At 50.7% G+C, this 115,343-nt stretch carries 115 protein-coding genes, 6 tRNA genes, 3 rRNA genes and 1 pseudogene (1 of these 125 running past the window's edge); 40 read left to right on the top strand and 85 right to left on the bottom strand.

Features of this window, described 5'->3' with window-relative positions; all coding sequences use genetic code 11:
* Nucleotides 1-84 carry the start of a sensor domain-containing diguanylate cyclase gene (locus FHP88_RS01625; RefSeq protein ID WP_144357238.1) on the bottom strand. It extends 1,368 nt beyond the left edge of the window, so only the first 84 of its 1,452 coding nucleotides appear in the window; the start codon lies at nt 82-84; its stop codon lies beyond the left edge, outside the window.
* A 355-nt stretch (nt 85-439) separates the two neighbouring features.
* Between FHP88_RS01625 and dusA the strand changes: the two genes are divergently transcribed.
* Both dusA and FHP88_RS01615 read left to right on the top strand, forming a co-directional pair.
* The gene (gene dusA, locus FHP88_RS01620; RefSeq protein WP_144357237.1) at nt 440-1,408 is read left to right on the top strand and encodes a tRNA dihydrouridine(20/20a) synthase DusA; all 969 of its coding nucleotides are present in this window, start codon (nt 440-442) and stop codon (nt 1,406-1,408) included.
* Nucleotides 1,405-1,764: a cupin domain-containing protein gene (locus FHP88_RS01615; protein WP_144357236.1), complete on the top strand. Its 360-nt coding sequence runs from the start codon at nt 1,405-1,407 to the stop codon at nt 1,762-1,764. The genes dusA and FHP88_RS01615 overlap by 4 nt, the downstream gene beginning before the upstream one ends.
* A gap of 2 nt (nt 1,765-1,766) precedes the next feature.
* On the opposite strand, the gene FHP88_RS01610 is transcribed toward FHP88_RS01615, so the two are convergent.
* Entirely contained in the window at nt 1,767-3,335 is a 1,569-nt protein-coding gene (locus tag FHP88_RS01610) for an AAA family ATPase (protein ID WP_260843134.1), read from the bottom strand.
* 126 nt (nt 3,336-3,461) lie between these two features.
* Between FHP88_RS01610 and FHP88_RS01605 the strand changes: the two genes are divergently transcribed.
* Complete coding sequence (locus FHP88_RS01605; protein WP_144357234.1) at nt 3,462-3,668, top strand: YgaP family membrane protein; 207 nt, start codon at nt 3,462-3,464, stop codon at nt 3,666-3,668.
* Between the two features lie 5 nt (nt 3,669-3,673).
* Here FHP88_RS01605 and rimO read toward each other — a convergent pair whose 3' ends face one another.
* The 3 genes from rimO to FHP88_RS01590 form a co-directional block, all read right to left on the bottom strand.
* Nucleotides 3,674-4,993, bottom strand: coding sequence for a 30S ribosomal protein S12 methylthiotransferase RimO (rimO, locus tag FHP88_RS01600; protein ID WP_144357233.1), 1,320 nt, complete (start codon nt 4,991-4,993; stop codon nt 3,674-3,676).
* A gap of 6 nt (nt 4,994-4,999) precedes the next feature.
* The gene (locus FHP88_RS01595; protein WP_144357232.1) at nt 5,000-5,344 is read right to left on the bottom strand and encodes a transcriptional regulator; all 345 of its coding nucleotides are present in this window, start codon (nt 5,342-5,344) and stop codon (nt 5,000-5,002) included.
* Between the two features lie 483 nt (nt 5,345-5,827).
* The gene (locus FHP88_RS01590; protein ID WP_144357231.1) at nt 5,828-6,022 is read right to left on the bottom strand and encodes a hypothetical protein; all 195 of its coding nucleotides are present in this window, start codon (nt 6,020-6,022) and stop codon (nt 5,828-5,830) included.
* Nucleotides 6,023-6,201: 179 nt separating this feature from the next.
* On the opposite strand from FHP88_RS01590, the gene FHP88_RS01585 reads away from it, so the two are divergent.
* From FHP88_RS01585 to ispH, 3 genes are read left to right on the top strand one after another with little or no spacing between them, the layout of a single operon-like run.
* Nucleotides 6,202-6,753, top strand: coding sequence for a cob(I)yrinic acid a,c-diamide adenosyltransferase (locus FHP88_RS01585; protein WP_144357230.1), 552 nt, complete (start codon nt 6,202-6,204; stop codon nt 6,751-6,753).
* Between the two features lie 53 nt (nt 6,754-6,806).
* Nucleotides 6,807-7,256, top strand: a complete 450-nt coding sequence (locus FHP88_RS01580) for an FKBP-type peptidyl-prolyl cis-trans isomerase (RefSeq protein ID WP_186297557.1) — start codon at nt 6,807-6,809, stop codon at nt 7,254-7,256.
* Nucleotides 7,257-7,273: 17 nt separating this feature from the next.
* Nucleotides 7,274-8,215, top strand: coding sequence for a 4-hydroxy-3-methylbut-2-enyl diphosphate reductase (ispH, locus tag FHP88_RS01575; protein ID WP_144357228.1), 942 nt, complete (start codon nt 7,274-7,276; stop codon nt 8,213-8,215).
* Nucleotides 8,216-8,229: 14 nt separating this feature from the next.
* Here the strand turns inward: ispH and FHP88_RS01570 are convergent, their stop codons facing one another.
* From FHP88_RS01570 to FHP88_RS01545, 6 genes are read right to left on the bottom strand one after another with little or no spacing between them, the layout of a single operon-like run.
* Complete coding sequence (locus FHP88_RS01570; protein ID WP_303777162.1) at nt 8,230-8,721, bottom strand: type IV pilin protein; 492 nt, start codon at nt 8,719-8,721, stop codon at nt 8,230-8,232.
* A 32-nt stretch (nt 8,722-8,753) separates the two neighbouring features.
* Nucleotides 8,754-12,650 carry a pilus assembly protein gene (locus FHP88_RS01565; protein WP_144357227.1) on the bottom strand — a complete coding sequence of 1,299 codons (3,897 nt, stop codon included), beginning with the start codon at nt 12,648-12,650 and terminating at the stop codon, nt 8,754-8,756.
* Nucleotides 12,651-12,677: 27 nt separating this feature from the next.
* Nucleotides 12,678-13,214: a pilus assembly PilX family protein gene (locus FHP88_RS01560; RefSeq protein ID WP_144357226.1), complete on the bottom strand. Its 537-nt coding sequence runs from the start codon at nt 13,212-13,214 to the stop codon at nt 12,678-12,680.
* The gene (locus tag FHP88_RS01555; RefSeq protein WP_144357225.1) at nt 13,214-14,365 is read right to left on the bottom strand and encodes a PilW family protein; all 1,152 of its coding nucleotides are present in this window, start codon (nt 14,363-14,365) and stop codon (nt 13,214-13,216) included. Before FHP88_RS01555 ends, FHP88_RS01560 begins: the two co-directional genes overlap by 1 nt.
* Nucleotides 14,362-14,892, bottom strand: a complete 531-nt coding sequence (gene pilV / locus FHP88_RS01550) for a type IV pilus modification protein PilV (protein ID WP_260843126.1) — start codon at nt 14,890-14,892, stop codon at nt 14,362-14,364. The genes FHP88_RS01555 and pilV overlap by 4 nt, the downstream gene beginning before the upstream one ends.
* A complete protein-coding gene (locus FHP88_RS01545) occupies nt 14,883-15,419 on the bottom strand; it encodes a GspH/FimT family pseudopilin (RefSeq protein WP_186297556.1) in 537 nt (178 codons plus the stop codon). The genes pilV and FHP88_RS01545 overlap by 10 nt, the downstream gene beginning before the upstream one ends.
* Before the next feature lie 334 nt (nt 15,420-15,753).
* Here FHP88_RS01545 and FHP88_RS01540 point away from each other — a divergent pair.
* From FHP88_RS01540 to FHP88_RS01530, 3 genes are all read left to right on the top strand, one after another.
* Nucleotides 15,754-15,829 (top strand) — tRNA-Thr (locus FHP88_RS01540).
* Between the two features lie 168 nt (nt 15,830-15,997).
* Entirely contained in the window at nt 15,998-18,013 is a 2,016-nt protein-coding gene (locus tag FHP88_RS01535; RefSeq protein WP_186297555.1) for a HAMP domain-containing methyl-accepting chemotaxis protein, read from the top strand.
* A 374-nt stretch (nt 18,014-18,387) separates the two neighbouring features.
* Nucleotides 18,388-19,239: a 6-pyruvoyl trahydropterin synthase family protein gene (locus FHP88_RS01530; protein ID WP_144357223.1), complete on the top strand. Its 852-nt coding sequence runs from the start codon at nt 18,388-18,390 to the stop codon at nt 19,237-19,239.
* Between the two features lie 43 nt (nt 19,240-19,282).
* Here the strand turns inward: FHP88_RS01530 and FHP88_RS01525 are convergent, their stop codons facing one another.
* From FHP88_RS01525 to hisI, 3 genes are all read right to left on the bottom strand, one after another.
* Nucleotides 19,283-20,623 (bottom strand): dihydroorotase, encoded by a 1,341-nt coding sequence (locus FHP88_RS01525; protein ID WP_144357222.1) that lies wholly within the window; start codon nt 20,621-20,623, stop codon nt 19,283-19,285.
* 66 nt (nt 20,624-20,689) lie between these two features.
* Nucleotides 20,690-21,469: a hydroxyacylglutathione hydrolase gene (gene gloB, locus FHP88_RS01520; protein WP_144357221.1), complete on the bottom strand. Its 780-nt coding sequence runs from the start codon at nt 21,467-21,469 to the stop codon at nt 20,690-20,692.
* 20 nt (nt 21,470-21,489) lie between these two features.
* The gene (gene hisI, locus FHP88_RS01515; RefSeq protein ID WP_144357220.1) at nt 21,490-21,915 is read right to left on the bottom strand and encodes a phosphoribosyl-AMP cyclohydrolase; all 426 of its coding nucleotides are present in this window, start codon (nt 21,913-21,915) and stop codon (nt 21,490-21,492) included.
* Nucleotides 21,916-22,069: 154 nt separating this feature from the next.
* Here hisI and fur point away from each other — a divergent pair, with 154 nt between their 5' ends.
* From fur to FHP88_RS01460, 11 genes are all read left to right on the top strand, one after another.
* A complete protein-coding gene (gene fur, locus FHP88_RS01510; RefSeq protein ID WP_144357219.1) occupies nt 22,070-22,501 on the top strand; it encodes a ferric iron uptake transcriptional regulator in 432 nt (143 codons plus the stop codon).
* Nucleotides 22,502-22,511: 10 nt separating this feature from the next.
* On the top strand, nt 22,512-22,841 hold the full coding sequence (locus tag FHP88_RS01505; RefSeq protein WP_144357218.1) for a DUF1820 family protein: 330 nt from the start codon (nt 22,512-22,514) through the stop codon (nt 22,839-22,841).
* Between the two features lie 96 nt (nt 22,842-22,937).
* Nucleotides 22,938-23,513, top strand: coding sequence for an ankyrin repeat domain-containing protein (locus FHP88_RS01500; RefSeq protein WP_144357217.1), 576 nt, complete (start codon nt 22,938-22,940; stop codon nt 23,511-23,513).
* Nucleotides 23,514-23,564: 51 nt separating this feature from the next.
* Nucleotides 23,565-24,023 carry a hypothetical protein gene (locus FHP88_RS01495; protein ID WP_144357216.1) on the top strand — a complete coding sequence of 153 codons (459 nt, stop codon included), beginning with the start codon at nt 23,565-23,567 and terminating at the stop codon, nt 24,021-24,023.
* A 150-nt stretch (nt 24,024-24,173) separates the two neighbouring features.
* The gene (locus tag FHP88_RS01490; RefSeq protein WP_186297554.1) at nt 24,174-24,479 is read left to right on the top strand and encodes a BolA family protein; all 306 of its coding nucleotides are present in this window, start codon (nt 24,174-24,176) and stop codon (nt 24,477-24,479) included.
* Nucleotides 24,480-24,614: 135 nt separating this feature from the next.
* Complete coding sequence (locus FHP88_RS01485) at nt 24,615-24,989, top strand: cell division protein BolA (protein ID WP_144357214.1); 375 nt, start codon at nt 24,615-24,617, stop codon at nt 24,987-24,989.
* Nucleotides 24,990-25,089: 100 nt separating this feature from the next.
* Complete coding sequence (locus tag FHP88_RS01480; protein ID WP_260843125.1) at nt 25,090-25,866, top strand: TRAP transporter TatT component family protein; 777 nt, start codon at nt 25,090-25,092, stop codon at nt 25,864-25,866.
* A 67-nt stretch (nt 25,867-25,933) separates the two neighbouring features.
* On the top strand, nt 25,934-26,929 hold the full coding sequence (gene dctP, locus FHP88_RS01475) for a TRAP transporter substrate-binding protein DctP (protein WP_144357212.1): 996 nt from the start codon (nt 25,934-25,936) through the stop codon (nt 26,927-26,929).
* Between the two features lie 3 nt (nt 26,930-26,932).
* A complete protein-coding gene (locus tag FHP88_RS01470) occupies nt 26,933-27,271 on the top strand; it encodes a cupin domain-containing protein (protein ID WP_144357211.1) in 339 nt (112 codons plus the stop codon).
* Nucleotides 27,268-27,756, top strand: a complete 489-nt coding sequence (locus FHP88_RS01465; RefSeq protein ID WP_144357210.1) for a TRAP transporter small permease — start codon at nt 27,268-27,270, stop codon at nt 27,754-27,756. Before FHP88_RS01470 ends, FHP88_RS01465 begins: the two co-directional genes overlap by 4 nt.
* Entirely contained in the window at nt 27,753-29,027 is a 1,275-nt protein-coding gene (locus tag FHP88_RS01460) for a TRAP transporter large permease (protein ID WP_144357209.1), read from the top strand. Before FHP88_RS01465 ends, FHP88_RS01460 begins: the two co-directional genes overlap by 4 nt.
* 12 nt (nt 29,028-29,039) lie before the next feature.
* Here FHP88_RS01460 and FHP88_RS01455 read toward each other — a convergent pair whose 3' ends face one another.
* A complete protein-coding gene (locus FHP88_RS01455) occupies nt 29,040-29,966 on the bottom strand; it encodes a histone deacetylase family protein (protein WP_144357208.1) in 927 nt (308 codons plus the stop codon).
* A gap of 80 nt (nt 29,967-30,046) precedes the next feature.
* On the opposite strand from FHP88_RS01455, the gene FHP88_RS01450 reads away from it, so the two are divergent.
* Nucleotides 30,047-32,728: a bifunctional acetate--CoA ligase family protein/GNAT family N-acetyltransferase gene (locus FHP88_RS01450; RefSeq protein ID WP_144357207.1), complete on the top strand. Its 2,682-nt coding sequence runs from the start codon at nt 30,047-30,049 to the stop codon at nt 32,726-32,728.
* Between the two features lie 72 nt (nt 32,729-32,800).
* Here FHP88_RS01450 and FHP88_RS01445 read toward each other — a convergent pair whose 3' ends face one another.
* Both FHP88_RS01445 and FHP88_RS01440 read right to left on the bottom strand, forming a co-directional pair.
* Nucleotides 32,801-33,688, bottom strand: a complete 888-nt coding sequence (locus tag FHP88_RS01445; protein ID WP_144357206.1) for a sigma 54-interacting transcriptional regulator — start codon at nt 33,686-33,688, stop codon at nt 32,801-32,803.
* Nucleotides 33,689-33,695: 7 nt separating this feature from the next.
* Nucleotides 33,696-34,415: a sulfite exporter TauE/SafE family protein gene (locus tag FHP88_RS01440; protein ID WP_144357205.1), complete on the bottom strand. Its 720-nt coding sequence runs from the start codon at nt 34,413-34,415 to the stop codon at nt 33,696-33,698.
* A gap of 262 nt (nt 34,416-34,677) precedes the next feature.
* Between FHP88_RS01440 and FHP88_RS01435 the strand changes: the two genes are divergently transcribed.
* From FHP88_RS01435 to FHP88_RS01425, 3 genes are all read left to right on the top strand, one after another.
* Nucleotides 34,678-36,147 (top strand): AAA family ATPase, encoded by a 1,470-nt coding sequence (locus FHP88_RS01435; protein ID WP_144357204.1) that lies wholly within the window; start codon nt 34,678-34,680, stop codon nt 36,145-36,147.
* Nucleotides 36,148-36,216: 69 nt separating this feature from the next.
* A complete protein-coding gene (locus tag FHP88_RS01430) occupies nt 36,217-37,401 on the top strand; it encodes a formylglycine-generating enzyme family protein (RefSeq protein WP_144357203.1) in 1,185 nt (394 codons plus the stop codon).
* A 6-nt stretch (nt 37,402-37,407) separates the two neighbouring features.
* Nucleotides 37,408-38,286 (top strand): radical SAM protein, encoded by an 879-nt coding sequence (locus FHP88_RS01425; protein WP_144357202.1) that lies wholly within the window; start codon nt 37,408-37,410, stop codon nt 38,284-38,286.
* A gap of 46 nt (nt 38,287-38,332) precedes the next feature.
* Here FHP88_RS01425 and FHP88_RS01420 read toward each other — a convergent pair whose 3' ends face one another.
* A complete protein-coding gene (locus FHP88_RS01420) occupies nt 38,333-39,043 on the bottom strand; it encodes an FKBP-type peptidyl-prolyl cis-trans isomerase (RefSeq protein ID WP_144357201.1) in 711 nt (236 codons plus the stop codon).
* A gap of 186 nt (nt 39,044-39,229) precedes the next feature.
* On the opposite strand from FHP88_RS01420, the gene FHP88_RS01415 reads away from it, so the two are divergent.
* Entirely contained in the window at nt 39,230-39,469 is a 240-nt protein-coding gene (locus FHP88_RS01415; protein ID WP_144357200.1) for a hypothetical protein, read from the top strand.
* Between the two features lie 4 nt (nt 39,470-39,473).
* Here the strand turns inward: FHP88_RS01415 and nadC are convergent, their stop codons facing one another.
* The 3 genes from nadC to FHP88_RS01400 all read right to left on the bottom strand — a co-directional run bounded on the left by nadC (nt 39,474) and on the right by FHP88_RS01400 (nt 43,134).
* Nucleotides 39,474-40,313, bottom strand: a complete 840-nt coding sequence (nadC, locus tag FHP88_RS01410; RefSeq protein WP_144357199.1) for a carboxylating nicotinate-nucleotide diphosphorylase — start codon at nt 40,311-40,313, stop codon at nt 39,474-39,476.
* Between the two features lies 1 nt (nt 40,314).
* A complete protein-coding gene (locus FHP88_RS01405; protein WP_144357198.1) occupies nt 40,315-40,659 on the bottom strand; it encodes an FKBP-type peptidyl-prolyl cis-trans isomerase in 345 nt (114 codons plus the stop codon).
* 216 nt (nt 40,660-40,875) lie between these two features.
* Nucleotides 40,876-43,134, bottom strand: coding sequence for a DUF1631 domain-containing protein (locus FHP88_RS01400; protein WP_144357197.1), 2,259 nt, complete (start codon nt 43,132-43,134; stop codon nt 40,876-40,878).
* Nucleotides 43,135-43,424: 290 nt separating this feature from the next.
* On the opposite strand from FHP88_RS01400, the gene FHP88_RS01395 reads away from it, so the two are divergent.
* The 5 genes from FHP88_RS01395 to ampD are packed head-to-tail and all read left to right on the top strand — an operon-like array spanning nt 43,425 to nt 46,249.
* The gene (locus FHP88_RS01395) at nt 43,425-44,159 is read left to right on the top strand and encodes a DUF1538 domain-containing protein (protein WP_335341575.1); all 735 of its coding nucleotides are present in this window, start codon (nt 43,425-43,427) and stop codon (nt 44,157-44,159) included.
* Nucleotides 44,159-44,947 (top strand): DUF1538 domain-containing protein, encoded by a 789-nt coding sequence (locus FHP88_RS01390; protein WP_144357195.1) that lies wholly within the window; start codon nt 44,159-44,161, stop codon nt 44,945-44,947. Before FHP88_RS01395 ends, FHP88_RS01390 begins: the two co-directional genes overlap by 1 nt.
* Before the next feature lie 2 nt (nt 44,948-44,949).
* The gene (locus tag FHP88_RS01385; protein ID WP_144357194.1) at nt 44,950-45,300 is read left to right on the top strand and encodes a P-II family nitrogen regulator; all 351 of its coding nucleotides are present in this window, start codon (nt 44,950-44,952) and stop codon (nt 45,298-45,300) included.
* A complete protein-coding gene (locus FHP88_RS01380) occupies nt 45,297-45,698 on the top strand; it encodes a CBS domain-containing protein (protein ID WP_144357193.1) in 402 nt (133 codons plus the stop codon). The genes FHP88_RS01385 and FHP88_RS01380 overlap by 4 nt, the downstream gene beginning before the upstream one ends.
* A complete protein-coding gene (gene ampD, locus FHP88_RS01375; RefSeq protein WP_144357192.1) occupies nt 45,695-46,249 on the top strand; it encodes a 1,6-anhydro-N-acetylmuramyl-L-alanine amidase AmpD in 555 nt (184 codons plus the stop codon). Before FHP88_RS01380 ends, ampD begins: the two co-directional genes overlap by 4 nt.
* Here ampD and lspA read toward each other — a convergent pair.
* The 4 genes from lspA to murJ all read right to left on the bottom strand — a co-directional run bounded on the left by lspA (nt 46,246) and on the right by murJ (nt 52,314).
* A complete protein-coding gene (gene lspA, locus FHP88_RS01370; protein WP_144357191.1) occupies nt 46,246-46,716 on the bottom strand; it encodes a signal peptidase II in 471 nt (156 codons plus the stop codon). The genes ampD and lspA overlap by 4 nt on opposite strands.
* Nucleotides 46,717-46,780: 64 nt before the next feature.
* On the bottom strand, nt 46,781-49,609 hold the full coding sequence (gene ileS, locus FHP88_RS01365; protein ID WP_144357190.1) for an isoleucine--tRNA ligase: 2,829 nt from the start codon (nt 49,607-49,609) through the stop codon (nt 46,781-46,783).
* Nucleotides 49,610-49,730: 121 nt separating this feature from the next.
* The gene (gene ribF, locus FHP88_RS01360; protein WP_144357189.1) at nt 49,731-50,672 is read right to left on the bottom strand and encodes a bifunctional riboflavin kinase/FAD synthetase; all 942 of its coding nucleotides are present in this window, start codon (nt 50,670-50,672) and stop codon (nt 49,731-49,733) included.
* Between the two features lie 112 nt (nt 50,673-50,784).
* The gene (gene murJ / locus FHP88_RS01355; protein WP_144357188.1) at nt 50,785-52,314 is read right to left on the bottom strand and encodes a murein biosynthesis integral membrane protein MurJ; all 1,530 of its coding nucleotides are present in this window, start codon (nt 52,312-52,314) and stop codon (nt 50,785-50,787) included.
* 247 nt (nt 52,315-52,561) lie between these two features.
* On the opposite strand from murJ, the gene rpsT reads away from it, so the two are divergent.
* Nucleotides 52,562-52,822, top strand: coding sequence for a 30S ribosomal protein S20 (gene rpsT / locus FHP88_RS01350; RefSeq protein ID WP_144357187.1), 261 nt, complete (start codon nt 52,562-52,564; stop codon nt 52,820-52,822).
* A gap of 159 nt (nt 52,823-52,981) precedes the next feature.
* Nucleotides 52,982-55,918, top strand: a complete 2,937-nt coding sequence (locus FHP88_RS01345) for a DUF748 domain-containing protein (RefSeq protein ID WP_144357186.1) — start codon at nt 52,982-52,984, stop codon at nt 55,916-55,918.
* Nucleotides 55,919-55,939: 21 nt separating this feature from the next.
* On the opposite strand, the gene proB is transcribed toward FHP88_RS01345, so the two are convergent.
* From proB to rplU, 4 genes are all read right to left on the bottom strand, one after another.
* A complete protein-coding gene (proB, locus tag FHP88_RS01340; protein ID WP_144357185.1) occupies nt 55,940-57,067 on the bottom strand; it encodes a glutamate 5-kinase in 1,128 nt (375 codons plus the stop codon).
* Nucleotides 57,068-57,097: 30 nt separating this feature from the next.
* The gene (gene cgtA / locus FHP88_RS01335) at nt 57,098-58,177 is read right to left on the bottom strand and encodes an Obg family GTPase CgtA (RefSeq protein ID WP_144357184.1); all 1,080 of its coding nucleotides are present in this window, start codon (nt 58,175-58,177) and stop codon (nt 57,098-57,100) included.
* A 92-nt stretch (nt 58,178-58,269) separates the two neighbouring features.
* Complete coding sequence (gene rpmA, locus FHP88_RS01330) at nt 58,270-58,527, bottom strand: 50S ribosomal protein L27 (protein ID WP_144357183.1); 258 nt, start codon at nt 58,525-58,527, stop codon at nt 58,270-58,272.
* Between the two features lie 15 nt (nt 58,528-58,542).
* Nucleotides 58,543-58,857 (bottom strand): 50S ribosomal protein L21, encoded by a 315-nt coding sequence (gene rplU / locus FHP88_RS01325; RefSeq protein WP_144357182.1) that lies wholly within the window; start codon nt 58,855-58,857, stop codon nt 58,543-58,545.
* Between the two features lie 247 nt (nt 58,858-59,104).
* Here rplU and ispB point away from each other — a divergent pair, with 247 nt between their 5' ends.
* Both ispB and FHP88_RS01315 read left to right on the top strand, forming a co-directional pair.
* Nucleotides 59,105-60,073, top strand: a complete 969-nt coding sequence (gene ispB, locus FHP88_RS01320; RefSeq protein ID WP_144357181.1) for an octaprenyl diphosphate synthase — start codon at nt 59,105-59,107, stop codon at nt 60,071-60,073.
* Between the two features lie 8 nt (nt 60,074-60,081).
* A tRNA-Pro gene (locus FHP88_RS01315) sits at nt 60,082-60,158 on the top strand.
* 126 nt (nt 60,159-60,284) lie between these two features.
* On the opposite strand, the gene FHP88_RS01310 is transcribed toward FHP88_RS01315, so the two are convergent.
* From FHP88_RS01310 to FHP88_RS01300, 3 genes are all read right to left on the bottom strand, one after another.
* Nucleotides 60,285-61,142, bottom strand: a complete 858-nt coding sequence (locus FHP88_RS01310) for an alpha/beta fold hydrolase (protein ID WP_144357180.1) — start codon at nt 61,140-61,142, stop codon at nt 60,285-60,287.
* Nucleotides 61,143-61,158: 16 nt separating this feature from the next.
* The gene (locus FHP88_RS01305) at nt 61,159-61,980 is read right to left on the bottom strand and encodes a ferredoxin--NADP reductase (RefSeq protein ID WP_186297553.1); all 822 of its coding nucleotides are present in this window, start codon (nt 61,978-61,980) and stop codon (nt 61,159-61,161) included.
* A 114-nt stretch (nt 61,981-62,094) separates the two neighbouring features.
* Complete coding sequence (locus tag FHP88_RS01300; protein WP_144357178.1) at nt 62,095-63,510, bottom strand: MBL fold metallo-hydrolase RNA specificity domain-containing protein; 1,416 nt, start codon at nt 63,508-63,510, stop codon at nt 62,095-62,097.
* A gap of 191 nt (nt 63,511-63,701) precedes the next feature.
* Between FHP88_RS01300 and FHP88_RS01295 the strand changes: the two genes are divergently transcribed.
* Nucleotides 63,702-66,410, top strand: coding sequence for a cation-transporting P-type ATPase (locus FHP88_RS01295; protein ID WP_144357177.1), 2,709 nt, complete (start codon nt 63,702-63,704; stop codon nt 66,408-66,410).
* A 351-nt stretch (nt 66,411-66,761) separates the two neighbouring features.
* Here the strand turns inward: FHP88_RS01295 and FHP88_RS01290 are convergent, their stop codons facing one another.
* The 3 genes from FHP88_RS01290 to FHP88_RS01280 form a co-directional block, all read right to left on the bottom strand.
* Nucleotides 66,762-67,463, bottom strand: coding sequence for a response regulator transcription factor (locus FHP88_RS01290; protein ID WP_144357176.1), 702 nt, complete (start codon nt 67,461-67,463; stop codon nt 66,762-66,764).
* Between the two features lie 110 nt (nt 67,464-67,573).
* On the bottom strand, nt 67,574-68,317 hold the full coding sequence (locus FHP88_RS01285; RefSeq protein WP_144357175.1) for a helix-turn-helix domain-containing protein: 744 nt from the start codon (nt 68,315-68,317) through the stop codon (nt 67,574-67,576).
* A gap of 209 nt (nt 68,318-68,526) precedes the next feature.
* Entirely contained in the window at nt 68,527-69,822 is a 1,296-nt protein-coding gene (locus FHP88_RS01280; RefSeq protein WP_144357174.1) for an ammonium transporter, read from the bottom strand.
* A 524-nt stretch (nt 69,823-70,346) separates the two neighbouring features.
* Here FHP88_RS01280 and FHP88_RS01275 point away from each other — a divergent pair.
* Nucleotides 70,347-70,913 (top strand): YSC84-related protein, encoded by a 567-nt coding sequence (locus FHP88_RS01275; protein ID WP_144357173.1) that lies wholly within the window; start codon nt 70,347-70,349, stop codon nt 70,911-70,913.
* A gap of 40 nt (nt 70,914-70,953) precedes the next feature.
* Here the strand turns inward: FHP88_RS01275 and FHP88_RS01270 are convergent.
* The 18 genes from FHP88_RS01270 to tyrS all read right to left on the bottom strand — a co-directional run bounded on the left by FHP88_RS01270 (nt 70,954) and on the right by tyrS (nt 91,234).
* Nucleotides 70,954-71,030: transfer RNA gene (locus FHP88_RS01270), tRNA-Met, on the bottom strand.
* A gap of 152 nt (nt 71,031-71,182) precedes the next feature.
* A complete protein-coding gene (gene ychF / locus FHP88_RS01265) occupies nt 71,183-72,274 on the bottom strand; it encodes a redox-regulated ATPase YchF (RefSeq protein ID WP_144357172.1) in 1,092 nt (363 codons plus the stop codon).
* 130 nt (nt 72,275-72,404) lie between these two features.
* Nucleotides 72,405-72,707: an STAS domain-containing protein gene (locus tag FHP88_RS01260; RefSeq protein WP_144357171.1), complete on the bottom strand. Its 303-nt coding sequence runs from the start codon at nt 72,705-72,707 to the stop codon at nt 72,405-72,407.
* A 202-nt stretch (nt 72,708-72,909) separates the two neighbouring features.
* Nucleotides 72,910-73,674, bottom strand: a complete 765-nt coding sequence (locus FHP88_RS01255; protein WP_144357170.1) for a ParA family protein — start codon at nt 73,672-73,674, stop codon at nt 72,910-72,912.
* Between the two features lie 393 nt (nt 73,675-74,067).
* Nucleotides 74,068-74,448: a response regulator gene (locus FHP88_RS01250; RefSeq protein WP_144357169.1), complete on the bottom strand. Its 381-nt coding sequence runs from the start codon at nt 74,446-74,448 to the stop codon at nt 74,068-74,070.
* Between the two features lie 18 nt (nt 74,449-74,466).
* Nucleotides 74,467-76,677, bottom strand: coding sequence for an EAL domain-containing protein (locus FHP88_RS01245; RefSeq protein ID WP_186297552.1), 2,211 nt, complete (start codon nt 76,675-76,677; stop codon nt 74,467-74,469).
* Nucleotides 76,678-77,034: 357 nt separating this feature from the next.
* Complete coding sequence (gene fusA / locus FHP88_RS01240) at nt 77,035-79,113, bottom strand: elongation factor G (protein ID WP_144357167.1); 2,079 nt, start codon at nt 79,111-79,113, stop codon at nt 77,035-77,037.
* A gap of 428 nt (nt 79,114-79,541) precedes the next feature.
* Nucleotides 79,542-79,617, bottom strand: a tRNA-Thr gene (locus tag FHP88_RS01235).
* 18 nt (nt 79,618-79,635) lie between these two features.
* On the bottom strand, nt 79,636-80,553 hold the full coding sequence (locus FHP88_RS01230) for an SPOR domain-containing protein (protein WP_144357166.1): 918 nt from the start codon (nt 80,551-80,553) through the stop codon (nt 79,636-79,638).
* The gene (locus FHP88_RS01225) at nt 80,550-81,314 is read right to left on the bottom strand and encodes a type III pantothenate kinase (protein ID WP_144357165.1); all 765 of its coding nucleotides are present in this window, start codon (nt 81,312-81,314) and stop codon (nt 80,550-80,552) included. Before FHP88_RS01225 ends, FHP88_RS01230 begins: the two co-directional genes overlap by 4 nt.
* Before the next feature lie 26 nt (nt 81,315-81,340).
* Complete coding sequence (gene birA / locus FHP88_RS01220; protein ID WP_144357164.1) at nt 81,341-82,321, bottom strand: bifunctional biotin--[acetyl-CoA-carboxylase] ligase/biotin operon repressor BirA; 981 nt, start codon at nt 82,319-82,321, stop codon at nt 81,341-81,343.
* Nucleotides 82,322-82,358: 37 nt separating this feature from the next.
* A complete protein-coding gene (locus FHP88_RS01215) occupies nt 82,359-84,167 on the bottom strand; it encodes a M61 family metallopeptidase (protein WP_144357163.1) in 1,809 nt (602 codons plus the stop codon).
* Between the two features lie 132 nt (nt 84,168-84,299).
* Nucleotides 84,300-84,415: ribosomal RNA gene (rrf, locus tag FHP88_RS01210) — 5S ribosomal RNA — on the bottom strand.
* A gap of 117 nt (nt 84,416-84,532) precedes the next feature.
* A 23S ribosomal RNA gene (locus FHP88_RS01205) occupies nt 84,533-87,419 on the bottom strand.
* A 263-nt stretch (nt 87,420-87,682) separates the two neighbouring features.
* Nucleotides 87,683-87,758: transfer RNA gene (locus FHP88_RS01200), tRNA-Ala, on the bottom strand.
* A 109-nt stretch (nt 87,759-87,867) separates the two neighbouring features.
* Nucleotides 87,868-87,944 (bottom strand) — tRNA-Ile (locus FHP88_RS01195).
* A gap of 64 nt (nt 87,945-88,008) precedes the next feature.
* Nucleotides 88,009-89,552: ribosomal RNA gene (locus tag FHP88_RS01190) — 16S ribosomal RNA — on the bottom strand.
* Together the 16S, 23S and 5S rRNA genes with 2 tRNA genes alongside form the textbook arrangement of a ribosomal RNA operon.
* Nucleotides 89,553-90,037: 485 nt before the next feature.
* Nucleotides 90,038-91,234: a tyrosine--tRNA ligase gene (tyrS, locus tag FHP88_RS01185; protein WP_144357162.1), complete on the bottom strand. Its 1,197-nt coding sequence runs from the start codon at nt 91,232-91,234 to the stop codon at nt 90,038-90,040.
* A 210-nt stretch (nt 91,235-91,444) separates the two neighbouring features.
* Here tyrS and FHP88_RS01180 point away from each other — a divergent pair, with 210 nt between their 5' ends.
* The 3 genes from FHP88_RS01180 (at nt 91,445) to FHP88_RS01170 (ending at nt 95,478) form a co-directional block, all read left to right on the top strand.
* Entirely contained in the window at nt 91,445-93,025 is a 1,581-nt protein-coding gene (locus FHP88_RS01180) for an OapA family protein (protein WP_260843124.1), read from the top strand.
* Nucleotides 93,015-94,148 carry an anhydro-N-acetylmuramic acid kinase gene (locus FHP88_RS01175; protein WP_186297551.1) on the top strand — a complete coding sequence of 378 codons (1,134 nt, stop codon included), beginning with the start codon at nt 93,015-93,017 and terminating at the stop codon, nt 94,146-94,148. Before FHP88_RS01180 ends, FHP88_RS01175 begins: the two co-directional genes overlap by 11 nt.
* A gap of 130 nt (nt 94,149-94,278) precedes the next feature.
* On the top strand, nt 94,279-95,478 hold the full coding sequence (locus tag FHP88_RS01170; RefSeq protein ID WP_144357161.1) for an NnrS family protein: 1,200 nt from the start codon (nt 94,279-94,281) through the stop codon (nt 95,476-95,478).
* Nucleotides 95,479-95,540: 62 nt separating this feature from the next.
* Here the strand turns inward: FHP88_RS01170 and ssb are convergent, their stop codons facing one another.
* Nucleotides 95,541-95,993 carry a single-stranded DNA-binding protein gene (ssb, locus tag FHP88_RS01165; protein ID WP_144357160.1) on the bottom strand — a complete coding sequence of 151 codons (453 nt, stop codon included), beginning with the start codon at nt 95,991-95,993 and terminating at the stop codon, nt 95,541-95,543.
* Between the two features lie 55 nt (nt 95,994-96,048).
* Nucleotides 96,049-97,437, bottom strand: a complete 1,389-nt coding sequence (locus FHP88_RS01160; RefSeq protein ID WP_260843123.1) for an MFS transporter — start codon at nt 97,435-97,437, stop codon at nt 96,049-96,051.
* 209 nt (nt 97,438-97,646) lie between these two features.
* Here FHP88_RS01160 and uvrA point away from each other — a divergent pair, with 209 nt between their 5' ends.
* On the top strand, nt 97,647-100,487 hold the full coding sequence (gene uvrA, locus FHP88_RS01155; protein ID WP_144357159.1) for an excinuclease ABC subunit UvrA: 2,841 nt from the start codon (nt 97,647-97,649) through the stop codon (nt 100,485-100,487).
* 38 nt (nt 100,488-100,525) lie between these two features.
* On the opposite strand, the gene FHP88_RS01150 is transcribed toward uvrA, so the two are convergent.
* From FHP88_RS01150 to tuf, 30 genes and pseudogenes are all read right to left on the bottom strand, one after another.
* On the bottom strand, nt 100,526-101,269 hold the full coding sequence (locus tag FHP88_RS01150; RefSeq protein WP_144357158.1) for an SAM hydrolase/SAM-dependent halogenase family protein: 744 nt from the start codon (nt 101,267-101,269) through the stop codon (nt 100,526-100,528).
* Between the two features lie 87 nt (nt 101,270-101,356).
* On the bottom strand, nt 101,357-101,746 hold the full coding sequence (rplQ, locus tag FHP88_RS01145; protein ID WP_144357157.1) for a 50S ribosomal protein L17: 390 nt from the start codon (nt 101,744-101,746) through the stop codon (nt 101,357-101,359).
* 57 nt (nt 101,747-101,803) lie between these two features.
* On the bottom strand, nt 101,804-102,802 hold the full coding sequence (locus FHP88_RS01140) for a DNA-directed RNA polymerase subunit alpha (RefSeq protein WP_144357156.1): 999 nt from the start codon (nt 102,800-102,802) through the stop codon (nt 101,804-101,806).
* Between the two features lie 22 nt (nt 102,803-102,824).
* A complete protein-coding gene (gene rpsD, locus FHP88_RS01135; RefSeq protein ID WP_144357155.1) occupies nt 102,825-103,445 on the bottom strand; it encodes a 30S ribosomal protein S4 in 621 nt (206 codons plus the stop codon).
* Between the two features lie 19 nt (nt 103,446-103,464).
* Nucleotides 103,465-103,851 (bottom strand): 30S ribosomal protein S11, encoded by a 387-nt coding sequence (rpsK, locus tag FHP88_RS01130; RefSeq protein ID WP_144357154.1) that lies wholly within the window; start codon nt 103,849-103,851, stop codon nt 103,465-103,467.
* Nucleotides 103,852-103,910: 59 nt separating this feature from the next.
* Nucleotides 103,911-104,267, bottom strand: a complete 357-nt coding sequence (gene rpsM, locus FHP88_RS01125; protein ID WP_144357153.1) for a 30S ribosomal protein S13 — start codon at nt 104,265-104,267, stop codon at nt 103,911-103,913.
* 96 nt (nt 104,268-104,363) lie between these two features.
* A complete protein-coding gene (rpmJ, locus tag FHP88_RS01120; protein ID WP_082117165.1) occupies nt 104,364-104,477 on the bottom strand; it encodes a 50S ribosomal protein L36 in 114 nt (37 codons plus the stop codon).
* Between the two features lie 39 nt (nt 104,478-104,516).
* Nucleotides 104,517-105,866, bottom strand: a complete 1,350-nt coding sequence (gene secY, locus FHP88_RS01115) for a preprotein translocase subunit SecY (RefSeq protein ID WP_144357152.1) — start codon at nt 105,864-105,866, stop codon at nt 104,517-104,519.
* The gene (gene rplO / locus FHP88_RS01110; protein WP_144357151.1) at nt 105,867-106,301 is read right to left on the bottom strand and encodes a 50S ribosomal protein L15; all 435 of its coding nucleotides are present in this window, start codon (nt 106,299-106,301) and stop codon (nt 105,867-105,869) included. It abuts the gene before it with no gap.
* A gap of 1 nt (nt 106,302) precedes the next feature.
* Nucleotides 106,303-106,491, bottom strand: coding sequence for a 50S ribosomal protein L30 (rpmD, locus tag FHP88_RS01105; protein ID WP_144357150.1), 189 nt, complete (start codon nt 106,489-106,491; stop codon nt 106,303-106,305).
* Between the two features lie 3 nt (nt 106,492-106,494).
* On the bottom strand, nt 106,495-107,001 hold the full coding sequence (gene rpsE, locus FHP88_RS01100; RefSeq protein ID WP_144357149.1) for a 30S ribosomal protein S5: 507 nt from the start codon (nt 106,999-107,001) through the stop codon (nt 106,495-106,497).
* Nucleotides 107,002-107,011: 10 nt separating this feature from the next.
* Nucleotides 107,012-107,368 (bottom strand): 50S ribosomal protein L18, encoded by a 357-nt coding sequence (gene rplR, locus FHP88_RS01095; RefSeq protein WP_144357148.1) that lies wholly within the window; start codon nt 107,366-107,368, stop codon nt 107,012-107,014.
* 12 nt (nt 107,369-107,380) lie between these two features.
* Nucleotides 107,381-107,914, bottom strand: coding sequence for a 50S ribosomal protein L6 (gene rplF / locus FHP88_RS01090; RefSeq protein ID WP_144357147.1), 534 nt, complete (start codon nt 107,912-107,914; stop codon nt 107,381-107,383).
* A 13-nt stretch (nt 107,915-107,927) separates the two neighbouring features.
* The gene (rpsH, locus tag FHP88_RS01085; RefSeq protein ID WP_144357146.1) at nt 107,928-108,323 is read right to left on the bottom strand and encodes a 30S ribosomal protein S8; all 396 of its coding nucleotides are present in this window, start codon (nt 108,321-108,323) and stop codon (nt 107,928-107,930) included.
* A gap of 109 nt (nt 108,324-108,432) precedes the next feature.
* A complete protein-coding gene (rpsN, locus tag FHP88_RS01080; protein ID WP_144357145.1) occupies nt 108,433-108,738 on the bottom strand; it encodes a 30S ribosomal protein S14 in 306 nt (101 codons plus the stop codon).
* A 17-nt stretch (nt 108,739-108,755) separates the two neighbouring features.
* Nucleotides 108,756-109,295 carry a 50S ribosomal protein L5 gene (gene rplE / locus FHP88_RS01075; protein WP_144357144.1) on the bottom strand — a complete coding sequence of 180 codons (540 nt, stop codon included), beginning with the start codon at nt 109,293-109,295 and terminating at the stop codon, nt 108,756-108,758.
* A 13-nt stretch (nt 109,296-109,308) separates the two neighbouring features.
* Nucleotides 109,309-109,623, bottom strand: coding sequence for a 50S ribosomal protein L24 (rplX, locus tag FHP88_RS01070; protein ID WP_144357340.1), 315 nt, complete (start codon nt 109,621-109,623; stop codon nt 109,309-109,311).
* A gap of 16 nt (nt 109,624-109,639) precedes the next feature.
* Entirely contained in the window at nt 109,640-110,008 is a 369-nt protein-coding gene (gene rplN, locus FHP88_RS01065) for a 50S ribosomal protein L14 (RefSeq protein WP_029134304.1), read from the bottom strand.
* Nucleotides 110,009-110,066: 58 nt separating this feature from the next.
* Nucleotides 110,067-110,327, bottom strand: a complete 261-nt coding sequence (gene rpsQ, locus FHP88_RS01060; RefSeq protein ID WP_144357143.1) for a 30S ribosomal protein S17 — start codon at nt 110,325-110,327, stop codon at nt 110,067-110,069.
* Nucleotides 110,324-110,524 (bottom strand): 50S ribosomal protein L29, encoded by a 201-nt coding sequence (gene rpmC, locus FHP88_RS01055; protein ID WP_144357142.1) that lies wholly within the window; start codon nt 110,522-110,524, stop codon nt 110,324-110,326. Before rpmC ends, rpsQ begins: the two co-directional genes overlap by 4 nt.
* Nucleotides 110,524-110,937, bottom strand: coding sequence for a 50S ribosomal protein L16 (gene rplP / locus FHP88_RS01050; RefSeq protein WP_144357141.1), 414 nt, complete (start codon nt 110,935-110,937; stop codon nt 110,524-110,526). Before rplP ends, rpmC begins: the two co-directional genes overlap by 1 nt.
* Nucleotides 110,938-110,940: 3 nt before the next feature.
* Nucleotides 110,941-111,633, bottom strand: coding sequence for a 30S ribosomal protein S3 (rpsC, locus tag FHP88_RS01045; protein WP_144357140.1), 693 nt, complete (start codon nt 111,631-111,633; stop codon nt 110,941-110,943).
* A gap of 9 nt (nt 111,634-111,642) precedes the next feature.
* Entirely contained in the window at nt 111,643-111,975 is a 333-nt protein-coding gene (gene rplV, locus FHP88_RS01040) for a 50S ribosomal protein L22 (protein WP_144357339.1), read from the bottom strand.
* Nucleotides 111,976-111,988: 13 nt separating this feature from the next.
* Nucleotides 111,989-112,264 (bottom strand): 30S ribosomal protein S19, encoded by a 276-nt coding sequence (gene rpsS / locus FHP88_RS01035; RefSeq protein ID WP_029134310.1) that lies wholly within the window; start codon nt 112,262-112,264, stop codon nt 111,989-111,991.
* Between the two features lie 21 nt (nt 112,265-112,285).
* On the bottom strand, nt 112,286-113,113 hold the full coding sequence (gene rplB / locus FHP88_RS01030; protein WP_144357139.1) for a 50S ribosomal protein L2: 828 nt from the start codon (nt 113,111-113,113) through the stop codon (nt 112,286-112,288).
* Between the two features lie 40 nt (nt 113,114-113,153).
* On the bottom strand, nt 113,154-113,450 hold the full coding sequence (gene rplW, locus FHP88_RS01025; RefSeq protein ID WP_144357138.1) for a 50S ribosomal protein L23: 297 nt from the start codon (nt 113,448-113,450) through the stop codon (nt 113,154-113,156).
* Nucleotides 113,447-114,061: a 50S ribosomal protein L4 gene (rplD, locus tag FHP88_RS01020; RefSeq protein ID WP_144357137.1), complete on the bottom strand. Its 615-nt coding sequence runs from the start codon at nt 114,059-114,061 to the stop codon at nt 113,447-113,449. Before rplD ends, rplW begins: the two co-directional genes overlap by 4 nt.
* 7 nt (nt 114,062-114,068) lie before the next feature.
* Nucleotides 114,069-114,716 (bottom strand): 50S ribosomal protein L3, encoded by a 648-nt coding sequence (gene rplC / locus FHP88_RS01015; RefSeq protein WP_144357136.1) that lies wholly within the window; start codon nt 114,714-114,716, stop codon nt 114,069-114,071.
* Between the two features lie 10 nt (nt 114,717-114,726).
* Nucleotides 114,727-115,038, bottom strand: coding sequence for a 30S ribosomal protein S10 (gene rpsJ / locus FHP88_RS01010; RefSeq protein WP_029134315.1), 312 nt, complete (start codon nt 115,036-115,038; stop codon nt 114,727-114,729).
* 5 nt (nt 115,039-115,043) lie between these two features.
* Nucleotides 115,044-115,343: pseudogene (gene tuf, locus FHP88_RS01005) on the bottom strand (elongation factor Tu); the annotation flags it as partial.

Here is a 115,343-nt window from a genome sequence, read left to right as displayed (position 1 = left end):
GTAACTGGCCAGACTTGTCAGCAAAAAACCCGCTATCAACAAAGCACTAATCAGGATTATCAAACGCTTATTTTGTTTGAACATGCTCTGTCTTCAACTCCTAGAGATTTTACTACCCAACAGGCAATCGGCGTGTGCTGACTTAAGGGCAGGCTGACATAATGGGCATAAATGACTTGATTATCAATAAACCCCACACGCCCCTGGATTGCTTACAGTCAATACAATTGTTTTTCTGATTGACCCAAGCAATCATCAATAATGGCAATGCCTTAGTATTACTTGTGGCATTGGCCAATAAATATCATCATTTTTCATAAAATTTGTTTTTGTTGGTTTTTTTCTGGAGAATCCATACTCGCATACCCGCCATTGGCCATAGGTATACTCACAGCTAAAAATAATCACGCCGTTTACTTTTTTATTGCATTATAGCCCTATGCTTAGTCGTAAACTTTCCGTTGCCCCGATGATGGACTGGACAGACCGCTATTGCCGGTACTTCCTGCGCCTGATATCCAAACATACCCTGCTCTATACCGAGATGGTGACGACAGGAGCGTTATTACACGGCGATCAATCGCGACATCTTGATTTTGATCCCGTTGAACATCCTGTGGCACTGCAATTGGGTGGGAGCGTTCCTGGAGAGCTGGCCGCCTGCGCACGACTTGCCGAGCAATGGGGGTATGATGAGGTCAATCTTAATGTAGGCTGTCCTTCTGACCGGGTACAATCGGGCATGTTCGGCGCCTGCCTGATGGCAACGCCACAGGTTGTTGCAGAGGGCGTTGCCGCCATGCGGGGTGCCACAAGCCTACCTGTCACAGTCAAGCACCGCATCGGCATTGACGACTTGGACAGTTACGAGGCACTGGTCAATTTTGTAGCAACTGTCGCTGATGCGGGCTGTTCTACCTTCATCATTCATGCACGCAAGGCCTGGTTAAGTGGGCTCAGCCCAAAAGAGAATCGAGAGATCCCCCCACTTCGCTACGATGTCGTACATAAGATAAAGCAGGAGTTTCCCCAGCTTGAGATCATCCTCAATGGCGGGATAACCACACTCGATCAAGTCGAAGACCAATTGCACTTTGTTGATGGCGTGATGATTGGACGTGAGGCCTACCACAACCCTTGGATACTGGCTGAGGCGGATCGAAGGCTGTTCGGCGACGACCACCCCATCCCAAGCCGGCACCAGATTATCGAACAACTGATGCCCTTTGCCGAACAGCAACATACCCTGGGCGCTCCGGTCAATCGCATCAGCCGACACATTCTGGGTCTGTTTCAAGGACAACCCAGAGCACGGGCCTGGCGACGCCACATCAGCGAACATGCGCATCGCGCCGGCGCCACCCCCGAAGTGATCCTCGAAGCGGCAAAATGTGTGCCTGAGTTATGAAGACAACTTACCGAGATCTGCTGGCCTATCAGACAAAGGATGGTTCACTCATTCGTGAGTTGATGCATCCGGGCCTCCATGACGTCAAAAACCAAAGCCTTGCAGAAGCCGTGATTCCACCCAGAGTGACCACTCACTTGCATCGCCATTTAACGTCTGAGGAGATTTACCATATTACCCAGGGCAGGGGTGAGATGCGATTGGATGATGAGCTTTTTTCAGTGGTATCCGGGGATACCATCCTCATTCCACCCGGCACACCCCATGCTATTCTTAACGAGGGTGATATCGCTCTGCATATTCTTTGCTGCTGCTCTCCCGCTTACAGCCACGAAGATACGGAACTGATTGATTAACGTCAGACGGGCCTGGACTCTTTATCGAGCACAACCATGATCTTGTCGAGGGGGAATTCAGGACTCACTGCCTGAACAACTGACTTCAACTCTATCGGAGTCAAAGGATCAGCTGCCGTAAGCTGGTGCTGCAAAACTTCGAGGGTAGCCTCTGATGGATCATTACCCACGGCCTGTCGATGCTCAACCCGGCGCTCCAACTCATCGAGGGGCACATCCAGATCCAGAATAACAAAGGGGACACCGAGCGTATCCGCAAGCAACCTGAAAGGATTACGCTGTTCATGTCGTAAAAAGGTGGCATCGATAATGGCAATCCAGCCGCTCTCAACGATGAGTCGCGCCACATCAGCCAATCTTTGGTAGGTATTGGCCGTCATCTCGGGCCGATAGAGCCCATCGGCAAGATTGGCATTGCTCGACCCAGACACCGCTAGCCCTGCTAGCCGTCGCCGTTCAACATCAGAGCGCAACCGAATCGCCGGAAGTTGTTCCAGCCCCATTGCTGTGAGTGTACTTTTGCCAGAGCCGGAATAGCCATGAGTGATCATCACCCCTGTTAGCCCTGCTTTGCTATAGCGTGCAGCCAAATCGAGATAGCCCTGAAAACTTTTCGTTAACAGTCTTTTCTCATCTGACTCCAGATCTTGCTGGTGCAGACGAATGGCGCAGACCTTGGCCCGCACCATAGCCCGATAGACTTGATAAAAGCGCAGCAGCGGCAAGGCCTCGTAATCACCACTCAACTCCAGATAGCGATTAAGCAGCCTTTGCGAATAGTTGGGCATACCCTGCTCATCCACATCCATCAACAGAAAGGCCACTTCGCTGATGACATCAATCCAGCGTAATGCAGGGTTGAACTCGATCCCATCAAAAATCAGCAGCGCATCTTTTTCCAGTGCAATATTGCCCAGATGCAGATCCCCATGACACTCCCGTATAAATCCGCCCGCCTGACGCACTAAGAGACGTGCATGGAGTTTTTTAGCGGTCTGTTGAGTCCATCCCTCTAACTGCGCTAACTGCGCATGTAATGGGGGGGAATCGGACAATGACCTGATCTGGGCGAAATTTTCGTACATGGGCGCCAAAACCACATCAGGACAGCCGAAGGGCTGGTCAGCGGCAACAACATCGACCGAAGCATGAAAAGCGACTAATCGATCCGCCAACTGATCTACAAGTTCAGGCGAGATCAACTCAGGATGCGCTGAAAGCAAACCGGCCTGATCAAACCGGCGCATACGTACCGCATACTCGATCACCTCACCCTCGCCAAAGGGAGTGGGTTGCTCTGGCGTACCCGTAATGGAAACGACATCCAGATACACATCTGGGGCCAGACGGCTATTCAGCCGAATCTCTTCCAGGCAATAGCGGTGACGTTTCTCCAGTGTCGAAAAATCCAGAAACCCAAGATTTAGCGGCTTCTTGATCTTATAGGCATGATTACCCACTAGCAGAACAGTCGAGATATGTGTCTCGATCACTTGATCAGGCAGCACCCCTTCAGGCCAGACGGGATTGCGAGCCAGATGCGTTAAGAGTGTCTCTTGATATTCAGTCACAGAAGGCAAGATACAGACCGTCCATATAAATTGACATTATATTAGGATATGCTAATATCGGTTCAAGTTTAAATGGCCGCAATTTCAGGCCACTCGAATATGACTTAATCGATAAAAGGAATGAACATGACCGTCGACCGTATGATACTTGCATTTGCCGGCTTCTTTATCCTGCTGAGCCTGGCGCTCGGATGGGAGCAGAGCCCCATCTTTCATAACACCAACTGGCACTGGTTTACCGCATTTGTCGGTCTAAATCTTTTCCAATCCGCCTTTACTGGTTTTTGCCCACTGGGCAATATCCTCAAGGCGTTTGGCGTAAAGAGCGCCTGATTCGTCTATAACACCGGCTCAGCATACAGATCATGTGTGTCTGAGCCGGTGATCTCCACCTCGACAAAATCACCCGGCTCAAGATCCCAACCACCCGCAATAATCACATTGCCGTCAATCTCGGGGGCATCTGCGGCACTGCGCGCAATCACCGCCTCTTCCGTCACACCATCGACCAACACGATCATTTTTCGACCTATCTTGGCCGTCAACCGCTCCTGACTGATTGCCTCCTGCACCGCCATAAATCGGGCCAACCGTTCCTGTTTCAGAGACTCTGGCACTTGATCAGGCAATGCATTGGCAGTCGCCCCCTCTACTGGCGAATAGGCGAAACAGCCAACCCGATCCAACTGCGCCTCCTCAAGAAAGTTTAATAGCTCCTGGAACTGTGCCTCGGTTTCGCCGGGAAAGCCGACAATAAAGGTACTGCGTAATGTGAGATCGGGACAGATTTCCCGCCAACGCCTGATTCTTTCCAGTACTTTCTCACTGGCCGCCGGGCGCTGCATCGCCTTGAGGATATCGCGATTGGCGTGCTGAAGTGGCATATCCAGATAGGGAAGGATAAGCTCCTCCGCCATAAGGGGGATCAAATCATCCACGCTGGGATAGGGATAGACATAATGTAACCGGGTCCAGGCCTGGAACTCACCCAAGGCCTGCGACAACTCTTTCAGGCGGGTTTTCAGCAGACACCCACCCACCAGGTCGGTCCGATATTTAAGATCCACGCCATACGCACTGGTATCTTGGGAGACTACCAGTAGCTCACGAACGCCTGAATTGACCAGATTCTCAGCCTCTTTAACCACCTCACCCACCGGGCGACTCAGCAGATCACCCCGCAAACTGGGAATGATGCAGAAGGTACAACGATGATTACACCCCTCTGAAATCTTCAGATAAGCATAATGGCGTGGTGTGAGCTTGACCCCTTGCGGCGGCACCAGGCTGATGTAGGGATCATGCGGCGCAGGAAGATGGGCATGCACGGCACGCATCACCTCTTCATAGGCATGCGGCCCGGTAACCGCCAGAACACCTGGGTGTACTGACCGAACCTCATCCTCCTTAACCCCAAGGCAGCCAGTCACGATCACCCGACCATTCTCATTGAGCGCCTCGCCAATGGTCTCCAAAGATTCTTCAACGGCAGCATCAATAAAGCCACAGGTATTGACGACCACCAGATCAGCCCCTTCGTAGCTATAGGCGATGTCGTAGCCCTCGGCCCTGAGTTGGGTAAGGATTCGTTCAGAATCGACCAGATTCTTGGGACAGCCAAGACTGACGAAACCAACCTGTGGGGTTTGTTTACTCATGCCGGATCAGTTCGGCTTGGAAGCGAGAAGATCGGTAAGCGCAACAGCTTGTGCCTCCTGGCGCAGCTGTAGCACAATGCGCTCCTCCAGTGCCAGGTCACCACTCACAATATGCGGTAATAGCTCCTCAGCGAACTGATAGATAATCGCCATCCCCGCGCGATTACGCGCATCAACCGCATCCTGAGAATTAATATGCTGCGCCAACATGGCCATATAGGCCTGGAATTGCGCGCCCTGCTCTTCCACAGTTAGCGATTGAAACTCTGGGGTAAACACAATCACCAACACCTTACCCTGACCGTCTGCCGGATCAGAGATGGTGATATTCATGGGCCCTTCAATCAGCATTATTACTCCTTACAACCTGTCAGATGTTGCCAGACGCGTTGCGCTGGCGAGATCCATCTGATTCTACCTCATTGTACCGCTGAAAATAGACTCCTAAAGCCTGTGCCAATAGCAAAAGCCCCTGGACGCCTCATAAAGACCTTATAGCGCCAGCCAGATCTTTGTGATTATTAGATTATTTTATAGGTGAATTGATTTTTCTGCAGGGCAGTTTCATCAAAATGTATGAGAGGATTCTCTGTCATGGCGAGTCTCGTGCCGACAAAAACCTGAGACAGATACCAAAGCAGTGTATGAGGTATTCAGATTGAAAAATTGCAAATTATGCGGTTTAAGTAAGGCCTGCAATTCCCTTCCAGGCATCTGTATTATTCTACAATACGTCAGTATTGCAGTGCTGGTCAGTGTAATGGGCTACCTGTTTGTAACCCAGGAACTGCTCTCCTGATACGCTATTTCAATAAATAAATTTATGTTCTAGGATTATGCAGCCGCTGAATCACGAGTGGCTGCCGCCATCCACGCAGGCCTGGGCACATAGCCAAAGTCGGCAGCCTGTGCCTTTTGGAGCAGTGACTCCTTCTCCGCCGCCAACACCAACAAGGCTTCCTCCATAGAGAGTTCTTTCACCTCATAGAGAGGGAGGATTTTGCTTGCCGCATAATCTTTATTAATCATAATGTTATCCAAGCTATATGAGTTATTGGATTAAGAATATCATAGTCCTTATTGAAATTATTGCAATACTTTTAGCCCGCACCTACTTAGCAATCCCAGGACCAAGCAGGCGCAGTACGCAAAGACGCCCACGTGCACACTTGATATAATCCAGCCTTTTCCTGCTAAAGAAACCAGACATGGGCTACAGACTTTCTAAGATATACACGCGAACAGGCGATAAGGGCACCACCGGGCTAGGCGATGGCAGCCGAGTCGATAAAGACAGTGCCCGCATCGAAGCCATTGGCACGGTTGATGAGCTAAACTGCCTGATCGGCGTGCTGATTACGCACAATCCACCCGAAGAGATAGCCCAGCTGCTGACCCAGATTCAGCATCGTCTGTTTGATCTTGGTGGGGAACTGGCTGTACCAGGCTATCAAGTCGTTACCAACGAATCGATCGAAGCCCTGGAACAGAGTCTTGATCAGTTAAACGAAACACTCCCTCCGTTGAAGGAGTTTATCCTCCCTGCGGGGAATATACTGGCGGCCAGCTGTCACCACGCCAGGGCCGTTTGCCGCCGAGCAGAGCGACGACTGACCTTGTTAGCACGCCAGGATCAAGAGCAAGTCAATGAGAATGCACTCAAATATCTCAATCGACTCTCTGACCTGCTGTTTGTCATTGCCCGCGTACTGGCGCGCCAGAATGGCGGAGAAGAGGTTTACTGGAATAAAGAGGTCTAACACCCTTAGGTGAGCCGTTCAGCAATTTATCCAAACTTAACAGGATCAAAGCATTGTCTGATTTAACACCCGAAATCACTGCTAACAGTGAAATAACCCTGCACTTCGCCATCGCGCTCTGTGACGGAACCACTATCACCAGTACATTCGAAGGCGACCCCATAACGCTTACCTTGGGAACGGGGAGTCTGATTGATAATCTTGAGAAGACACTCTTCGGCCTCAAAGCAGGGGAAAAGCAGTCTTTGCTGCTTGAGGCAGATAACGCCTTTGGCCCACGCGATGAAGAGAAGGCCTACGCCATGCCCCGCTCATCTTTCCCAGAAGAGATGGCACTTGAACCGGAGTTGGTGATCAGCTTTTCAACCCCCGCCGGCGATGAACTGGCCGGCATCGTCATGGAGTTGGATGAAGAGCAGGTCAAGATCGACTTCAATCACCCACTGGCCGGGAATGACATCGTCTTCACCGTACAGATCATCAACGTCAACAATCCGGAATAAGGTCACCAGAGAAGATCATGGAGATACTGCTTGCCAATCCCAGAGGCTTCTGTGCCGGTGTTGACCGTGCGATTGAAATTGTCGAGCGCGCACTGCAGATCTTCGGCGCCCCGATCTATGTACGACATGAGGTGGTGCATAACCGCTATGTCGTCGACAGTCTAAAAAAAGCGGGTGCGATTTTTGTCGATGAATTGGAAGAGATTCCCGCCAACAGCACGGTCATCTTTAGTGCACATGGGGTGGCACAAGCTGTCCGCCAGGAAGCCGAACGACGCCAACTGCAAGTATTTGACGCCACCTGCCCATTGGTGACCAAGGTCCATCTTGAAGTCGCCCGACACAGCAAGTATGGCCATGAAGTGATCCTTATTGGCCACCGCGGCCATCCGGAAGTAGAAGGCACAATGGGGCAGTACAACAACACCGGTGATCAGGGAGGCATCTACCTCGTCGTCACGGCGGATGATGTAGCGGACCTGCAAATAAAAGACCCGAACAATCTGGCCTTTGTCACTCAGACCACCCTGTCAATGGATGACACCGCCAAGGTAATTACAGCCCTTAAAGAGCGATTCCCCATAATACAGGGGCCTAAACAGAACGACATCTGCTATGCCACCCAGAACCGCCAAGACGCCGTAAAAGAACTGGCCAAACAGTGTGACCTGGTACTAGTGGTAGGTTCGCCCAACAGCTCCAACTCCAATCGATTAAAAGAGCTGGCCAAGCAGTCAAGCACCCCGGCCTACCTGATAGACAGGGCAGACGACATTAACCAGGACTGGTTAATCGGTGTTAACAAGATTGGAATTACTGCGGGCGCTTCAGCGCCCGATCTATTGGTGGATGAGGTGATTGAAAAATTGAAGTGTTGGGGTGCACATTCAGTTCAGACATTGAGCGGCAGAGAGGAGCATGTCACCTTCTCTCTGCCTAAAGCATTGCAACAAACCTAAATCACCCTAACCCATTATTTCCAGCAATCATTAACCGTGACACCTGTACTTTGCCCGGTAATATTTCTTGTGCCATCCTGAGTCAGCGTCAGCGTGCCGCACTTATCACCGGTTTGTGGACCCGTGGGTGCTGCATGCAGTGTATAGGTTGTGCCGGCAGCATTCATTGCATTGATAGTGAGATTATAAGCCGCGGTCCCCCCATCTACAGGGCTAGTCGCAGAATAGACAGTCGCTGGCGGCGAACCCGTATCATTCGTTCCACTCACCCCGCAGGTATTAGCACCCCCACCCCCTCCAGCATCACAGTAGTTACCATTGACCGTATAGCGACGCTCCAGGACACCGGAAAACCCCATTAGGGCACCTGTAGCATCCGCTCGCCGGGTCTTCCTCACCTGCTCCGTGTAAGAGGGATATGCAATAGCCGCCAAGATACCGACGATTGCCACCACAACCATCAACTCAATAAGTGTAAAGCCCCTTAGTTTTTCAAACATTCTCATTGAACAATCCTTTTTAGTACTGAGCCACCGACTCATCGTATCTGCTGCCATGACTGCCTACCCTTACCGAGTCCAGAAGACTCAACAATTGTCTCGATACCACCTTGGGAACCACTGGAATATTTATACTCTTTGGTTCCAGCAGGAAGAATCGTGGGTTCAGTCAATATACCTTCTGTAGACCGCTGACCCGTTGGTCTGGGCGGACCATCGTTGCTCGCATCACCATCGCCATCCGCATCGACACTGACACTGGCCAACACGTCAGCCGCATCGACATCGCCGTCACCATCCACATCAAGATTTGTACTGGTTGGCCAGCCACCTGTCACGGCATCCATCTCCATAATCCAGCTATAACCACCAGAATCACAAGGATTCGATGAAGGCACCTGGGTAACGAATACAATCAATCCATTGTTCAGTTTTGGATTGACTGCAACAATCTCCCCTGTATCCGTAAGATCCATAAACCAACCGTCTTTTGTGGACCAATCCACGGCCATGTTAGAAGTCACACGGAATACACCACCCGTTGCAGTAGCCTGCTGTATAACCGTTTGCTCCTGTAAGTCTGAACGCCCTGAAACTGTGGATCCCTGATCTCGAATGGCATAAAAAGTCTGTTCACCATAGTTTGACGGATTATTATCGCCAGTCTCGTAGTATTTACCGGTGCCAAAGTAGACCATCACTCCCCCCAAGGGATGGGCACCAACATCTGGACGCACTGTAATTGGTTGGGTATTGGAAGGCGTTGCGTCATCAACCGCACTGAACAACTTATACCGCTTGGAGCTATTATCCCAAAGACTGGTATTAGTACTGCTAACATCTACTTTCCACATATTGCCGTAAAGATCACCGGCGTATATCGCATCCACCAAACCATCACCGTCAGTATCTACAGGGGCCGGGGTAGACATACCGTTTGGCACAGCAGTAGAACCTTCACCTGTATCAATCTTGATAAAGTCTGTCCCTACCGTCCAGACACCATCCAAACCGCCCTCAAGGAAGGCAATATAAAGCACCGCATCACCATCACCCACATTGCCATCACTAGCGGTACTGCCATAGCCATTACCAAAGATCACAGCCCACTCACCATTTGCCATCTTTGCAATCGCTGGCTGACTATAGGTATACCCCAGATCAGCATCATCAGCATCAGTAAACTCCCACAACGCAAGCTTCTGGGCATTTGTAGCATTCTGTGCTGCGCTTTTCACCGTTGCAAAGTTTATCGGATCAGTGACATCTAGCGCGAAGTAGCCCTGACCACCCCCTCTAGCCCCGCCGACTAAAACCGTATGCCATGCATCTGCACCTGTAGTATCAATAAAGACATCAGACACTGTCGGGTTACCGTCAACATAGAATCGATGACTGTAGTCTTGAGAAGTCAATTGATTTAAATCGGACATGAGGAAATTAGGCACGTAAGCCACCACCTCTGTCCCCTCATCACCGGCCGAAGCTGAACTCTCTTCAGGAATAAATCCATGCAGCATGCCATCATTACCGCCCACATAGATGATTGGCATACGGCTGGCATGCGTTGATTTGAATGCAGAGTAGCAGGTGGAAGGGGTGCCGCCACAGGCAGCCGCATCTGGATACAAGAAGTTTGGCTCCGCAACATAAACAGGTGCAGAGTTAATCAAATCACCCAACACGGAAGCCCGCTCACGGAATGTCCCGCCGGTATTATTGGCCTCTTTTGCTTGATTCCCTCGCAAAAACTCCAAACGATCCTGACCTTTTGAATCAGAGGCCGCAGGACTGGAGTCAGGATTAATATCCAATGCGGCCTGTTGTGTAGCGTTCAGGGAGGACCAGGTAAAAGGAATACCCTGTCCATTGCCTGAATTAGCCGTCGGATCATAGCTAAAAATATTTCTGCCAGTACTCCAGTTTTGTGCATCCAATACCGTTTGTGCATTCCATTGTGCCGCCCCAACTGAACCATCCGCATTCACAGGATAAGCCAGCAGCTCACCACTCCATTCGCCGCTATTAAAACGGGCCTGGAAAATCTTCGTTCCCGCTTGCAACCTGACAGAGTTGGCCACAACGGCGGATGAGGAAGAGTCCCGCTTATCAATATCAGAAAAGGTCTTGTTTAACGCTGTTACCATTTTACTTGGATTGGTAACACGCACATAGTTATCAGGCTCACCATCACCATCCGCATCCCATTCTGATGTGAGATTAGGGTAACCATCGTTATCAGAGTCAACAAATCCACCGTACTTACCCGTCAACCAAAGGGGATTTTTCTCACCGGTAAGCGGATTAGCATTATACTCCTGCGTATCCATCATGAAGGTACTGACTGTCTGGTCTCCTGGCATATCGGATTCCGAGCGCAGATCTGTAGTGTTAGCCTGAAAAGCAAAACCCGCCACATAATAGGTATTTTTTCTGCCATTGTTATTAGGGTTAACCGTACCGGTTCCCCAGGCACGAATCTCACCTAATCCGTTACCATGATCACCGCCCGTGTATGCACTCCAAATTGTCTGATCACTCAAATCAGCGCCTACTTTATTAGTCCAGGCCCTGGCATCGAAGAAAGTATCAGCACCTGTTGGATTGCCGTAATCGGAATCACCCCAAGGATCACCGGAACTCCAATAGGTCCCAGGAACTGTCTTATCGCGATGTGGGAAGGCGTCATTTAGCCCAACGATAAAATTCTTCTGGCATGAATACTGGATAGGATCATCCCAGGTAGAATAAGCTGGAAATGTCCCATACTCAGTACTTGAAGTGGGCAGAAATTCAGAAGTAGGGCCTTTGTTTGTTATTGACTGCCCACGAAAGTAGTGCAGTGATTCATAAAAAAGCTCACTCACAGGATCATAGGATTTATACCCGTGCGCCCTGCTAAACCTGTTGATGTAATTGATTACACCAGAATCAGTGATGCCATTGCTCCCCGACTGAGCATCCGGATCAGTCACATACAGCCCATCCGTACCAAACTCAGCATTGGGATTGGTCTGCCGTGCACCAAAACCTGAGGTAACAGGACGATCTGGTCCCACATACTTCATCTTGGCCCTGAGCACACCGCCATTTTTTGCAATGGTGGCATCTTTCAGATAACTGGTTACCGCAAAGCGTTTATTTTCCGCATTTTTCTGGATCAATCCTTCCGGCTTATAATAAGGCGTACCCGCATTATCATACTGAACGCAGTTAGCCTCCAGCTTTCCAAGCTCGCAGACTTTAACTCTAACGTTAGCAGTTATTTTTTCAGCACCGCCATGCGAGGTACCAAATTTTACGGTCCAGTCCTCATTCTTGATATATATAGCCGAGTCACTCCAAGGCGTCACCGTAGAAGGCGCCACGTTTCTTGTCGACTTCACTAACTTATAAGGAAACCAACTGTCGTTGCTGTGCTTTTTAGCGCGTTCCACCACCGTTAATGCCAATGTATCGGTAACTCGATTACCACCCGTCATGGTATAGAGAAATGCATCCATTGCCGTCATGGTGGCCCAATTCATGAAGTTACCACTGTATTGCCCGCTACACTCATGATCAGAATTTGTCGCAACATCCGGAACAAAGTATCCGCTACCACTGCTGTAGTTATAACAACGATTAGGATTGAAATAACCGACATACTCTTGGGTCTTGTCGTAACAAATTCCTACAGTTCCACCGTCATTTACCCGGCCCGTACAACTCCCTCCATCAGCAACATCATTCTGATCATTGTATGCCGCACCACCCATTGGGGTTTCTACAGACAGATTGATCAGGATATTAGGATCGGCAGACGTGCTGAGACTCAACGGGTCTTGTGAGATATTGGGTGCCGCAGCAATTGCAGAAGAGGCCGCACAAAAGGTATAGGCACCTACTAAAACTGCTAATCCAACGCGTTTGTGATTCAGTTTTTTAATATCCATAACCAGTAACTCCAGCGGAAATAACCACTATCTCAAATAAGTTGTTTGCAAAACTGCAACACCGCCGCCCTTTCCAACACCGCGAGCAGTAACCTGATACATAGCAGCTTGCGAACCGGCGGAAAAACCAACCACAAGGCTGGTTCCCGGCAGGCTTCCTGCAGGCAACTCTTCAATGATGTAGCGAGGAGCAGACACATCCGGACCGGCACTGCCTGTGGGGGTGATTTTACAGTTACAAGCCGCCTCAGTAGTGGCGGACCAAGTCACACTCTGCCATTGGTCACTACCGGTTCCTGATGGGCTGTACAACCCTACGGTATTATTAAATGCCGGCAGTGAGGCCGCTGTAAGGAAGGTTTCACCTATCCTCAGCGCCACTTCTCCTGCCTGGAAAGCGATCTGCTTATCACGGATGGCGCCGGACATCTTCTCTTCAAGTGTGGTGGTTTGCATACTGGAGACCCCAAGTATGGTCATCAGTAGTAGCATGATAAGCGCCACCACAAGCACTACGCCCTTCTGCCTAACGGGCAAACCCGTTCGATTCATACATTCATGCATTACAACTTACCTCGGTTGCGAATCTTTACAGTGGTGTTGTAGACATATCGCTGACGGCGATCCACCGCAGCCGCCGCAAAACTGGAACCCGCAAGGCTATAGGTCCTTGTATCCGTTTGAGTTGCAATCTCTCGGGGTGTTTGCGCCAACACACCCAAGCGAACTGAAACCACGCGATTCCAGGTTGCCCCGGTGACATCCAACACCTGATCGGCACGCACATAACGCTCAGCATTGCCATCATCATTGGCATCTACACCATAGAGTAGCTGCATGTTTTCAATGTTTTGCACGAGCTCTTGTGAGGCCATTGAAACGGCACCTGAAACATTCTGTAGACCCGCCCGGTAAAGAGACCGCCCACCTGCTGCATTTGTACCGATATAGTAATGCCAGGAATCAAATTTCAGGAGATGGGAATCTGGCCCATAGGCATAGGCCGTACCATTAGTGGTTGAGCAATCCTTTGGATAGCCCAAACCTTTGGTACAGTTACCAGGAGATATACTAGGCACCCCCGTATTATGAACAACCGTGACATTGGATGAATTGGTATTTGTTACCTGAAGAATGGATGACTGCACCAAATCACAAATCATCACAATATCGCCATCTTGCAGGGTGCTGAGCGCATTCAGCGTGAACTGCGCCGAAGTGGGCACGTGAGACACAACACTAAAATCCGCGTCACCGCCTCTTAGAATAGAGACGATATCGGTCCCAGCCACATGATTAGTAAAGGGTGCGCCCAAGGCGGCAATACCTACAATACCCCGATCATTCGCACCGGTATCATCGTCCGTACTATTTCCGTCATAACCATTGATGCCTTGCGTGAAAAAATCTCCTCCCACACCCGCCGTACTGTTTAGCACATTGACAGTCTTGCTTGTCTGACGGCAAGGCATGAAACCTGCCATACGGATATCATTAGTAATCAGTTCGGCCGCAAAGCGTATATTTTCCTGCATACGCGCCATATCTTCAGCGGCTCTATTGGTCTGTTTACTGGAAAGAAAGATCTGGATAACACCTGCCATAAGGACAAGGCCGATGACTAACGCCACCATGATCTCGACTATGCCTACGCCTTTCTCTCTCATCCCGTTAGCAGTGCGCGCAGATTGTCTGTTTCTATTGGTCACTTTCATATCCGTGTACTCACTGCAAGACTGGTGGTAGTACTGCCATCCTGATCATCTATCCAGGTCACGGTAACAGTGACATCATTTCCACTGATTGCCACAACACCCGTACCACCTGGCAGTAAACCTCGAGTGCCCAATGCCACACAGGTTGCATTGGCATCCCAGGCACCTAACATACATTTCCAAATATTCAGATCATGCGTTACAAGTTGAGCTGTTGTGCAGTTGGATGAAACTGTCTCACAACTCTGATGGGATGCCGGTGCATCGGTCGCTACGGTTGCGTAAGAAGCGAGGCCATCTGGATTGACGCGAATACTGTCGATGATGTCATAAGCTAAATAGGTAGCCTGCGAACGCAAATAGGCACTGTGATTGTTTTTGAGTGAAAGGACCTGAAGCCCTCCGATACCCAACAAACCAACGGCGAGAACCACCACGGCGATCAACACCTCAAGCAGTGAAAAACCCTGTTCAGTTGTTCGAAAAACTCCCGCATGCATTTTTTTTGTATGTCGTTTTATGGGCATGTGTAACCCCTATCAAGATCAAAACTTCCAACCGCATTCACTGTAAACTGCCGTCCTGTTTCACCCGTTCTGGAATCACAAAGATCGAATACAAGCGCCGCCGTCCCGGTAAGTTGCCCTGTATGAATAAAGGCAATCGTTCGTACTCCTGTGGTGCTATCCAGTGTGGCAGCCGCATCAAGCGCCTTGAATGTTCTTATCGCAGTACCCACTTCACCGCCATCAACCACATTATCGTTGTCTGCATCTGTCCAGAGTGAGACGGTATAGCCTTGACCCCATTCATTGGTACTGGGCGAAGTCGTGGGTGCCTGTATCACAGCACCAGCACCCTCTTTAATGGCTGTCGTACGCGCCAGAGAAAGGGCCGTGGCAAATTCATTCGCCCCTGCGACCAGATTATTATTACGGATAAAAGTCGTAAACGATGGAATCCCAAAAGCCATTACAATAGCTAAAAGGATTACAACCAACATCAGTTCGATCAGTGTGAAACCGCGCTGCGGCAGGTTACTCACCCTTTTCATTGTGTATCCCATAAAACGCTCTCTGCGTACTTAATAAACGACAAACACCATACGTAAACTAGAAATTTGTCTCTAGGATAAGTTATTAGCAGACAGTCCCAACAGGTTAAATAGACTACCGATGAATGGAGGATAACCACCGATCAGCGGCCTAATCCGGTCTATCTTCGGTCTTTTCTTCAGTCACGGGGGGGGTCATCGATATCGCAATGCGCCAAAACCCTGAAACCGCCTATTTCCCAGCCACTTATCGGTTGTGTGGTGGGCCGCATTTATTTATACTCCCGTTCCCCTGATTGTGCCTAAACACAATCTGCTCTATAAAGTTTGAAAGGCCACCCTAGCTCAGTTGGTAGAGCGCATCACTCGTAATGATGAGGCCGCCGGTTCGATTCCGGCGGGTGGCTCCACCCCTCTTCCATCCTGAACACCCCATTTATTGAATAATAAACCCTCATATTTGCATGGATCTAAAGAATCCTATTTAGAGGCCGTTAACCTACCCACATAAAGAGATCCAACACCGAGTTGGGCTCGAAATAATGGGATCAGAAGGTCCAGCTCAGGGAGGTTATTACATGTTCAGCTCACTCAAGATCGGCCATAAGGTCTGGTCAGGATTTGCAGTCGTCTTGATCATTATGGCGGCCATCTCGATACTGACGCTCAAGAGTCTCGCAAATGTCGAACACTCTGTGGTGGAGATGGTGCAGGTTCGCCAACCCACCGCCTTGCTATCAAAAGAGCTTTCCGCCAATGTCCACCAAACGGCAAGCGCTCTGGGCTTCTTCCTGTCCACCAAGGAAGAGACGCATCGCGAGGGATTTTTAAAGGGGTTAAAAGAGTCTGAGGCGCTGGTAGCCAAGCTCAAAGAACACAAAGCTGTCTTCTCAGATAAACAGTCAGCCGATTTGGTCGATGGGCTCGCCAATGATCTACAAAAATTCCGCTCAATCGGTGATCAGTTACTGGAGACCGCCACCAGCTATGAGGGCAATTTTCCCGGTATAGCCTACGCCAACACCAACCTCAACCCCATGAGTCGAGTGATGGTACAGCTCACCTCGCAGATGATCGCCTCTGAACAAGAAGAGGATGTCAGTGAAGAGCGGCGCGAGATGCTCGTGCTCTTCTCTGATCTACGTTATGCCTGGAGCAACGTCATGAGCAGTATTCGTGGCTATTTGGCCTTCCGTTCAGACGCCGTGACCAATGACCTGAAACTCTACATCGAACGCACCGAACAGCTTCTGGGTAAAGTTGAGGCATTTGAGGATGAACTGACCCTGGATCAGGCCGATTCACTGGCTCAATTCAAGAGCCAGCTATCAACCTATAAAGCCAACATTGAAAAAATGATGTCGATTCATGGCGGTGATCAATGGCGAACCGACGCCTGGTTGGTACGCAGTGAAGCGACCCCCCTGTTTCAACAAATCGATAACAAACTGAATACCCTGGAAGAGCTTCAGGCCCAGGCGATAGCGCAGACAAATACCACACTAATTGATGAAACAACCCGAACCACCAGTACGGTTTCGATTCTATTAGCCATCGGTTTGGCGATTGGACTGTTTATGGCCTGGCTGATTGGTCGCGCTATCAGCAAACCTCTTAAGGAGGTGGTCGACGCACTGGATGATATCGCTCACGGTGAGGGAGATTTGACACGCCGTCTGGAAAGCCACACACAGGATGAAATTGGCCATCTGGCGCACGCGTTCAACACCTTTATCGATAAGATCCAGGCGCTGGTGCAGCATACCGCCAAGGCCACGAGTGAAGTAATCTCTGCCGTTGCGGAGACAACCGATAGCACCAGCATCATCACACAAAAAGTGCTTACCCAAGAGCAGGAGACACAGCAGGTCGCCACGGCCATTCATCAGATGTCCGCCACCATTAACGAGGTTGCCAGTAATGCTGCCAATGCTTCAGAGGCGTCTCGTTCAGCCACCAAAGAGGCCGCTGCCGGCCATAAAACTGTTGAAGAAACTGCCTTGTCGATTCAGGCGTTGCATGCAGAGATCAGCGCAGCAGCGACTATTATTGGTCAGGTAGAGAAGAACAGCGCTGGGATCGGCAGTGTATTGGATGTCATTAAGGGCATTGCTGAACAGACCAATCTGTTGGCGCTGAATGCCGCCATTGAAGCCGCCCGCGCCGGTGAGCAGGGACGGGGGTTTGCCGTGGTTGCAGATGAAGTACGTAATCTGGCCACCCGCACCCAGGAGTCTGCAGGAGAAATTGAAGAGATGATCCGCAATCTGCAGACCAATACCCATCAAGCGGTAAAGGCGATAGAAAGTGGCTGCGGTACAGCTGAAAAAAATGTGAAACAGGCCAATAGCGCCCGCTCATCCCTTGAAGCAATCAACACGGCCATTGATACGATCAATGCCATGAATAACCAAATAGCCCTGGCCTCCGAGCAACAGAGTGCGGTATCGGAAGAGATCAATCGCTCCATTGTCGCTATCAGTCAAGAGAGTAAAGATGCCGCAGCACTCTCGCAAAGCTCCATGGCCACTACAAAACACCTGGGCCAGCTCGCCGCGGAGCTGCAACAAGTCGTACAGCAGTTCAAACTATAACGGGGTGGGCGACTTGCTCCTCCTCTAAGCTGTTTCGATACCTCGACAACTCGCCATAGGGCGCCCCATGGGCGCCGTCGGCGGGCACGGCCCGCCCTATGACCTGGGACGGAAGCGCATATGATTCATGACTACGACGGCTAACCACAAGATGTAGGTGGGAGGCGCGAAGCGCACTGAACACCTGAAAGTCGGCCCGAAGGGTGAGCGAAGCGAATAATCCAGCCACGACCCGAGGTGCCCGCACACCCTGGATTCCCGCCTTCGCGGGAATGACGAGGTCGGTGCGGAATGACGGAGGCTAACGCGGAGTTGCATGGAGGGTGCAACCCTGCAAAGATGCCGATCTCTGAACGGCTGATTCTACACCCACCATGACTACACTCTTTGTTAACCGCCTGACCGTGATTGATTTCTCCTACCTCGACCCGGTACATGGGCTGCTGGGGGAGAGCTGGCTGGTGGACATTGAGCTGGACGGCTCTCTCGATCATCAGGGGATGGTCCTTGATTTTAGCGAAGTCAAAAAACAGGTCAAACAGACGATTGATCGTGAATACGATCACTGCCTGCTCATCCCCACCCAATATCCCCAATGCCAGATTCAGCAGCTTGAACATCGCTGTGATATTCAGTTTCAACTGGCATCAGGCGAGATCATTCGGCACAGCAGTCCCTACAGCGCTATCGCCCTGATAGCCGCGCCCGCTATCACCGAAGCAATCTTGATCCGTGTCATCAGCGAAAAACTCCAGAGCGTATTACCTGATAATGTCCAGGCACTACGCATCCGGCTCTATCCAGAGATGGCCAGTGATGCCTGGTACCAATACAGTCATGGCCTCAAGCACCACGCCGGCAACTGCCAGCGAATCGCTCATGGACACCGCTCTCGCATTGTCATTTATCGCAATAATGATCGTGATCAATCCCTGGAAGCCGATTGGGCAACGCGCTGGAAGGCCATTTACATTGGCACCCAGAGCGATCTTCTAGAGACCTTCCAGGAGAACGGAATCGAGTGCCATCGGTTTGGATACACCGCCAATCAGGGACTGTTTAAGCTCGAGATCCCCAGTGATCGGTGTTACTTGATTGAGACGGATTCAACCGTAGAGAATTTGGCTCAGCATATTGCGGCAACCCTGAAAAGTGAGCATCCAGAGGATGATTTCAGGATTGAGGCCTATGAAGGCGTTGACAAAGGGGCAATAGGCCTTGCCTGATCAGACATTGATCATAATCAGCCAAGGCCTCTGAAAAAAAACACTACCGGTCAAACTTCAAGCGCTGACCAGTTACCGCGGTATTGACTCCGCGGCCATCACGATAGGCCACCTGGCCATTCACAAAAGTTGTCGATATTCGGGTCCGCAGACGCTCTCCTTCCATGGGCGACCAACCGCATTTATAGAGTACGTCACCTCGCTCAACCCGATAGGGATTACGCAGATCAACCAGGACCAAATCAGCCCAGTATCCCTCTCGAAGATAGCCTCGCTCTGAAACATTAAAGAGTCGCGCCGGTCCATGACTGGTCTTCTCAACCAGCTGCTCCAGGGTAATCAGCCGTTCGTGATACAACTCAAACACCATCGGTAATGCCCACTGCACCAAGGGCAATCCAGCCGGTGCCTTAAAATAGCTGCCGAGCTTCTCTTCCAGGGTATGTGGCGCGTGGTCTGTAGCAATCACATCAATGCGGCCCTCTACAAGTGCCTTGCGAATTGCATCCCGGTCGGTCTTACTCTTCACCGCCGGGTTGCACTTGATGAAGTTCCCTTTATTCTCATAGTCCCGATCATCAAAATAGAGATGGTGGACACAGGCCTCTGCCGTGATCATTTTATTATCAAGCGGGCCTGGCTCAAAAAGGGCCATCTCACGGGCCGTGGTAAGATGCAGGACATGCAGGCGTGTTCCATGTTTCTTGGCCAAACCAACGGCCATAGAGGATGAGAGATAGCACGCCTCAGCGCTACGGATCTCAGGATGGCAGGCGATGGGCACATCCTCGCCATACTTCTCCCGATACACCGCCTCCAGATGCTGGATGGTAGGCGTATCCTCACAGTGGGTCGCCACTAAAATCGGGGCATCTTTGAAAATTGCCTCAAGGGCCTTTTCACTATTGACCAGCATATTACCGGTTGAAGCCCCCATAAAGACCTTCACCCCGCAGGCCTGCTTAGGGTCGAGTGCCGCAATCTCCTCCACATTGTCATTAGTGGCACCCAGGTAGAAGGCGTAGTTTGCCGAAGATCGGTCTTCGGCAATTAAATACTTATCTTCGAGTGCTGCCCGCGTGGTGGTTTGGGGATTGGTATTGGGCATATCCATGAAGCTGGTGATACCCCCCGCCACCGCAGCACGAGACTCACTCTGCATATCGCCTTTATGGGTAGCGCCGGGCTCCCGGAAGTGAACTTGATCATCAATCATGCCCGGAATGAGGGTCAGCCCTCCAGCATCCAGTACCCGCGTATTCTCTGGGACAGAAATTTCTGCTGCGATCTGCTCAATCCGACCCCGTCGAATGAGAAGATCACCTTCCAATATCCGCCCATCGTTTACCATGGAGGCATTCTTAATCAATATCTGCTCAGGCATAAAGGTCTCTGTTCTGTTTGCGTATCTACATGGAGTTTAGCTGATTGATCAGGCTAAGAAAGGAACTCAATCGTACTCTCTGTCTTTCCATCGCCTAACTGCAGTGAACACCTCAGCACCGTCTGCCAAGGAATGCCCCACATACTTTTCGGCAGCCGCTTTTACATTAGGCAATCCTACCCGCAGAAACGGGTTTGTTTGTAACTCAGTTTGCAGGAGAGAGGGTACAGAATTTTCTCCCTTGGCGAGTAGCGCCTGGGCCTCTTGTTCTCGTGCGGGGATAGCTTTACTTTCCGGCTCTACCCATTTCGCAAACCCAAGATTTGCCAGAGTGTACTCGTGCGCGCAATAGAGTTGGGTCTCTGGTGGTAAGGCAGCTATACGCTGCAAAGAGTCATGCATCTGCTCATGGGTGCCACCAAAGATGCCTCCACAACCGGCAGAAAACAGCGTATCACCGCAGAACAAGACCCCTTCCCCATAGTAAGCAATATGGCCTTCGGTGTGGCCCGGCACTTCCATCACTTCAAAATCAGCCTGAAGTCCCGGTATATCGGGATGATCACCCTCTTTCAGGCGACTCTTAATGCCCCGAATGGTCTCATGGGCAGGACCAAAGACTGCCACTTTTGGAAAGGCAAATTGTAAATCCATTACCCCACCCGTGTGATCGATATGCTTGTGGGTAATGAGAATAGCGCTCAATCTTAATCCCCGTGATTTGAGCCAGGCCAGCACCGGCTCACTCTGACCGGGATCTACGGCCACGGCTGTTTCGCTGCCAGGGTTATGCAGCATCCAGATGAAATTATCCTTGAATGCCTTGACGGGGGTAATTTCCAACATAGGGTCACTCCGCTCGTTTACTATTTTCCGTAGAGGTCTTCCGGATCAATCAATGGCTCCGAGACCACCTCTACCTTGTCACCGCGTACCGCATTATAAAAACAGGTACGACGCCCAGTGTGGCAGGCAGGCCCCGTCTGATCCACCAATAACAGGATGGTGTCACCATCGCAATCGAAGCGCATATCCTTAAGAATCTGTACCTGACCGGAAGATTCACCCTTGCGCCACAACTTCTGACGTGAACGAGACCAGTAGCATACCCGCCCCTTCTCCAGTGTCTCATCCAGTGACACCCGATTCATCCAGGCCATCATTAATACCTCGCCGGTATCGTGCTGCTGGGCAATGGCAGGGATCAGCCCATCAGCATTAAACGGAAGGTTATCCAGCACTTCAGCCAGGGGTAAGCTTTCACCAAGCTTAAACTTTTCACTTTTCTTCATTAGTCCATCCAGTACTTTGACACATAGGTTCTATGGAAATCATAACACTGATGGGATCGCGTCATGAACTTCGACTCAAAAAGCCTGTGGCAGATGCCTTCTGCAGAAACGGGGTGGTATACTGGCCGAAAGCAGCCTCATCAGGAACAGGGCAGTGACCGAATATACATCAAAGCTGAAACAAGCCGGACTCAAAGTTACCCTCCCACGTCTCAAAATACTTGAAATATTGAGCCAGGGTGAGGGCCAGCACGCCAGTGCCGAGGATATTTACAAGATATTACTGACCCATGATGAAGATATTGGTGTCGCCACAATCTATCGTGTTCTCACTCAATGCGAGCAGGCTGGATTAGTCAAACGTCATCAGTTTGAAGGGGGCAGGGCGGTTTTCGAGATTGCCGAGGGCGATCACCACGATCACATTATCTGTGTACGCTGCGGACTGGTTCAGGAATTTAATGATGAGACGATTGAGAACCGGCAACGAGAGATCGCTGAGAAGGCCGGGTTCAAAATGGCCGAGCACAACATGACGCTGTATGGCTTGTGCAAACAGTGCCAGACAAAGTCAGAACGTAAGTAACGAGTACGGGATGCGTATCTTCAGAGTTTCATTCATTAATCAGGGAAAAGTCTATCAGCTTTTTGCCGAATCGGTGAATCAGGCCGATGTTTACGGGTTTATCGAAATCAAAGGGCTGATTTTTGGCGAAAACAGCGCTCTGGTCATCGATCCATCCGAAGAGAAACTCAAGAGTGAGTTCAGTGGCGTCAGTCGCACATTGGTTCCGATGCACGCCGTCATCCGGGTCGACGAAGTTGAAAAACGCGGCCAATGCAAAATAATGGAGCTGGATGGCAGCCCCAATATCACGCCATTCCCTGGGCATATTTATGGCCCCGGTAAAAGCTCAGACAAATAACCACCCCTTTCCCCGCCCATCTTTTATTGAGAATAATCATTGCCAATCTTCTGCATCCCTTAGAATATAAGGCAACCAGAATATTCGGTAACGCCAATGAAAAGGGATCAATCATTTCTGATCAGCCTGCTGCTCTCCTGCACATTCATAGTGGCATGCTCACCACAATCGCCAAGCCTGGATGATACCACCGTACCCCCTTTAATCAGTGCCGCCGAGTCTGGAGACACGCAGCACATCGCTGCTCTTCTGAAGAGCCAAGAGCCTGTCGATGCTCGGGACAGTTGCCACTGGACCCCACTTATGAAGGCCTCGCTCTATGGCCACGAAATCGCGACCGAACAACTGATCAGCGCTGGTGCGAATCTGGACCTGACTGATAAAGGCGGCTATAGCGCGCTGATGCTCGCCGCATCGAATAATCACGCCTCAGTGGTAAAACGCCTGCTTGAACAGGGTGCTAACCCCAACATGCAGGAATCGACCAAAGGCTGGACGGCCCTTATCTGGGCCGCCAAACGTGGGCACAAAGCAACTGTGGATGCCCTGCTCCAAGGGGGCGCAGCGACTGAGATCCATGACTTCGAAGGCGAAACTGCACATAGCTGGGCCATTGCAAACCAGCACACTGAAATAGCTAAATCATTGGAAAATCGTAAAAAAGATACCTGACACAATCTAAATTCAATAAGGCGAGTTTCATCACTAAAAGGGAGAGATACCATGAGCATTAAGAATGATCAGGAGTTGAAAGCAGCGCTAAACGACCTCACACAGGATCAGCAGCGCATCTTGGGGGCACGCTTCACCCAAAGCGTCATCGGGTTAACAGATAACCCCAGACTTGAATCGGCGCTGAAGATTGCACTGGACCCACAAAGCGATGTGCATGCCTTAAACGATGCCTACAAGGTTGCTAAGTCAATTGCTACAAAGACCTACACCGCTTGCGGCCGAGATGCCGACTGGGGACTACAGGCCGAGCACTTTATTGCCGCCGCTTGTGCCGCCACATTGACACCCACCGCTCTGATGACAGAGGCGTTTAATGCCGCCTGGAAGGCCGCCATTCAAGCGCGTATGGCGAAAAACTGTATCATGATAGAGAGTGAAACCGGTGAGGTGGAAAATGAAGCCGAGAAGCAGTATCAACTGACCCGGTCATTCAAGGATGAGCAATAACCGCCCATAAACCTCAATTTTGCCGTTGATTATTTGAGCAGGGATTAGGCGTATCATTAAACTGTAAATGATGCGCTACGTTGCTATGGGCGTGAAATAGTTCTCTGGATGACCCCAGAAAAGCAGCCGGGTAATACGGGTAATAGAAGTATGAAACAACGTCTGACCAGTTTGATTCAGGAAGCACTGCAGCCGCAACACCTGGAAGTGATTGACGAAAGCCATATGCACAATGTGCCAAAAGGGGCACAGTCCCACTTTAAGATTGTGGTCGTAAGCAATCAATTTGAGGGCTTGTCTCTGGTCAATCGTCATCGAATGGTCAACAGCCTGGCAAAACCACTATTTGATGAGGGCCTGCATGCCTTGGCGCTGCACACGATGACCCCCGAGCAGTGGCAACAGAAAGGCGGAACATTCCCAAAATCACCACCCTGCATGGGTGGTGGCAAGTAGGGATCTACCCTCAAGCAGGGTCTGCATAGTCACACTTCCCCCAACACTCATCTCACATAATTCACCACCAGACTTGCACTTTTTCAGTTTTTTCCTTAATTTCAGGTAAAACTATAATTAAAGTGGGGGAGTGGTATGACGATCTGTTCGCAAATCAAGGGTTATGCACGTAATCATGAGCGGGTCGCTGACCTCTCTTCGTTGATGGCCGTAGCCCTGCTGTTTACAACTATCTGGGTCGCCATTGATTTTCAGGCCATCATCTTCAGTTGGATCAAGCAGAGTATCTTGCTACATGGTCCGGCCGTCATCCTACTGCTGATACTGGATGTTTTTCTGATTTTCATGCTGCTGAATATTGGTTCGACCCGACTCGAAAACCCCGACGATGAACATCAGGATCGCTGCTTTGGTACCTTTCGAGGACGCATGCATGGCGGATTCAATCTCGGGACCGCATTCAACAACTGGGTCCACCATATTGAACAGGTCAATAAAAAGCACCGCTAAAGCATCCGTCAGGTATCCAACGCCTGCACCACAGATAGCAGCCCTGCCGTACTGGATAATCAGCATCCTATTATTGATGGTGCTGAGCGGATGCGCCTCGATGGCAACACAACGGCTCGCCAGTAATCTGGCGAGCGCCATGTTGAATCAAGATGATCCGGATACGGTTCGGGCCGGGGCACCCGCCTATCTTCTGCTACTCGATGGCATGATCCGGGATAATCCAGACGATCAAGGCTTATTGGTCGCCGGCTCTCGGCTTTACGCCGCCTTAGCGAGCGGACTGATTCGTGATCCCGACCGAATCAAACGCATGACCAACCGTTCCCGTGACTACGCCAGCCAGGCGCTCTGTTTACGGCACATCACGCTCTGTGAAAAAGAGCGCGTCCCGTTTGAAAAATTCAAATCGAGCCTGAATGAAACCGGCCTGGATGAATTGAATGTACTCTATGCTTACGCCACCAGCTGGGCAAGCTGGATTGCCGCCCGGACAGATGACTGGGGCGCCCTGGCTGATTTACCCAAAGTTGAGCTGTTGTTAGAACGAATTATCTCCAAGACCCCTGGGTATGACCAGGGTCGAGCCCAACTCTACCTGGCCGTGATGCGCTCTCAACTTCCCCCGGCACTTGGCGGGAAACCTGAGACTGGCCGATATCACTTTGAGCAGGCCATCGCCTATTCGGAAGGTCGCGATCTGATTGCAAAAGTAGAGTTTGCCCGGCGCTATGCCCGTTTGGTTTTTGACCAGTCACTGCATGATAGACTGCTAAAAGAAGTGCTTGATGCCCCCGCCGAAGCCCCCGACCTGACCCTAAGCAATATCCTCGCAAAACAACAGGCTGTAGAATTATTAGGTGACGGTTATTTCTAGTCTGCGCTGTAGACCAAAAAGTATTAAGCTTAAGACAAACCCACAACAATAATTGCCTGGATGCACCATGCTGAAAAGCCTAATTCTTTGTTTATCTATACTCCTGCCCGCACTCTCTGTCAGTGCTACCACCCTGAAGATTGCCACCCTGGCACCCGATGGCACCAGTTGGATGAAGATCATGCGGGAGGGCGCTACAGAGGTAGAGCAACAGACCAACGGCCGGGTTAAGATTCGCTTCTATCCCGGCGGCGTAATGGGCAACGACAACAGCGTGCTGAGAAAGATTCGCGTCGGTCAATTGCACGGCGGTGCGATTACTGCAGGGGGGCTTTCCTCTGTCTACCCTGATATCCAGATCTATAGCCTCCCCTTCCTTTTCCGCTCATTTGAAGAGGTGGATTATGTCCGGGAACGTGTCGATCCAGTACTGATCAAGGGTCTGCAAGAGAACGGCTTTATCAGCTACGGCATTAGCGAGGGTGGCTTCGCTTACTTAATGTCGCATTTACCGCTAGACAGTGTTGACGCCCTGCGCCAGCAGAAAATATGGAGTCCCGAAGGCGATCAGATCAGCCTAACGGCGTTCCGTACTATCGACGTCTCACCCGTTCCACTGCCACTGACTGACGTGCTCACTGGGCTGCAAACCGGACTGATCGATACCGTTGGCTCATCACCGATCGGGGCCATTGCACTGCAATGGCACACCCGGATCAAACATATTGCTGACATTCCACTGATCTACCTCTATGGAACACTGGTCATCACCGAGAAAGCCGTGAGTAAACTCACCCCCGGTGATCGCCAGATTTTGAAACAGGTCATGGAGAAGCAGTTTCAGCAAATAAACCAGCAGAATAGAAGTGACAACCTGGGTGCCCGCAAGGCATTGCAAGAACAAGGTATTATCTTCCACCAGCCGATGAATGGTGATCGCCAAAGTTGGCAGGAACTGATTGACAAGGTGGAACAGCGCCTCAATCAAGAGAACCAGCTTGATCCTGTGTTATTCAAACAGATTCAGCAACACCTGGAGACGGTAAGAAAGGTCAAGGGATAACCGATGCAGCCAGTAAACCTGCTCAAGGAATTCGGACAGGCGCTTAATCAGGAACAGTTTGAAACGCTGCTGGAGAACCCGCATATTCGACTGCAGCGCATCATCAGCCCTCCTGCCTTCCGCTCAGAGCCATTTCAGCAACCCGAAGACGAGTGGGTACTGGTTCTTCAGGGAGAGGGCATCCTGGAGATAGCCGACGAACAGATCACCCTCGGTGTTGGCGACAGCCTGCTCATACCCGCAGGCACACCTCATCGCGTCATCACCACGTCCATTGATCCCCACTGTATCTGGCTGGCGTTTCACCTTGCAACCAGAGTGACGGATCCGGTGAACGCATGATCACGAAACTGAAGCGGCTAAGCGCACTCCTGCTGCAGATGGAAGATCTGCTTTTGACACTGTTACTGACCAGTATGATTCTGTTGGCCACCAGTCAGATTCTGTTGAGAAATCTCTGGGATTACAGTCTCTCCTGGGGCGACCCCACATTACGACTCATGGTGCTATGGATAACCCTGCTCGGTGCCATGGCGGCCACACGGGAGAATAACCATATTCGGATTGATCTTCTCTCCCGATATCTTTCTGTTCGCGCGCGACGCATCAGCAGCCTGATCACCGACAGCTTTGCATCATTGGTCTGTGGAATCCTGGCGTGGCACGCCGCACGTCTCGTGCTATTTGAAATGGAGGATAACGCACTGTTTCTGGATACTTGGCCGATCTGGCCATTTCAGCTGATCATGCCAATTGGCTTTGGCATCATCTCACTACGATTACTGCTCAATGCGCTGATTGGTAATCAAGGACAGGCCGTTTCATGATTTTCATAGGCGTCGCGCTGTTAATTCTTGCCCTTTTTGGCGCCCCGCTGTTCAGCATCATCGCCGCCAGCGCTATGCTCGGCTTCTATCGCAGTGACATTGATCTTTCCGTTGTCGCCATTGAGTTTTACCGTATTGCGGAAATGCCGGTACTACTGGCAATACCCCTCTTTACCTTTGCCGGTTACTTACTGAGCGAAAGCGGTGCACCCAGGCGCCTGGTTCGGCTGACCCAAGCCCTGCTCGGCTGGATGCCTGGAGGCCTAGCCATCGTTTCACTGGTTGCGTGCGCCCTGTTCACGGCATTTACCGGCGCCTCTGGCGTTACCATCGTTGCACTCGGCGCGCTACTCTACCCGGCCCTGACCCATGCGGGCTATCGGGAAAACTTTAGTCTTGGGCTGGTCACCACATCAGGGAGTCTCGGATTACTTTTTGCACCGGCACTTCCATTAATTCTTTATGCCGTTATTGCCCAGCAACTGGGCATAGCCGGCAATATCACCGTCGATGCCATGTTTCTGGCCGGTATACTACCGGGGTTGCTCATGTTGACCCTGCTGACCGGCTGGTCGATCTATTCCAGTCGGTCATTGCCACTGGAATCGTTCTCTTCTGAAGAAGCACTCAGCGCGATAAAGCAGGCCGCCTGGGAGCTACCATTGCCGATTGTAGTGCTCGGTGGAATCTACAGTGGCTATTTTGCCATCTCTGAAGCGGCGGCTGTAACCGCTTTCTATGTATTAGTGGTAGAGGTCTTCATACTGCGGGAGATTTCCCTGCGGAACCTGCCTGCCATTATGCGTAAATCAATGGTACTGGTGGGGGGCATCCTGGTGATCCTGGGACTGTCGCTGGCATCAACCAATTACCTGATTGATGCCGGCATACCCAGCCTGCTGTTTGATACTATTCAGGAATTGGTCAGCAGTAAATTGACCTTCCTGATCCTGCTCAACATCTTCCTGTTGATCCTCGGCACCATGCTGGATATCTTCTCAGCCCTGGTGCTGATGGTGCCGCTGTTGTTACCCATTGCGATCGGCTACGGCGTTGACCCTGTGCATCTCGGCATCATCTTTCTAGCCAATATGCAGATCGGCTACTTCACTCCACCAGTAGGTATGAATCTGTTTATTGCCAGTTACCGCTTTAAAAAACCTGTACTTCAACTCTATCTCGCCACCCTGCCCTGGTTTCTGATACTACTGGCAGCCCTACTGATCATCACCTACTGGCCTTGGCTATCACTGGTGTTGGTGAACTCCTGACAATATCCTTTCCTAACGATGGCCGAGCAAGGCATCCAGGTGTGCCAGTACACTGCGCGCCAACGAACCCACCTCATACCCGCCCTCCAATGTAGAGACGATCCGTCCCTCCGCATAGGTATCTGCAATCTCCTTTAGCTGGGTGGTCACCCAATCATAATCGGCTTCGCGTAACCGCAGGTGACTCATATCATCCGAGATATGCGCATCAAACCCGGCAGAAATCATCACCAGTTGCGGCTTAAAGTGGTGCAAAGCAGGCAGCCAATGCGCCTCAACCTGTTTACGAAACTCCTCTCCATTGGTACCGGCAGGCAAGGTGATATTGACGATATGGTCGGTCTCAGTCTCGTGTCCGGTAAAGGGGTAAAACGGATGCTGAAAACTGGAACAGAAGAGCACCCGAGGATCGGTTTCGAAAATATGCTCTGTGCCGTTACCATGGTGCACATCAAAATCAATCACGGCGACACGTTCTAGACCATGCTTAGCCAGTGCATAGGCCGCGCCTACCGCCACGTTATTGAAATAGCAAAAACCCATCGCGCGATCCCGTTCAGCGTGATGACCGGGTGGACGGATAGCACAGAAGGCCGATGTCACCTCCTTACTCATCACCAGATCAACCCCCTTAACCACGGCCCCGGCGGAACGCAGCGCTGCATCCAGGGTCTTAGGCATCATGAAGGTATCCCCGTCGAGCTCAAGGATTCCTTCATGGGGTGCATCAGTAAACAGCATGGTGACATAATCAGGATCGTGCGCAAGCTCCAGCTGTTCCCGTGTTGCCATCGGCGCATCATATTGTGAGAGGGCAAACTCCATACCGGTACTGATGAGTAGATCCTGTATGGCGCGCAGACGACCAGGCTGTTCTGGATGATCTTGACCGACATCATGCAACAGGCAATCTGGATGAGAAATATAGGCTATAGGCACAACTTAATCCTCAAAAAAATGTAAAATCGCTATCACATTCCTACTCTATTCTTTTCCTAGGCAACAGGCAAAAAAGGCACATGGGCCCACACCATCTCGACACATTGTTCTCCCCTAAAAGCATCGCCGTATTCGGTGCTAGTGAAAAAACTGACAGCGTCGGTACGCGTGTCTTCAGAAATCTGCTCGAAGCAGGATTTAAGGGTGGACTCTATCCCATCAATCCCAGCCACAAATCGGTTCAAGGCCACACCTGTTTTAAGACAATAGGAGATGTTGAACACGCTATCGATCTGGCGGTGATTGCTTCACCCGCCAAGACCGTCCCGAGTATTATCCGGCAATGCGGCGAGCAAGGTGTTCGATCCGCGGTCATTCTGACGGCGGGTTTTCGTGAGACCGGCCCGGCCGGCGCACGTATTGAACAATCCATACTGGAGACCGCCCGCCACTATAATATTCGACTGGTAGGCCCTAATTGTCTGGGAATAATGCGTCCAAGCGTGGGACTGGATGCAACCTTTCTAGAAACACCCGCACCAGCAGGTGGTTTGGCGCTGGTCTCCCAGTCGGGGGCCCTCTGCACGGCTATCCTGGATTGGGCCAAACCTCATCAACTGGGCTTCTCCACTGTGGTATCTCTGGGCAATGCCACGGACATCGACTTTGGCGATGTGTTGGATTTTCTGGCTTCAGACTATAAAACCACCGCTATCTTGCTCTATATCGAAGGCATCCATGACGCCCGCGCCTTTATGAGCGGATTGCGTACCGCTGCCCGAGCCAAGCCGGTCATTGTCTTGAAAGTGGGCCGCCACACCAAAGGGTCACAGGCTGCCAGCACCCATACCGGCGCGATGATCGGCTCCGATGATGTCTTTGATGCGGCACTGGAACGGGCTGGCGTGGTAAGGGCCATGACGTTCGGGCAACTGTTCGCGGCCGCCGAGATCCTCTCCGCCGGCAAGAAAGTCAATGGCAACCGACTGGCCATCATTACCAATGGTGGTGGTCCCGGGGTACTCGCTACTGACCGCGCGGAAGATCTTCGGGTCGAGATAGCCCAATTAGGTGCAGAGACCGTCAATCTGCTGGACAAACACCTCCCCAGCAACTGGTCGCACAGCAACCCCATAGACATTACCGGAGATGCTGCATCTGCAACCTATGGCGAGGCCGTCAAGGCATGCATCAATGACCCGAATATCGACGGTGTCCTTACCTTGTTCACGCCCCTGCCCATGAGTGACCCTCTTGCTGCCGCCAAGTCTGTCATTGAGGCGGCGCAAGACAGAAAAGGTAAACCGGTACTGGCTTGCTGGATGGGAGAAACCCGTATTCGGGAGGCTCGGGAACAACTTGCATCACAGCACATCCCAAGCTTCATTACACCAGAACGGGCGGTAGAAGCATTTGCTTATCTGTCGAGGCATTGTCAAAACCAGAAGCTGTTACAGCAGACCCCAGGACCACTCTCTGATCTGCGTGATCCAGACGTGGAAGGCGTACGACTGATCATGGAATCCGCCTTGGCCGAGGGCAGGACACTGCTCTCTGATCTTGAATCAAAGGCCATTCTGCGCGCCTTTCATATCCCCTGCACACAATCAATAGAGGCCAACACACCCACCCAGGCACTTGTGGCGGCTGAAACGGTTGGCTTTCCCGTGGCCATGAAGATCAATGCACCAGATATAAGCCACAAGTCGGATATAGGCGGGGTACGACTTAATATCAATACCGCACCAGAAGTGCATGCCACATATAAATCGATGATGGAATCCGTTAGCACGAGACACCCCGAGGTGAAGCTTCTGGGGGTTACCATCGAACCCATGTCAGCTAATCCCAACACCCGTGAACTGATGGTCGGCGTTAAGCGAGATCCCGTATTTGGTCCGGTGATCGCCTTTGGTTCAGGTGGTACAGCAGTAGAGATTTTGCGTGATAGCGCTGTCGCCTTACCCCCCCTCAATAGCCTACTCGCGCAACGATTGATTGCCAGGACCCGAGCCGCCAAATTACTTGAACCGTTCAGACAGATGTCCAAGGTAAAGCAAGAGGCTGTGGAGCATGTACTGCTGCGAGTCTCGAACATGGTCTGTGAATTACCCCATATCGTTGAAATGGACATCAACCCGTTACTCGCGGATGACCGTGGCGTCATGGCAGCGGATGTCCGGATTAAAATTGCCCGTCCATCGAATGCTCCCATCCCTTACGCCCACATGGCCATTCACCCCTATCCCTCGCATTTGGTCAATCGTCTCCACTTGCCAGACGGAACAGTTCTGACCATCCGGCCTATTCGACCAGAGGATGCAGATATAGAACAGGAGTTTGTCAGAAACATGTCTCCAGAAGCGAAGTACTTTCGTTTCATGCAGACGATTGATGAACTGACACCGGAGATGCTGGCACGCTTTACCCAGCCAGATTATGACCGTGAGATGGCGTTGATTGCAGTGATTACTGAAAACGGCAAACGGACTCAACTTGGCGTAGCCCGCTATACCGTTAATCCAGACAACCAATCCTGCGAATTTGCCTTGGCGGTACTGGATACAAAACGCCGGATGGGTATCGGCTCCCGCCTCATGGAGGCGCTGATGGAGTCTGCCAGAACGCGGGGTATCCGCATGATTGAGGGTGAAGTTCTCGCTGACAACAACAAAATGCTTTCGCTGATGCGGCGACTCGGTTTCGCTATCCGCAACTCACCGGAAGATACCGGTATACGTATTGTTGAACGCTGGCTCTGATTAAATTAACAACTGAAACGAACAAGCCCTGCTCAGGGCAGGGCTTATTCAACTTTAAACAATGAAGCTCAACTACTCTATGGCATGCTTCTGGATACGGTAGAGTAGGGTATCCCGAGTAAGGCCCAACAACCGAGCGGCCTTGCTCCGATTACCGCCACTCATACTGATCGCCTGCCTGATCATGTCACCCTCAAGGGCAAACAGATCAATACCTCCTTCAGGCAGGGTAAAGAGTGTCGAATCTGAAGCCGTGCTGGCATCCCGCCGGATCTCTATCGGCATATCGGCTGTTTGAACAATGGCGCCTGCCATTAGTATCACCATACGCTCACAGAAATTGTGCAGCTCTCGCACATTTCCCGGCCAGCGATACTGCTTAATCAAATTGCGGGCAGTCACCGAATAACGAGGTGCCTTACGGCCATGGCGGCGTGCCAGATCCGCGGTGAACTGTTTCAATAACAACACAATGTCATCGGTCCGATCCCGCAATGGTGGCATAGTGATAGGCACCACGTGTAACCGATAATAGAGATCTTCGCGAAACCGACCTGCTTTCTGTAGGGCCAACAGATCCCGGCAAGTGGACACCAGTATGCGCACATTGGGATATCCGGCGCGCCCCGCCTCTACTGACTCCATATAGTGGAGCAGCTTTGCCTGTGCCTCCAGACCCAGATCAGCCACTTCATCTAAAAATAACGTCGAACCCGCCGCACTCGCCTGCAATTCAATTTCCAGGCCCGCTTCATCAACACCCGAGCAGCCAACCACCCTGAAGGCCGCCAGAGCACGCGGGCTTGCCCCATGAATCTCCCTCGCCAGCAGCGCCTTGCCTGTTCCAGGCTCACCACTGATCAGCACAGGGACATCGGTCACAGCCACCATACGCGCGGCATTTACTACCCGGGTAAATACCGGGGAGTGTCCTATCATCTTCTCGGTAACACTGTTCATAACTGTATCACTCGTTATCAATGGGTGCCCGCTGATAAGCGGTCACATCCAGAAGCTCAGGAAACCACAGGGTCAAAAGACCTATTGCTATAATAATCAACCCGACAACCACCTTCAAATAAGGATTTTGAGCATAGCGATAAAGCCGGCCTGTCAACAAGCCGGCAGCCATTACCGAAGGCAATGTGCCCAAACCAAATGCCGCCATGTAAAGCGCACCATTCGCGGGTCCTACCTTGGTAGCGGTTGAGATGAGCATAGTATAAACCAAACCACAGGGCAGCCATCCCCATACAGCACCATAAGCCAAGGCCTGCGGTATTGACTGAACGGGCATCAGGCGACGTCCAAACGGCTCAAGCAGACGCCAGAGCGGCGCGCCAATTCGCTCGACTTGAGCCAGTTTCGGCAGCCAACCCGCTATATGCAGGCCTATCAGCACCATAATCAGTGCTGCAAACCACTGTAACCATCGATGCCCCTGACCCGAGCCCAGCACATCCAGCAGTGTACTACCAAGTAGGCCCAACAGCGCACCGGCCAACGCATAACTTAATACCCGACCACTGTTATACACAAACAGAAAGAGCAGAAAACGGGCACTATTTTGTCTGATATTGGGCGGTAAACCATAACTTAATGCGCCCATGATACTGCCGCACATGCCGATGCAATGCACGGCACTGAACAATCCAACAGTAAAAGCCAGCGGTAATGACAGATCCAAGCGCTTTTCCACCATCTAATCAATATTGAACCACTTACAGACCTGGCTGCCCGTGATCACCCTAGCGTAAGGACAGGTCATCGCTGCCGCTCACTACAGATAGATACTGCTACAGGTTGGTATAGTATGCGATCGGACACCATCACGCTTTGACAATAGACAATTGAACACCCCATCTCATTGCCGCACAATGCCAGCGTAATACGGCTGTGGATTGATACCAATCCTGTACATTCGAACACACCATAACAATGGGATCCTGATGAAAGATTTGCATGACTTGGAGCTGATACTTACCTCACACACGCCGATCATTGTGATTGAATCTCTGGAAGAGGTAAGGGTCGCGCAGATGTTAGCCCAGCTGGGTCTTCGGCTCGACTATCCCATGTACCAATGGGCAGTGACCGAGGGGCTGAAACGCCTGGAAGCTGACTTTGGTGCCCAGAAATTCACCTCTGAACCGGCTGAAGTGCTCAAACACATTAAGGCCGTATCACAGCCCGGTTACTATTTATTACTAGACTTCCACCCCTTTCTTGACGATCCGATTCATGTTCGACTGATCAAAGAGATTGCCCAAGAGTATGAGAACCTGTCGAAAACACTGATCTTCTTAAGCCATGACCTACCAATACCACCAGAGATCCGACATCTGACAGCTCGCTTCACGCTGCGTTTGCCGGATCGAGCCGGCATCAAAATGCTGATTAAAGAAGAGGCGCGTCGCTGGCAGTCCCGACATAAACGCAAGGTCCAGGCTGACCCCATAGCGGTTGACCGACTGGCAACCAATCTCTCCGGCGTCACGGCCACCGACGCCAGACGCCTGATCCGCTCCGCCATTGAGAATGATGGCGCTATCAGCCAGGACGATCTTCCCGGTCTGATGAAGAACAAATATGAGTTGATCAACCAGGATGGCGTCATCGCCTTCGAATATGACACCGCCAGCTTTGCCGAGGTCGCCGGACTCATCCGGCTGAAGGAGTGGCTCAGTCACCGCCACAACGCCTTCACCAACAAAACCAATACCGCCGACAGACCCAAGGGGATCATGCTTCTGGGTGTGCAAGGGGGAGGCAAAAGTCTGGCGGCCAAGGCTGTGGCAGGGACATTCAACGTTCCCCTTCTGCGAATCGATTTTGGCGCTCTGTACAACAAGTATATTGGTGAAACCGAGAAGAACCTGCGTGGTGCACTGGATGTGGCAGAAAGCATGGCACCCTGCGTACTCTGGATGGATGAAATCGAAAAGGGCGTATCACCAGGCCACTCGGATGAGGGCGTATCCCAGCGCATACTTGGAACCCTGCTCACCTGGATGGCAGAAAACAAAAGCCCGGTATTTATTGTCGCCACGGCCAATGACATTGAGCGCTTGCCCCCAGAGTTGATACGCAAAGGAAGACTGGACGAGATCTTCTTTGTCGACCTCCCCCAGAGCGCGGTACGACGTGAGATATTCGACATTCACTTGCGCCGTCGAAATCAGGCGCCCAGCGGCTTTGACCTAGCACTGCTGGCGGACTCAACGGCAGGGTTTACTGGTGCGGAAATTGAGCAAGCCATTGTCTCGGCGATTTATGCCGCACAGGCTCAGGATAAAAAAATGAATACTGAACAACTGCTTGAAGAGATCGAAAGGACCAGTCCACTGTCCGTGGTCATGTCTGAAAAGATGGAAAACCTACGGGCCTGGGCAAATGGCCGCACCGTTACAGCCGACTAGCCAGATACCCCTAACAAGCGCAATCGACTACCCTTCAACCCACTACAGCAGTAAAGACAGGCACAACCCATGCAAGCAACACACCCCCTGGGTCAACTCAACACCCTGCAACAGATGATGACGGACTTGATTGAACCACTCGATGAGTCCATTTGCCGAAAAAGCTATCACCCTGACCTGGCGCCGCTTCTCTGGTACTACGGCCGGGCGGCCTTTATTGAAACCTACCTGGTGCGCGGCATGGTACAGGGCGATACCGACCTGACCGACCGGGTAAGTGAGATTTTTACTCCCGGAGCACTCCCCGCGGAGACACAATGGGATCGACTGCCACCCAAACAACACCTGCTAAACTGGGCCCTGGAACTGCACGAAGAGAATCTCATGCAGTTGGCTAATCGTGTGCGCTTACCATCCCATGAGCTACTTGTAGAGGACCGCCTGATCCATCTGATCAATCAAGCGCGGGCAGCACTTTATGAACAGATGCTGCAAGTCCTGGTTGAATACAGGATCATACTGCATGAGCCTTATCATGCTGCACGCCCCCTATTCGCCAAACAACCCGAGAGCCATCATATCGGCATATCGCAAGGCCACTATAGGATTGGCGCCAAACAAGACCCAGCCGCGCTGGATAACGAGCAGCCTGCACAGATGGTTAAGCTGAGTAACTTTCGGATCGATCCTAACCCGGTAGACAACGGCACATTTTTGGCCTTCATGGAGGCCGACGGCTATGCGCAGAGGCAGCTCTGGAGTGAAGCTGGATGGCACTGGCGGAAGACCACAGAAGGCCATCCACACCATTGGCGCCAAGACGATCAAAACAGCTGGTATGGCATCAGTCTAAATGGGCCGGCAGATCTACTCCCCGATGATCCTGTAATGGGCCTATCGCAACATGAAGCTCAAGCTTACGCCAATTGGGTCGCCTCACTCGGCGGCGAACTTTCAGGCGCCGTGTTACAGCACGAATACCAATGGGAGGTGGCCATGCGCACCCAGGCTCTGAAGCCAAACGGCCGGGTTTGGGAGTGGTGCGCCAACCTCTTCCAGCCCTATAGTGAGTTTTCCGCAGATCCTGAACCGGTCGGCAGTGAACAAGCGTTCGCCTTAGGCCATCATGTATTACGGGGTGGATGCCTGCACACCCAGCCGCCCATTAGACGAATCACCTTTAGGCATCATGCAAACGCAGATAATCCACGCCTGTTTTGCGGCGCCCGACTGGTTTACCCACCCAAGGATTAAAACAGCATGATTCATTACGACATGCCGCTTTATCGCCCACCCAGTGAGGGCAACAACCTGATCATCCAGGCGACGCTGGGGTGTCACTTCAATCAGTGCTCATTCTGCTCCATGTATAAACAGAAGACGTTTCAGGTACGCCCCCTGAATGAGGTATTTGCAGAAATCGATAGGGCGGCAAGGGTCTGGCCCGATGCTCAACGGGTCTTCCTGGCCGATGGAGATGCCCTTACCCTCTCAGCTGACCACCTCCTGAAAATACTGGAAAAGCTGTCCAACTCATTTGCAAAACTGACCCGCGTCTCCTGTTATGCCAACCCGAGTGATATTCTCCGCAAGTCAGATGAGGAACTCAGCCTATTGCGCGCACATAAGCTCAATCTCCTCTATCTCGGCATCGAATCTGGATCAGCTACTATTCTGAAAAAGATCACCAAAGGCGCTAGCCCACGCAGCATCCAAGCCGCCCTGGATAAAGCGCATCACGCAAAACTGAAGGTATCTGCCACGGTCATTTTAGGGCTAGGGGGTCAGGATCGGTCCGATGAACATATTGAAGGAACAATCGCACTGCTCAACAACGCGCCTGTCACCTATCTTTCGACGCTACAGCTGTTCCTGGAAACCGATGAAGAACGGGAATTTTTACGCAAGTTTGCAGAACCTTTCCAGATGCAGGATGACCACGCTATTCTGCTGGAACAGCGCAAACTGGTTGCAAATATTGACCCACCCAATGCGGTTATATTTCGCTCCAATCACGCTTCCAATGCGCTGGCACTGGCGGGCAACCTGCCGCGTGACCGGGATCGTCTCGTGGCACAGATTGATCACGCCATAAGCCATAACCAACACCTCAGACCGCGGCATTTACGGCGACTCTAATAGGCGTGAGCCCCACTCCGTTGAGGGATGGGGCTCACCCTCCTTTTTATTCGCCTTTCTTCTCTTCCAGTGCCTTTGCTGGTGTAATTGAGATCAGCTCAACCTCGAATATCAGCGTCTCATTTGGACCAATAGCGCCTGGGGCACCCACTTCGCCATAACCCAGCTTTGAGGGAATAAAGAGTTTCCACTTGGCACCCTTGTTCATCATGCCAAGCCCCTCACTAAAGCCAGGAATGACCCCATTTAGGGAGAAGGTCGCCGGCTCATTACGGGCATAAGAGCTATCAAACTCCTCGCCAGAGATCAGCGTCCCACGATAATGAACCGTCACCTCGGCATCTGCAGGAGGGGGCGCACCTTCACCCGGCTGAATCACCTGATATTGCAACCCACTGGGCAGAACAACCACTCCCGCCTGCTTGCTGTTCTGCTCAAGATACTTCTCACTCGCCTGCTGTGCGGCTATAGCAGCCTCGGCCTTTTCCTTGGCCATAGCCTCTTTGGTCAACCGGAAGGCTTCACCCATTTGCTCGGGAGTCATTTTGGATGGATTACCTTTCAGCGCGTCGTCAACCGCTGCGCCAAACGCAACCCCATCGACGTTAACGCCTTGTTGCTTTAACTGCTGGGCAAACTGCTGCCCCAAGGCATAACTGAAGCGCTGCTGCAACGTAGCCAGGTCTTCTGCTTGTAACGAGAAGGCAGCGATTGTCAAGGCGGCGGCTGGGATTGCGTATTTAATAGAGACAAACATTGAGTTTCCTTTAGTTTATTGTGACTCGACCAAGTCGATAATCGATAAGAACACATTATTAGTAGTTATTAATCATTTAATGCGTCAAATAATTGCAAAAAGTCACATATTTGACTTTTAACCCTTGGCAATCTGAGGTTTACTGCCTATGCTAAAGGCAGAATACCTATACCTATGAGCAATTGAATGGCAATCAACTCCATATCCGGCAATGCTGTCCAAGGCATTCAACGAGGCATGCGACAGATGCGCAAAAGCGCAACTGACATCGCCAGCACAAACCAGCTAAACGGCCAAATACCCACCAAAGACGCCGTTCGTGCATTGGTTGAACTCCACCAGAGCAGCCTTCAGATCAGCACCTCCGTCAAGGCATTGAAGACAGCTGACACCGTGATAGGTTCCCTGCTGGACGTAAAAGCCTGACCCTTTAATCGTCGATGAACTGCATCGACAGATCAATGGCCACAACATCCTTGGTCAACGCCCCCACAGAAATATCATCAACCCCCGTCTCGGCAATCGCTCGGATAGTGGAAAGATTAACGCCGCCAGAGGCCTCCAGGCGCGCCGCACCACCCACCAGACTCACCGCCGCTCGAAGCTGATCCAGGCTAAAGTTATCCAGCAAAACACGCCTGGCTCCCGCTGAGAGCGCCTCACTCAATTCAGCCAGAGACTCAACCTCAACCTCCACCTCAATATCCGGAGCCATCGCCAGCGCCGTCCTCACGGCAACAGAGACCGAGCCAGCCGCCTTGATGTGGTTCTCTTTGATCAGAATGGCATCAAACAGTCCGATTCGATGATTATCACATCCACCGCAGGTAACGGCGTACTTCTGCTGCAATCTCAAACCTGGCAAAGTCTTGCGCGTGTCCAGAATCCTCACCCCGGTTCCATCCACTGCATCCGCATAACGCCTCGCCAGGGTTGCCGTACCCGACAGCACCTGCAGGTAGTTCAGCGCACTGCGCTCACCACTCAGCAGCGCCCTGGTATTGCCCCGTAACTCACAAACCAGGCTATCCGGCTCAACGCGATCACCGTCACGGCAATGCCAATCGATAACGATGGCATCATCCAACTGACGAAAGACTTCATCAAACCACGCCACCCCACAGATCACCGCCGCTTCCCGGGATATCACCTTGACTCTGGAACTGGCATCCGCTGGAATAAGTGCCGCCGTGCGATCCCCCGACCCCAGATCTTCTTGCAGTGCCAAACCGACTTGTACGCCGATATCTATTGATTCAAGAGCGATCAACTCAACGAATCTCCAATAGCTCTACCTCAAACACCAGCGTTGCATTGGGAGGAATCACACCACCCGCACCGCGTGCGCCATAGCCCAGTTGCGGCGGAATGGTGAGCTTACGCTTTCCACCAATCTTCATACCCTGGACCCCTTCATCCCAACCGCGAATCACCTGACCTGCCCCTAGGGCAAAAACAAAGGGATCATTCCGATCCAGGCTGGAATCAAACTTACTGCCGTCCGTCAGCCATCCCGTATAGTGAACAACAACGCGCTGCCCGGCGGCAGCTACATCACCTTCACCCTCAACAAGATCGTCATATTTTAGACCTGAATCTGTCATTTTCTCTGGCATTAGTCTGTTTCCTGATTTCCGATAAGCGCCCATCTTCCACAAGATGCATCGCGCAAAACAAGGGTAGCCATATTTAATGCGCAACCACCGTCACAAGCGGACTATTGTATACTTTTGCCAACACACATCGCCAGACACAAACCCACGATCAACACCACCAAAAAAAGACCCCCGACCAGCGGGGGTTTTAACGGCACAGTATTCATTTACAACCGATCACTTATCCATATCATCTTCCGCTGCCGACTTTTTCGATCCCGCCTTACTCAGCGCACTCACCATTGAAGTCAACGCCCGATCCATCAGCGGCACATCCAACTCAGGCAGCACCACAGCCTTGCCACTGCGTAGCCAGACGCCCAAACCTTGCTGGGTCACATCCGCCACCTTCATCCCCTTGCGATTAACAAACAGACAGCTACCACTGACACTACTACGCCAAGAAAGCTTGGTACGCACCACCGCCCCTTCCTCATCGGTCAATTCCAACCAAGTACCTACCTGCAAATCAGCCGCCTGCTGATCAAAATCGTCCACCTCCAGATCCGCAACATGACCGACGCCTCCAGGAGTCTCTAACACAATCTCTTCCATAACCGCCTCAGCCGGCCGAGCGACCCCAGTCGGCTGCTCATCGTTTTCAGCCGACTCGACCACCCGCCCACCGCGCAAACAGGCCAGATGGCGCGCCTGTAAGCCTTTGAATGCACGGGTCATCTTGTGCTGATTGTAGGAAATTTCACCCAGGCCGGCACGCAACCCTTTCAATAGATCCGGAATTGAGCGCAGCAACTCCTGCCGCTCACTCTGTGAAGGCTTTGGCATAACACTCCAGACCAATCGATCCATCAGACGTACCGCCTCAGACCACTCCTCACTCTCCTGCCCCTTACGCAAATAGATCAGCAACAGCACATCATTCCAGCCATCACGCACCAAGTTCTGCACTACATCAGGAACCGATTCATATTCAGATAAGCAGCGTCCGATCTCTTCGGCCACATGCCGCTTGGCCTCAACCAAGACCTCCTTACCCTGAGTAACCTGGGCAGCACGCTCCTCGGCCACATGAGCGCCACGTTGCTCCCGATCCAGAAAGGCCGAGAACTGTTCGTTCAGCTCCTCGAACAGACCCAGATTGTCATCAAACTCAGACAGTATTCTACTGACGACGGCATCAATATGGGCATACAAACCATCGCCACTGCGACCGGACTGCTCAGTCCACCCAATAGCCGCCTGCGCCATGCCGTTTAACAGACGCCGCGCCGGATGGTCTTTTCTACTAAAGAACGATTTATCCAGAATTGCCACTTTGAGCATAGGGATCTGCAGGCGAGCCAACAAGGCACGCATGGCATCTGATAGGCCCGGATCATCCAATATGAACTCAAAAAGCATTGAGATCACATCAATCGTATCTTCATCTGAACGATCAATAGCCTTACTTCCACCGGACGGCTGCCCAATATGCGGGGACTTAAGCAGGATTGTCCTGACTGTCCCAGCATCCAAAACATGGCCATCAGTCTGAGAAGAACCACCGTGTTGGTGCTGCAATACCGATAGCGCTGAAAGCAGGTCCATACTATCAACATACTGAACTGGGGCGGAGGAGTGCTGCGCAACCGGGCGATGTTGCATCAGTAGCTGCTGCAAGGTGGAAAATACCTCAGCCTGAATCGCGGAGTGCGCCTCGTCACTGTAGTAGCCACTCTCGCCGGCATAAGTGGACCCAGCGCCCTGACTCTGCCCACTACTACGGCGCATAGAGGGCTTGATCTCAGGCTGAATTCCAGCCTTTGCAAGCGTCGCGTTCATCTGATCATAGACCTGCCCCAGATGACCGATAACCTCTTTCTCAAACTGCTTATATATGACCAACTTGACGGCAAGCGTCACTGAGAGCGATGAAACCGACTGCTTAAAGGCTGCTGCCAGTGAGGCAGGTGAGAGAGGATTATTATCCTCCTCAATACGCACCCCACTCAGCAGATAGCTGAAGCGCTGATCGAGCGCATAAAGATCCCGGTAATAACTGTTATTACCTTTGGACACCATACCCGAAACCGCAAGCCCCTCTTCCAGATCATCGCTCTCTACCAAACCCAACTCATCGCTGGAAAAAGTGGCATCGGGCGCATCATTGGGCACAGAACCCGGACCATGAGTCCAGAATCGATCAAACCGCCCAAGGACGCATTTATTAAAGGCACTCTCGACCTGCTCACGATCTCGCCGCAGACTCCGCATAGACTCAAAATAGGTGGTTTGCTGCTGATTGGTTTCCGCCTTATCTGCCAAGGCATACAACACGTCATCCAGACGCTCAAACAAGGCATCTGTTCTTTGCGGCAATATCTTCACCAACAGCTGTCGGCATGCATTAATGGTACCTTGATACCCGTCCCGGAGCTTCACGGTCTGCTCACCCGAGCGTTTACCATCAAATGAAATTATATTTCCGGCCTTCATAACTGGATTCCAACGTTATCTATCTCAATCAGTATCAAAGAGTAACCCACATTCGAGGGTTTTACAGTTTGGAGTCTGGACTCCGAAACCTATATCGGCCGTGAGAGGCGTCACAATTAGCAAATAGTCAAAATATTGTCGTTCAAAAGCGTGACTCAGCTCCCACATAACCAAGTCAAAGCCCACATTTTAACCAACACGTCACCCACCTTACCCACTAAAAACATAAAACTCACAGTTAAACATTTATCTTGTTAACATGAAATTACGCGTCGTGTATGGTTAGCTCCGTGAACAGACTTTTACAGCATTTCAGCAAAGCGCTCATGGAGAGCATAAGGGATCTTGCCCCAATTGTAGTCGTTATTGCATGCTTTCAATTACTTGTATTCAGACAACCGATACCCGATCTTGGCGGATTACTGTTTGGCACACTGCAAGTAGTGATAGGGCTGACACTGTTTATCCAGGGACTAAAAATGGGCCTCTTTCCGATCGGGGAGTCCATGGCGCACGACTTCGCATCAAAAGGCAGTGTAGTGTGGCTGACCCTGTTTGCCTTTGCTCTCGGCTTTGGCACCACCGTAGCAGAACCCGCACTGATCGCAATTTCTGACGAAGCCGCTCGCATTGCGGCGGACGGCGGGATGATCCAGAACAATACCCAGGAGATGAATGAATACTCCAATGGCTTACGTCTTACTGTCGCCATCTCAGTCGGCCTCGCCATTGTCATCGGCGTCATCCGCATCATCAAAGGATGGCCTGTGCAGTACCTAATCATGGGCGGTTATGCGGGCGTTGTCATCATGACCGGTTTTGCGCCTCCAGAGATTATCGGCATTGCCTACGATTCCGGCGGCGTCACCACATCGACCATTACGGTACCACTCGTGACGGCACTCGGCGTTGGTCTCGCCAGCAGTATTCGCGGAAGAAACCCAATGACCGATGGTTTCGGGCTGATTGCTTTTGCCTCACTGACCCCCATGATATTCGTCATGGCTTACGGAATGCTGCTCTGATGGAATGGCTGACACTCTTCCTGAAGACCCTGCTTGCCACAGTTGTGGATGTCCTGCCTATTGCCGCTATTCTCTTCGGATTCCAGCTATTTGTACTGCGCAAAAGCATTCGCAATCTAAAGCAGGTCCTGACTGGCTTTGCACTGGTTTTGCTTGGGCTGGCTTTTTTTCTTGAAGGTCTGGAGCAGGCACTTTTCCCACTCGGTAAATTAATGGCAGCACAGCTCACCGCACCCGAGTTCCTGGGCATCAGCGAGTCCATAGGATCATCCGACAACAACTGGACGCACTACTTCTGGGTCTATCTTTTCGCTTTTGCTATCGGGCTCTCCACCACCATTGCAGAACCGTCCCTGATTGCAGTGGCCATCAAGGCCAATCAAGTTTCTGGCGGGGCAGTAGGTACCTGGGGGTTACGTATCGCTGTAGCACTGGGGGTCGCCATCGGCATCTCTCTGGGGGCCTACCGAATTGTCAGCGGCACCCCACTGCACTATTACATCATCTCTGGCTATATTATCGTGTTGATACAGACGGTATTCTGCCCCAAAGCCATTATCGCGCTAGCTTATGACTCCGGTGGCGTAACCACCTCAACCGTTACTGTCCCCTTGGTTGCTGCACTGGGGCTGGGCCTCTCCAGCACCATACCAGGACGAAACCCTCTATTAGATGGCTTTGGACTCATTGCCTTTGCCAGCTTGTTTCCAATCATGAGCGTAATGGGCTATGCACAACTCAGTGAATGGCTCAACCGTAGAGCAAAAGTGACCCTAGCGAGGGAATAAATATGCATTTCAAATTAATTATTGCTCTCATTGAAGATAGCAAGACAAACATTGTAGTCGATGCCGCCAGAAATGCGGGCGCCACCGGCTCCACCGTAATCAATCAAGCGCGCGGAGAAGGCATAGAGAAGAGCAAGACTTTTTTTGGTCTCAGCCTGGAAGTTCAGCGAGACATGGTGCTTTTTCTGGTCGAAGAACACCTGAGTCGAACCATACTGGAAACCATCGCAGAGGTTGGCGAGTTTGATGACAAACCCGGCACCGGCATTGCTTTCCAAATAGACGTGGAAGATGCTGTAGGCGTCAGCCACCAAATCAAACAACTCACCAGCGTAGTGGAGAGCGAATTGTGAACGAGCAAGCGATCACCCGTGTCCGGGACGTCATGAAAACCGACGTAGACACAGTGGATGGCATGGACACCGTTGAAGCCGCATTACAGAAAATGGATCATGTAGAGACAAAGACCCTGATTGTTGACAAACGTGACGAAAATGACGCCTACGGCATTGTCATGTTCTCAGATATTGCGCGCAAGGTTCTGGCGAAGGACCGCCCCCCAGCAAGAGTGAATATTTATGAAGTCATGACGAAGCCCGTTATTTCGGTTGAACCTGACATGGACATACGCTACTGCGCCAGACTATTTGACCGCTTGCACCTCTCCCGCGCCCCGGTTATCAGTCAGGGCAAGGTCTTAGGCGTAGTCAGCTTCTCTGACATGGTAGTGAAGGGCATCCGCAAGAGATGACAGCTTGCAAGAAAGGACTCCTGGCATCAGCACGCCAGTGCCCTTCGCCCAATCAGGATGAACGCCCCGAAGCCGAAGAGATCAATCTTCTGGTGATACACAGCATCAGTTTGCCACCCGATGAATATGGTGGCCCCTGGATTGACTGCTTATTCCAAAACCAACTCCCACCCGACGCACACCCCTACTTCGCAGAGATTCATCATATGCAAGTTTCAGCGCACCTGCTGATACGCCGCGACGGTGAACTGGTTCAGTATGTCCCCTTCAATCAACGCGCCTGGCACGCAGGGCAATCCTGTTTTGAGGGAAAAGAAAGATGCAATGACTACTCCATTGGAATTGAACTGGAAGGCAGCGATGAAACCCCCTATACGGAAGACCAATATGCTGTGCTGGCACACACTATTCGATTGATCCAGAAAGACTACCCCGCCATCACCAATGAACGGATTACGGGTCACAGCCATATCGCCCCAGGCCGCAAGACCGATCCGGGTCCGGCTTTTCGCTGGGACTATCTGCGGGAATTACTGGCTAAAGTGGACTAAGCATCCGCCCGGACTTCTCGACCAAGCAAGGCATCAATAAACAGCAATGCCACTCCGATGCTAATGGCTATGTCCGCCACATTAAACGCGGGCCAGTGATACTGACCATAGAAAAAATCCAGAAAGTCGATTACATGCCCAAACAGCAGCCGATCTATCAAATTACCAACCGCGCCACCAATCACCAGAGCGAGCGATAGTGCCAAGACCTTCTCACCTCTTAGACGAGACAACCAAACCACCAACACGATAGTGACAACTGAGGCCATTAAGGCAAAAAACCAGCGCTGCCAACCTCCCTGATCGCTTAGGAAACTGAAGGCCGCCCCTTCATTGTAAGCCAGCGTTAGGTTAAAAAACGGCAACACAGAGAGCGTCTCATAAACCATGAAACTGGCCTCTATGAGCTGCTTTGTCACCTGATCTAACACAATGATCAGCAACGAAAACCAGAGCCAACGTAACATTCAGCCAACCCCGTGAATGTCGAAAACGCTGAGCGGACAATCACAGTAAAGAAATCCCCACTGATCAGGCAAAACGACGCTCCTCGCCTGCCCCATCCACATTTTCAACGCAACGACCACAGAGTTCAGGATGCGCCTCGTGATGCCCGACATCCTCACGGTGATGCCAACAACGCCCACACTTTTTATGACTTGAGGCAACCGCAACCATATAGACCCCCGCCACATCGGTGGCCACTGCCGTTTCCGGCTTCTCAGCCAAATCATGTACTCGGGCATAAGAGGTGATCAACACAAAACGCAGTTCGTCAGCAAACTTATCCAGATCCGCACGCGCCTGATCATCACAATAGAGATCCACTTCAGCATCCAGTGATGAGCCGATAACTCCCTTAGAACGCAGCTGCTCAAGCTGCCTTCCAACAGCCGTACGCAGCGCAATAACCCGACTCCAGAAATGACGATCCATCTTATCGCCCTGATCCAGGGCAAACAGCCCCTCATACCAAGTCTCGACAAATACGGTCTCACCGCGTTTACCCGGCATGTTCTGCCAGATCTCATCCGCAGTGAAGCTCAAGATCGGAGCCAACCAACGCACCATGGCCTCCATCACATGATAGATGGCCGTCTGACAAGATCGGCGTGCCTGACAATCCGCCTGCGTGGTGTACTGCCGGTCCTTGATGATATCCAGATAAACACCGCCCATTTCTGGTCCACAGAAATTATGGATTTTCTGAATGATCAGATGGAACTGGTAACCCTTATAGGCCTCTACAATCTCATTCTGAAGCTGCAGGGCGCGATCCACTACCCAACGATCTAGCTCAACCATTTCAGAGGCCGGCAACAGATCTGTGGCCGGATCAAAACCGTTCAGATTAGCCATCAGGAAGCGTGACGTGTTACGAATACGGCGATAGGCGTCAGCCGTCCGGTTAAGAATCTCATCCGAAACAGTCATCTCGCCACGATAATCGGTTGAAGCAACCCAGAGCCGGATGATATCCGCGCCCAGCTTCTTCATTACATCCTGCGGACTGACCGTATTACCCAGGGACTTAGACATCTTGTGCCCTTTGGCATCAACGGTGAATCCGTGGGTCAGTACACCCGCATAAGGCGCACGATTATGAATCGCTACAGAGGTCAGCAGTGAAGACTGGAACCAGCCGCGATGCTGATCTGAACCCTCGAGGTAGAGTTCTGCCGGGTAATGCAGCTCTTCTCTGGGCTCCAATACCGCGTAATGGGTCACACCGGAGTCAAACCAGACATCCAGGGTATCCTGAACCTTGTCATAATGAGGCGCCTCATCACCCAGCAACTCTTCTGGCTTTAGCGAGAACCACGCCTCTATACCACCCACCTCAATACGCTGAGCGACCTGCTCAATCAGGTTGGCTGTATCAGGATGTAACTCACCGGTCACCTTATGTATGAACAGGGCAATCGGCACACCCCAGGTACGCTGCCGCGAGATACACCAGTCAGGCCGCCCTTCCACCATGCCCTCGATCCGGGCACGCCCCCAATCCGGAGTAAACACCACTTTGTCGATCTCTTCCAGGGCCGTCTTGCGCAGCCCTTGCTGTTCCATACTGATGAACCACTGTGGCGTTGCACGGAAGATGATCGGTGTCTTGTGGCGCCAGCAATGAGGATAGCTGTGAGCGAGACGCGCCTCCTGGACCAGTGCACCCTTAGTCTTCAGCACCTCAATCACTTTCTCGTTCGCCGTAAAGACATGCTCACCGGCAAACAGCTCAGTTCCTTCCAAGAAACGACCATCGCCACCTACCGGATTATGTACCTCAAGCCCATAACGCTGGCCAACAATATAGTCGTCCAGTCCATGGCCGGGGGCCGTATGTACCGCACCGGTACCCGCCTCCAACGTAACATGCTCACCGAGGATGACAGGGACCTCACGATCATAGAAACAGTGCTTAAGCTTCAATCCCTCAAAGGCATCACCCCGACCATAGGCGATCACCTTGTAGTCATCGATACCCCAGCGCAACATGCTGTCTTTTAGCATCCCTTCTGCAATAACCAGTCGCTCATGACCATGCGCACCGGTCGCCTGTACCACGACATAATCCAAACCCGGGTTCAGTGCTACCGCCTGATTGGCCGGCAACGTCCAAGGCGTAGTGGTCCAGATTACCAGAGAGAGCGGCCCCTCGCCGTGCCCACCCGGCACCGAGTGGCAGTTGGCCATCAAGGTCTCCGCATCCAACACTTCAAAGCGCACATCAATGGCAAAGGACTCTTTGTCCTTGTACTCGACTTCAGCCTCGGCCAGTGCAGAACGACAATCGGTACACCAGTGCACCGGTTTCGAGCCTTGATGCACATGGCCATTCTCGACAATTTTTCCCAGCGCGCGGACGATATCCGCCTCAGTACTGTAGGCCATGGTGAGATAGGGATTCTCCCAGTCACCCACCACACCCAGGCGCTTGAAATCAATCCGCTGCTTGTCCACTTGCTTGCTGGCATAGTCACGGCAAGCCACACGGAACTGTGCCGCCGTCACCTTTCCACCGGGCTTGCCCACTTTCTTCTCAACCATCAACTCAATTGGCAGACCATGGCAATCCCACCCCGGGACATACGGCGCATCAAATCCATCCAGGCTATGACTCTTTACGATGATGTCCTTCAGCACCTTATTCACAGCATGTCCAATATGGATTTCGCCATTGGCATAGGGAGGGCCATCATGCAAAACAAATTTCGACCGGCCGGCAAAGGCCTCACGAATTTTGCGATACAAACCCATCGCCTCCCAACGCTTGAGCATTTCAGGCTCACGATTGGCCAAGTTGGCCTTCATGGGAAAGCCCGTTTTAGGAAGGTTTAAGGTACTCTTATAGTCTGTCACGCTCTGCTGCCTTTTCGCATCCGTCATCCGGCCTGCGATCTCTCTAGTCAATATTCAGATAGTCATACTATGGCACAAGCTACATCTCACTCGAGCCATCTCACGACCGATTTTAATCGCCTTACTTACACGCCTCATGCTGAAAAAACGCCCGGGCAGCGTCAGCATCACGTTCGATCTGCTGACGCAGCGCCTCAAATGATTCGAAGCGCAACTCATCCCGCAGACGTTTGCAAAACTGCACCTGCACATGCTCCCCGTAAATGGTGCGGGAAAAATCGAACAGATGCACTTCCAACAGATAGCGGGAATCTCCCTCAACTGTTGGTCGATTGCCAATATTGGCCACACCAGGAAGCACGCCTTCAGCCAATCCGTGCACTGTCACGGCAAACACACCATGTACAGGGCTCACCTTACGATGCAGATCGATATTAGCGGTTGGAAAACCGATTGTCCTGCCGCGGGCATCGCCGTGCGCTACTCGCCCACAAATACGATAGGGTCGCCCCAGGTTTCTCTCAGCCAGCTCCAGATCACCCTTTGCCAGCGCCTCACGGATGCGCGTACTGCTAATCCTTGCCTCACCATCCATGAAGGTATTCATGTTGGCCACTTCAAAGCCATGAGCCTGGCCCACTTCCCGCAGGAGATTGATGCCCCCTTCGCGTCCCCGGCCAAAGCGAAAATCATCGCCCACGTACAAAAACCGGACATCTAAACCGACAACCAGCAACTCCTGGACAAACGCCTCGGCCGACATGGAGGCGAGCTTAGGGCCAAACTCCAGTAGCACGACCCGGTCAATTCCGGCATCTTTAAGCGCCTGAAGCTTCTCCCGTATACGGGTCAACCGAGCCGGCGCAGCGTCCGGGGCGAAATACTCCATCGGCTGAGGCTCAAAGGTGATTACGGTACTCGGCAGACCAAAGGCCGCAGCCTGATCGCGCAGATGAGTGAATACCGCCTGATGCCCGAGATGTACGCCATCAAAATTCCCGATGGTTGCCACACAGCCTCGGTGTTCAGAACGCAGATTGTGAAGACCGCGTATAACCTGCATCGTAGCCTGCTCAAGTGGGTCCAAAACGGTGCATTATAGGCAATGTTTCAGCACAAGTCCCCGTTTACAGGCCAGATCCCCTGCGATTTAACTACTTTGCTCAGATTACGGGTCAGGCCGTGTGGCTTTTAAAGTGACGCAGACGGATACCCAGCAGGGCAAGCACAGCAAAATAACTGATCGAACCCAGCGCAATCCACTGCAGCAGACGCCACACCTTGTCAGATACCGGCACACCCATCCATGACTGCAGGTCACCCACACCCCAATAAAGCACAGCACCCATAACCAGGACGGCCGCACATCCACGAAGAATCAGAAACAGCCAGCCGGGCTCTGGCTGATAAACACCCTCGGCACGCAGCCCCCTGTATAGGAGAAAGGCATTGAGGGTAGCGGAAAGCGAGGTAGCCAGAGCCAATCCCGCATGGGCCAGCGGAAATACCAGGATAATATTCATCACCATGTTGGCAAACATGGCGATGACTGCAATCCGCACGGGCGTCTTAGTATCCTGACGGGAATAAAAACCCGGCGCCAACACCTTGATCATGATGAAAGCGATCAATCCAAGGGAGTAGGCCATCAAACTCTGGCGAGACATGGCCACATCAGTGGCATCAAACAATTCCGATTGAAACAGAGTAGCGATCATCGGCCCAGAGAGGATGAACAGACCTACCGCAGAAGGCAAACCCAGCAGCAGCCCCCAGCGCAAGGCCCAATCAATCACACGAGAAAAGCCCTCCGCTGACTCATTTGCGTGCTTTTTTGAGAGATTGGGCAAAATGACCGTCGCCAAGCCAACGCCCAGAATACCGAGCGGAAACTCCATCAGACGATCTGAGTAATAGAGCCACGAAATACTGCCTGACACCAAAAATGACGCAATAAGCGTATCCAACAACAGATTAAGCTGGGTAACCGAGACACCAAACAGCGCCGGCAGCATCAATTTGCCAATGCGGCGCACCCCCTCATCTTTCGGGGCAAAGACAAAACGGGGTAACAACTTGATCCGATGTAAAAAAGGGATCTGAAACAGCAACTGCACAATACCCGCAGCCAACACACCCCAGGCCAGCGCCATGATCGGCCGCTCCATCTGCGGTGACAGCCAGACGGCACAACTGATAAGTGACACATTGAGCAGTACCGGCGTGAAGGCCGGTATGCCAAAACGACTATGGGCGTTGAGAATGCCCCCCGCAAAGGCCGTTAGAGAAATGAACAGGAGATAGGGAAATGTCAGCCGCAACATATCTACCGCTAAATCCAACTTACCCTCTGAACCGATGAATCCAGGCGCAAAGAGCATCGCCAATACTGGCGCCCCCAGCACACCAGCAATCGTCACCGCTAACAACACGGCGCCCAGGGTTCCAGCAACATGATCAACAAAATGCTTCAACTCTTCAAAGCTGCGACGCTCCTTGTACTCGGTGAGCACCGGGACAAAGGCCACGGCAAACGCCCCCTCTGCGAACAGCCGACGCAGAAAATTGGGGATCTTGAAGGCAACAAAGAAGGCATCCGTTCCGGCGTTGGCGCCAAACATGTGCGCCACGACCAGATCCCGGACAAAACCCAGTATCCTCGAGAGCAGTGTATTGGAACCTACCTTGGCCAACGATCTGAACATACCAATGCGTCTTCTTTGTTTGCTAATAGGGAGGCATTCAACGCCACCAAAGGGCGAATTATAGGCTGTTTATCGCTTTTTTCAGAATATTCAGCTATTCACTCATTCGACCTACTCCCTGCCATGCGATACCCTGCACTTATCAATCAAGGCGATCGAATTAGCTGTTGACAAAACACGCATCAAGTCCCAAAATACCGCGCTCTTTATTGAGATACTCAGTTAATAATTTTTTTGGAGACTTACCTTGGCCAACTCACCACAAGCCAGCAAACGTGCGCGTCAGGCCGAACAGCATCGCCAGAACAATGCGTCACGTCGCAGCAACATGCGCACCAACCTGAAGAACGTATTGAAAGCATTGGCGACCGGCGACAAGGAAAAGGCTACCGAAGCTTATAAACAGGCGGTTCCGGTGATCGACCGCGCGGCAAACACGGGTCTTATCCACAAGAATAAGGCTGCCCGTCATAAAAGCCGCCTGAATGCGCAGATCAAATCGCTGTAAACAGTAGCACTTGCGCATCAAGAAAAACCGGCCAAAAGCCGGTTTTTCTTGATGCGCGCCTAATAAATAGATCCAACCACATCGCCTACACCTTTTCACCTGCGTTATACTCAAAAGGCCGATAGATTACCCGCCTGAACCAGCAAGAGAAGCCGCAGCATGCCTGAAGTAGCCGCACCAAACACACCTCGCCGCCGAAATATCCAGATCACAGCCACACTCCTGATCCTCTTTACCATCGCCACATTAGCGCTATTACCGCAGGTAATCGGTTATGCCATCAAAGAGTGGACCAAGGAACAAGGGGCGGAACATATATCGATCGGAAATATAGATTTCAACCCTTTCACCGCCGCTTTCCGGCTTGAAAACCTGAAAATTACCGGCAAAGAGGGTTCGACTTTTGCACTCCCGGAGCTTGACCTGCAACTTGAGTGGCTTCCACTTTTGGAGCGACAGATTGTTATTACCGGACTGAGACTCAGCGGCGCCGAAGCCCAACTGACTCATTACGCAAAGGGCCAGCAGATCATCGTTGGCGGCATGACTTTCAGCCTGCAAACCACGGAAGCAAAACATAGCGACATACCCTGGGGCCTCAAGCTCAATCGAATTGAGCTGACAAAGTCCAACCTGAACTATAAGGGGCCCAATTTTTCATCGCTGATAACCCTCAATCAACTGACTCTAAAAGGACTGAGCACAATAGACAAAAACAACACCGTCGACTTGTCACTGGATGGCACACTTGATCAGGCAAGCATCAAGTTGAATGGCGCAGTGATACCTTTTTCAGCATCACCGGGCTTTACCGGTAAGATCGGCATCAAAGACCTCCAGTTGCAACACTATAAGCCCTTAGTGGAATCACAACTCGAGCTCATTGCGGGCGCACTGAACACCGAAGGGAAACTATCATTGCACCTCCCACCCAGCAAAAGCGCCGAGATAACTTTTGACGGCACCTTTGCCTTGAACGATTTACTGCTAGCCCAGTCACCTCTACGCCTTTCCGGGGACAGGTTTACATGGAATGGCACCATCGACATCAAATCTGGCCGCTATACAACTGAAGGAAAGCTGACTACAGAAAAGATGCTGTATGAGGCCGCCGACGGACGCTCCTATCAACACGCCAACGCGGCTTGGACTGGTGCACTTAACCTACAAACTGAAGCCGATAAAAACCAGATTACTGCCAGTGGTACGGCTAACCTAATAAAGAGCACACTGAAAACAGTTGATACCGACATCGCCCTCGAACAGGCCGAGCTTACAATTCAGAAAAGCACCCTAACGACAGGCGCAGATAATCTACAGGCCGCTCTTACAGGCACGCTCAACCTCAAGAACACAGCAGTCGCCTCTCCCAAGGCAAGACTCCAGAGTGAATCCCTGAACTGGGATGGCACAACACAGCTCAACCAAACAGAAGCCGGCTTGAGTACTTCGTTAGAGGGCGCCCTTTCTTCAGGCGCATTACAACTGAAAGACGTCGATTCCAATGCAGATTTAAAATACGCCATGCTCACATGGCAAGGATCATTGGCCCTGGACAAAACAGCTACCCAAACGCTGATTAAGCCTATGGGAAGTCTGCGTATTGAAAGCCCGCTCGTAACAGATACCAATGCAGCACTAACACTCTTGTCTGCAGACGCCATCAATCTGGATCAACTCAACCATCTTGAAGACGACTCCATTGTCGCCGAGCAAATAATGACGCGCTCACTTGTCTTAGGCAAACCACTGCAGGGCGACAACCCACACCCTCTACTCGCGATTGCCGAACTCAACATCGTCCAGCCCAGCTTTTCACCCAACGCTGGCGTAAAAATAGACCAGATTGATGCCGTGGACTTTCAGCAGCGCGTACATCGGCATCCAGATAAGCACTGGAATGCTTCTGTGTTAGTCAACTCAATCAATCAGCTATCCCATTCTGATGGCGGCCAAAGCAAATCGGCAACTGAGCCGCTGCCTATTGAAATAGGTAAGTTCGCAATAACCGGGGATAGCCTCTTTACGTTCCATGACCAGACCACTAAACCGGCTTACCAGACACAGCTCAAACCCACACTACTGAGTATCACGGGGATCAACAGTAACACCCCAGACACACCCGCAATATTTGAACTGAAGGGCATACTCGGAGAGAGCTCCGCCATCAGCCTGACAGGCACGCTGGCGCCGTTTGCTACCAAACAGACCTTTAACCTTAAAGGTCAAATCGAAGGATTGGCGCTGCCACCACTCTCCGCCTACACCATCCCACTGATGGGCTATAAACTGCAGAGCGGGAAGGCAAACAGCGACATCCAACTCTCCGCCAAGGCTGGTCAACTGGAGGGGAGTAGCGACCTGACACTGAACCAACTTGAGGTTGAGCCCCTCAGTGCAGAAAAGATGGCTGCCCTGCAGACCCAACTCAGCATCCCGCTGGAAACCGCCCTCGGCATGCTCAAAGATAAGAATAACCAGATAAAACTCAATCTGCCGATCAGCGGCGATATGAACAATATTAATGTCGACCCAAGTGACGCCATCAATCAGGCCATTGGACGCGCCATGAAAAAGGGGGCCAAGACCTATCTTGCGACCGCCCTTTTCCCTTTTGGAACACTGCTGACATTGGTAGAACTGGCGGGTGATGCCGCCGCCAAAGTACAGCTTGATCCCATTCAGTTTGAACCCGGATCAGATCAATTGAAGAGCGACCAATACGCCTATCTAGAGAAAATAGCGCAGCTACTGAATGACCGATCTGAAATTCACATCCGGCTTTGTGGTGTTAGCGTAGAGTCCGATCGCCAGACCCTGCTGGAAAAAGCCGTGCAGAAACAAAAAGAGATGGCTTTAGCGAAGAAGAAGGAAGAGACCGAGGAAGAAAAAAATACAACAGTGCAAGAGCAACCCCCTATCACTATCAGCATAGGAGACGATGTGCTGAATAAATTGGCCTCAGATCGTGCCACCGCAATCGAGCGTCATCTGTCAGAGCACCATGATGTCAAGGGAGACCGCCTTATCACCTGCGCTCCACGGATCGAAAGCGACGAACAGAAGAGCACCCCAAGGGCCGATCTACTGATCTGATCTTACGACGCCCAAAGCAACTCAAACCAGGACCAGATTATCCCGATGAATCAACTCGGCCTCATCCACATAACCCAGAATTTCCTGGATACGGCTTGAGGCTATACCTTTGATCTGGTCACTCTCGATTGAGTTATAATTGACAAGACCGCGCGCCACTTCCCGACCTTGCTCATCGACACAAGCGACCATTTCTCCACGGGAAAAATTACCCACTACCTGTTTAACGCCGACCGCGAGCAGACTGCGCCCAGACTCCTTGAGCACACGCACCGCACCGGCGTCGACAACCAGGCGACCACGCACCTGAAGATGACCGGCCAGCCAGCGCTTGCGCGCCGCTTCAGCCTCCTGAACAGGCAATAACAAGGTACCGAGTGTTTCACCGGCTGCTATCCGGGTCAGAACACGATCACCCTCACCCGGAGCAATAATGGTCGCCGTACCTGATCGAGCAGCCAGACGTGCTGCACGAACCTTGGTAACCATACCCCCCTGGCCCAACAAACCACCACTCCCACCGGCCACTTGATCCAGCATGGGGTCATCCACCCGGCTCTCCTGGATCAGCACCGCATCACTGTTCTTGCGTGGGTCGCTATCATAGAGTCCATCCTGATCGGTCAACAGGACCAGCAGATCCGCCTCCACCAGATTGGCGACCAGGGCTGCAAGGGTATCATTATCACCAAAACGGAGTTCTTGATTGGCCACCGTGTCATTCTCATTCACCACCGGCACAACACCCAAAGCCAATAAGGTTCTTAATGTGCTTCTGGCATTGAGGTAGCGCCTGCGATTGGTCAGGTCATCATGGGTCAATAACACTTGCGCCGTATGCAGATTATGCTTCTCAAAACAGGTCTCATACGCACGTACCAGGCCCATTTGCCCAATTGCGGCAGCGGCTTGTAACTCATGCAGGGTCGTCGGCCGGGACGTCCAGCCCATCCGACTCATGCCTTCGGCCACCGCACCTGACGAGACCAGGATCAGCTCATTCCCGGCCAACACCCAACCAGCCATCTGCTCAACCCAGGAGGCAAGCGCTTCCCTGGCGAGGCCCTTGCCATCATCCGTCAGCAGCGCGCTGCCAATCTTAACTACCCAGCGACGGGAAGCGGTGAACTTTTCTCGAGACATGTTCATGCTACTGCATCTCAACAAATGATAAGTAATCTAACCTTGCAAGGGATCCCAGGGCGCATCATCATCCTCAACCATACTATCCTTGGGCAAATCCTGCTCACGCAGTACTTTCAAATGAGCCATCAAGGCCTGCATCAATTCACGCGTCCCTTCACCAGTTGCCGCCGAAATCGAAAATACCGGCCCATCCCAACCCAGCTCCTTCAGGATTTCCGCACGCCTCTCTTCAAACTCTTCATCCAGTAGCAGATCCTTCTTATTCAGCACCAGCCACCGCTCTCTTTCATACAGATCATCACTGTACTTCTGCAACTCAGAGACAATCAATCTCGCCTCTTCAGCCGGCGAAACCGTCTCATCGACCGGGGCAATATCGACCAGGTGCAACAACAGTCGCGTGCGACTTAAATGCTTCAGAAAGCGCAGACCCAGCCCCGCCCCTTCCGCCGCCCCTTCAATCACACCGGGAATATCCGCAATAACAAAACTGTTACCCGTGCCCAGGCTGACCACACCCAGATTTGGATGCAATGTCGTGAAGGGGTAATCCGCTACCTTGGGTGTCGCACTGGAAACTTTAGAGATCAGACTGGATTTACCCGCATTAGGCATACCCAGCAACCCAACATCAGCCAGCAGAATCAATTCGAGCAAGATATCCCGCTCTTCACCCATAGATCCGGGCGTGAACTGTCGTGGCGCGCGATTGGTACTGCTCTTAAACCGGGCATTACCAATGCCATGAAATCCGCCCTTGGCCACCAACAATTTCTGGCCATCCGCCAACAGCTCTCCAATCAGCTCATCAGCCTCCAGATCCGTAACACGAGTCCCTACCGGGACCTTGACATAAAGATCCTCAGCACTGCGGCCGGTACAATTACGTCCCATACCCTGCTGTCCGCTGTGGGCCCGATGACGCCGCTGATGTCGAAAATCAACTAACGTATTCAATCCGGAATCGGCGACCAGATAGACGCTTCCACCATCACCCCCATCGCCGCCATCCGGGCCACCGCGGGGTATATATTTTTCGCGTCGAAAACTGACGGCGCCATTACCGCCTTTACCCGCTTCTACACGAATTGTGGCTTCATCAACAAATTTCATCGGCCTGTCCGGTTATGGAAAACTCTATCGCTATAACGTAAAAAGCCCCGTCAAAAGACGAGGCCCTTTATAGCGCTTATCTGGCGAGGCGATCAGGCCGGAATCACGCTCACAAAGCGACGATTTTTCGGGCCTTTCACTTCAAACTTTACTACGCCATCAATCTTAGCGAACAGGGTGTGATCTTTACCACAGCCCACGTTGACGCCATTATGTACAGCGGTGCCGCGCTGACGAATGATAATGCCACCGGCATTGATTTCCTGTCCGCCAAAAACCTTTACACCAAGGCGCTTCGACTGTGAATCGCGACCGTTACGTGTACTACCGCCTGCTTTCTTATGTGCCATTGCCTTACCCTGCCCTTAACCTGCGCTGATACCGGTAATTTCGAGTTCAGTATACCATTGACGATGTCCCTGGCGCTTCATGTGGTGCTTGCGACGCTTGAACTTCAAGATCGTCACTTTCTTGGCCCGACCATGAGACTTCACCGTAGCGGTCACTTTACCACCCGCTACATAGGGGGTTCCAATTTTGATGTCTTCGCCGTTGGCGACCATCAGGACTTTGTCAAGATCAAGAGAAGCGCCTTCTTCGGCAACCAACTTCTCAACTTTAACGGTATCGCCCTCGGAAACCCGGTACTGCTTACCCCCGGTCTGAATTACGGCATACATACCAAAATCTCCGCGAAAATCTGCTAATCCGGCGCAAAGACAACCAACGCGCCAATGAAAGAGGCGGAATTCTACCCGTGACAGCGAGGCAGGTCAATCATCATTCTGAAAAAACCCTCAAAAACCGACCGCCGGACAACCCTGGGCCCGCTTCCACGACTGCCGTGTGCTTGACAGCCTGGAGACAGGCTCCTAGCATGCTCCACTCCTAATATACCCTGAAACAAAAGCAGTTAAAGACTAAACCATGGAAATGAGCACAATCCGCGAGTTGGTTGAGGAAGATATGAAGGCGGTTGACGCCCTGATCCTGCAGCGACTCCAGTCAGATGTGGTACTGATCAATCAGGTTGGCCATTACATTGTTAATAGCGGTGGCAAGCGTCTACGCCCGATGATTGTGCTTTTAGCGGCCCGGGCACTCAATTACCAGGGCAACCGGCATATCGATCTAGCGGCCGTAATTGAGTTTATTCACACCGCCACGCTACTCCATGACGACGTGGTCGACGAATCCGACATGCGCCGCAACAGGGACACCGCAAATGCGGTCTGGGGTAATGCGGCCAGTGTGCTGGTTGGCGATTTTCTCTATTCACGCTCTTTTGAGATGATGGTCGATATGGGCATGATGCGCGTGATGGAGGTCCTATCTCATGCCACCAATCGCATCGCAGAAGGTGAAGTACTGCAACTCCTTAACTGCAACGATCCGGATACGACCGAAGAGAAATACCGCGAGGTAATCCTTCGCAAGACCGCCACCCTTTTCGAGGCCGGATCGCGGCTTGGCGCCGTCCTGGGAGAAGCTACCTCTGAACAGGAACAGGCGTTAGCTGATTATGGTCTGCATTTGGGCATCGCTTTCCAGATTATTGATGACGCCCTGGATTACAGCACCTCCAGTGAAGAGATTGGCAAGAATATTGGTGATGATCTCGAAGAGGGAAAACCGACACTGCCCATCCTGCGGGCCATGGAAGTAGGTACGCCGGAACAGCGCCAAGCACTCAGAGAAGTGATCGAAAAAGGTGGCCGTGAACATATCGACGTGGTAATGGCCGCCATTGAATCGACCGATGCGATCGAGTACACTGCGCGCCTCGCGCAAGAGGAAGCCGAGAAGGCCAAAACAGCGCTCCTGACGCTGCCTTCATCACCCTTCCGCGACGCATTGACTGCCCTGGCAGATTTCTCAGTCAGACGCAGAAGTTAGACCAGAATCGGGGTGTAGCTCAGCCTGGTAGAGCACTGCCTTCGGGAGGCAGGGGCCGGAGGTTCGAATCCTCTCACCCCGACCAAAAAATGTTCCGAATCAACTGATTACTGCGAAAGGCAGTAAGCACTGAGTTGCCCCCTTCACAACCTACGCTACAAATAATCTGGCCATTAGATTTGTCCTGTTGCGATCCACACCACGTCTTAACTCAGGCGGAATACACCTCATCCAGAAAAGCCCTGACCGGCTGAATAATCGGGGCGTCATCATTCAGCAACATCGTAAAATGATTGACCCTGCTGACATCGAGCCGCCGCCCCTTGGGAATCCATTTGACGATGGCATCCGTTTCAGCATCGGTGAAGATGTGCCCGTGGTCGGCATCGGTCAACCCTTCATCCGCACGGACAAACAACGCCGGACACGATAGAGCTGGAAAGTGCAGACACATGCTGTAGAGAAAATGCAGATCAAGGTCTTTGTGCAGACTCTGCGCTGACGCCTTGGGTTGCACGCAGCCATCCTCAATCAGATAGACATCTTCCCGCAGATAGGCCTCCAGCATCTCGCCCCATTGTCGGCCATAAAACGGCATCGCCCGCATTGCTTTCAGATAAGCAGCCATCGAGGGATAGGGTGATTCAAGATGATTCAGTGTCGGACGAATCGCCTTCAGGACCCGCTCGGTGGGGTCTGCCCCACCTTCCAACAACACAATAGCCTCCACCAGAGAAGGACGGATTGAGGCAAGATAGGTACCAACGGTGGCACCAAACGAGTGACCCACAATGGAAAACTTATCGATACCCAACTGCTTGGTTAACATCAAAATATCGCTGACATGATAGGCGAAGCCATAACCCTCTTCAGGTTTATCACTGTCGCCCCGCCCCCGCAGATCAATAGCAATGACGCGATAGTCCGGCGAGAGCGCCGCACCCAGTCGCTCAAAACTCCCTTTATGCGCCGCAAAGCTGGGCAGACAAATGACCGTTTTTCCTTCACCCGTCCACTCCCGATAACTCAGGATGATCCCGTTAACTTGAACAGTTGATGTTTCAGCCATTTGCCTTACACACCACCTACCAGTACTTTTCCATGTGCAGATTGCCCGGCTCGCGCGGCCGTTTCTGTTGGTAGCCCCGAGCCTCAAGCCTTACCGTGGCATTTTCAATCATGGCAGGATTACCGCAGAGCAAGACATGGCTTGGACCCGGATCAAGCGCAAAACCACACAACTCCTCGATCGCCGGGTCATCCAGAAACGGCGGCAGCCGGCCGGTGAATCCTTGCCAGTCCTGATCAATCTGCGGACGCGATATGGTGGGAATATAACGGAAGTGGTCATTGTACTGGGCCAGGGATTCAAGCTCGCGACGATAACCCAGATCCCAGGAAAAGCTGGCGCCGTGCAACACCGCAATCCGTCGATCCCGGTTGGCCAGCACTTCACTGCGCAGCATACTGATGTAGGGGGCCAGACCCGTTCCGGTGCCTACCAATAGCACATCACTCTCTTGCGGCACTTTATCCAGGGTAAATATGCCCTTCGATTTCTCCGCCACATGCAGCCGATCACCCTCTTTCAGGGCAAACAAGCGGGGGGTCAGGGCACCAGACGAAACGATTGACACGTAAAATTCCAGATACTCCTGTTGGCTACTCCCGGACGCGATGGAATAGGCCCTTCTAATCATCGGATCACCACCCGGCTCATCACCTTCATCTTCGACCGCAGCCTCAGGAATCCGGGGGGCCTCCCGCAGCAGCCCCAGCATGGTGTATTGCCCTGCCTTGAATTTGAAACCTGGATTGTCGAGACACACTTGCAGGATGCGGATCTCTCCCGTTACTTCGATACATCGAGTCACAGTGGCGTTATAACTGAATTTACTTGTTTTCATAAAATACAATGAAGTCTTATGTGATCCAAATGCCCTAGAAAGCATCTAGGCATATTAGTTTCATTTGATACTTTATTGCCGTTTATGTCAAATCCTCAACCCCACCAACCCGCTTTAAAAGTGGATTACTTCGCCTAGCGTTGGAATCGAAGCATCCCAGTTAAATTGATCTACAAAACACTTCTGCAAGGCCAGCATGCTGTCACTTTCACCATGCACCAGATAGAGCCTGGGCATCGCCTTGCGCATATGGCCCGCCCACTCCAATAATTGGCTCTGGCCGGCATGGGCTGAAAAGCCACCCAGTGTGTGAATCTGCGCCTTCACTGCAATCTCACTGCCGAGAATCTTGACCTTCTTGACCCCATCCACCAGCAATCGACCAAGGGTTCCACGCGCCTGGAATCCAGAGATGATCAGGTGGGTATTTTTACGCCACAGATTATATTTCAAATGGTGGCGTATACGCCCGCCATGACACATGCCACTGCCGGCAATGATAATCGCCCCGCCACTGATCTTGTTGAGTGCCATCGACTCTTCAACACTCTTGGTAAACCGCAGAATCGGCAGCCACTGCTGCCAGTCATGGGTCATCAATTTGCGAAACTCAGGATCATCCTTGTTGAACAGCCGGGTATACTGCTCATAAATCTCACTGATACTGGTGGCCATAGGGCTGTCGACATAGATATTCTGCTGTTGTAACTGGCCCGACTGATAAAGCTGGCCAAGATGGTAGATCAAGTCCTGGGTACGCCCAACCGCAAAAGAAGGGATCAGCACGTTGCCACCGCTCTTGGCCGCCGCATCCAGTGCCGCTTTAAACTCATCTATCGTGGCCTCCAGTGACTGGTGATTCCGGTCACCGTAGGTAGATTCAAGTAGCAGTAAATCCGCCTCGGTGATAATCTCTGGATCACGCATCAGTGGCGCATGGCTGTTGCCAAGATCACCAGAGAACACCAACTTCTTCGTCTCGCCCTTATCCTCAATCCACAACTCCACAATAGCCGAACCAAGAATATGCCCCGCATCACGAAAACAGAGTTTGATGCCGGGCAAAATCTCTGTCACCGCTCCATAGGGTCGGCCTTCACACAACCCCAACTCCCTCTCAACATCATCAAGCGTATAGAGTGGTTCAATAGAGCGCTTACCTGCGCGTGCACGACGCTTATTCTCCCACTCGGTATCCTTTTCCTGCAGAAATGCCGCATCTTTATGCATCGTCGGCAATAGAGCCTCAGTCTGCATCGTCATATAAATCGGACCGCTGTAACCCCGCTTGACCAGAAGCGGCAACATCCCTGAATGATCCAGATGAGCATGGGAGATAACAACGGCAGCTAATGTTGTGACATCAAAAGGCAATGGATCTTCTTGCTCCCTTTGTTTACCTTTGCTCTTATCCCGCTTCTCTCCCTGAAGCATCCCGCACTCCAGCAGCACCTTCTGCTGCTCCGTTTGAATGAGGTAACAAGAGCCGGTTACCCGCTGCGCCGCACCCAGAAATGTTAATGTACTCACCTCGTTCGCCTCTCCCTATCACAGATTTAACACATAGACCCTATAATCATCATAGCCTAAACACACTAATCGATAGTGCTCTCGGAGGCTCTATTGACCCCAATCAACAAGCTCCTTTGATAGATGTAACATTATTACCCTAGACTTGTCACAGGGTGTGATCTCTGTGTAATAAGATTCCAGGACCTAATATGACGACCCAAGAAAGCCGCACGCAAACTCCCTTCTGGCATGCAAATGATCATGTACAGGTAGCTAGTTTTTTTACTACACCCGCAGCAGGCCTGACCGAAGAGGAAGCTAAAGCGCGGCTGAATAAATACGGCCCCAATCGCCTCAACCCACCCGCAGGCAGAAATGCTTGGCAACGCTTTCTGGAGCAATTCAAAAATGTGTTGATCTATGTGCTGTTACTGGCCGGCATTGTCACAGCAGCGCTGGGACATTGGGTCGACTCTGGCGTTATCTTTGGCGTGGTTTTCATCAACGCCATCATCGGATTCATACAAGAAGGCAAAGCAGAGCGTGCTTTAGAGGCCGTTAAAAACATGCTATCACCGCAGGCCATGGTGATCAGAGAAGGCAAACGTTATACCCTATCGGCCGATCAAATCGTCCCAGGGGATCTGGTGTTTATTCAATCAGGCGATAAGATCCCTGCAGATCTGCGACTCATAAAAATCAGAAACCTGAGAGTCGATGAGGCCATGCTGACAGGCGAGTCACTGCCTGTAGAAAAAACTATAGAAGCCGTGCCTACCGAGTCTCCCCTGGGGGATCGAACCTGTATGGCCTACTCCGGCACACTGGTCACCTTCGGCCAAGGCACCGGCATTGTCGTTGCGACAGGCGACCAGAGTGAGATCGGTCGCATCAGCGCATTGCTGGCCGAGGTCAAGGCGCTGAGTACGCCGCTGACACGACAGATGGCAACATTTGCCAGCCAACTCTCCATAGCCATTCTGGCCATTGCCTTGCTCGCCGCTCTGTTTGGTATTCTGGTTCACGACTACTCCCTTGAGGAGATGTTTCTCGCCGCAGTCGGCCTAGCTGTCGCCGCCATACCCGAAGGCCTGCCGGCCATCATCACAATAACCCTGGCTATTGGCGTTCAACGGATGGCCAACAGAAGCGCCATTATCAGACGCCTACCTGCAGTTGAAACCCTTGGCTCAGTCGATGTTATCTGCTCCGATAAGACAGGCACTTTGACCCGAAACGAGATGATGGTTCAGTCTCTGGTTTTTGCTGACCAGACCTTCCGGGTCGAGGGGAATGGTTACGATCCTCATGGTGAGTTTATCGATGAAAATGATATACATTCTGATCTGTCAAACCCACTGCTAAAGACCTGCTGTAGAGCCGCTATTCTCTGCAATGATGCCGCACTCACCGAAGATCAGGGACAGTGGAAGCTTCACGGTGATCCAATGGAAGGCGCGCTGGTCGTACTCGGATTGAAAGCAGGCTATGAACAAAACCTGCTTGCAGAACAGATGCCCCGAACGGACATAATTCCCTTCGAATCGGAACATCGTTTCATGGCAACACTGCATCACGACCACGAAGGTAAAGGCTACATCTACATCAAAGGTGCCTGTGAAGCGATCCTGCCGCGCTGTAGCACCCAATACACCTATCACGGCCCCCAACCCATTGACCCGGCATTCTGGTCTGAGCAGACTGAAATTATCGCAGCACGAGGTGAGCGCACACTCGCTATCGCCATGCGCCCCGCCGACCCAGAACAAAATGCGCTCAACTTCAGTGATGTTGAGGAAGGGCTCATCCTTCTCGGAATGGTGGGCATTGTTGACCCACCACGCCACGAAGCCATAGAGGCCATCAGCCGTTGCTATTCCGCAGGCATCGAAGTGAAGATGATCACCGGTGACCATGTCACCACCGCTCGCGCCATAGGTAAAAACATGGGCATCAGGGGGGCTGATCATGCACTGACAGGCGTTGAACTGGAATCAATGGATGACACAACGCTCAAGGAACAGGTCCGGCAGAACAATATTTTTGCACGCACCAGCCCCGAACAAAAGCTTCGTCTGGTCAAGGCGTTACAGGCTAACAACTGGGTAGCTGCCATGACCGGAGATGGGGTAAATGATGCCCCTGCGTTGAAACGCGCCGATATTGGCGTGGCCATGGGAATCAAGGGCAGTGAAACGGCCAAGGAATCTGCCGAAATGGTCCTGGCAGATGATAACTTTGCCTCGATTGTTAAAGCGATTGAAGAGGGGCGAACAGTTTATGACAACATCAAAAAATCGATCCTGTTCATTCTACCCACCAATGGCGGAGAGGCACTCACAATCTTGGCGGCCATTGCCTTTGGTCGATTACTACCGGTGACGGCCGCACAAATTCTTTGGGTCAATATGATCACTGCCGTCACGCTCGCCCTTTCACTGGCTTTTGAACCGGCCGAGGCCAATATCATGCAACGGCCACCCCGTGACAACACCGGCTCACTGCTGTCATCCTTTATGGTCTGGCGCATCCTGTTTGTCTCACTGCTGATGGTGGCAGCTACATTTGGGCTGTTCCTCTGGGAACGAAACACCGGAGCCAGCATTGAGGTAGCCCGGACAGTAGCTGTAAATACGTTGGTTGTTGCGGAAATATTCTACCTGCTGAACACCCGTTACATCACAGCACCTGTCATCAATAGACAGGGATTGCTGGGCAGCCGCTATGTGCTTCTCGCTATCGTGATCGTATCACTATTCCAGCTTCTGTTTACCTACATGCCCATCATGCAACTGTTCTTCCACTCGGCCCCACTCACCCTGGAGGCATGGGGACGAATTTTCAGCGCCGGGATAATACTTTTCCTGCTGGTAGAACTGGAAAAATGGATTGTACGGGGACGGTTAAAGGACCAATAACACTAGCCCATCAAACCTGAACTGATCGTGCGGCTATCAGCACAATCTGTACTTTCAGCGCAATGCCGTTTGGATAGGACCATCGATCGCAAAGTACACAAAAAGCAGCCCCACTCACGTGGGGCTCAGTGGCACTGATCTCATCCTGGAGATCGATCCTTCTGCACAACACTCTGCCCTAAACTCATTATTCCCACAGGGACGAAAGAATCACACCCAGCTCATCCCGGGGAGAACAAATATCTGGTCAATAGGTTACCAGCTTAGACTGAATGAAGCCGATTTTCAGCATGCAGAAGGGAACCGTTACAATTGTTGACAGTTGGCGCGGAGCAGGAAATACAGTACGGGTCAGGCTACCTGACTATCATTTAACTGCTCAAGGCGATAGCCGTGCTGGTAGATAGCCTTTAACTGCCAGCCATGTTCCGGCGTCAAATGCAGTTTTTGGCGCAAACGGCTGACATGAGTATCTACCGTTCGCGTCGCAATGTTGGCAGTAATACCCCAGATCGTTTCCAACAGATGGTCTCTCGATATAAGGCGACCCACATTGGTAAACAGCATCACGGCCAATTGAAACTCACGATCTGTCAGTTCAACCAACTCACCCGCCACTCTCGCTTCACTTTGTCGGACGTTGAGTGTCATGTCACCAAACACCAGTGTCTCTCCCTGGGGATTATCACTATTACTACGTCGTGCAAGGGCATTAATCCGAGCCAGTGTCACCGCTTTAGAGGCCGGCTTAACAATATAATCATCCGCCCCTTTTTCCAGCGCATAGACGATATCTTCCTCAGAATCCCGCGCCGTCATAAACAACACCGGAATGCGCCAATCGATCTGCTTGCGCACCCACTCCAAAACCTCGATCCCTGAAGAGACGCTCAGCTCCCAGTCGAGAATAAGCAGATCAAAGCTGCTCCGTTTTAAATCTTTCTGAAAGCTAGCGGCATCCAGATGCGGATGGCAGCTGTGCCCCCCCATCTCCAACCAGAGCTGGATCATTTTATTCTGATCCTTATCGTCCTCTAAAACCGCTATTCGCACTATCGACCTCTCACTGTAGGCTAGACACCTTGCCGACTATTTTCTAGCACAGGGCTAATTCCGCACAAAGTGTATCACTTTATAACCTTGTGACTAAACCCGAGCATCGCTCACTTTGGCTTCTTCCTGAAACTCTCGAACAGCCCATATTGCCAACGCCTTAAAGCCAACACGACTGTAGTACCGTATCGTTGATCGAAAGGAAGCTGGGCATCATCCTGGTTCAACTCATCAAACTCCCGCACCAACTGCTCCAACTTACGCTGAAAAACCGCATTCGAACTGGTGGCCAGCATACCGTTAATAACAATCAACCGCTCATGCTCCTTCACAAAACGGGAGCTGAAAAAATCGGCTTCCAGCTTCTCTTGGTAGAAGCGCTGTATCGGCCCGTCCTCGCGCCATTTAAAATTTGTCGCGACTAAAAGTTTGATCCTGTTTTTTGGCAGCAGCTCAATCAGTTTCAATCGGTCTAATCTAGCCAGATGCTGAATACATCGCGTCTCTGACAGTTGGTAATAACTAACCATCTGTTGATATGTCCAGCGGTTCAATGCACACACCGCTATCAGCAGCAACTCAACATCCGCCGCCAGCTCACGCTCCTGCTCTATCGTGAGACTCGTGATGGGTGCCTTTGCTTCTGCCTCCATCTGTTTTACTAAATCAGATATCTCCAGGTCAATCAGCTGACAAATCTGATCCAGTCGCTGTAGTGAGAAGCTCTTATCAGAAAAGAGTCGCTTTACACTGGCTTCGGAGAGCCCAAGATGGCTCGACACATCGGCATAGGTCTTGCCATGTGCCTTCAGCACCTTTTTCAGGGTGTCGATCAGTTGGATTGTCTGCGACATAGTACTCTTCATTTAAGTATCGATTTCCAATACTATCAGAATAAAATGCGTCGACAAGACACGGTAATTCACTACGCTAGTGATAATTTCACTGCACAGGGGATTTGAAGGGAAGGCCTAGACTATAGGCGGATCGTGCACTTGAACTAAAACAGTGTGGATTACCAGCAGGAATCAGGGGCAGCGCCATCGCGCCACCCCTTTATCGATCAATAGTTATAACCTGACTCCTCATGGCTGACGATATCCAGGCCTTCAACTTCCTGCTCTTCGCTAACACGGAGACCATTCGTCATCAACGCAACCAGCTTCAAAATCAGGTAAGTTCCCACCGCGGTGAACACAATACCTACAGTCACACCAACAAACTGCACCCAAAACTGCCCACCCATGCTCTCAATGCCATCAGCAAATCCGAAGCCACTGAATACGCCCAGTTCTGTCGACGAAAGCACACCTGCCAGCAAGGTACCCATAATGCCGCCAATACCGTGAACTGGGAATACATCGAGAGAGTCATCAATCTTCAGCACACGCTTGATGTATTGCGTGGCGGTAAAGCAGACGCCCCCCGCAAGCAGACCAATGATCAGCGCCCCACCCGGTCCCACAAAGCCTGACGCCGGTGTAATGGTACCCAAACCAGCCACCATACCCGTAACGGCCCCCAACACACTGGGCTTACCGAAACGCTTCCACTCAATGAACGACCAGGTCATGGCACCTGCCGCCGCTGATATGTGAGTCGAAAGCATGGCCATAGCAGCATCACCATTGGCCGCCAATGCACTGCCGCCATTAAAGCCAAACCAGCCAACCCAGAGCATGCCAGCACCAGTGACCGTCATGGTCATGTTGTGGGGTGGCATTGCGGTTGTCGGGAAACCTTTGCGTGGCCCCAAGACCACCGCAGCAACCAAGGCAGCCACACCGGCCGTGATATGGACCACCACGCCGCCAGCAAAATCAAACAGGCCCATCTGCTGTAGCCAGCCACCCCCCCAAACCCAGTGGGTAATCGGTGAATAGACAACCACCAACCAGATACAGCTAAACAACAGCATGGAGGAAAACTTCATCCGCTCTGCATAACCACCGATAATCAGCGCTGGCGTAATAACGGCAAAAGTCATCTGAAACAACATAAAAAGTGATTCAGGTATATCACCAGACAGGGAGTCCCGACCTACCCCGGCCATCATGACCTTGCTGAAATCACCAATCCAGGCGTTTCCTTCGCCAAAGGCAATACTGTAGCCAAAAACCAACCAGATAATGGATGCCGCCCCTGCAATGGCAAAACACTGCATCAACACCGAGAGCACATTCTTGGTCCTCACCAGACCGCCATAAAACAGCGCCAAACCCGGCAGGGTCATAAACAGCACCAGCGCAGTAGACGTCAGTATCCAAGCGGTATTGGCACCATTCAAGGCCGCCTCCTCGGCCTGTACCAGTCCTGGCAGCAAAGCCATCGGTGGCATTATTAATAGAGGTTTTTTCATTACATCACTCCCAAGCATAAAGAAAAGGCACCGCCGACGAGTGCCTGTTTTATCTGATCCATATGACCATTTAACCCAAAAGGGCAAAACGACCAAACAAATGCACAATTCATGCCCATGAATAATTCACAATAAATACAATAAGTTGATAAATAAACGAATCAAAAAGATGCAGGCACCGCACCCTTTGGATGCACCACCGGGATAAACTTGCACTAAAGTGGTGCATTAATTAACGCGCAAAAAAAACCGCCCAGGGGAGGGGGCGGCGTTAAGTCAGACTATTCGTCTGAAGGGGAGTCCTAATGAACAAAAGCACACTTCATATCACTCATGCCGGACATTAGGAATGTACGACATCACTAATAAAGACCGGATTAAACGGAAAAAGTTTCCACCAACGCCCAAGATTTCTCAATCCTTGCCGCCAACCTATTCATGTAAAGGGGAAGGGCAGTCACATTTAAATCAATAGGCTCGTGTTTAAATCACCTGTATTCACAACCGAAAGGATCTTGAACAACATGAAATTCAGAAGTATTTCATTCACTCTTGTATTACTGCTCTCCGTTGCTGCAGCTCAAACCGTAAGCGCAGGATGGAATCCACAGGAAGACAAAAAAGAAGCCAGTAGCACTACAGGCAACCGCGATGTAGATACCGCCATCAATCGGCTCAAATCAAAAGATCCTGGCCTGAAGCTATTCTTCAAAAAGGCCTATGGCTATGCCATATTTCCCACCGTTGGAAAAGCCGGCTTTGGTCTGGGGGGTGCCTATGGCGAGGGAGAGGTTTACCGCCAGGGGAAATTTATTGGCACATCCAGCCTATCCCAGCTGACAATCGGTTTTCAGCTTGGTGGCCAAGCCTACACAGAGATTATTTTCTTTAAGGACAAGCATGCCCTGGATGACTTTACCAGTGGCAATTTTGAGTTTAATGCACAAGCCTCTGCAGTCGCCGTCACAGCGGGAGCATCGGCCGATGCGGACTATGACAACGGCGTTGCCATATTCACCATGCCCAAGGGTGGCCTGATGTATGAAGCCGCTGTTGGTGGACAGAAATTCGGTTTCGATCCGGCACGCTAACAAAAGAAAAGCCCCATGACGTTGTCATGAGGCCTTTATCTGGTGGCTACGGGTGGAATTGAACCACCGACCTACGGGTTATGAGTCCGTCGCTCTAACCAACTGAGCTACGTAGCCAGAAGGCGGGGAAATATACCGGGGCTTCTGCGGTGTGTCAATTCAAAACGCCCTCTTTATGGACAAGCACGCACACCTAAAAAGGTATCTTATTGATCTGCATGATTTTTACCTGCGCAGATACTTACCCTTCATCTACCGACCAAACAGCGTCAAACATTGAAACGAAAATGGATGACGTCACCATCTTTTACCACATAGTCTTTGCCTTCCAAGCGAAGCTTCCCTGCCTCCTTTGCACCCTGCTCACCCTTGCAGGCAATGAAGTCATCATAGGCAATCACTTCTGCGCGAATAAAACCGCGTTCAAAGTCAGTATGAATTACACCTGCAGCCTGGGGAGCCGTAGCACCCTTCGGAATTGTCCAGGCACGCACCTCTTTGACACCCGCTGTAAAATAGGTCTCAAGACCTAGCAGCTTGTAACCGGCACGTACCACACGATCCAACCCAGGCTCTTCCAGCCCCATATCAGCAAGAAACTCCTGCCGCTCATCATCATCCAGATCAGCCAATTCTGCTTCAATTGCGGCACATACGGCTACTACACCAGCACCTTCCCGTGCAGCCAACGCCTCAACCGCAACCAGCAGCGGATTATCGACAAAACCACTGTCGGATACGTTGGCAATATAGAGGGTCGGCTTTATGGTCAGCAGGTGCAGATCACGTAACATCAACAGCTGTTCTTGTGACAGATCCATTGACCGAACAGGCTCACCTGCATCAAGATGCGCCTTGACTGACTCCAGCAACTCCTTCTGTGACAACACTTTTTTATCGCCGGTCCGGGCCTGCTTGACCGCTTTGAGCAGTGCCTTCTCTACAGACTCCATATCGGCCAAGGCTAACTCTGTATTGATAATCTCAATGTCGGAAAGGGGGTCAATCTTGCCAGCGACATGCACCACATCATCATCTTCAAAGCATCGGACCACATGGCAGATGGCATCGGTTTCACGGATATTGGCAAGAAACTTATTACCCAACCCCTCACCACGTGAGGCCCCTTCAACCAAGCCTGCGATATCAACAAACTGCATCGCGGTCGGGACAATATTTTGTGGCTTTACGATTTTTGCCAATTCAAGCTGACGGGGATCAGCGACAGGGACAACACCTACATTGGGATCAATTGTGCAGAAAGGATAATTTTCGGCTGCAATGGTGGCCTGTGTCAGCGCATTAAAGAGAGTCGACTTGCCGACATTGGGCAAGCCGACGATACCGCATTTAAAACCCATGTTCGTTGTCCCGGCAGAAAAAGGGCAAGGATAGGGTAATTGGAGTTCAGATTCTAGCCCACCGTCCCCAGATTAGCGCTAAAACCCAGACCTTGGTGCTACTGCAATCAGGATTACTGCTCAAAACAGATCAGGCAATTGTAAACAGTTTATCGAATTGCGCGATCTGCAGGATCTCTTTTACGGATTCATTTGCATTATTGAGTACCACTGAGCCTTCATGGCTGGCATGTTCTCGGAGCTGCAGCAGCATACCCATTGAGGAACTATCCATGTATTCCGTCTCCGCAAGATCGACAACAAACAGGCGCTCACCTCTTGGGTATTGTTTATAGGCGCCCGAAAATTCCTGATGACAGGAAAAATCAAACCGCCCCGAGACGTTGATAGTTACCTGTTTTTGATCCTCTGATTCTTTTGCCATTACACTCATTTCCGCGCTCCCAAGTCCAATTACTTTATTACTCACCTAGCTTTTAAAAATCCACATGCCAGAAAGCGTTTTCTGGTTAACCTGACGTATAAACCACTCTGAATATTTTTCTCAACGATGCACTTCATCCTAAACCAAGTTTGAAATACCGGCAGCCGGTAACGCTACTACTCATCTAAAACCAATAGTAACTTTGGCAATTTTATCCATCTACACAGACATCTTGCTTAATATACTCTGCCGCTAACTGTCTAAAATCACTGGCCGAACGACTATGCGGCCGGTACTCAAATATTGTACGGCCGATCTTTTGGGCCTCTGTTAATTGCAGTGACAAACACACTACCGTTTTTAAAAAATGACCAGGAGCAAGTGCAGAAAATTTTGAAGCGGCGACGCCTGTCAGGCGACGCCTAGCCGGTATCCTGTTCATCACGATATTGTAGTAAAGTGGTCGCCCCCTTGCCTTGCCAAACCGTTGCACTGTTTCCAACAAATGCGGCAGTGAATTTGCTCCCTGCTCATCACCAGCCAGCGGGATAATCACACGATCAACTGCCAACAGTGCATTCGCAACCAATAAATCTGAAGTTGAGGGGCAATCAAAAATCAAGTAGTCCTGATCCAATGGTTCCGTCAACAAGATGCGCTGCAATAAGAGCCCTTTCTCCATATCAGACAAGGCACCGGAAGCAAGCTCCGATAGCATATTACCCCCTGGAACGACATGCATTTCATCACGCGTACTGACAGAAACGGCTTCTAGTTTGGCCTTTCCCATGAGCACTTGATCGATACCCTGACTGGGCGGCCGGAACAACCCCAAGCAATCACAAAGCATTCCGTTTGGATCAAAATCAATCAGCGTCACCTGCTGACCTGCCAGGGCAAGCGCATGCCCAAAATTGACACAAAAGGTGGTTTTCCCAACCTTCGGATGTGGATTAAAAATAGCCAGCGTTTGCATCTTCAGGCAACACCCTTCCGCTGAAAAATAGTTAATCCCGCTCTAAGACGCATCTTGGCTCTCACAAACTAACTCATCCTCTTCAATGGCCGCTTCAATGCACATCAATTCATTCTATAAATAACGATCCATGCAACGACACTCTGTAAAGATTAGCGGCCGGAACAAAAAGATCTTTAACCATCAAGAGCCACATAAATCACATTATTAATTAACAATAACAATAGGTTACAATAATCAATAACGCAACACAGAGGCGTTTTGCACATACGACTCGTCGCATGCGCAGTACAGAAACCACGCACTTGGTGCTATTTGTAAAAGGGTTATAAGAGGACAGCTGGCGGGATACGAATACTCACCAAGAAAAGTCATATTTGCGGACATCTTTCACTATTCATTATGCAGTAAGGCACCAATACCGTCAGCCAGAATAGCGAGGTCATGCAGCGGCTTTAAATAGACATGCTCGGATTTAACACCGTGGTGTTTCAACACATCCGTGAGCTGAAACTCTACCGACCCTGTATGGATCACGAAGCGCATGGCATTACCAGATTCGCTCACCTTTACAATAAAGGTCTCGCCGCTCTCTCCTGGCAAACGCATGTCCACAACCGCTAAATCAAACACTTGAGTCTTCAGTAACCGCATCGCCTCCTCGGCACTTCCTGCAGCAGAGACTTCGTAATCATAGTCTTCCAAAAAGGCACGTAAACTTTCCCGGATGGCGTCTTCATCATCAATCACAAGAATGCGGTATTTCTTGGGCATTGAGCTCAACCTCCTGTTTTAAGACTCACAGTTACTTAATCGCCTGCGAATACTGTCTGAAACAAACAACTCAAACTGCTCTACGGGCAGAGGCTTACTGAAAAAGTAACCCTGGTAACGCTTGCAACCACTGTTATACAAGAACTCAAGTTGTTCTTGCGTCTCTACCCCTTCCGCAATCACTTCCAAGCCCAAATGATCTGCCATCGCAATGATAGTCCCTACAATAGCCGCGTTGCTCTCATCCACAGTGACCTCTTCAATAAAGCTCCGGTCAATTTTTAAGATATCCAGCGGCAGTTTCTTGAGATAGGAGAGCGATGAGTAACCGGTACCAAAGTCATCGATAGAGATTTTCACACCAATAGCTTTGAAGGAGGCCATCTTATCAGCCGTGTCTGCGACATTATCGATTACAACACCTTCGGTCAGCTCAAGGCCTAGACGCCTAGGGTCAGTACCTGTTCTCGCCAGTATCTTTTCAACTTGCAGCGGGAAATCAGGTTGCCTGAATTGCCAGGGACTGACATTCACAGCGATATGACTCAGTGACTGGCTCAATTCGCCCTTCGACCATTTGGTAATATATTCGCAGGCCGTCTGAAGCACCCATTCACCAATGGGCAGGATCAATCCAGTCTCTTCAGCAACCGGAATAAAACGGTCCGGAGCGATCAAGCCATACTGTGGATGCTCCCAACGCAGCAATCCCTCAGCCCCACACACTTCACCGTTTTCATCAATTTGAGCCTGAAAGAAGAGTTTCAGCTGATCACGGGCAATGGCCAGTCTCAGGTCTTTCTCCATATCCAGCCGCTTATCCGCTTCCGCCTGCATACCGGGCCGAAAGAAGCAGATCGCATTACGCCCCGCCGCCTTGGCCTGATACATGGCTGTATCACCGTGCTGCAACACTACGCCTGAATCTTCGTTCTGAATCGGGAATAGGGTTATGCCGATACTCGGGGTAATATAAAGCTCGTGATCCCTAATGCGTACGGGGAGAGAAAGTTCATAACTGATTTTTTCGGCCACTCCTTGTGCACGCCTTGCGGCAGCCTGAGTATCGCTTCCAATATCTGAGAGTAATACGACAAACTCATCGCCACCAATCCTTGCAACTGTATCTTCTTCCCTCAATACGTTTGCCAACCGTAAGGCAACCTCACACAGCAACTGATCCCCAACACTATGCCCCAATGAATCATTGATTGTTTTAAAGCGATCCAGATCAATCAACAAAAGCGCCCCCGCGTAACCATGTCGCTTGGATCGACTCAACGCCAGATCCAGTCGATCCAAAAGCAAGCGGCGATTAGGCAGATTGGTAAGACTATCATGATAGGCCTGGTGCTCTATCTGAGCCTCAGCCTGCTTACGTTCGGTTATATCGCGAAACACACCATAGATGCGCCCACCCCCTTCAGAGGAACGCTCTCGTGTTGCCGTGATGGAACAAGATCGCTCAAGGCCATTACCATCAAATAGCAAGGCCTCAAGGTCAGTCACCACCCCAACTTCATTCAGTCGGGCGCGCATTCCCTGGCAAACGTCCGCCTCAACAAACAAATCCCACAGGTGATTGCCCAACAATGCCTCTCGTTGATGTTCAATATTGGTATAAACAGAGGGGGAAATTTCCGCTATGACACCGTCCAGATCAACCTGAAAATAGACATCAGTAAGACTTTCGAAAATGGATCGGTACTTTTTTTCGCTCTGCTGGAGCTGTTGATTAGTCTGCTGTACCGCTTGATAGGCCTGATGAAGCTCTTCCGTGCGCTTTCGCACCTCCACCTCCAGATGCTCTTGATACATCCGGTTTTCCAGGATCAGGCGGCTTCTATCCAGATTTTTTCTAACCGCATGTAATAGAACCGACAGATCCTGTAATGGCTTGAGCATATAATCCCAAGCCCCGAGATGCAGCGCTTCAATAACGTCATCAATAACACCCGTGCCTGAGACGACAATAATAGGTGTATCAGGGGAAGTTGAAACCACATGCTCCAGTACACGCAGACCATCAACTTCTGGCATACGCAGGTCTACCAACACTAAATCCGGCTTATGAGACTCAAACAGCGCTATGCCTACTCGCCCATTCTCCGCCTCAATAACGGTGTATCCATAGTCCTCAAGATAGAGATGGAAGCTTTCACGAATCGCCTGCTCATCATCAATCGTCAGAATTACGGCACGCCGGCTCTGTCCCTGCATCTTATCCATGCAAGGCATCCAAACTAAATTCCGTAGACCCGTTTTTCACGCCATCGGCGTCATTAAAAACCAACCAGATTTCCCCATAGTTGAGCGGAACACTCATAGTAAAGACTTACTCTTGGCCCCAGGCAGTAATAGAGCGATGTTTTACCAGTAAATTAATTCCATAAATATAGATGTTCACACCCCAATGTAAAGCGACTCTTTTGCAAGATACTTTAATTATCTGGTCACAGATAGCGGCCTAAAAAGAGCCCCGATGAACTGATCATACCAACACTATGACGCTGAAACTTTGGAAGATTTTTGAACAAAAAAAAGCCGGGTGACATAGTCACCCGGCTTTTTTCGATCGCGTTGCGCTTACTTATTCCGCTCCAATACCTCTTTAATCACCTCTTCAGCGACATTTTTGGGGCAGGGCAGATAATGTGAGAACTCCATGGAGAACTGCCCACGACCTGAGGTCATGGTACGCAGATCGCCGATGTAGCCGAACATTTCGCTCAGCGGAGCCTCTGCCTTGATACGGATACCTGTTGGTGTGGTGTCCTGAGACTTGATCATGCCGCGACGACGGTTCAAGTCACCAATCACATCACCGACGTGATCCTCTGGGGTATAGACGTCCACTTTCATGATCGGCTCGATCAATTGAGGACCCGCTTTAGGAATGGACTGACGATACGCACCCTTGGCCGCAATCTCAAACGCGATGGCGGAAGAGTCAACCGCGTGGAATCCACCATCTGTCAGTGTAACTTTGACATCCAGACAGGGGAATCCTGCCAAGACACCTCGGTCCATACTAAGTGCAAAACCTTTCTGAATCGCAGGCCAATACTCTTTCGGTACGTTACCACCCACAACCACGGATTCAAATTGAAAACCTGATCCTGGCTCGCCGGGTTCTACGATGTAATCGATTTTACCGAACTGTCCTGAACCACCCGATTGTTTCTTGTGGGTATAACTGTCTTCAACACGCTGGGTAATCGTTTCACGGTAGGCCACCTGAGGCTTACCAACAATCACATCCACGCCATGGGTACGACGCAGGATATCGATCTTGATATCCAGATGCAGCTCACCCATGCCTTTCAGGATGGTTTCACCGCTGTCTTCGTCAGTCATTACATAGAACGATGGATCTTCCTGAACCATTTTATTCAACGCAATACCCATCTTTTCAACAGCCGCTTTATCCTTTGGCGCAATGGCAATGGCGATCACTGGATCAGGGAAGACCATTGGCTCAAGGGTAGCAGGGTTCTTCGGATCACAAAGGGTGTGGCCGGTCCTGACATTCTTCATACCAACGACAGCGACAATATCCCCTGCCTGGGCACGCGTCAGCTCCTCACGGGAATCCGCATGCATCTCCACGATACGACCAATACGCTCGGTCTTACCGGTAAAGGTGTTGAGAACAGTACAACCTTTCTCCATAACACCGGAGTAGATACGTACAAAAGTCAGCGCACCAAAACGGTCATCCATGATCTTGAATGCCAGGGCACGGAGTGGTTTCGCTGGATCGACAATCGCAAATTTGCCCGTCTCATTACCTTCCAAATCAACTTCTGGCTGAGGCTCAACTTCCATAGGATTAGGCAGATAATCGACAACGGCATCTAATACCAGCTGGATACCTTTATTCTTGAACGCAGAGCCGCAATAGGTTGGGAAGAAATCCAACGCGATAGTCCCCTTGCGGATACAGCGCTTGAGATCTTCAACAGAAGGCTCTTCGCCATCCAGATACTTCTCCATCAAATCATCGTCCTGCTCAACAGCGGTCTCAATCAGCTGCTCACGCCAGGTCTCAACAAGATCCGTCATATCGGCAGGCACGTCTTGAATCGTGTAGTTGGTGGGGTCACCGGAGTCATCCCAAACCCAGGCCTTGCGGGTCAGCAGATCCACAACACCACAGAACTCATCTTCAGTACCGATCGGCAATACCATCACCAAAGGATTGGCAGCCAATACCTCTTTGACCTGCTTCACGACACGATAAAAGTCGGCGCCGAGACGATCCAGCTTGTTCACCAGAATGACGCGAGCCACTTCAGACTCATTGGCATAACGCCAGTTGGTCTCTGACTGGGGCTCAACACCACCCGAACCACAGAACACACCCACACCACCGTCGAGCACCTTCAGTGAACGATAAACTTCAATTGTGAAGTCAACGTGCCCCGGGGTATCGATGATATTCAGGCGATGCTTGTTCCACTCACAAGAGGTTGCTGCAGACTGGATGGTAATACCACGTTCCTGCTCCTGGTCCATGAAATCCGTAGTTGCAGCACCATCGTGCACCTCACCGATCTTATGGATCTTACCTGTCAATTTCAGGATGCGCTCGGTGGTGGTCGTTTTACCAGCATCTACGTGAGCGAAGATACCGATATTTCGGTAAAGGGTTAGATCTGTCATGTTCGTACTCTGAGTTAGACAATAAATTTAGAATTCGGTAACCACCACTGCACATGAAACAGGAGGAAGAGGGTGTCAGAATATATATCCTGATCCATAGAAACCTCCTCATCTGAGCCGTTAACTCGGGTGATCTACAAGCCAATGGCAATATGATAGACGTACCAGATGCATGTGGTATTACGAACCAGACCACGCCAGACACTAAAATTAAGGCGGTGTTTTTGCAGTCCAGTTAGAAATAGCCGCGTATTTTAACCTGAAACCAAGACAGAATGGTAAGGTTTCCTGCTTTATTGTGAAATGTTTTTTACCCGACCACATTCCGGGAAGCGCGCGCATTCAGAAACAGGCAACACAAAAATCATCTCGGCAAATATAACCGCCTGTTTCAAAAAGGTTTCTAGGTTTCGAGAATGGAGAAAATATGGAGCTGGCGACAGGAGTCGAACCCGCGACCTGCTGATTACAAATCAGCTGCTCTACCAACTGAGCTACGCCAGCCAAAAACGAGGGCCTATTCTAGAAGATCCCACCCGATGTGACAACGCGTGAACAGGGATATTCCTCGTTTTTTATCGTCTCATTTTTCCGCCTCAGGCTCTTTGCGGCCTTAGCCGCACTCTCCTGACTTGATCGATAGTCTATCCAGTAGGTAGGAACCGTGATCAATCGGGGAATAACTTTGGCTGCATGCCCTTTTTTGGCGACTTCCTGCCGCCGAAGCTCAGCATTCTGCTTGCTGGAAAATACCCCAAGAGAAATACCATTTCGTTGGTCACCCTTTACAAATCGCCGTATATCAGAGATCCCGCTCTCTTTTAATTGCCGGACTTTATCGATTGCGCCTTCCTGGCTAGCAAGCGGCGGAATTATCACCCAGTAACCAATGGGTTTTTCCAGGGACTCTCTACGCAACGAGCTATCCATTCCCTGGCTTGCAAGCGACTCGGCCACCTCACGTGCTGCGGCACCCCGCTCGAATGGGCCGAAAGCACCACAAACCACCACGGACGGCTTTGCCTTCTCCGGAACAACCGCCGCGGGTGGCACAACATCCGGCGTTGAAAGCTTCCGGGAATTCATCGGCAGGGATCCGCCTACCTCGCTCTTTTCTTCCGATACAGCCTGCTCTGGAGACTGTCGCTCTTTTGCACTGTAATCAGCGCCCTCCCCTGTATGCGCTGCAACTGATACGGAAGAAGAAACGCCAGGCCGATCGTTTTGTACTACATTTGCGCCGACTGAATGGCTAGTGGCGATCTCAGGCCCTTGCTCAGCGACCTGACCATTATCCTCCAAGACCTCAGACAACAATTTAAGACTTCCTACCCCAGCGTGTTTAGCTGGCCGCGGCGGCAGGTCGGCCGGCTCACGCTGCAACCCCCAACCTAAAACCGCTAGATTCGCCAACAGCAGCAGAATACCCAACCACTTCATTCAGCTTGTCCCTCTGATGCCGCAAACAACGCCAATCCTTTCATAACCAATCCGCTGTCAATCTCGTAGGGCATTCGCAATAACGATGCAATGGCTCCTGCATCACTGCCAGTAAGGATTAATTTGGGTGTACCTATATGATTACTCTGCGCCTCTAGCATAGCTCGCTCAATCAATGCAGCCGAAGCATGCAATGCAGCCGAGGCGACCGCCGCGGCAGTATCGTGCGCAAACATTGATTCGATCTCAACACCCGCTACCCGCGGTATCTTTGTATCCCGCAAGAGTGAATCGCGCATAAGATTCAGACCGGGAAGAATCATTCCACCATGATGGATGCCCTCATCGGTCATAAGATCAATGGTTAACGCCGTTCCACAATCAACGATACAGACGGGCCCAACCTCATTTGCACGTACAGCCAAGAGGGTCAACCAACGATCAACGCCAAGCTGTGCGGGGTCTCGATAGCCATTCGTTACACCCAACTTCTTGTGCATAGCCAAAAGGATAGTCGGCGACTGCGTCCACGTTGCCCACATCCATTTACTCAACCCTTCGCCAAGCACCTCTCCCGCGACATTTGCCATGTAGGTCCGATCCGGAGTTTCGATCGTTCCCCAGCAACTCTGCGCCAATGCTTCCGGTGAAATAGTTTTATGCGATTGTGAAGATATAGGGGCTATGTGGCCATTTTTCATCAATGACCATTTTAGATTTGTATTCCCTATGTCGATAAGGAGTACAGTTTCATCTCTCATAAGGCATCCGAACACATACTGATCATTCAGGCAAGACGCAACGAAACTTCACCACCATGATAAGCCTTAATACCCTCTTCAGTCTCGACTAACAGTGCACCCGATTCATCTATCCCACGATGCACCCCTGATATCTGTCGATCCCCAAGCTGTAATTGAATAGACTTACCATCATACAGATCATACTGGCGCCACATGTCGCGCAACGACATGAGCCCTTCTTTTTCAAACTGCCCCATCATCTCGAACAGATTACCCACCAGTCCAGCAACGATACGATTCCTTGAAATTGATTCTCCGCCCGGTATATTTTTTAGATCAATCCAAGGCTGATCTATCGACTCGGCATCGGTTTTAGAAAGATTGATATTAAGACCGATACCAACCACCACATTACTGGGCCCACTCTGCTCTCCTGCGACCTCAAGCAACAGACCCGCCAGCTTTTGGTCCTTATAAAGAATATCATTTGGCCACTTCAGGCCGACATCGATAACCCCCAATTGCTTCAGTGTAAGCACAACCGCAAGTCCAGCCACCAGACTGATCCCACTCAGTTCAGCGGGCGCCAATGGGAAACGAAAATACATTGAAAAGTAGATGTTGTGACCAAACGGCGACACCCAACTACGCCCACGGCGACCACGCCCTTCAGTCTGTTGCTCAGCAACACATACAAGGCCCGGGGTTAACTGCTCTGGCACCTTCCCCATTAAATAACTGTTAGTTGACGCAATAGAATCAAGAATATGGATATCCGGAAGTTTGTGCTTTGCTGCTGGAGATAAGGATTTACGTATGCTTCGCTCATCAAGAAGTTCAATCGGGACGGGTAGCCGATAACCTCTACCACGTACAGCATGGCACTCAACATTCAACAGCTCTTTTAACTGCCCAAGCTGTTTCCATACAGCCGTCCTGCTGATGCCTAATTGACTCGCCAATTCCTCACCAGAATGCCACCCTCCATCCGCAAGTAAAAGCAGTAATTGTCGCGGGTAGTTCATAAAAATGGATCGCCTTTTTGCATGTCGCTGTATCTTTTTACAACCCCGTCAGCCAAGCCGTTCGTCGAGCAAGCGTAGCTTCATCCACATCTTCTTTAATCCACAACTCACAGGTATCGGCATTTGCAGGCAAGGGAGTTACATCAAACTCCATTATCTCATCCCGACGAAACGCGTGTACTTTTACGGGCGTGCCATTAATTGCGTTAGTCACCAAACCATCTAGATTTGCTTCTGAAACACGCAATCCATCAATAGCGATTAATGTATCGCCCGCTGAAAGCCCTGCGACCTGTGCCGCACCTCCATCAAATACATTCGATAGCACTAACTCTTTTCCATCGCTTCGAGTTGCAACACCGAGCACTAAACGAGGCAACTCCGCATCGGCGTCCGTATCTTTAAGCCCCCCGCTATCTGATGCCCCACGGGATTGTCGTAACTTATACCCGACACCAACAGAGTCAAGGTAGGTTTCAATATCGAGATCGTTACATCCACGAACAGATTGATTAAAAAAATCGCTAAGGTCTAGACCAGTATGCTCTTGTATAACACGCTCAATATCACCTTCACACACACCAACTTCCTTAGCCCCATACTGCATCCATAAAACACGCATTATGTCGTCTAATGAATATTGGCCTTCTGAACGCTCCCTGATGATATGGTCAAGCGATAACGCAATTAATGCACCCTTTGTGTAATAACTTACTATGGCATTGGGTGAATTCTCATCCTGCTTGTAAAACTTTATCCAGGCATCAAAGCTTGAGTCAGACACAGATTGGTGTAATCGACCAGCGCCTTTTTGGACGCGGGTTATGACCTTGGCAAGCAATGTAAGATAACTTTCCACGTCGATACTGCCTGACCGTACGAGCGCTAAATCATCATAGTAGGAGGTAATGCCTTCGAACGCCCAAAGCAAGGTAGTGTACGCCTCACTTTTAAGGGTTGGCTTTACAAACACCTTCGGTTTAATTCGCTTTACATTCCACAGATGAAAATATTCATGACTGCATAAACCAAGAAATTGTCGGTAACCGTCGCTCATCTTTTTTTGATGCTTATGTGGCAAGTCATCGCGTTTACAAATTAATGCAGTGGAGCTGCGATGCTCCAGGCCACCATAACCATCACCCACCGCCATAACCAAAAAAAGATAACTAGCCATATCAGGAAGTTCACCAAACAGCCTGATGTGCTGTTCACAAATCTTTTGGAGATCACTGCAGATACGTTCCATATCCGCATAATGCTTTCCTGTAATCACGATATTGTGAGGAATACCTGCGGCCTCAAATGAAGCATCAACGAAACACCCCATCTCGACGGGGTGATCTATTAACTCTTCATAGTTATTAGCACCATAAATTCCAAAGGCATATGGCCGTGCGCCACAGGCAGTCATGGTTGTAGCGACACGCCAGGAGCTATAGCGATCACCAACTGGCGGCAGTATTTCAACCAGACAGGCCTGATCTTCCTGGCCATCAATACGCAAGAAAACACTGGTACCATTGAAAAAACCATGCGTTATATCGAGATGAGCACTACGCACAGACAGATCCCAGGCATAGACTTTATATGTGATGGTTACCGCTTTATCAGTAACAGGAAGCTGCCAGGTCTGCTTATCAAGCTTCTGTAATTGAAGCTCAGCCTCATCCGTACAAGCACTGATCGAGACGATGTTGCGCGCAAAGTCACGAATCATGTAACTACCAGGAATCCATGCGGGTAACGATACGACCTGCCCTTTTGGATCAGGTCGCTCAATTAAAACGGTCACTTTGAAAAGATGGGCTTCAGGCGAAATGGGTTCAATCTTATAGTCAATCATTTAACGACGGCTCGATATGGACGATAGGAGAACTGTAGCAAATTAAAAGATCAAAGAAGAGTCCCTGTATCTAAAAAGGCGTTCCAAGAAAAAACCCCAACCGAGTAATCGATTGGGGTTTTTGGGTATAAAGCTTGGCAGTGACCTACTTTCACATGGGGAGACCCCACACTATCATCGGCGATACACCGTTTCACTTCTGAGTTCGAGATGGGATCAGGTGGTTCCAGTGCTCTATGGCCGCCAAGCAAACTTGTGGTTAGCCGCATAAGCGTCTAACAAGCATTCGGTATAGATTGTAAATAGTACAATGGGTTTGTTGCGTTTCTTAACCAGCACCCATGTACAAAGTACTTGGGTGTTATATGGTCAAGCCTCACGGGCAATTAGTACTGGTTAGCTTCATACATTACTGCACTTCCACACCCAGCCTATCAACGTTGTAGTCTTCAACGGCCCTTCAGAGACCTTAAAGGTCTAGTGAGATCTAATCTTGGGAGGGGCTTCCCGCTTAGATGCTTTCAGCGGTTATCCTGTCCGAACATAGCTACCCGGCAATGCCACTGGCGTGACAACCGGAACACCAGAGGTTCGTCCACTCCGGTCCTCTCGTACTAGGAGCAGCTTCCCTCAAATCTCAAACGCCCACGGCAGATAGGGACCGAACTGTCTCACGACGTTCTAAACCCAGCTCGCGTACCACTTTAAATGGCGAACAGCCATACCCTTGGGACCGACTTCAGCCCCAGGATGTGATGAGCCGACATCGAGGTGCCAAACACCGCCGTCGATATGAACTCTTGGGCGGTATCAGCCTGTTATCCCCGGCGTACCTTTTATCCGTTGAGCGATGGCCCTTCCATGCAGAGCCACCGGATCACTATAACCTACTTTCGTACCTGCTCGACTTGTCTGTCTCGCAGTCAAGCACCCTTATGCTATTGCACTCATTGCGCGATTTCCGACCGCGCTGAGGGTACCTTCGTGCTCCTCCGTTACTCTTTGGGAGGAGACCGCCCCAGTCAAACTACCCACCACACACTGTCCCTGACCCGGATAACGGGTCGAGGTTAGAACTCCAAACATACCAGGGTGGTATTTCAAGGTTGGCTCCACCAAGACTGGCGTCTCGGTTTCAAAGCCTCCCACCTATCCTACACAAGTAGGCTCAAAGTCCAGTGTGAAGCTGTAGTAAAGGTGCACGGGGTCTTTCCGTCTAGCCGCGGGTACGCTGCATCTTAACAGCGAGTTCAATTTCACTGAGTCTCTGGTGGAGACAGTGTGGCCATCATTACGCCATTCGTGCAGGTCGGAACTTACCCGACAAGGAATTTCGCTACCTTAGGACCGTTATAGTTACGGCCGCCGTTTACCGGGGCTTCGATCAAGAGCTTCTCCGAAGATAACCCCATCAATTAACCTTCCGGCACCGGGCAGGCGTCACACCCTATACGTCCACTTTCGTGTTTGCAGAGTGCTATGTTTTTAATAAACAGTTGCAGCCACCATTTTATTGCAACCTCCAACAGCTTAAAGAGTAAATCTCATCACCGTCAAAGGCGTACCTTCTCCCGAAGTTACGGTACCATTTTGCCTAGTTCCTTCACCAGAGTTCTCTCAAGCGCCTTGGAATTCTCATCCAGCCCACCTGTGTCGGTTTGGAGTACGGTCTCTTATTACCTGAAGCTTAGAAGATTTTCCTGGAAGCATGGCATCAACCACTTCACATCAAAGATGCTTCGTCGTCACGTCTCAGGATTGTGAGTCCGGATTTGCCTAAACTCACTCCCTACTCGCTTAAACCGGGACAACCAACGCCCGGATGGCCTAGCCTTCTCCGTCTCTCCATCGCAGTAATAAGAGGTGCAGGAATATTAACCTGCTTCCCATCGATTACGCATTTCTGCCTCACCTTAGGGGCCGACTAACCCTGCGCCGATTAGCGTTGCGCAGGAAACCTTGGGCTTTCGGCGAGGGGGCCTCTCACCCCCTTTATCGTTACTCATGTCAGCATTCGCACTTCTGATACGTCCAGCATGCCTTACGACACACCTTCAACCGCTTACAGAACGCTCCTCTACCATGCGTGTAAACACGCATCCGCAGCTTCGGTACACATCTTAAGCCCCGTTAAATCTTCCGCGCAGGCCGACTCGACTAGTGAGCTATTACGCTTTCTTTAAAGGATGGCTGCTTCTAAGCCAACCTCCTAGCTGTCTATGCCTTCCCACATCGTTTCCCACTGAGATGTGATTTTGGGACCTTAGCTGGCGGTCTGGGTTGTTTCCCTTTTGACGACGGACGTTAGCACCCGCCGTCTGTCTCCCATGATTGCACTTCGCGGTATTCGGAGTTTGCATCGGTTTGGTAAGTCGAGATGACCCCCTAGCCGAAACAGTGCTCTACCCCCGCGAGTGATACATGAGGCGCTACCTAAATAGCTTTCGAGGAGAACCAGCTATCTCCGAGCTTGATTAGCCTTTCACTCCGATCCACAGCTCATCCGAATCTTTTTCAACAGATCCCGGTTCGGGCCTCCAGTAGATGTTACTCCACCTTCACCCTGGCCATGGATAGATCGCCCGGTTTCGGGTCTACTCCCAGCAACTCATTCGCCCTATTAAGACTCGGTTTCCCTACGCCTCCCCTATTCGGTTAAGCTTGCTACTGAGAAGTAAGTCGCTGACCCATTATACAAAAGGTACGCAGTCACCCCGTAGGGCTCCCACTGCTTGTACGCATACGGTTTCAGGTTCTATTTCACTCCCTTAAAAAGGGTTCTTTTCGCCTTTCCCTCACGGTACTGGTTCACTATCGGTCGATAAGGAGTATTTAGCCTTGGAGGATGGTCCCCCCATGTTCAGACAGGATATCACGTGTCCCGCCCTACTCGATTTCACTGTTGAATAGTTTTCGTGTACGGGGCTATCACCCTGTATCGCCAAACTTTCCAGAATGTTCCACTAACACATCAACAGCTTAAGGGCTAATCCCCGTTCGCTCGCCGCTACTAAGGGAATCTCGGTTGATTTCTTTTCCTCCGGGTACTTAGATGTTTCAGTTCCCCGGGTTCGCCTCATACACCTATGTATTCAGTGCATGATAACCCGCTTATACGGGCTGGGTTTCCCCATTCGGAAATCCACGGATCAAAGTCTGTTTGCTGACTCCCCGTGGCTTATCGCAAGCTACAACGTCCTTCATCGCCTCTTATCGCCTAGGCATCCACCATATGCGCTTATTCACTTGACCATATAACCCCAAAAACTCTGGAGCCATGGTGCTGGTTTATAAACTTGTTTGTTACAAATGCAACATACCCAAGTAACTAATTATTCATTGAGAAAAATTAGTACTTATATTGTTAGATAGACCTATACATCACTTACGTGACGCATAAATCATCACCTATCTACAATCTATATCCGAATTGTTAAAGAGCAAACACTTTGTATAAATACAAAGTGGCGAACATTCATGCTCGACACTTGATACTCATACACGACACTTAAAATTGGTGGAGCCAGGGAGGATCGAACTCCCGACCTCCTGCGTGCAAGGCAGGCGCTCTCCCAGCTGAGCTATGGCCCCGATTCATTTCCAGAAACTCTCTTGGAAATAGTTTTCGAAAATCAAGGCGGAGGCTTGCGAAGTTTACATCAGTAAACGAGTAAGCCGACAACGCAGATATTCGGAAAACTGGTGGGTCTGGGTGGATTCGAACCACCGACCTCACCCTTATCAGGGGTGCGCTCTAACCAACTGAGCTACAGACCCGTGTCCGTGCTACTTGATTAGGTAATTTGTGTGGGGGCTCCGAAAGCGCTTAATCCGCTCTTTTAAAGGAGGTGATCCAGCCCCAGGTTCCCCTAGGGCTACCTTGTTACGACTTCACCCCAGTCATGAATCACAAAGTGGTAAGCGTCCTCCCGAAGGTTAGACTACCTACTTCTTTTGCAACCCACTCCCATGGTGTGACGGGCGGTGTGTACAAGGCCCGGGAACGTATTCACCGCGACATTCTGATTCGCGATTACTAGCGATTCCAACTTCACGGAGTCGAGTTGCAGACTCCGATCCGGACTACGACCGGTTTTGTGAGATTTGCTCCCCCTCGCGGGTTTGCCGCCCTCTGTACCGGCCATTGTAGCACGTGTGTAGCCCAGCTCATAAGGGCCATGATGACTTGACGTCATCCCCACCTTCCTCCGGTTTATCACCGGCAGTCTCCCTAGAGTTCCCACCATTACGTGCTGGCAACTAAGGACAAGGGTTGCGCTCGTTACGGGACTTAACCCAACATCTCACGACACGAGCTGACGACAGCCATGCAGCACCTGTCACTGCGTTCCCGAAGGCACCAATCTATCTCTAGAAAGTTCGCAGGATGTCAAGAGCTGGTAAGGTTCTTCGCGTTGCATCGAATTAAACCACATGCTCCACCGCTTGTGCGGGCCCCCGTCAATTCCTTTGAGTTTTAACCTTGCGGCCGTACTCCCCAGGCGGTCAACTTATCGCGTTAGCTACGTTACTAAGAGCCAAGATGCTCCCAACAACTAGTTGACATCGTTTACGGCGTGGACTACCAGGGTATCTAATCCTGTTTGCTACCCACGCTTTCGTACCTCAGCGTCAGTGTTGGTCCAGGAAGTCGCCTTCGCCACTGGTGTTCCTCCGGATATCTACGCATTTCACCGCTACACCCGGAATTCCACTTCCCTCTACCACACTCTAGTCTAGCAGTTTCAAATGCAGTTCCCAGGTTGAGCCCAGGGCTTTCACATCTGACTTACTAAACCGCCTACGTACGCTTTACGCCCAGTAATTCCGATTAACGCTCGCACCCTCTGTATTACCGCGGCTGCTGGCACAGAGTTAGCCGGTGCTTCTTCTAAAGTTAACGTCAAGACAAGAGCGTATTAAGCCCTCGCTTTTCTTCACAATTGAAAGTGCTTTACAACCCGCAGGCCTTCTTCACACACGCGGTATTGCTGGATCAGGCTTGCGCCCATTGTCCAATATTCCCCACTGCTGCCTCCCGTAGGAGTCTGGGCCGTGTCTCAGTCCCAGTGTGGCTGATCGTCCTCTCAGACCAGCTATGGATCGTCGCCTTGGTAGGCCATTACCCTACCAACTAGCTAATCCAACGCAAGCTCATCTATTAGCGTGAGGCCCGAAGGTCCCCCACTTTCCCCCGTAGGGCGTATGCGGTATTAGCTCGAGTTTCCCCGAGTTATCCCCCACTAATAGGCAGATTCTTACGCGTTACTCACCCGTCCGCCACTCGCCACCAAGAGAGCAAGCTCTCTCGTGCTGCCGTTCGACTTGCATGTGTTAAGCATACCGCCAGCGTTCAATCTGAGCCAGGATCAAACTCTTCACTTGAAGTGTTTTAGTCACTTTGTGGGTGACAAATCCGTGCTCGACATTACGTCTAAAAAAGGAATTCTTTTATAGATGTTCCGTCGAAAGTTTTGGCTTCATAAGCCACCGACGGAGCACCCACACAAATTACCTAACCTGATTGTTAAAGAGCTGCCAGATTTTCATCCGACCGAGACAGTCAATTATGAATGCCCCCGAATTTTAAGTCAATATCTTAGACCCAGAATCCTTCCGCTTGAAGCGCCCGACTGCGTCGTTCTCCCCAAGCGAGGCGCGTATTCTACGCCTCATTTCGATCAGGTCAAGACTTATTTCAACCTTTTCGAACCACCCTCTCCTAAGGGCCCCGTCACCCAGCTCAGCTACAAAATTTCGTAACCTTACCACCCAACGAGCGGCGCATTATACGCACTAAATACATCCACGCAAGAGCCTTTACTGATTTTTTATGATGCGATTAAAAACACCATGAAACACAGGAAAACTTAGCTCAAAGTGACTTTAGCAAAACGCCGCTTACCAACCTGATAGATATGGTTCGACCCCTTTACGACGATCAAACCTCGGTCATCAATTTTCTCACCATCTATCTTTACAGCGCCTTGATTTATCATCCGCAACGCTTCGGATGTACTGGAAACCAACTCAGCCTCTTTTAAAAGATTTGCGATAGGCATGCCTTCATCCGCACTCAAAGTCAGCTCTGGCATATCATCCGGCATCGCACCCTGCTGGAAGCGCGCCACAAAGTTCTCGTGCGCCTTGGTTGCGGACGCCTTGTCGTGAAAACGCTCAATCAGCTCTTCCGCTAACATCACCTTGGCGTCACGGGGATTCATCCCCTCTTCGACCCGCTTTTGCAGCGCCCTCACATCCGCCATTGGCTTGAAACTAAGGAGCTCGTAATAGCGCCACATAAGGTCATCAGAAATCGACATGACCTTACCAAACATGTCATCCGGCTGATCCGCGATCCCAATATAATTATTGAGCGACTTGGACATCTTCTGAACACCATCCAGCCCCTCAAGGATTGGCATCGTCAGGACCACCTGCGGCTCCTGCCCATAGATCTCTTGAAGCTGACGCCCGACCAGTAGATTAAACTTCTGATCCGTGCCGCCCAGCTCAACATCTGACTGCAAAGCAACCGAATCGTAACCCTGCACCAGTGGGTAGAGAAATTCGTGAATAGCTATGGGTTGACCATTTTTATAACGCTTACTGAAGTCGTCCCGCTCCAGCATACGCGCCACGGTATGCTTTGCTGCAAGCTGAATCAGGCCCGCCGCACCCATCTCCACCATCCATTCGGAATTAAAGCGAATAATGGTCTTTTCCCGATCCAGAATCTTAAAGATCTGCTCCTGATAAGTCTCCGCGTTCTTTAGCACCTCCTCACGCGTCAACGCCTTACGGGTTACATTCTTCCCTGTGGGATCACCGATCATGCCCGTAAAGTCACCAATCAGGAATGTCACCTCATGCCCCAAATCCTGAAATTGGCGCAGCTTATTGATTAGAACCGTGTGCCCCAAGTGAAGATCCGGGGCGGTCGGATCAAATCCCGCTTTGATCTTGAGCGGTTTGCCACGCTCCAGCTTCTTGATCAAAGACTCCTCGATCAGAATTTCATCCGCACCACGCTTAATGAGCTCCATCGACTCTGCGATTGACGCCATCTCCCACCTCAAATAAACCAAGAACTATGTCGGGGCGCACAATTTACAGGATGAAACAAGAAAAAGTAACCGTTTCTATATATATTGTGTGTATCTGAGCAAAACTCCCTTGCCAAAAAGCCTGGCACCCAGTATCTTCCTGAAAAAACTGGGAATCACGCCGGTTTTGCGCAATAATTATCAGAATTTTCCGGGAATTAGCGTAATAACATGATAAACGACTACAAATCACACAGTGATCTGCTAGACACTCCCCGCCAAGGAAAGCACCCCCGCCTGGGAATTATCGCCGTTATTGGGTTGACCCTCTGCGCCTCTGCGATCTACGCCTCCTTTGGAAACAATCAAGAAAAAGAATCGGCCGCAGTAGCCATTAGCGCTGAGGAGACATCGCCAAACATCACGCCGGCGCCAGCAGAGATGCCTCAACAGGTAGCATTGATCCTACCTAGCCCGGCGCATAACACATCGACCATCCAACAATCACCAGCAGGTGAGGACGAAAAACCTGCCCATGCTGAGGAATTGACTGTAGCTGTGACGACTGCACCGACAGAAGCGGCCAGAGCAAGCACGGCTACTAATGATACCGACAGCGCCGAACCACAAACGACTGAACACCCTGACAACCTATTAGCCAGCATTACTCAGACCGTCATTGAGGATGAAGCCACCATCAGCATCGACGAGGGAACATGGCTGGAGGAGAAGGTAAAGTCCGGCGACAATTTAGCACTCATCTTTTCTCGCTTAAAGCTCTCTGCCAACCTACTGCACCGCATCGTAAACAGTAGTAAAGAGGCGAAAAGCCTAGCCAATATTCGGCCGGGCGAAGCAATCCGCGTACGCGTCGACAAGCAAGGAGAGATGCTGGAATTGGTGCACAAGCAAAGCGCCATCCGCAGCCTACAGATCCTACCCAATGAAGAGGGATTCACTGCACAAACCCATGATCGGAGCCTCGAAAAACGGATTGCCACGGCATCAGGCACCATCACCAACTCACTCTACCTGAGCGCCCAAAGGGCCGGCCTCTCAGACACCCTGACTATGGAGCTGGCAAATATATTTGGCTGGGATATCGATTTCGCCCTAGAGATTCGGGCCGGAGATCAATTCAGCCTGATCTACGAGGAGGAGTACCTGGACGGCAAGAAATATCGTAACGGCCCAATCCTCGCCGCAGAATTCACTAATCAGGGAAAAGTGTTCCGTGCCATCCGGTTTGAAGATGAGGAGGGCTACAGCAGCTATTTCTCACCAGACGGCCAGAGCATGCGCAAGGCCTTCCTTCGGGCGCCGGTGGATTTCCGAAGAATCTCCTCACGCTTTACAAAAGCGCGCTACCACCCGGTACTTGGCAAAAAACGCCCGCACAAAGGGGTAGACTATTCTGCTGCGACCGGAACACCGATCAAAGCCGCGGGGGATGGCAGGGTCATCTTCCGCGGAACCAAGGGTGGCTATGGAAAAACCGTCATCGTTCGTCACGGAAGTCAATACACGACACTTTATGCCCATATGTCTAAATATCGCAGTAATGTCGGTAATGGCACCCGGGTAAGACAAGGGCAGGTCATTGGTTATGTCGGTAAAAGCGGCCTAGCCACCGGGCCACACCTGCATTATGAGTTCCGTGTCAATGGCGTACACAGAAACCCACTAACAATAAAACTACCAGCCGCTGAACCGTTGGCGAAAAAATACCAAAGTCAATTTGCGTCTGTTAGCGCACCTTTACTCTCGCAACTTGACCTGATCTCAAAGACGATGGTGGCAGATGCCAGGTAGCACTGGCATTGATACGCGTGCTCATTATATAGGCCTCATGTCCGGCACCAGCATGGACGGCATTGATGCCGTGCTGGTGACTTTCGATACTGGAACAGTCACGGTTCAGGGCCATACCTATCACCCCTGGCCCCAGGATCTGAAAAATACGCTGAGACGACTCTCACTCCCAGGCGAAAATGAGATCGACACACTCGGTGTTGCCGACATTGAAGTAGCCATCGAGTTTTCCCGAGCCGTATTCCAATTACTAAAACAGACCGGGTTCCAGCCTGAGCAAATAAAAGCTATCGGCTCACACGGACAGACCATTCGACATCGCCCTGATGCAGTCCACCCCTTCACCCTTCAGGTCGGCGACCCCAATCATCTGGCTGAGCAAACGGGCATCACCGTAGTTGCCGACTTCAGGCGTAGGGATATCGCCGCCGAGGGGCAGGGTGCCCCGCTTGCTCCGGCCTTCCATGCGGCCTTCCTGCACCACCCTGCCGAAGAACGAGTAATCCTTAATCTGGGTGGAATCGCCAATATCACCGTACTTCCCGGGAACCGGGACAAGGGTATTATCGGCTTTGATACCGGACCAGCAAATACATTGATGGACGCATGGTCCATGCGCTGCCAACAACGCCCCTACGACCAAGATGGCGCATGGGCAGCCAGCGGGCACATTCAACTCGAATTACTCGAGCGCCTGCTTAACGCTGACTATTTTAAACAACCCGCCCCCAAAAGCACCGGCCCCGAACTGTTCAATCTTGACTGGTTAGAGCAGCGGTGCCATAAAATCTCAAGCTATAAGCCTGAAGATATCCAGGCAACACTATGCGCACTCTCAATAGAGACGATCACCCGGGCTATCGGACAGTATGCGCCACGCTGCAGCCGCCTGATTTGCTGCGGTGGCGGAACCGCCAATACCTTTTTAATGGAGCAGCTTGGACAGCGTCTCAAGGATATTACTGTCGAAGATACTACCCGCCACGGCATACCACCGGATCAGATCGAGGCCACCGCGTTTGCCTGGCTTGCCTACCAGACAGTGGAAGGATGCTTTGGAAATCTGCCCAGTGTCACTGGAGCCTCACATCCGGTTATACTCGGCGGAATCTATCAAGCCTGACCTAGCAGACCGTACGTTTTCTCGAACACCACACCAAATAGTCCAGCCTTGATTGATATCAAAGCGATCTGACACAAACTCGCTAAACTATCGCATCCTATTGTCTTGTAAAGGAAAAACCCTACAAATCATGCTGAAAGTCCACTCAGAACCCCCAAAACCGGAGCTAAAGCCTGAGGGGATGACACTATTGGCACTGGGCTTCAGGCCTTTTTTCCTATCGGCCGCTTTTTCAGCCCTTTTTCTGATGCTGATCTGGCTCGGCGCCTGGTCTGGAGCCTACTCACTTCCGACATACTATGGCCCCATTGGCTGGCACAGTCATGAGATGCTGTTTGGATATGCTGTTGCCATAATCGCAGGTTTTCTCCTGACGGCAGTTAGAAACTGGACCGGGGTAACCCCGCCAACAGGCAAACCTCTGGGCCTGCTCTTTCTGTTATGGTTGGCCGGCAGAATAGTCCCGTTCTTTGATGGGCTGATACCAGGAACATTGATTGCCATTATTGACCTTGCCTTTTTGCCAGCCGTGGCACTTGGCATCCAACCTGCGCTTTGGCAGGGCCAGCAGAAAGTAAACCGTATCTTTGTACCGCTGTTACTGGTCATGGCTGTTGCGAATCTCTATGTGCACCTTCAAGCACTGGGATTCACCCTCACCGCGATCCAGGGCGCAGACGCCATGCTCTACCTTGTTGCATTCCTGATCACACTACTCGGGGGCAGGGTAATACCGTTCTTTACCGAAGCGGTAATTCCGGGTCATCAATCGAAACGCGATAACAAAGTAGAGATGGCCACCGTGATTCTATTGGGCGGACTGGTACTTACTCAATTCATCTACCCAGCACCCTTTATTACCGGACTATTTGCCCTGGGGGTTGCTATCACCCAAACGATTCGGGTGGTGGGCTGGTACAACCACAAAATCTGGCAGATCCCTATCCTCTGGGTTTTATTCACGGGCATGCTTTGGCTAATTATAGGTTTTACGCTGATCGCGCTTGCCAGTTATGAAGTAATTGGACTCAACCTGGCTAAGCACGCAATAACGGTAGGCGGCATAGGTGTACTCACCTTCGGCATGATGGCAAGGGTTGCCCTAGGTCACACGGGCCGCCCTATCGATTCGAGCCGCCTTATCAATGGCTGCTTTATCCTGCTCAACCTCGCCGCCATCGCACGCGTCTTCGGTCCGCTAGTACAACCTCAAAACTACACCTTTTGGGTCCATCTATCCGGTGGGTTATGGATTATCTGTTTTGTGATATTTGGACTGATCTATACGCCAATGCTGATTAAGCCACGGGTTGACGGAAAGGCCGGTTAAGAAAAACCCCCTGCCGTTTTCCCGGCAGGGGGTTTTTGATAGCGCTCTATCTCAAGTAAACGTCAGAAGGGAATGTCGTCATCAAACCCATCATCCGGCATTGGCGCCGACGAAGGGGCATCATCATTAGTCGATGAAGAAGCAGGACGACCTGAATCAAATGAGGTCGAAGAACCGCCCCGGCTATCGAGCATCTGCATCTGCTCAGCCACGATCTCTGTAGTATAGCGATCCTGACCAGACTGATCTTGCCATTTCCGGGTTTGCAGCTTCCCTTCTATGTAGATCTTAGAGCCCTTTTTCACATACTCACCGACGATTTCAGCTAGCCTGCGAAAAAAGACAACCCTGTGCCACTCAGTACGCTCCTGATTCTCACCGCTGTTCTTATCTTTCCAGGATTCTGAAGTTGCCAGGGTAACATTGGCCACTGCGTTACCATTGGGCATATAACGAACATCTGGATCCTTCCCGACATTTCCAATCAAGATTACTTTATTAACGCCTTTGGCCATATCTCCTCCGATTTCTAATAGGTTGCTCCCTGGCCAAAAGGCCTGAACGGTAATTTTACGTCTCTACGACAGAGAATTCATCCAATATTCCAAAATCTACGCAGTGGGTATCAACTTTAAGGTATGCAACACCCTCATCAGCCATGACAACAGCCTCGCCTACGCCAGGTATCTCTTGCAGTCTTGCCTGCAGCGATAAGGCCTCGGACGGCGCTTTTACGCCCACATGTATCAGGTAGCTACTCAGATAACTCGGCTTTGACATGCCCCTGGCAATCGCCAACCAAACGATGGCGATCATCGCACCAAACAGAAAAACGCCTTCCAGACTGAACTGAGCATATACCGCGCCCCCGGCCAGGCCGCCCATAAAAGCCCCGAGAAACTGTGATGTGGAATAAATGCCCATCGCTGTACCTTTGCTTTCTGCAGGCGCAGTTTTTGAAATCAGTGAAGGCAGGGTCGCCTCAAGCAGATTGAAAGCAGTAAAGAACAGTAGCAGAGCAAAACCAAACCCCAATATCGAATCCTGCAGCAGAATGAAACAAAGCTGGGCCAGCGCTAAAGTGAGTATGGCCATTAAAAACACCGGCTTCATCTTACGGCGCTTTTCCGCAATGACCACAAAAGGAATCATCATCAACATCGCCAGCAGGACAACCGGAAGATACACCATCCAGTGGTGATCCACCGATACGCCCGTTACATCTCTAAGGGTCAGTGGAACGGCAATAAAGACGGCCGTCAACATCATGTGCAATAACATAATGCCCAAATCCAACCGAACCAGATCCCCGTCACGCAACACCCTTGAGAACTGATCTCTAACGGCCTCAGCATCCCGATGCGAAACACTTTTCTGTGGATTTGGCACCAGATAAAGCGTCACTAAAATACCCAACAAGGCAAGAAGGCCTGTCAACCAAAAGATCCCTGGCACACCGATCCAGGCATTCAGCAAGGGCCCGAGTACCAGCGACACAGCAAAGGCCAAGCCGATACTCATACCAATAACGGCCATCGCCTTGGTTCTATTCTGTTCACGGGTTAGGTCAGCAGCAAGAGCCATCACCGCAGCGGCAATAGCGCCGCTACCCTGTAAAGCCCGACCTAATACGACGCCCCAAATGGTATCGGCACTGGCAGCTACCACGCTGCCCAAGGCAAATATCAACAACCCGCCTACGATGACCGGTTTACGCCCAATTCGATCAGAGAGCATGCCAAACGGCACCTGAAAAATAGCTTGCGTTAGACCGTAGGCACCAATAGCCACGCCAATTAACAGAGGCGTAACATCAACCAGCTGTTCTGCATAAATTGCGAAAACAGGCAAAATCAAAAATAGCCCGAGCATTCTTAGCGCAAAGATCCCTGCCAACGAAAACGCCGCACGAATTTCTATGGCTGTTAGCTTATTGATATTTCTGTTTTGTGCTTTCAACTGATCATCACTTCACAAGCAGACTGCGCTTTAGGTACCTAAGCGCACTATCATCCCAGATACCGGCTATTTAAATAAAGCCCGTTTTAATGCCCACCAAAAACAGTGTAAAAACCGCGCAAAAGGCCTGTTAATAACACCACTGTAAGTTTGGCTCGAAACAAGAAGACAGCGTATAGTATCAGGTTCGCTAATTGGCTGGTATGTAGATGGACACGATACGCATAAGAGGGGCGCGCACCCATAATCTGAAAGATATTGATCTGGATATTCCACGGGATCGACTGATCGTTATCACAGGGCTATCTGGCTCGGGCAAATCTTCTCTAGCCTTTGATACCATCTACGCAGAAGGTCAACGGCGCTATGTCGAGTCACTCTCGGCCTATGCGCGCCAGTTTCTTTCAATGATGGAAAAACCCGATATTGACCATATTGAAGGGCTATCCCCGGCAATTTCTATCGAGCAAAAGACCACCTCCCATAACCCGCGCTCTACTGTAGGCACAATCACCGAGATCTATGACTACCTGCGTCTACTCTTTGCTCGCGCAGGCGTACCTTGCTGCCCTACGCATGGGGTAAAACTTGAAGCGCAAACCATCAACCAGATGGTGGACCAGGTTCTTACCCTCCCTGAAGGAAGCAAACTGATGCTACTTGCACCTGTAATTTCCGAGCGAAAAGGTGAGCATCACAAACTACTTAGAGAACTCAATGCACAGGGCTTCATCCGCGCCCGCATTGACGGCGAGATATTCGAGCTTGATCAGCCTCCCGAACTGGAACTACACAAAAAACATACCATTGAGGCCATTGTCGATAGATTTAAAGTTCGGGAAGACCTTTCGCTACGTCTCGCCGAATCATTTGAGACCGCGCTTTCACTCTCTGGCGGATTAGTGCGCGTAGCCTCCATGGATGAACCCAGCAACAAAGAGATGGTGTTTTCTGCCAACTTTGCCTGTGCTGAGTGCGGTTATAGCCTGCCTGAACTCGAACCCAGACTGTTTTCATTCAACAACCCTGTGGGCGCCTGCCCTAAGTGTGATGGCTTAGGTAATGAGCAGTACTTCGACCCAGCCCGTGTAGTCGCACACCCCCATCTCAGCTTGGCAGCTGGTGCTGTCAGGGGATGGGACAGACGGAATGCCTATTATTTTCAACTGATCAGCTCACTGGGTAAGCATTATAAGTTTGATGTGGAAACCCACTGGGAAGAACTGCCAAAAAAGATCCAAGACACCATCCTATTCGGCAGCGGGAAAGAAAAAATCACCTTTTCCTATTTCAACGAGCGGGGCCGCAGCACAACCAACACCCACCCTTTCGAAGGCATCATTCCAAATATGGAGCGGCGCTATAGAGAGACAGAATCTACCGCCGTCAGAGAAGAACTGTCCCGATACATATCAATCCATCCATGCTCTACCTGTAGTGGAACCCGGCTTACCGAGGCCGCACGTCATGTCTTCATCCAGGATCAGAATTTACCCAGCATCACAGAGCGTCCCGTCGGTAACTGCCTGGAGTTTTTCCAAACGATTAAACTCAAAGGAAAGCAGGGTAAGATTGCCGAAAAAGTGATCAATGAGATCTCCCAGAGACTGCAATTTCTAGTTAATGTCGGTCTTGACTACTTAACTCTTGATAGAAGTGCAGAAACGTTGTCCGGAGGAGAGGCGCAACGCATACGACTGGCCAGTCAGATTGGTGCAGGCTTGGTGGGTGTTATGTACATACTGGATGAGCCGTCTATCGGCCTGCATCAGCGAGATAATGACCGACTACTAAAAACTCTGACTTATCTACGCGACCTTGGCAATACGGTTATTGTCGTTGAGCACGATGAGGATGCCATACGATCTGCCGATCACGTTATCGACATTGGACCAGGCGCTGGCGTTCACGGTGGAAGGGTTATCGCCCAAGGCACTGCGGATGAGATTGCTGCAAACCAGAACTCACTGACGGGGCAGTACCTGTCACGCCAACGCTATATAGCGGTACCGTCGCTGCGCCACACCTTTAATAAGAAACGGGTACTTTCTATCACAGGGGCCAAAGGCAATAATCTCAAATCAGTTGACTTGAAAGTTTCAGCAGGACTATTAACCTGTGTTACCGGGGTTTCTGGATCAGGAAAGTCTACTTTAATCAACGACACACTCTATCCACTTGCCGCCACAGAATTGAATCGGGCAAGCATTGATGCCGCACCCCATGAAAGCATTACCGGACTAGAGTACTTCGATAAAGTTGTCGACATCGATCAAAGTCCCATTGGTCGGACCCCCAGATCAAATCCAGCGACCTATACAGGTATTTTTACACCAATAAGAGAGCTTTTTGCCGGAACCCATGAAGCGCGCTCTCGTGGATATAACCCCGGACGCTTCAGTTTCAATGTTAAAGGTGGACGCTGCGAAGCCTGTCGCGGTGATGGCGTTATAAAAGTTGAGATGCATTTTCTACCAGACATCTACGTTCAATGCGATGTATGCAAGGGATCCCGCTACAATAGGGAGACGTTAGAAATAAAGTACAAAGGCAAAAGCATCAATCAAGTCCTTGAATTTACCATTGAAGAAGCGCTGACATTCTTCGAGCCAATACCCGCTGTTAAGCGCAAATTACAAACACTCATGGATGTCGGCCTCTCCTATATTACGCTAGGGCAGAACGCGACGACGTTGTCAGGTGGCGAGGCACAACGCGTAAAACTTTCCCGAGAGCTGTCTAAACGCGACACAGGCAATACGCTCTATATTCTGGATGAACCCACTACAGGCCTACACTTCCATGACGTTAAACATCTCCTGGAAGTGCTGCATCGTCTACGTGATCATGGCAACACAGTGGTAGTTATCGAACATAACCTGGATGTCATTAAGACAGCAGACTGGATCATAGACATGGGACCAGAAGGTGGCGACAAGGGCGGCGAGATAATAGCCCAAGGTAGTCCAGAGGACATCGCAAAGTCCCCCAAATCTTTTACTGGACAGTATTTGAAGTCAATCTTAGCAGAAAAAACACCTGAACCCTGAGAACCATGAATGTGTTACATTTGCTTCATATAGGTTTTTTAAATCACTTCAAATTCACTACCAATAGCGAGCTTTAACTGTTTTGAGGCCATGCCACAATTGACAGCCACTTCGACTAAATTGTTGGCATTTACATACCAAAAACAGGATCCAGGTTCTACAGCGGAAAAAGTTTTAGCGTGCGGGATTTCAATATCGTTTACTTTTATCCTCTGGCTGAACATGAGCGTATCACCGGCCACTCCAGACACCGCATTTCCATAGTGGTCAATGTAGATAATCTGGAATAAATCGTTTGGCCAGTCCGCACCAACAACAGTCATTTTATCTACTTCATCTCCCGGTACATCCTGTCCATTACATAGCAATGCGGCAGCAGGTGCAAAAATATCTCGACCGTGGAACGTACAGTGCTTTGGTTTCACTTTGAACTGTATAGTCTGTAAATGCACCTCCTTTGCATAATTAATAGCAACAGCAAGTAGTCCGTTATCCGGACCAATCAGCCAATGTCCGTCACATTTTGTCAACAGGGCCCTCCGGTCACTGCCAACACCCGGGTCCACCACCGCTATAATCACCGTATGCTTAGGAAGATACTCAAGAAAGGAAGCCAGTAGATAAGCCGATGCGCGTGAATCATATATCGGGGCATCAGCACATAAATCAATAATCTGTTGCGTAACACCTTCACCATACAGTCGCGCCTTCAATTGCCCAACATAATGGCTACCCACACCAAAATCAGTAAATAAAGCGATAAAGTCTGGTGTTATTTGCATATCCACAGATCCTCATTACACCCTATTATTTTAGACAAAAAAAACCGGGCATCAGCCCGGCTTTAATTATCATACTTCAGTTTCAGTTTAGTCAGCCTCAACTGCCTCTACTTCAACATCAGGACGATCGACCAATTCAACATAGGCCATTGGCGCTTTATCACCTGGACGATACCCGCACTTCAGAATACGCAGGTAACCACCTGGACGCTCTTTATAACGTGGTCCGATTTCCGTAAACAGTTTACCGACAACCTCGTCATCACGCAGACGGTCAAAAGCTAAACGACGTTTAGCAACGCTGTCACTTTTTGACAAAGTAATAATTGGCTCAGCTACACGACGCAGCTCTTTTGCCTTCGGTAATGTGGTTTTGATCAGCTCATGACGCAACAGTGAGCAAGTCATGTTACGAAACATAGCCTTGCGGTGTGAACTGTTGCGGTTCAGTTGCCGTCCTGAATTGCGATGACGCATGGATCGACTTCCCTAAACTTAGGTTAATACTATAGATATACAGTTTTAGGTCTAAACTTAACGACCTGTATCTTCCATACCTTCCGGCGGCCAATTTTCCAGCCGCATACCCAGAGACAGACCTCTGGTAGCGAGTACATCCTTGATCTCGGTGAGTGACTTTTTCCCCAAGTTCGGGGTCTTCAGCAGCTCTACTTCAGTGCGCTGAATCAGATCACCAATCATAAAGATATTCTCTGCCTTCAGACAGTTTGCAGAACGAACTGTCAACTCAAGATCATCAACCGGACGAAGCAGGATAGGATCAATTGCAGGCCTTGTCTCTTCTTCGACTTTTTCTGCCCCTACCGTTTCATCCAATTTAACGAACGCAGAGAGTTGATCCTGGAGAATAGTCGCTGCGCGTCTAATCGCCTCTTCAGGATCAATTGTGCCATTCGTTTCCAGATCAATCACCAAACGATCAAGATCTGTTCTCTGCTCCACACGAGTTGCCTCTACAGTGTAGGCAACGCGGCGGACCGGCGAAAAACTTGCGTCTAGCTGAAGTCTGCCAATAGGCCGATCTTCAATGCCATCACTCAAACGGTTCGCAGCCGGCTGATAGCCAATACCGCGCGCCACTTTAAGCGTCATGCTAATTTCACCATCTTTAGTAAGATTGGCAATCACATGATCTGGATTTGCAATTTCAACATCATGATCAAGTGTTATATCACTGGCCAGCACAGGTCCGACGCCTCGCTTCTTAAGCGTCAGAGTAGCTTCGTCACGCGTATGCATGATGATCGCCAGCTCCTTCAAATTAAGCATGATCTCCAGGACATCTTCCTGAACACCTTCCATACTGGTGTATTCATGCAGAACACCTTCAATCTCTGCCTCAACCACAGCACTACCTGGCAGGGAAGAGAGAAGAATTCTGCGTAAAGAGTTGCCTAATGTATGACCAAATCCACGTTCCATAGGCTCGAGAGAGACCTTGGCATGTAACTCGCTTATTGGCTGTACATTAACCAGTCGTGGCTTTAGAAAATCGGTAACAAACTCCGGCATTTCGACCTCTTGAAGGTAATCCTTACTTGGAGTACAGCTCTACAACCAGCTGCTCATTAATTTCTGCAGGCAGTTCAGATCGATCTGGCAGACGCTTAAATGTTCCTGCCATACCTTTAGCATCGACATCAATCCACTCTACAGTGCCATATTGTTCTGCCAGGGCCAGAGAGCTCTGTATACGAAGCTGCTTCTTGGATTTCTCACGTACGCTCACCACGTCATTCACCTGAATACGGAAAGAGGGCACGTTGACAATCTTTCCGTTCACCTCAATAGACTTGTGGCTAACGAGTTGGCGTGACTCAGAACGGGTACTGCCAAAACCCATCCTGTAAACAACGTTGTCCAGGCGAGTCTCTAAAAGCTGGAGCAGATTTTCACCTGTCGCACCTTTTGATTGTGCAGCACTCTTATAGTAATTACGGAACTGCTTTTCCATGATCCCATAAATACGACGCATTTTCTGCTTTTCACGGAGCTGCAAGCCATAATCTGAAAGGCGTCGACGACGATCTGTCGTCTGGCCTGGCTGCTTTTCCATGTTACATTTGGATTCCAGGGAGCGAGCACGGCTCTTCAGGAACAGGTCAGTGCCTTCTCGTCTGCTCAGCTTACACTTGGGACCGATATATCTAGCCATGATGTTCTATAACTCCGGATTAAACGCGACGCTTTTTAGGCGGACGACAACCATTGTGCGGTATTGGGGTCACATCACAAATGCTCGTGATCTTGAACCCTGCATTATTCAAAGCACGAACCGCTGATTCGCGACCAGGACCTGGACCCTTGACGTTAACATCAAGATTCTTCACTCCGTAATCTTTAGCTCTTTCGCCTGCACGGTCTGCCGCAACCTGTGCTGCAAAAGGTGTGCTTTTACGTGAACCACGGAATCCAGAACCACCAGCAGTTGCCCAAGAGAGCACATTCCCCTGGCGATCTGAAATGGTTACGATCGTGTTGTTAAAAGATGCATGTATGTGCGCGACGCCATCGGTGACGGACTTTTTAACCTTTTTCCGCACGCTGCTCGGTTTTGCCATCTGAAATGTTCCTATGAACTATTATCTGTAAACAAGCTCGGTGTTTACCGAAGTTGCTTTTATCGCTTAATAGGACGACGCGGTCCTTTACGGGTACGCGCATTCGTCTTAGTACGTTGCCCACGTAGCGGTAGACCGCGACGATGGCGAATGCCTCGATTACAACCAAGATCCATTAGGCGCTTGATATTCATCGACACTTCACGTCGAAGATCACCCTCGACAATAAATTTAGCTACTTCCGCACGGAGGGACTCAACTTCACCCTCGGTAAGGTTTTGGATTTTCGCGTCTTTTGCAACACCAGCAGCATCGCATATGCTTGCTGCACGGGTGGAACCGATACCATAGATCTCCGTCAACGCAATTACAGCGTGCTTACGATCCGGGATGTTGACGCCTGCAATACGGGCCATCGGGTAACTCCTGAAAATACAATTATCAGTTCACATTGCGCGCGGTGAACGCACAACTTTAACTGGATTTCTTAACTAAATCAAGCGAAAAAGCGATCAGCCCTGACGCTGCTTGTGCCTTGCCTCTTTGCAGATCACGCGTACAACGCCATTGCGCCGGACGATCTTACAGTTTCTGCAAATCTTCTTTACAGACGCCCTTACTTTCATGACTCAATCTCCAAAAAAAACCGTGGAATCCCAACAAACTCAGCGCAGAAGCCCTGCGCCTCCGCCTTTCAGATTCGCCTTTTTCATCAGGCCTTCATACTGGTGCGACATCATATGTGCCTGCACCTGAGCCATGAAGTCCATGACAACTACAACAATAATCAACAAGGATGTTCCGCCAAAATAGAATGGAACATTCCAGCCAACAATCAAAAACTCCGGCAATAAACAAACCGACGTTATATAAATCGCGCCAGCCAATGTCAGTCGTGACATCACCTTATCTATGTAGCGTGCCGTCTGATCACCAGGACGATAACCTGGGATAAAGGCACCTGAGCGCTTGAGGTTGTCCGCAGTTTCCTTTGAGTTAAATACCAAAGCGGTATAGAAAAAACAGAAAAACACAATCGCCAGAGCATACAACAACACATACAAGGGCTCGCCAGGTGCGATTTTTCCGACAATATCCTGCAGCCAGCGCATATTTTCCTGAGTCCCCAACCACTGCCCTAGGGTTGACGGAAACAAGATAATGCTTGATGCAAATATTGGAGGTATCACGCCAGCCATGTTGAGCTTCAGCGGCAGATGGCTGCTTTGAGCAGCAAACATCTTTCTACCTTGTTGCCGTTTCGCATAATTGACGGTTATGCGTCGCTGTCCACGCTCAACAAATACAACAAACGCCGTAACAGCCACAGCCAGTGCAAATAGCACAAGCACAGTCAACGCATTCATCTCACCTGTTCGTACAAGTTCCAGCGTGCCACCTATCGCAGAAGGTAGGCCAGCCACAATACCCGCAAAGATGATCAGCGAGATACCGTTCCCTAGCCCACGCTCAGTAATCTGCTCACCAAGCCACATAAGGAACAACGTGCCAGTCACCAACGAAACAGCGGCCGTCAGGATAAACCCAGGCCCCTGAAGCGATACCACCGGCATGCCTCCCGCCTGCTGAGATTGCAACGCAATTGCTATACCAACAGCTTGAAATGTCGCCAACACAACCGTGCCGTAACGCGTATATTGGGTAATCGTCCGTCGACCTTGCTCACCCTCTTTCTTCAGTTGCTCAAGCTTGGGCACTACTGAAGTCATCAACTGCATAATGATTGATGCTGAGATGTAAGGCATGATACCAAGTGCAAAAAGGCTCGCCCGCTCTAACGCACCACCTGAGAACATGTTAAACATGTCCAGGATGCCGCCTTGCTGCTGATCAAAAAGAACAGCAACGGCCGCTGGGTTTACGCCAGGGACGGGGATAAAAGTACCGATACGAAATACCAATAACGCACCAATTACAAACAGCAAACGCTGTCGTAGTTCGGTAAATTTACCCGCTCCGGCCAGATTGCCGGATTTTGCACCCTGACCAGCCATTTATTCCTCGATTTTCCCGCCGACTGCTTCAATAGCAGCACGTGCACCCTTGGTGACCTTAAGTCCACGTACGGTAACAGCACGATCAATTGCTCCGGAGAGTATGATCTTTGCACGCTTCATGCTGTAAGGTAATACATCAGATTCATGCAGGGACTTCATATCAATGACCTCACCCTCCACTTTCAATAGCTCATCAAGCCTTACCTCAGCAGTTGATCTTCCCTTCCGAGAGGTGAATCCAACCTTAGGCAAACGGCGCTGCAGTGGCATTTGACCACCTTCGAAACCGACCTTATGGAAGCCGCCGGAGCGAGACTTCTGCCCCTTATGACCACGACCAGCCGTTTTGCCAAGACCACTACCAATTCCGCGGCCGACACGCTTCGCGTCTTTAGTTGCACCTTCTGCAGGTTTAATGGTATTCAGACGCATCTCAAGCCTCCTCAACCTGAACCAGGTAGTTTACTTTATTCACCATGCCACGCGTGGCAGGTGTATCCTCAACCAGAACAGTATGACGGATACGACGCAAGCCGAGGCCCAGCACACATGCCTTGTGACTTTCCAGTCGCCCATTGACGCTTCGCATCAAGGTGACTTTCATCATTTTCTTTTCGCTCATGACTTACCCCAGGATCTCTTTAACTGATTTGCCACGTTTCGCAGCTACAGTTTCAGGATCAGTCATCTCGGTAAGCGCATTAACTGTTGCGCGAACCACGTTAATTGGATTGTTGGTACCGATGCATTTTGCAAGGACGTTATGTACTCCAACAGCCTCACAAACAGCACGCATTGCACCACCCGCAATAATGCCAGTACCCTCAGAGGCTGGCTGCATGTATACCTTTGCGGCACCATGGCGACCAATTAATGGGTACTGCAAGGTGTCGCCCTTGAGTTTAGCGTTACGCAAGTTTTGGCGTGCGTTTTCCATTGCCTTCTGAATAGCAATGGGCACCTCACGTGCTTTACCGCTACCAAAGCCAACCTTGCCATTTCCATCACCAACAACTGCGAGTGCCGCAAAGCCAAACACTCGACCACCCTTTACTACTTTAGCAACTCGGTTGACGTTGATGAGCTTTTCGATCAGATCATCACCTTCCGGCTTTTCATTAAACTTAGACATAGCCTGCCCCTTAGAACTTAAGACCGTTTTCGCGGGCAGCGTCAGCTAACGCCTTGACCCGGCCGTGATATTTAAAACCAGCACGATCGAATGCAACACTTTCGATGCCAGCAGCCTTAGCTCTTTCAGCAATGGCTTTACCAACAATGGCCGCAGCAGTGCTGTTGCCTGATGCGCCTTCAATTTCAGCTCTAACAGACTTCTCAACAGTCGATGCACTTGCAATAACCTGAGACCCATTAGGTGCAATTACCTGGGCATACATATGCTTTGGGGTGCGAAAAATGGTCAGCCTATTAACTGCCAATTCGCGAATCTTTGCGCGAGCTCTGCGAGCACGGCGTATACGTGATGCTTTCTTGTCCATCTCAGTATGCCCTTATTTTTTCTTGGCTTCTTTGCGGACAACATGCTCGTCCGCATAACGAACACCCTTGCCTTTATAAGGCTCAGGCGGACGATAAGCTCGTATTTCAGCAGAAACCTGCCCAACACGCTGTTTGTCACACCCGGATACTACAATTTCCGTCTGGCTTGGGGTTTCAATGGTAATTCCCTCAGGCACTGGATAATCTACAGGATGTGAAAACCCAAGATTCATGTTAAGCACATTACCCTTGGCTTGCGCGCGATAACCGACTCCGATCAACTGCAACTTCTTCTGAAAACCAGTGCTTACACCGGTAACCATATTTCCAACCAGCGCCCTGAAAGTTCCTGCCATTGCCCACTCATCACGTCCTTCCTTAACAGGAACTACGCGCACGGTATTTTCATCACTCTTAAGCGTAACGAAGTCATGCAGATTAAGCTTCATGGTTCCTTTGGATCCCTTAACGGTCAATTCATTACCGTTGAGGTTGACATCCACACCAGAAGGCACATCTATCGGATTTTTTGCTACACGAGACATATTCTAATCTCCCTTATGCCACATAGGCGACGACTTCGCCGCCCTGCCCACTAGTGCGGGCCGCGCGATCAGTCATCAAACCTTTTGAAGTGGAGATTATCGCCACGCCGAGCCCGCCACGTACTTTTGGAAGCTCTTTACTGCCTTTATAGATACGCAGGCCTGGGCGACTTATACGCTGTATGAGCTCAATAACGGGTTTACCTTGGAAATACTTAAGCTCGATCTGGAGGGTTGGCTTATTATCTTTGGTTTCAGTTTTGAAACCTGCAATATAGCCTTCATCCAAAAGCAACTGAGCAACAGCTGCCTTTTTCTTAGAAGCCGGCATAGAAACTGCCACCTTAGAAACTTGTTGACCATTACGGATACGCGTCAGCATATCCGCGATCGGATCAGACATACTCATTTTTAAATCCTCAGGGTCAGCCACCTGAACTCAGGAGCGATACCCAAACGATTGAACGAAAAAACGCCGATTGGCGTAAGCACCCAGTGCAAGGGTGCCGTATTCTACATTACCAGCTAGCTTTTACAAGCCCTGGAACATCACCACGCATGGCAGCCTCACGAAGCTTGTGCCTACAAAGGCCAAATTTGCGGTAAACTCCATGTGGGCGACCTGTTACGCGACAACGATTACGCTGACGAGCGCGGCTTGCATCACGCGGCATCTTCTGAAGTTTCAATACAGCCTCATCAACCTGTTCGCTTGTGCTTTCAGGATTTTGAATAACTGCTTTCAATTCACTGCGCTTGGCCGCGAACTTACCTTCCAGTTTTGTCCGCTTTACTTCGCGGGCGATCATGCTCTTTTTTGCCATGACGATTCTGCTCTATATCAGTTCTTGAAAGGAAAGTTAAACGCCTCTAAAAGCGCACGACCTTCCGCATCATTTTTCGCTGTAGTTGTGATAATAATATCCAATCCACGTAGCGTATCAATTTTATCAAAATCAATTTCAGGGAACATAATCTGTTCCTTAACACCCATACTGTAGTTGCCACGCCCATCAAAGGATTTCGGATTTAAACCACGAAAATCCCGAATACGCGGAATTGCCACATTAATTAGACGATCAAGAAACTCATACATACGATCGCGACGCAGGGTAACCTTACAACCAATAGGCCAACCTTCACGAACCTTAAAGCCAGCAACTGACTTACGCGCCATGGTGACAACTGCCTTTTGACCAGCAATCTTCTCCATATCACTGACGGCGAATTCAAGGACTTTTTTATCACCCAATGCCTCACCCACACCCATGTTCAGAGTGATCTTGGTAATCCTGGGGACTTCCATAACACTTTTAAAGCTGAACTGTTCTTTCAGCTTACCCACGAGTTCGTCGCGGTAGACCTGTTGTAATCTTGCCATCTCTCTATCCGCCTCAGATATCCACGACTTCGCCGTTAGACTTGAAGTAGCGCACCTTACGACCATCTTCCAATATTTTTATGCCGATCCGATCAGCCTTACCTGTATTCGGGTTATAGACGGCGACATTAGAAGCATCGATTGGCATCTCTTTATCGAGAATGCCACCTTGCTCACCCTTTCCAGGATTTGCCTTGGTGTGCTTTTTCACAATGTTGATATTTTCTACGATAACTTTTTCGTCGACCACAGTCAGGACTGTGCCCTGCTTGCCTTTATCTTTGCCGGTCAGGACGACGACTTGGTCACCTTTTTTGATCTTACGCATAGCCATGATATACCCCTTAGAGTACTTCAGGAGCGAGCGAGATGATTTTCATGAATCGTTCGCTGCGCAGTTCACGGGTAACCGGCCCAAATATACGGGTGCCGATTGGCTGGAGTTGTGTATTCAACAAGACGGCCGCATTGCCATCAAAGCGAATGAGCGAACCATCAGGACGTCTGACGCCTTTTCTGGTACGCACAACAACAGCGTTATATACATCGCCTTTTTTAACTTTGCCACGGGGGATTGCGTCTTTGACGCTCACTTTGATGATATCCCCGATGCCAGCATAGCGGCGATGTGATCCGCCCAGTACCTTTATGCACTGGACTCGCTTGGCGCCACTATTGTCGGCGACGTTCAGCATTGTCTGCATCTGGATCATTGGTCTATTCCAATTTAAAAAACACTAATTCGAAAACGTACGATTTAACAGGTCAGTTTCAAGATGCCTTATTGACAACCTTAACCAGACGCCAAGTTTTGCTCTTAGAGAGCGGGCGGCATTGCTCAACCACCACTATATCGCCAATACCACACTCATTGGTTTCATCGTGAGCATGAACCTTGGTTGAACGGCGAATAAACTTGCCATAAATCGGATGCTTTACCTTACGCTCTATAAGAACCGTAATGCTCTTGTCCATCTTGTCGCTGACAACACGGCCTTCGAGCGTGCGATTACTATTGTCCTGCTCGCTCATGATGCTTCACCTGCGCTTTTCTCATTCAGCAAAGTTTTTACCCGGGCAATCTCTTTTCGTACACGCCTCATCTCTGACGGACGCGACAGTTGACCCGTACCCTGCTGCATACGAAGATTAAACTGCTCTCTACGTAGTTCTAATAATGCCCCTTCCAACTCTGAGGGGTTTTTTTGTCTTAGATCAGAAGCACTCATCACATTACCGTCCGTTTAATGAAGGCGGTCTTGAATGGCAGTTTGGCTGCTGCAAGTCGAAACGCATCGCGCGCCAACTCTTCAGAAACACCCTCAATTTCATAAAGTACGCGGCCTGGCTGAATCAAAGCCACCCAGTACTCAACGCTACCCTTACCTTTACCTTGACGCACTTCAAGAGGCTTCTTGGTAATTGGCTTATCAGGGAAAACACGAATCCACATCTTACCGCCACGCTTTGCTGTACGAGTAATCGTACGACGTGCGGCTTCAATTTGACGAGACGTCATGCGTCCACGATCAACTGCCTGTAGCCCATACTCCCCGAAACTAACCTTGTTGCCTCGGTTCGCCAAGCCGCGATTGCGGCCTTTCATCTGTTTACGGAATTTAGTCCGCTTTGGCAATAACATGACTTAGTCCTTCTTACGCGGTGCTTTGCGACGCGCAGCCTTTGGTGCTGCATCTTCTGGAGCTTCATCACCAAAAACTTCGCCTTTGAAGATCCAAACCTTCACGCCAATGATGCCGTAGGTTGTTTTTGCTTCAGCAAAGCCATAATCGATATCAGCACGCAATGTGTGAAGTGGAACACGACCCTCGCGATACCACTCGTTCCGTGCAATTTCGGCACCATTCAATCGGCCAGAAATATTCACCTTGATGCCGCCCGCCCCAAGTCTCATCGCGGTCTGCACAGAACGTTTCATTGCACGTCTGAACATAACACGGCGCTCCAGCTGCTGAGTAATACCCTCAGCTACCAATTGCGCATCGAGCTCAGGCTTACGAATTTCTTCAACACTGATGTGTGCAGGAATCCCCATACGCTTGGAGACCTCCTCACGCAAAGTGTTGATATCATCACCCTTCTTACCAATCACAATACCCGGACGCGCCGAATGAATGGTGACATGGGCATTTTTCGCAGGGCGATCAATCTGTATGCGACTGACTGAGGCTTGCGACAAGCGCTTCTTCAGATAATCACGCACTTCAAGATCGGTGTTAAGCATGTCAGCATAATCTTTGGAGTCGGCATACCACTTTGACGTCCACTGCTTGACGATACCAAGACGAATTCCTATTGGATGTACTTTCTGACCCATAATTCTGCCTTACTTATCCGACACAATCACTGTGAAGTGACTGGTACGCTTTAAAATACGGGCCGCACGACCCTTTGCTCGCGCTCTGATCCGTTTCATTGTCGGACCCTCATCAACCATGACAGAGGCAACCTTCAACTCATCAATATCAGCGCCTTCGTTGTTCTCAGCATTTGCAATAGCAGAGTCCAACAATTTCTTCATAAGGTCAGCGCCCTTCTTATTACTGAAGGCAAGGACATTAAGAGCCTGCTCTACAGGCAGACCTCTAATCTGATCAGCGACCAGACGACCCTTTTGGGCCGAGATACGCGCAAAACGCAATTTAGCAGCAGCCTGCATGGTTTTACCCCGGTTATCGTTTCGATTTCTTGTCAGCCGCATGGCCACGGAATGTCCGGGTCAATGCAAACTCACCAAGTTTATGGCCAATCATGTTCTCAGTGACGAGCACTGGAATATGCTGGCGGCCGTTATATACAGCAATCGTCAGACCAATCATGTCTGGTAAAACCATTGATCTACGCGACCAGGTTTTAATTGGGCGTTTGCTGTTGCTTGCCACTGCTTCGTCAACTTTCTTCATCAAATGATGATCAACGAATGGGCCTTTTTTAATTGAACGTGGCACTTTAGATTACCTCAGTTCCGTTTACTTACGATTGCGCCGACGCACAATCATCTTATCGGTACGCTTATTAGTACGCGTCTTGTATCCCTTTGTAGGCACACCCCATGGGCTACAAGGATGGCGCCCGCCTGAGGTCCTACCTTCACCACCACCATGCGGGTGATCAACCGGGTTCATCGCCACACCGCGAACAGTTGGTCTAACTCCGCGCCATCTTGACGCACCTGCCTTCCCAAGCTTACGAAGGCTATGTTCGGAGTTTCCTACCTCACCAATCGTTGCGCGACACTCGCTACGGATCTTACGCATCTCACCTGAGCGGAGGCGCAGGGTAGCATATTCTCCCTCTCGTGCAACTAATTGTGCAGAAGTTCCTGCAGAACGAGCAATTTGCGCGCCCTTACCAGACTTCATCTCGATGCAGTGGACATTGGTTCCCACTGGGATGTTTCTCAGAGGAAGGCAATTTCCAATCTTGATACCTGAATCTTCTCCAGACATCACAGGGTCACCAGCAGACAACCCCTTTGGCGCAATGATGTAGCGACGCTCACCATCAAGGTACTTGATCAAAGCAATGTTGGCTGTGCGATTTGGATCATATTCCAATCGCTCAACAACACCCTTTACACCATCCTTGTTTCGCTTAAAGTCTATTATACGATAGTGTTGCTTATGACCACCGCCATGATGACGCGTTGTTATGCGTCCATTGTTATTACGGCCGCCACTCTTACTCTTCTTTTCCAACAGAGGCTCATGGGGTGCGCCCTTATGTAGTTCAGGGTTAACAATCTTAACCACGAACCGGCGACCTGCTGATGTTGGTCTGGTTTTTACAATTGCCATACTCTTAATTCCGCTCTATTCGTTGCGATTAAGGGCCTAATTAGGCGCCCGCACCGAAGTCGATATCACTGCCTTCAGCAAGCCTGATATAAGCCTTGCGAACGCCGTTACGACGACCTTTAATCTGACCGAAACGCTTGCTTTTGCCCTTGATATTGAGCACGCGAACGCCCTCAACACTGACATCAAACATCATTTCAACAGCCTTCTTAATCTCAGGCTTTGTCGCATCAGGAATGACCTTAAAGACATACTGGCGACTAGCATCAGCAGCTATCGTGCTCTTCTCAGAGATTACTGGACCAACCAGCACCTGCATCAAACGCTCTTTGTTCATGCCAGGCTCTCCTCTAACTGCTTGAGTGACTCAGAGGTAATGACTACCTTGTCAAAACCGATCAAGCTGACAGGATCGATTTCGCGCACATCACACACGTCCACACCATAAAGATTGCGGGCCGCAAGATAGAGATTCTCATCCGGCTGTACCGCCACAATCAACACCTCTTTTATTCCAAAGCTGTTTAACTTGGTAACGAGCTCTTTGGTTTTTGGCGCTTCAATCGCAAACTCAGAAACAACAATCATTCGCTCTGTACGCAGCAACTCAGACAAAATGGATCTAAGTGCACCGCGATACATCTTGCGGTTAACTTTCTGAGAATAATCTCTTGGCCTTGCCGCAAAGGTCACACCACCAGAGCGCCATATAGGACTTCTGCTGGTACCCGCACGAGCGCGGCCCGTTCCCTTTTGGCGGAACGGCTTGATGCCGCCACCACTAACATCAGATCGGTTTTTGCTTGCTTTGGTACCAGCACGAGCCGCTGCCATGTAAGCCGTTACCACCTGATGGATCAGTGCTTCATTATAGTCGGCTGCAAATACGTTATCGGAAACACTGATTGTCTCTGATTTACCATTGCCTGCCTGTACATTGAGGTCCATTACTTTATTACCCCTTGTTCAGCATCTTGATGGCGGGTGTGATAATCACATCACCACCACGAGAACCCGGCACAGCCCCTCTTACCAGCAGCAAGTTACGTTCAGCATCAACTCTCACAACTTTGAGATTTTGAATTGAACGCTTGACGTTGCCCATGTGGCCTGCCATTTTTTTGCCTTTGAAAACACGGCCCGGAGTCTGACATTGTCCAATTGAACCCGGTGCACGGTGTGACAAAGAGTTACCGTGGGTTGCATCCTGCATACGGAAACCGTAGCGCTTAACTGCACCTTGAAAGCCCTTACCGATAGTCGTGCCGCGGACATCAACGATCTGCCCGGCCTCAAACATATCGACCTTGATCTCTCCACCAACCTCTAGGCCTTCGCCTTCACCATCAGCCAAGCGAAATTCCCACATACCACGACCCGCTTCAACACCAGCTTTAGCCAAGTGTCCAGCCTCTGCCTTATTGACATGAGAAGCCTTACGAGCGCCTGTAGTAATCTGAATTGCACTGTAGCCATCATTTTCAATTGTGCGTAACTGGGTGACCCGATTAGGCTCCACCTCAATTACGGTAACAGGCACGGATACACCCTCTTCGGTAAATACCCGAGTCATGCCGACTTTACGTCCTACAATTCCTAGCATCGTCTTTACCTCAGTTCAGTTTGATCTGAACATCAACACCTGCCGCCAGATCCAACTTCATCAGCGCATCAACTGTTTTGTCCGTAGGGTCAACGATATCCATGAGACGCTTGTGAGTGCGAATCTCATACTGATCCCGCGCATCCTTGTTGACATGGGGTGAAATCAACACTGTAAACCGCTCTTTTTTAGTTGGCAGCGGAATAGGTCCATGAACCTGTGCGCCGGTACGTTTTGCAGTATCGACAATCTCACGAGCAGACTGATCAATCAGACGATGATCGAATGCCTTCAGTCGAATACGAATTCTCTGGTTGGCCATATTTATTACTCTATGATCTTAGCAACGACGCCGGCACCGACGGTACGGCCACCTTCACGGATCGCGAATCGCAGACCCTCTTCCATCGCAATTGGGGCAATCAATTTCACAGTCATCTTCACGTTATCACCCGGCATTACCATCTCTACGCCTTCTGGAAGGTCGCAGGCTCCGGTCACGTCTGTCGTACGGAAGTAGAACTGTGGACGATAGTTGTTGAAGAATGGCGTGTGTCGACCACCTTCATCTTTACTCAACACGTAAATCTCTGCTTCAAAATGTGTGTGCGGGGTAATGGTACCTGG

Origin of the sequence: Sedimenticola selenatireducens, assembly GCF_007625115.1 — a bacterium.
In the GTDB taxonomy this organism is placed as follows: domain Bacteria; phylum Pseudomonadota; class Gammaproteobacteria; order Chromatiales; family Chromatiaceae; genus Sedimenticola; species Sedimenticola selenatireducens_A.
This window is presented reverse-complemented; position numbering and strand designations above follow the sequence as displayed.

Excerpts from the sequence above, each read along its gene's own strand:
- FHP88_RS01180 (WP_260843124.1), top strand. The coding sequence starts at position 91,445 with ATGATAAACGACTACAAATCACACAGTGATCTGCTAGACACTCCCCGC.
- FHP88_RS01225 (WP_144357165.1), bottom strand. The coding sequence starts at position 81,314 with ATGAGAGATGAAACTGTACTCCTTATCGACATAGGGAATACAAATCTA.
- FHP88_RS01305 (WP_186297553.1), bottom strand. The coding sequence starts at position 61,980 with ATGAAAACAAGTAAATTCAGTTATAACGCCACTGTGACTCGATGTATC.
- FHP88_RS01525 (WP_144357222.1), bottom strand. The coding sequence starts at position 20,623 with ATGCCTGAGCAGATATTGATTAAGAATGCCTCCATGGTAAACGATGGG.
- FHP88_RS01280 (WP_144357174.1), bottom strand. The coding sequence starts at position 69,822 with ATGAAAAAACCTCTATTAATAATGCCACCGATGGCTTTGCTGCCAGGA.
- FHP88_RS01175 (WP_186297551.1), top strand. The coding sequence starts at position 93,015 with ATGCCAGGTAGCACTGGCATTGATACGCGTGCTCATTATATAGGCCTC.
- rplB (WP_144357139.1), bottom strand. The coding sequence starts at position 113,113 with ATGGCAATTGTAAAAACCAGACCAACATCAGCAGGTCGCCGGTTCGTG.
- dusA (WP_144357237.1), top strand. The coding sequence starts at position 440 with ATGCTTAGTCGTAAACTTTCCGTTGCCCCGATGATGGACTGGACAGAC.
- FHP88_RS01565 (WP_144357227.1), bottom strand. The coding sequence starts at position 12,650 with ATGGATATTAAAAAACTGAATCACAAACGCGTTGGATTAGCAGTTTTA.
- ribF (WP_144357189.1), bottom strand. The coding sequence starts at position 50,672 with ATGCAGGTTATACGCGGTCTTCACAATCTGCGTTCTGAACACCGAGGC.
- rplX (WP_144357340.1), bottom strand. The coding sequence starts at position 109,623 with ATGCGTAAGATCAAAAAAGGTGACCAAGTCGTCGTCCTGACCGGCAAA.
- uvrA (WP_144357159.1), top strand. The coding sequence starts at position 97,647 with ATGGACACGATACGCATAAGAGGGGCGCGCACCCATAATCTGAAAGAT.
- FHP88_RS01480 (WP_260843125.1), top strand. The coding sequence starts at position 25,090 with ATGGCAACACAACGGCTCGCCAGTAATCTGGCGAGCGCCATGTTGAAT.
- FHP88_RS01390 (WP_144357195.1), top strand. The coding sequence starts at position 44,159 with ATGGAATGGCTGACACTCTTCCTGAAGACCCTGCTTGCCACAGTTGTG.
- FHP88_RS01590 (WP_144357231.1), bottom strand. The coding sequence starts at position 6,022 with ATGATTAATAAAGATTATGCGGCAAGCAAAATCCTCCCTCTCTATGAG.
- rplO (WP_144357151.1), bottom strand. The coding sequence starts at position 106,301 with ATGCGTCTGAATACCATTAAACCTGCAGAAGGTGCAACTAAAGACGCG.
- FHP88_RS01460 (WP_144357209.1), top strand. The coding sequence starts at position 27,753 with ATGATTTTCATAGGCGTCGCGCTGTTAATTCTTGCCCTTTTTGGCGCC.
- rplQ (WP_144357157.1), bottom strand. The coding sequence starts at position 101,746 with ATGCGTCATCGCAATTCAGGACGGCAACTGAACCGCAACAGTTCACAC.
- FHP88_RS01415 (WP_144357200.1), top strand. The coding sequence starts at position 39,230 with ATGGCAATCAACTCCATATCCGGCAATGCTGTCCAAGGCATTCAACGA.
- FHP88_RS01465 (WP_144357210.1), top strand. The coding sequence starts at position 27,268 with ATGATCACGAAACTGAAGCGGCTAAGCGCACTCCTGCTGCAGATGGAA.
- rplP (WP_144357141.1), bottom strand. The coding sequence starts at position 110,937 with ATGTTATTGCCAAAGCGGACTAAATTCCGTAAACAGATGAAAGGCCGC.
- ychF (WP_144357172.1), bottom strand. The coding sequence starts at position 72,274 with ATGGGTTTTAAATGCGGTATCGTCGGCTTGCCCAATGTCGGCAAGTCG.
- rpsN (WP_144357145.1), bottom strand. The coding sequence starts at position 108,738 with ATGGCAAAAAAGAGCATGATCGCCCGCGAAGTAAAGCGGACAAAACTG.
- FHP88_RS01615 (WP_144357236.1), top strand. The coding sequence starts at position 1,405 with ATGAAGACAACTTACCGAGATCTGCTGGCCTATCAGACAAAGGATGGT.
- FHP88_RS01570 (WP_303777162.1), bottom strand. The coding sequence starts at position 8,721 with ATGAGAATGTTTGAAAAACTAAGGGGCTTTACACTTATTGAGTTGATG.
- fusA (WP_144357167.1), bottom strand. The coding sequence starts at position 79,113 with ATGACAGATCTAACCCTTTACCGAAATATCGGTATCTTCGCTCACGTA.
- pilV (WP_260843126.1), bottom strand. The coding sequence starts at position 14,892 with ATGCCCATAAAACGACATACAAAAAAAATGCATGCGGGAGTTTTTCGA.
- FHP88_RS01230 (WP_144357166.1), bottom strand. The coding sequence starts at position 80,553 with ATGAAGTGGTTGGGTATTCTGCTGCTGTTGGCGAATCTAGCGGTTTTA.
- FHP88_RS01435 (WP_144357204.1), top strand. The coding sequence starts at position 34,678 with ATGAAAGATTTGCATGACTTGGAGCTGATACTTACCTCACACACGCCG.
- secY (WP_144357152.1), bottom strand. The coding sequence starts at position 105,866 with ATGGCTGGTCAGGGTGCAAAATCCGGCAATCTGGCCGGAGCGGGTAAA.
- FHP88_RS01215 (WP_144357163.1), bottom strand. The coding sequence starts at position 84,167 with ATGATTGACTATAAGATTGAACCCATTTCGCCTGAAGCCCATCTTTTC.
- FHP88_RS01250 (WP_144357169.1), bottom strand. The coding sequence starts at position 74,448 with ATGCCCAAGAAATACCGCATTCTTGTGATTGATGATGAAGACGCCATC.
- murJ (WP_144357188.1), bottom strand. The coding sequence starts at position 52,314 with ATGTTCAGATCGTTGGCCAAGGTAGGTTCCAATACACTGCTCTCGAGG.
- ampD (WP_144357192.1), top strand. The coding sequence starts at position 45,695 with ATGACAGCTTGCAAGAAAGGACTCCTGGCATCAGCACGCCAGTGCCCT.
- rpsM (WP_144357153.1), bottom strand. The coding sequence starts at position 104,267 with ATGGCCCGTATTGCAGGCGTCAACATCCCGGATCGTAAGCACGCTGTA.
- FHP88_RS01585 (WP_144357230.1), top strand. The coding sequence starts at position 6,202 with ATGGGCTACAGACTTTCTAAGATATACACGCGAACAGGCGATAAGGGC.
- birA (WP_144357164.1), bottom strand. The coding sequence starts at position 82,321 with ATGAACTACCCGCGACAATTACTGCTTTTACTTGCGGATGGAGGGTGG.
- FHP88_RS01425 (WP_144357202.1), top strand. The coding sequence starts at position 37,408 with ATGATTCATTACGACATGCCGCTTTATCGCCCACCCAGTGAGGGCAAC.
- rpmA (WP_144357183.1), bottom strand. The coding sequence starts at position 58,527 with ATGGCACATAAGAAAGCAGGCGGTAGTACACGTAACGGTCGCGATTCA.
- rplV (WP_144357339.1), bottom strand. The coding sequence starts at position 111,975 with ATGCAGGCTGCTGCTAAATTGCGTTTTGCGCGTATCTCGGCCCAAAAG.
- FHP88_RS01295 (WP_144357177.1), top strand. The coding sequence starts at position 63,702 with ATGACGACCCAAGAAAGCCGCACGCAAACTCCCTTCTGGCATGCAAAT.
- FHP88_RS01310 (WP_144357180.1), bottom strand. The coding sequence starts at position 61,142 with ATGGCTGAAACATCAACTGTTCAAGTTAACGGGATCATCCTGAGTTAT.
- rpsK (WP_144357154.1), bottom strand. The coding sequence starts at position 103,851 with ATGGCAAAACCGAGCAGCGTGCGGAAAAAGGTTAAAAAGTCCGTCACC.
- proB (WP_144357185.1), bottom strand. The coding sequence starts at position 57,067 with ATGAACATGTCTCGAGAAAAGTTCACCGCTTCCCGTCGCTGGGTAGTT.
- ssb (WP_144357160.1), bottom strand. The coding sequence starts at position 95,993 with ATGGCCAAAGGCGTTAATAAAGTAATCTTGATTGGAAATGTCGGGAAG.
- FHP88_RS01595 (WP_144357232.1), bottom strand. The coding sequence starts at position 5,344 with ATGCTGATTGAAGGGCCCATGAATATCACCATCTCTGATCCGGCAGAC.
- rplD (WP_144357137.1), bottom strand. The coding sequence starts at position 114,061 with ATGGACCTCAATGTACAGGCAGGCAATGGTAAATCAGAGACAATCAGT.
- FHP88_RS01285 (WP_144357175.1), bottom strand. The coding sequence starts at position 68,317 with ATGTCGCAGACAATCCAACTGATCGACACCCTGAAAAAGGTGCTGAAG.
- rpsD (WP_144357155.1), bottom strand. The coding sequence starts at position 103,445 with ATGGCTAGATATATCGGTCCCAAGTGTAAGCTGAGCAGACGAGAAGGC.
- rimO (WP_144357233.1), bottom strand. The coding sequence starts at position 4,993 with ATGAGTAAACAAACCCCACAGGTTGGTTTCGTCAGTCTTGGCTGTCCC.
- rpsQ (WP_144357143.1), bottom strand. The coding sequence starts at position 110,327 with ATGAGCGAGCAGGACAATAGTAATCGCACGCTCGAAGGCCGTGTTGTC.
- FHP88_RS01490 (WP_186297554.1), top strand. The coding sequence starts at position 24,174 with ATGAAACAACGTCTGACCAGTTTGATTCAGGAAGCACTGCAGCCGCAA.
- FHP88_RS01605 (WP_144357234.1), top strand. The coding sequence starts at position 3,462 with ATGACCGTCGACCGTATGATACTTGCATTTGCCGGCTTCTTTATCCTG.
- FHP88_RS01555 (WP_144357225.1), bottom strand. The coding sequence starts at position 14,365 with ATGAAAGTGACCAATAGAAACAGACAATCTGCGCGCACTGCTAACGGG.
- FHP88_RS01245 (WP_186297552.1), bottom strand. The coding sequence starts at position 76,677 with ATGGATAAGATGCAGGGACAGAGCCGGCGTGCCGTAATTCTGACGATT.
- rpmC (WP_144357142.1), bottom strand. The coding sequence starts at position 110,524 with ATGAGTGCTTCTGATCTAAGACAAAAAAACCCCTCAGAGTTGGAAGGG.
- dctP (WP_144357212.1), top strand. The coding sequence starts at position 25,934 with ATGCTGAAAAGCCTAATTCTTTGTTTATCTATACTCCTGCCCGCACTC.
- rplC (WP_144357136.1), bottom strand. The coding sequence starts at position 114,716 with ATGCTAGGAATTGTAGGACGTAAAGTCGGCATGACTCGGGTATTTACC.
- rpsJ (WP_029134315.1), bottom strand. The coding sequence starts at position 115,038 with ATGGCCAACCAGAGAATTCGTATTCGACTGAAGGCATTCGATCATCGT.
- FHP88_RS01450 (WP_144357207.1), top strand. The coding sequence starts at position 30,047 with ATGGGCCCACACCATCTCGACACATTGTTCTCCCCTAAAAGCATCGCC.
- gloB (WP_144357221.1), bottom strand. The coding sequence starts at position 21,469 with ATGTTGGAAATTACCCCCGTCAAGGCATTCAAGGATAATTTCATCTGG.
- rplN (WP_029134304.1), bottom strand. The coding sequence starts at position 110,008 with ATGATCCAGATGCAGACAATGCTGAACGTCGCCGACAATAGTGGCGCC.
- tyrS (WP_144357162.1), bottom strand. The coding sequence starts at position 91,234 with ATGGCGTCAATCGCAGAGTCGATGGAGCTCATTAAGCGTGGTGCGGAT.
- FHP88_RS01430 (WP_144357203.1), top strand. The coding sequence starts at position 36,217 with ATGCAAGCAACACACCCCCTGGGTCAACTCAACACCCTGCAACAGATG.
- rpsE (WP_144357149.1), bottom strand. The coding sequence starts at position 107,001 with ATGTCTAAGTTTAATGAAAAGCCGGAAGGTGATGATCTGATCGAAAAG.
- FHP88_RS01505 (WP_144357218.1), top strand. The coding sequence starts at position 22,512 with ATGCGTATCTTCAGAGTTTCATTCATTAATCAGGGAAAAGTCTATCAG.
- FHP88_RS01545 (WP_186297556.1), bottom strand. The coding sequence starts at position 15,419 with ATGAAAAGGGTGAGTAACCTGCCGCAGCGCGGTTTCACACTGATCGAA.
- hisI (WP_144357220.1), bottom strand. The coding sequence starts at position 21,915 with ATGAAGAAAAGTGAAAAGTTTAAGCTTGGTGAAAGCTTACCCCTGGCT.
- rplR (WP_144357148.1), bottom strand. The coding sequence starts at position 107,368 with ATGGACAAGAAAGCATCACGTATACGCCGTGCTCGCAGAGCTCGCGCA.
- rpmJ (WP_082117165.1), bottom strand. The coding sequence starts at position 104,477 with ATGAAAGTAAGGGCGTCTGTAAAGAAGATTTGCAGAAACTGTAAGATC.
- ispB (WP_144357181.1), top strand. The coding sequence starts at position 59,105 with ATGGAAATGAGCACAATCCGCGAGTTGGTTGAGGAAGATATGAAGGCG.
- FHP88_RS01470 (WP_144357211.1), top strand. The coding sequence starts at position 26,933 with ATGCAGCCAGTAAACCTGCTCAAGGAATTCGGACAGGCGCTTAATCAG.
- ispH (WP_144357228.1), top strand. The coding sequence starts at position 7,274 with ATGGAGATACTGCTTGCCAATCCCAGAGGCTTCTGTGCCGGTGTTGAC.
- FHP88_RS01255 (WP_144357170.1), bottom strand. The coding sequence starts at position 73,674 with ATGCAAACGCTGGCTATTTTTAATCCACATCCGAAGGTTGGGAAAACC.
- rpsH (WP_144357146.1), bottom strand. The coding sequence starts at position 108,323 with ATGAGTATGTCTGATCCGATCGCGGATATGCTGACGCGTATCCGTAAT.
- FHP88_RS01485 (WP_144357214.1), top strand. The coding sequence starts at position 24,615 with ATGACGATCTGTTCGCAAATCAAGGGTTATGCACGTAATCATGAGCGG.
- rplF (WP_144357147.1), bottom strand. The coding sequence starts at position 107,914 with ATGTCTCGTGTAGCAAAAAATCCGATAGATGTGCCTTCTGGTGTGGAT.
- FHP88_RS01495 (WP_144357216.1), top strand. The coding sequence starts at position 23,565 with ATGAGCATTAAGAATGATCAGGAGTTGAAAGCAGCGCTAAACGACCTC.
- FHP88_RS01400 (WP_144357197.1), bottom strand. The coding sequence starts at position 43,134 with ATGAAGGCCGGAAATATAATTTCATTTGATGGTAAACGCTCGGGTGAG.
- FHP88_RS01445 (WP_144357206.1), bottom strand. The coding sequence starts at position 33,688 with ATGAACAGTGTTACCGAGAAGATGATAGGACACTCCCCGGTATTTACC.
- FHP88_RS01275 (WP_144357173.1), top strand. The coding sequence starts at position 70,347 with ATGAAATTCAGAAGTATTTCATTCACTCTTGTATTACTGCTCTCCGTT.
- FHP88_RS01560 (WP_144357226.1), bottom strand. The coding sequence starts at position 13,214 with ATGCATGAATGTATGAATCGAACGGGTTTGCCCGTTAGGCAGAAGGGC.
- FHP88_RS01530 (WP_144357223.1), top strand. The coding sequence starts at position 18,388 with ATGACTACACTCTTTGTTAACCGCCTGACCGTGATTGATTTCTCCTAC.
- FHP88_RS01535 (WP_186297555.1), top strand. The coding sequence starts at position 15,998 with ATGTTCAGCTCACTCAAGATCGGCCATAAGGTCTGGTCAGGATTTGCA.
- FHP88_RS01500 (WP_144357217.1), top strand. The coding sequence starts at position 22,938 with ATGAAAAGGGATCAATCATTTCTGATCAGCCTGCTGCTCTCCTGCACA.
- rplE (WP_144357144.1), bottom strand. The coding sequence starts at position 109,295 with ATGGCAAGATTACAACAGGTCTACCGCGACGAACTCGTGGGTAAGCTG.
- FHP88_RS01140 (WP_144357156.1), bottom strand. The coding sequence starts at position 102,802 with ATGCCGGAGTTTGTTACCGATTTTCTAAAGCCACGACTGGTTAATGTA.
- FHP88_RS01420 (WP_144357201.1), bottom strand. The coding sequence starts at position 39,043 with ATGTTTGTCTCTATTAAATACGCAATCCCAGCCGCCGCCTTGACAATC.
- FHP88_RS01405 (WP_144357198.1), bottom strand. The coding sequence starts at position 40,659 with ATGCCAGAGAAAATGACAGATTCAGGTCTAAAATATGACGATCTTGTT.
- lspA (WP_144357191.1), bottom strand. The coding sequence starts at position 46,716 with ATGTTACGTTGGCTCTGGTTTTCGTTGCTGATCATTGTGTTAGATCAG.
- cgtA (WP_144357184.1), bottom strand. The coding sequence starts at position 58,177 with ATGAAATTTGTTGATGAAGCCACAATTCGTGTAGAAGCGGGTAAAGGC.
- FHP88_RS01385 (WP_144357194.1), top strand. The coding sequence starts at position 44,950 with ATGCATTTCAAATTAATTATTGCTCTCATTGAAGATAGCAAGACAAAC.
- rplW (WP_144357138.1), bottom strand. The coding sequence starts at position 113,450 with ATGAACAAAGAGCGTTTGATGCAGGTGCTGGTTGGTCCAGTAATCTCT.
- rplU (WP_144357182.1), bottom strand. The coding sequence starts at position 58,857 with ATGTATGCCGTAATTCAGACCGGGGGTAAGCAGTACCGGGTTTCCGAG.
- FHP88_RS01260 (WP_144357171.1), bottom strand. The coding sequence starts at position 72,707 with ATGAGTGTAATGGCAAAAGAATCAGAGGATCAAAAACAGGTAACTATC.
- rpsC (WP_144357140.1), bottom strand. The coding sequence starts at position 111,633 with ATGGGTCAGAAAGTACATCCAATAGGAATTCGTCTTGGTATCGTCAAG.
- FHP88_RS01150 (WP_144357158.1), bottom strand. The coding sequence starts at position 101,269 with ATGCAAATAACACCAGACTTTATCGCTTTATTTACTGATTTTGGTGTG.
- FHP88_RS01345 (WP_144357186.1), top strand. The coding sequence starts at position 52,982 with ATGCCTGAAGTAGCCGCACCAAACACACCTCGCCGCCGAAATATCCAG.
- FHP88_RS01170 (WP_144357161.1), top strand. The coding sequence starts at position 94,279 with ATGCTGAAAGTCCACTCAGAACCCCCAAAACCGGAGCTAAAGCCTGAG.
- rpmD (WP_144357150.1), bottom strand. The coding sequence starts at position 106,491 with ATGAGCGAAAAGAAAATGATGAAAGTCACCTTGATGCGAAGCGTCAAT.